We start from the raw sequence: 94,395 nt of genomic DNA, 5'->3' as shown, positions 1-94,395 counted from the left end.
TGGCCCGGCTCCCGGCCTGCCTGGCGTCAGCCACGGCCGATCTGTGGATGCTGCTCTCGCGCACCAACGACAGCACGACCCCAGGCATGACGCTGGCCGACAGCAAGGCGAACGTGATGAAGGCGATTACCGCTTTCCAGAACACGCCGGGCAAGTACCTGATCGTGGGTACTGGCACGCCCCGGTTCGGTACCAGAGCCCTGACAGGCACCGCGCTGGCCGAGGCGAACGCATACAAGGACTGGGTGCTGAGCTACGTCAGCCAGTTCGTGCCGGTGGTGAGCATCTGGGACGGCTTTACCGAAGCAATGACCGTGGAAGGCCTGCATCCCAACATCCTCGGTGCTGATTTCATTCAGTCCCGATGCGTGCCGGTCATCAATGCCAATTTCGAGTTCTTCGGCGTGCCGCTCCCGACGGATGCCGCTGATCTTTACTCGGCGATTCGCCCGTTCGGCTGCCTGAATGCAAACCCACTGATGGCCGGGACTGCTGGTGCTATCAACGCATCGGCCAACCCAGTGGCCGGGTCGGTGCTGGCGGACAGTTACAAGGTTACTGGTTCCGGGGTTACCGGGGTAACCACTCGCTGGTATAAGGAGCCCGCCGCATACGGCGAAGCACAGTGCGTCGAACTGAGCGGAACCATGGGGGCGGCGGGTGGCTACATCTATCTACAGCCTTCGGCCAACGTCACACTGAGCAATCTTGTGGCGGGTGACGTGATCGAGATGGTGTCGGCCCCTGAAATCGTCGGCAACAGCCGGGGCATCCTTGGTTGGGAGGCTGAGCTGATCATCACCAAGCCGGTGGCGGGCACATCCACTACGATCTATTACCGCTCGATGGACAAGTACCAGGAACCGTTTACCTTGCCGGCGAACTGGAAAGGCGCGCTTGAGACGCAGCGCTATCAGTTCGATGCTACCGAGACGGTCATCACCGCGAGGATGGGCCTATATCTGGCAGTTGGCGTGGCGCTTGACTCGAAGGTCAAGGTCAGCCAGTTCGGAGTCAGAAAGATCTGAACCGCGCTTAAACCCGAGCTTCCTTCCTAGAAGACCGGGAGAGAATGAGTGCTTCGTAACACAAAAAAGGAGCGGCCAGCAGGATGCGTCAACATCCTCGCTGGCCACCGAAGGTGGATGCTGTTATGTACCGTGCGCTTCTCGCCGAAGGAGTCACAGGATGGCAGGCCTGGCTCTTCTGGGCCGGTGTCCGAATAGGCGGCGCCAAGCAATACACCAAGACCCCGATAGATTTGATGTCTTCATCATTTTGAGCGGGGTTAGAGGTCGTCGTTGCCGGTATAGAGCTGATCAATCCACTCTCTGCTTCCTGGACGCCGATCGGGTACTCCGAAGGCGTGGGCTTGCCTAGCCCACCGAGCAGCCTCTTGAGGCAGCTCGAATATCAGGATTAGGCCATCGTGATCGACTACCTCAAAAACTGTACTTATCCCTTGTAACACGAAATGCAAGGGCACCTCGCTACCAGAAATTTCGCGAAACGTTAGTGCCACGGCGCTCATCCCAAGGTCGAACACAATCACTATTCGGGCCATTGTTTCAAACATCCGAGCATGCGTCCGCGCCCGCCCAGCGCGGGCTTTTTTACGTCTGGAGAAAAGTAATGCCTCAAATAACCCGCGGCGTGCGCAATAACAATCCCGGCAACATAGACTATAACCCGCGCAATCAGTGGCAGGGGCAGCTTCGGCCAGATCCCGCGATCGAGAAAAGGTTTGCCCGATTCGACACCGGGCGCTGCTGTGAAGAATCGGAAACCGGACCGATGGATCTTTCATTTATGAACGTTTGAGCACGCGGTCCGCCCAACGTATGAGGCAAATCTTTGCTTCATCATGTGGGTTAAGTAGATGAGCTGCTCGGATAGATTATTGAGATGGAGTTCCCTTTGGCGGCTGGATGGTCACCAGGTGTGCTGCAGAAACTGCCACTCCGAACAACATGAGTCTGATTCGGCGCTGGCGTTTGAGCATTCGCGTAGCTGTGATTATCAGCGCTATGACGCATTCCCCTGGCAAGACCTTAACCGAATTTCAACAGGCTTTTCGGTTCATAGGACAGCCGATTGATGTCGAAGAATGAAGTGAGGCCTGAACAGGCGCTTCCAATCTCGTTTGCAAAAAAGCCATGCTGACAATATCGTGATCGCCTTGATAGATTAGGTGCTACGTATGCCAGTTTTCCGCCCTGCCGATATGGAGTTATTCGCCAAAACTCACCCGGCCCAATTCAATGAGCTTCAAGCGCATTCGTTCAATTTCATCGACTTCGTGAACTCAGAGGAGTCATTTACAAACATGAGAGTTGTGACTGATGCGCTTGAGCTCCCGGCGATCGCGGGGATTGTCAAAGCCTGTGCGGAAGCGATTTTGACTACTTCACCTAACCAAAAACGGCTAACACTCAAAAGGTCGATTGGAACGCTTGTTTGCGCTGTGATGGAAGCGAACGGCTACGCGAAGACCGGGATTCAACGAGCTGTCCCGCCCGTTCCAGAGCGCATTTTCCATGCAGCCGAAGTGTACCGACGTGCCGATTGGACCTAAGTTTGATTCGCCGGCCTAAACCCTGTTTTAAGCCGGTTTTTCATCATGGAGAGCCACGGCTTTACCCTTCGCAACTCCTACCTGCTCAAGGGGCGGGCTTTATGAGCAGATGAATGGTAGATATCTTGAGTTGAGTCAACGTCCTGCGCGGGGCGAGTCAAGGGAGGGGCTAATTTTCACCTTCAAATCGTCGTCTGAACGTGATGGTGTCGCCTTGCCATTCTGATCCGTAGCATGTAGAGTGTACTCGACTGTCTCCAATAGTCGATGTTGACACTAGAAAGCCCTGTACCTTGACGAAGGTACGGGGCTTTTTTTTTGCGATTTTTAAGGGATGGACTGGATCCATTGTTCTGCAGATAAAAAAACCCGCCTTTAAAGGCGGGTTCTTATGAGCAGTGTGCGATGAGCCGAGGCTCATCGCGACTATCAAACACGAGGCAATTAAGCGACGTGGGAGATAACACCGTTCGCGAAAGTGACTTGGTCAACAGACGTAACACCAGTCAGGGTAATGACCGAAACGCCGTCGGTTGCGCTTGCGGCCAAGGTGTTATCAGCAACGGTGGTGCTACCAACAGCCGAAGTTTCGATGACAGCTTTTACGCTGTTATCGGCGGCTTTGAAGAAGAACACTTCTTTGGAGTTGTTGTCAGCGCCTGTGATGCCATTAGCGCTCAAAGTAGCAGCCTTATTCAGGGTGTAACCTTCACCGATGTACAGCGAGTCTTGACCTGCGGTCAGAGTCAGAGCACCGTCGGACGATGTAACTTTGTTGTTAGCGAAGTAGAAGACTTCAGCCTTGTTCGCATCTGCAGTGACAGACAAAGTGGTGCCGTTATCGACCAGTACATCAGAGGCGTCAAGCTTCGCAGCGGCAGTAGCTTTTGCATCAGTAGCAGCGGTGTGCGCAACATCAACAGCTTTGTAAGCCGAATCAAGAGCGTCCAAAGCTTTCGAAGATGCCAGTTTAGACTGAGCAGTAACGTCGGCGTTGTAAGCGTCAATCCAAGCGTTACCAGCGGTAGTGTTGAGGTTGTCATCTGCAACTTGCAGCGCAGCGACAGCCTTCAAGTTAGCCAGATCCTTGTCGGAAGTTGCAGTAACGCTGGCGAAGTTGGTAACCGATGCGAACGCAGTTTTGACGTTTGCAATCACATCAGCACTAGCTGTGGTGCTGGTCAGAGCGGAATAGATGCTCTGAGCAGTATCAGCAACTGTTGTGCCTGCAGTAATACCTGCATCCGACAGGGCTTTGGTCCAGGCGGCATTGTTGGCAGGGTTATTACCGTATGCAGCCAAAGTGTCTACAGCTTGCTGCTTGTCGCCAGCTGAAACAGCAACGTTGGCTTTAACGGCTGCGGCTGCAGTGGTGTATGCGGTTACGTGATCGACAGACTGGTTGTCAGCGCCGGTCAATGCAGTGCGAGCGGACGTCAGCGCTGTGGCAGTGGTATTTGCAGCAGTAGTCAAATCCGCAGTAGTACCCAGGTTGCCACGAGCAGAAGTCAGATCGCCGCTCAGCTCAGTGTTAACAGCAGAGTAGCTCGACGAAGCGGTCGAAGTGGCAGTCTGGTCAACAATGTTTGCATCGCTAGTCGACAAGGTTACCAACTGCTTTTCGATAGCCAGCAGGTCCGCAGCTTTGGTAGTTTCGAACGCAGTCACGGCTGCATCAGCGGCCGCAGCAGCTTTCAAATTAGCAACGGCAGCAGGAATAGCGATACCGCTCAACGAACCGTCAGTCAGCTTGTTCAGAGCATTACCAACGGAAGTGCCGTCAGAACCAACGCCAGCGATGATCGACTTAGCGTCGGCAGCCAGGTAGTTGGTACCAGCTGTCGAAGTGTAAACCTCCGAGACCAGAACCTTGTTAGTGATGACTTTAGCATCGTCAGACCCAGCACCGTTGATAAACGCGCTCAGCAGATCGTCGGAGTTAACAGAGGCGCCACCACCGGTGGTCCAGTAGGTCAGGCCGGCAGCATCCGGAGCACGGCCGAACAGGTTGTTGTAGATCTTGATGACGGTGTCGGAGCGCGACAGGCCAGCGTAAGCATCAGTGTACTCAGTTTGCTGAGTAGTGAAGTTGGTACGCAGGTCATCCAGAGTCAGGGTAGCGTTGTCAGCGTTCAGCTCGTTCAACCAGTAGTCCAGACCGGCTTTATCGGCAGCGCGGCCCAGGTAAGCGACATAGAGCTGTTGTACTTGTGCAGAAGTAGTAGCCATTACGTTTTCATCTCCAATATGAGTCGATATTCCAGCTCAGGCATCCACCCGGATAGAAGGTCAACCGACCTTCGGCCTGATTGCCACCCCAAAATCGGTGATGGCGCTTTATGAGACAGCGAAAATCGCCGACCTCTCAACCAGCGATGCTCGATAGGTCATTTTTTAACCTTGTCAAATACATAGCTGACAGTTGCTCGCGGATCATACATGGCAAAATGGCTCCAAAACAATAGGGACATCATCCAGATACGAACCTCATGCCTCTATCGTCCTGCTACCGCAAAACTGAAGCGTGAGCAGAACAGAGATTCGTCACTTCATTACAAGTTCCGAGGTCGGCGACCAGTGGCGGGTCAAAATGCCAGCACCGAGTAGGTTGTGATGTAATTCACCTTACTGACGAACGGCTGGAGAGGACAAGACTGTTGCGGAATATGCATATGAAGGTAATCGGTCTACAGGTCCTGCCGGGCGCGCTCCCCGGATGAGCGGCTCGCCTATTCGCATGCGAGTGGTTTGTCACTAGCTAACTTGGTTGCGCCAGGCAGGCAATAGGAGTCCATTATTTTGATCTATTCTTGATACTTTGGCTCGATCAGATGCGGACCCTGGTTCCGCACATTGCCCACATCCTTGTTTACTTGATACCAGGTGAATTCCTCGGTCGGCCTGCAGCACTCCCTGGCGATCTCAGCCGCACGCTGCGGTGTCGTCTCAGGATCAACCCATTCCCGCGCATGCTCTGGGCTCAGCACCACCGGGCGTCGATCGTGAATGTCGACCATGCCCTGATCCGAGTCGGCGGTGATGATCACAAACCCGTCACGCTCGTCAGTCTCCAGCCCGGGATGAACCTCGGCCAGCCCGGCGAGCAGTAGCGGTTTGTTGTCCTTGGCGACGATAAAGTACGGCTGTTTGCGCTTTGGGTCGCTCTCGTCCTTAACCCACTCGTACCATCCATCAACTGCGACGATAACGCGGCCATTTGGCCAGAGTTGCTTGAAGAACTTACCCGTGGTTACCGTCTCCACCCGGGCGTTTATCGGGTCCGGTCGTTTCCCTTTCGCCCAAAAGGGCGCCCAACCCCAGCGGATTCTGTCGATGTGCAGGCCCACGTCATCACTGCGAAATATTCCCACTGACGTCGTCGGTGCGATGTTGTAGCGTCCAAGTGGAATTGCATCGAATCCAGGCAGCACCTGTTGTGGCGAGTCCATGACTTCGACGTAGTCTGCCATCGATCTGTACTGCGCAACCCGTCCACACATGGGTACACCTCTGGTTTTCAACCGAGTCGTTGAGCTTGAAGCTTAGCCATTTCTTTGCGACGTATCTCCGCGAGTTGCTCGCGGCAGCGTTCCAGACCAGCTACCCGGTTGCCCAGTGCGGAAAGCTCCAGAAGACAGCCAGACAACCTGGCCTCAGTCTGCTTGAGATCGGCCCTCAGCTTGTCCCGCTCGATCGTGACCTCGTTGTGCATGTCGATCATCTTGGCCAGATTTTTCCGGTATCGGCTCAGCTCCTTCTGAAGCATGTGGCACTCCTCGATAAGCAAGCGCGATTGTTGCTCGAGCATTTCTTCACGGGTGAATTCATCGGGCCATTCGGCCTCTTGGGTGGGTTTCATTTGCTGATGCTCGGATACTGTTTGGATATACAGTAATCGAGGTGTGAGGGGAAACGCCAACCGGGCTGACGAATTGCATTGGGAGTGGTGAAGTGGTCGGCAGAACGCCGTAGAGGGATGGTGGGAAAGCTGTCTAATACTTGGTGGGGCTACCTTGATTTTAATGGTGCCAAGACTGCCTTTCTGAAGGTTTCTTTTTAGACAGCAAAACCGCGCAGGCCGTTTCTGACATGGCCTGCGGGGCTTTTTTTACACTACTGCTGCATCATGGGAGTGTGCGAAGACAGATCGGAAATTGCTTTATTCATCAGGTATTTAGGCAAATTCGTTGGGAGATTTGGGCAAATGGGGAGCGTTGCGTGGAATGCCACCTACGTGGGTCGACGCCGGATCCGATTGCTTTTGCGATGGGCGCAAGGTTACCACGCACGTTCGCTGGCCGCAGGTTCGGCTTATTCGTCACCGCTCGTTTCAGCCCCTACATAAGGCCCGCATAGATGTTTAGGCTACGAGGGCAACTGTCCGATTCGGGGCGGTATTTATGAAAGAAGGAGCTTTATATGCGACGCAAACGCGGAAGGGATGCGACCAACGGGCGCTTCATCACGCTCGAAGAGGCACAGCAGCGTCCTCGGGAAACTATCGTTGAAACGGTCAGGAAACCGTGTCCGAAAGAAGAAAAGCCACCTGCCAAGCAAAAGGAGCCTGCCTAGATGACCTTGCAGACGCGGTCGTCACGCAGGCCGCGTCTGTCTTGCGCAAGTGGTGTGCTCGTGTAGCGTATGCCTACTGCTCGAATGTTACGGAGAATTTCTGTGGACGACATCACTCAACTGGCAGCCGTGCTGGGGCAGCACCTGCTCGAAGCCCGGGCACAGGTCAGCACCGCCGAATCCTGCACTGGCGGTGGTATCGCTGAAGCCATTACCCGCATTCCCGGTAGTTCAGCCTGGTTCGAAGCGGGTTATGTCACATATTCAAACCGTCAGAAGACTCAGCAGCTGCATGTTTCGCCACAACTGTTCGGTCTTGTCGGTGCCGTCAGTCGGGAAGTGGTCGAAGCCATGGCTCGCGGCGCTCAGACCAACAGCGCGGCGCGGTTCTCGGTTGCGGTCAGTGGCGTTGCCGGGCCTGACGGCGGCTCGGCGGAGAAGCCGGTAGGTACCGTGTGGATTTGCTGGGGGGCGGCCGAACAGCTGATCGCCGAGCGTTTTCACTTCGCCGGCGATCGTGACGCGGTTCGCCGACAAACGGTAAAGGCCGCGCTGGAGGGACTCATCCGGCTCACTGCTGGAGAAAAACCAAATCGGGGGTAGGCGCGCACGCAACCCTGTGGAATAATACTGTCTACTTATACAGTTATATCGGCCGTCAGGCCCAACCTATTACGTGAGGACTTCAATGGACGACAACAAGAAGAAAGCCTTGGCTGCGGCCTTGGGTCAGATCGAGCGTCAGTTCGGCAAAGGTGCCGTGATGCGCATGGGTGACCATGACCGCCAGGCTATTCCTGCTATCTCCACCGGCTCTCTGGGTCTTGATATCGCACTCGGTATCGGCGGCCTGCCAAAAGGCCGGATCGTTGAAATCTATGGCCCGGAATCTTCGGGTAAAACCACCCTCACGCTGTCCGTCATCGCAGAAGCCCAGAAAATGGGCGCCACCTGCGCATTCGTCGACGCCGAGCACGCGCTCGATCCAGAGTACGCCGGCAAGCTGGGCGTCAATGTCGATGACCTGCTGGTGTCCCAGCCAGATACTGGCGAACAGGCCCTCGAAATCACCGACATGCTGGTACGCTCGAACGCCATCGATGTCATCGTCGTCGACTCCGTGGCCGCTCTGGTACCAAAAGCTGAAATCGAAGGCGAAATGGGCGACATGCACGTCGGCCTGCAAGCCCGACTGATGTCCCAGGCGCTGCGTAAGATCACCGGTAACATCAAGACTGCCAACTGCCTCGTTATCTTCATCAACCAGATCCGTATGAAGATTGGTGTGATGTTCGGCAGCCCGGAAACCACCACCGGTGGTAACGCACTGAAGTTCTACGCATCGGTTCGTCTGGACATCCGCCGTACAGGCGCGGTCAAGGAAGGCGACGAAGTCGTCGGCAGCGAAACCCGCGTCAAAGTCGTTAAGAACAAAGTGGCCCCGCCGTTCCGTCAGGCTGAGTTCCAGATTCTTTACGGCAAGGGCATCTACCGTAACGGCGAGATCATCGACCTCGGCGTGCTGCACGGTCTGCTGGAGAAATCCGGCGCCTGGTACAGCTATCAGGGCAGCAAGATCGGTCAGGGCAAAGCCAACTCCGCGAAGTTCCTGGCGGACAACCCGGAAATCGGCACCACCCTCGAAAGGCAGATTCGCGAGAAACTGCTGACCGCAGCGCCTGATGTGAAGGCCCAATCGTCCCGCGTAGCGGCGGACGATGTGACTGAAGTTGAAGCCGACGCGGACATCTGATCCACGCCATGCCAGCTGTGCTTGATACGCCCGTCGCTGTAAGGCGTACCGCAATGGACCTGCTCGCACGACGCGAGCATGGTCGTGTCGAGCTGACGCGCAAGCTGCGTCAGCGCGGCGCTCCCCCTGAATTGATTGACGCAGCGCTCGACCGTCTGACGGAAGAGGGTCTGCTGTCTGAATCCCGATACCTCGAAAGCTTCGTTTCCTACCGTGCCCGTTCTGGCCACGGCCCTTTGCGTATCCGCGAAGAGCTGGGGCAGCGCGGTTTGCCGCGTCCAGACATTGAACAGGCGCTGCGCGAGTGCGGCGTGGACTGGTGGGAAAAGCTTGAAGCGCTGTGGCAGCGCAAGTTCAGCGGCCAGTTGCCCAAGGATGCCCGCGAGCGCGGGCAGCAGATGCGCTTTCTGAGTTATCGCGGATACCCGCCCGAGCTGATTGGTCGTTTGCTGAGTGGCAAGGGTAACGACGACTGACGCTTGATCTGCCTGGAGGCGCGCAAGCACGCCCTCAAGCATTCGCCGTCACATCGATTTCACGGGCTCGGTTCCTTGGGCCTGCCGAGATTGCTCCTATGTCGCCCAGTTCTTCTCCAGGTTTATGCAGTCCACCAGTTCGCGCAAGCGGCCATGGTTGCGGCCGTTGAACGCGAATGCCAGACGCGTGAGATGGCTGAACTGCGCATCGTCGTATTCGTCCTGATGGCCGTATTGCTGGAAGTCGCCGCTTAACCGCAGATCGGCGAACCTGTCCTGCAGGGCGGTCAGCGCATGGTCGCTCAAGGCGTGATGCATGCGGATGACGAAGGTGTTCTTCAACCAGCGGCTGGAGTGGAAGTTGCTGTAGAAGCGGTTGATCTCGGCGACAGCTTCATCGGCGCTGTACACCAGCTTCATCAGGTTCATGTCCGTGGGCAGAATGTATTTGTTCGCCTCCAGCTCATTTTTGATGAAACCGATAGCGCCTTCCCAGAATGTTCCGCCTGGTGCATCCAGCAGCACGATGGGAACCAGCGGGCTTTTGCCGGTCTGAATCAGCGTCAGCACTTCCAGCGCTTCATCGAGGGTGCCAAACCCGCCCGGGCAGAGCACCAGCGCATCGGCCTCTTTGACGAAAAACAGCTTACGCGTGAAGAAAAAGTGGAACGGCAGCAGATTGCCAGTGCCATCCACGGTTGCATTGGCGTGCTGTTCGAACGGCAGGGTGATATTGAAGCCCAGGCTGTGATCCAGGCCGGCGCCTTCGTGGGCTGCGGCCATAATCCCGCCACCGGCGCCGGTGATGACCATCAGGTCAGAGGCTGCCAGTTGCTTGCCCAGTTCACGGGCCAGCGCATAAACAGGATGTTCCAGAGGTGTACGTGCGGAGCCAAACACTGTGACCTTGCGGCGGCCTTTGAATCGTTCGAGCACCCGGAACGCATTCTCCAACTCGCGCAACGCTTGCAGGGTGATTTTGGCATTCCAGCGATTCAGATCCTCCTGGGCCATGCGCAGGACGGTCAGAATCATGTCGCGGTAGAGCGCAAGATTGGGGCTGTCCGGGGCGACCGAACCAAGGAGTTCTTCGACCTTGGGGGTGAGGTCGATTCCGCTGCTCTGAAAGTGCTGAGACAACGCGTCACTGGGTACGTACGGCATTCACGCTTTCTCCTTCTGCAGAATCATTGACCGCCGCCAGGGGGCGGGATCGCGACGCGTCATACGCCGGCATGCGCAGCGCATCCGAAGGAAGGAGGCATCAAACCTGCGCGGCGCCCGATTCTGGACTAATCCGTGGTTGAAAAGAGAAAACATTGATGGCAACCGGCGCCACAGGCAACCCCTTTCAAGCGTGCAAAATGTGATAAGGCGTAACGGGCACGGCGAAACGAAACGCAGGCCCCAAGATCAGCGATCAAGCAGCGCGCGAACAGTACTGGGTGGCGGAATTTGAATAGCGCATGTAGCCAGGGAGGGGAGAGCAAGACTGCGCGTTGAAAGGATCTCGAAACGCGCAGCCCATAAAGCTCGTGACTTCACTTCTTGTGGGCAGGGGGTTTGGCAGCGCAGTCCGCCGCTTTGATTTCCTGAGTCGTGATGAGCTTGTTGGTTTTGTATTCAGTGAAGCGGTAACGCAGGATCGCACCCTTGGCCATCAGTTGACGATAACCGGCGTTGCGGCACACGCTACCGCCCAGCTGACCGCGGACGTCGTCCGGGTTTTCGCGCATCTGAGCCGCCTGGCCAGACTGCACGCTCAGGTGGTTGATCAGCATCTTGCCTTCAACGGTGTAGCCTTCGTCGAGGATGTCTTCATTGATGGCGCGTGGGGTGCCGACACTGCTTTCCTTCGCGACTTTATCAAGCATCTGGCTCAGTTCGTAATCCTGTTTGGACGCCGCGTTGGCGCACAGCGGAGCGACGAGCAAAAGCGTGAGAGTGGGGGCGATGAGGCGCAGCATTGAATTCTCCTGGTGCGTGGACGGGTGATGCAGAGGCTGGCCGTTGGACCGGCGACAACCCGAGGCGTTCACTGCAGGAGTGAGTGCTCTCTAGGCCGGGCAGTATAGGGGAGGAGCCTCGGGGGACACCAGAGAACACGGCGCGTCGGGCTGGTCTGCTAGAATGCCGCGACTTTTCGACCTGCCGGATGCCCCTCGTGTCACTGCCTTCTTACCCGTCAATGACCCCGACTGTTTTTCACAAGAATGCTGTCGCATGTCTGAGAGATGAGCGGGAGGAGGAAAGTACAAAGCCTTACTTGGCTCGCGGATCACGTGCGCCAAGGTGCCATTACTGTCGAGTGATCGAAAGTCATTGCCTGTGCAGGTGGCGTCCAAAGGTCGAGGCACAATCAGGGGTGTGCCTGATCATGACGAAAAAAGAGGTCTTCAAACCCAGCAATACGGGTTGGCTGATTGCAGACGTTATTCAGGATAACCATGCGTTTGTATGGTCCCGCACCGAGGTCGATGAAAAGCTGATTGCATTGCTCAACGACCCGCAGTGGCAACCCTATCTGGTTTTTCCGGGAGAATATGTAGCGGCCGAGCGCGTCACCAACACCGTGACGGTTAACCAAAACAAGAGGCCGCTGTTTGTGCTGATTGACGCTACGTGGACTGAAGCGAGGAAAATCTTCCGTAAAAGCGCTTATTTTGACTCCATCCCCATTTTAAGCCTGATCCCCGAAAAGCTTTCACGGTACAAATTAAGACGTTCCACGCGCAGCGAACATCTTTGTACCGCTGAAGTGGCCGCACTGTGTTTCGATCTGGCCGGCGATACTGAAGCAGCTTCGGCTTTGAGCTGCTACTTCGATGTCTTCAGTCAGCACTATTTAGGTGCTAAAAATCAGTTGCCCCTCGACTTGCTAAGCGATGCTCATCAAGAGCTCAAGGGTTACATTGAATAGTCATCAGTCAGTAAGCCGGCGCCAGCGAGTCGTATCAAAACGACTCGCAACAGAAGCATGACCTCAGTCGAGGGGGGTCTTCGGCCATAACTGCGCCAGCAGCATCCCGGCCAGCATCAATGCGCAACCGATATAGCCGCGCAGTTGCAAGGCCTCCCCGAGCATCCAGGCGCCAGCGATGGCGGCGAAGACGGCCTCCAGCGAAAGAATGATGGCGGCGTGGGAGGCGATGGCGTGTTTCTGCGCGACCACCTGCAGCGTGTAACCGACGCCGACTGCGACGATGCCGCCGTAGAGCAGGGCAGGGCCCGCATCGATGATTGCGTCGAGGGCAATCGGTTCGAAGAGCACCGCCAGCAGCAGACTCACCACCGAACAGGTGGCGAATTGCAGAAAGGCCAAACGGATCGGGTCGTGGCGGCTGGCGAACAAGCTGACCAACACCACGTGCCCACCCCACACGAACGCGCCGATCAGTTGCAGCCAATCCCCCGAGGCGACATGAAAGTTATCGCCAATACTCAGCAGGCACATGCCAACCACTGCCAGCAGGCAACCCACCCAGGTGCTCAGTCCGGTTTTATGGCCGAGCAGCAAGCCCAGCAGTGGAACGACAATCACGTACAGGCCGGTGATAAAGCCGGAGTTGGTCACACTGGTAAACAACAGGCCGACCTGTTGCAGGTTGATGCCCAATGCCAGCGCGAGGCCCATGATGATGCCAGCGCGTAACATGCCGCGGTTGAGCAAGGGCTCCGGCACGCGGGCCGTGTTGGCGTTGCGCAGAATAAGGGGGATCAGGCAGAGGGAACCCAACGCGAACCGCAGGCCCGAGAACAAATACGGACCGATGTGATCCATCCCGGCGGTCTGAGCGACAAAGCCAGTGCCCCAGATCAATGCGGTCAGGAGCATGAGCAGGTCCGCTCGCAGGGCGTGGTTTGGCATGATGGCAGTCGCCAGGTCGGGGGCGCAGACTTTGCCGCAAAGCGTCAGGCTTGACCACCCCGAGTTCGCTGGGCATCCTTGGCGCCGCTCACGTACGGTCCCTGTGTCAAGATGTCGCGGGTTGCCTCATTGGGTGTTGAATACGTCGGCGCTCAGCCACTTACAGGATCATTAAATGCCATACGAACTCCTGATTGCCGACGACCATCCCCTGTTTCGCAGCGCATTGCATCAGGCGCTGAGCCTGGGACTCGGGCCGGATGCAAGGCTGGTCGAGGCCGAGAGCATCGCTGATCTGGAAGCGCGACTGACCGAGAAATCCGATTGGGATCTGGTCCTGCTGGACCTGAACATGCCCGGCGCCTACGGCTTTTCGGGGCTGGTGCTGTTGCGCGGTCAGTACCCGCAGGTGCCGGTGGTAATGGTGTCTGCTCTGGAAGAGGCTGCGGTCGTGGTCAAGTCCCGCGAATTCGGCGCCAGCGGTTTCATCCCGAAATCCAGTTCCCTCGAAACCATTCAGAAGGCCGTGCGAACGGTGCTGGATGGCGATGTCTGGTGGCCTCCCCAGGTCAACGAAAGCATCAGCGTGTCGCCGGAGGCCAAGGCCGCCAGCGAAGGCCTTGCCAGCCTGACGCCACAGCAGTTTCGCGTGTTGACGATGGTCTGCGAGGGGCTGCTGAACAAGCAGATCGCCTACGAGCTGAGCGTGTCGGAAGCAACGATCAAGGCCCACGTTACGGCGATCTTTCGCAAGCTCAATGTGCGCACCCGAACCCAGGCGGCGTTGCTGCTGCAACAATTGGAATCCATTGCGCAGAGCTGATTCCCATGAATCCGGCTCAACCCTGGGCTTTACGCGGCCGACCTTCACACTTTTTTGACCGTCGCCGCACTAGCCTCCACCGCTTTCATTCATCAGTAGTTTTCCTATGACGTCCCCATTCAAAGGCCAGACCGGCCTGAAACGTATTCTCAACGCGTCTGGCTATTCCCTCGACGGCCTGAGCGCTGCATTCAAAGGCGAAGCGGCGTTCCGTCAACTGGTGCTGCTCAATATCGTGTTGATCCCGCTGTCGTTCGTGTTTCACGTCAGCCGTGGCGAGCGCGCGATCCTGATCGCGGTGTGCCTGTTGGCGCTGATTGTCGAACTGCTGAACTCGGCGATCGAGGCCGCGATTGACCGGATTTCCCTCGACCGCCACCCGTTGTCGAAGAATGCCAAAGACATGGGCAGCGCCGCCCAGTTTGTGGCGCTGAGCATGATTGCCGTGGTGTGGGGCCTGATTCTGCTGGGCTGACAATCACCTTTTATAGCCGGACGGCGCGTCAGGCAATGTTCGGCAGCACGATCTCGTCGCTGCGATTCACGCCGGCGGTGAATGAGCGGCAGAGGTCGAGGAATTCACGTATAGCCGACGTCTGATATTTCTGTTTGTGCCAGATGAAGTAGAACTGCCGCATCAAATCCAGCTCCGGCGTTTCAACGGCCACAAGGCTGCCCCGGCGGAAAGCGTCACGCAGGGCAAGACGCGAAATGCAGCCAATCCCCAGCCCGGATTCAACGGCGCGCTTGATCGCCTCGGTGTGCTCCAGCTCCAGCCTCACGTTAAGGCTGTTCAAGTGATGACGCATGGCCTGATCGAACGTCAGGCGCGTCCCTGAACCCTGCTCGCGCAAGATCCACGCCTCGTGCGTCAGTTCCTCCAGTGACGCCCGGCCCTTTTTGGCCAGCGGATGCTGAGGGGCGCAAAACACCATCAGCTCATCCTCGACCCAGGTTTGCACTTCGATGTCGGGGTGGCTGCAGTCGCCTTCGATCAAGCCCAGATCGATCTCATAGTGGGCGACCTGCTGAACGATGTTCGCCGTGTTTTGCACGTGCAGCTTCACCTGGCTCTCGGGGTGGCGCTGCATGAAGCTGCCGATCAGCAGCGTGGCGAGGTAGTTGCCAATGGTGAGGGTCGCGCCGACCGCCAGCGAACCGAAGCCGGACTTGCCGTTGAGCAGGTCTTCGATCTCCTTGGCCTGATCCAGCAGCGCGACGGCCTGAGGCAACAACTGCCGGCCGGTCGCGTTAAGGCTCAGTCGTTTACCGGCGCGGTCGAACAGCTGGCAGCTGGACTGGCGTTCCAGTTCGGTAATGGAAGTACTCGCCGCCGATTGCGACAAGGACAACAGGACCGCAGCGCGGGAAACGCTTTCCTGCTGGGCGACGGCGACGAAAACCTGGAGCTGACGGAGAGTAAATCGCATATCTATATAACCGATAACCTATATCTTGATAATTCAGTTAACAGATATTGTGTCTGCCACTAGAATGTCGCGCAATGGCGCATTGACTGGCGCATTGACTGGCGCACGTTATTTATCAGGAGCTCCCACGTACCATGAGCAACATGAATCACGAGCGTGTCCTTAGCGTTCATCACTGGAACGACACCCTCTTCAGTTTCAAGTGCACCCGTGATCCTGGCCTGCGCTTCGAGAACGGTCAGTTCGTCATGATCGGTCTGCAGCAGCCAAACGGGCGCCCGCTCATGCGTGCCTATTCCATTGCTAGCCCGAACTGGGAAGAGCATCTGGAGTTTTTTAGCATCAAGGTGCCGGACGGCCCGCTGACTTCCCAATTGCAGCACCTGAAGGAAGGCGATGAGATCATCATCAGCAAGAAGCCTACGGGCACGCTGGTGCTGGACGACCTCAAGCCGGGCAAACACCTTTATCTGCTCAGCACCGGCACTGGTCTGGCGCCGTTCATGAGCGTGATTCAGGACCCGGAAACCTACGAGCGTTTCGAGAAGGTCATCCTGTGCCACGGCGTGCGTTACGTGAACGAAGTCGCTTACCGCGAGTTCATCACCGAGCACTTGCCGCAGAACGAATTCTTCGGCGAGATGCTGCGCGACAAGTTGATCTACTACCCGACCGTGACCCGCGAGCCGTTCGAGAACGAAGGCCGCCTGACCGATCTGATGCGCAGCGGCAAGCTGTTCAGTGATATCGGCCTGCCGCCCATCAATCCGCAGGACGACCGCGCCATGCTGTGTGGCAGCCCGAGCATGCTCGACGAAACGAGCGAAGTGCTCAATAGCTTCGGCTTGACCGTCTCGCCTCGGATGCGTGAGCCGGGTGACTACCTGATCGAGCGCGCATTCGTCGAGAAGTAATGCTCAATCTGCTGCACGGCAGACCCCGGATCGAAACCCATCGCGGCTGAACCGCTCGCACAACCACTGTGCGAGTGGATTTACCCGCGAATAAGTCAGTACAGGCCTCAGCGACTTGGGGTCTGAAAAAAACCGCTTGGAGGTCACGGACCAGGCGGTTTTTTTGTTTCCGGCGACTGCCAACTCGCGCTTCTGCGGTATTCAGACGCACACCGCACGATGCTCAGCGTGAAGGCAGTACCGCAATCACCGCGCCGCTTGCAGCGTCGATATCCACCCTGAACATAGCCTGGTCGCGCTGGCGGCTGAACATGCAGGTAAAAACGCTCGGCGACTCATGCGCGAAATGCTCGAACCAACTGTAGATGCCGGGCTCGATCTTGCCATTGATCAGCAGTTGGTCGTCGATCTTCATCTGCCGGTGACGGTCGCCAGAGATCACGTAAAGTGTGGCATCCACACCCGACTCGTCGTTGTTCCACAAAATAGCCAAGTGCTGCCGATCCGGTACCACGATCGCCAGAAACCCGAGGCGATGGGCGATGTTCAGCGGCTGCTCCTGCCAGCGCCAGCGAGCCTCTACGACCTTGCATGGCGGCCATCCCAGGGCAACTATGCGCTCTACGGTCATGCTTTCGTCGATGACCTTCCCGTCCTCTCGAACTTCCTCAAAATCACATATCACCGCTTGTCACTCCAAAGGCAACACACGAGGGGTGCCCACTAATTTCACGTTTTTTCCATCGACGAACTGTACCTGCCGTACCCCGCCGTTGTACTCCCCCAGCGGGCCTGTGATGCCTTTGTACACCTTCTGCGGAGCAGTCGTTTCGACAGTTATCACACGCGACACGTCCGACTTGAATTCTTCGAGGATGACGAGTTTATCCCGCGCATAGGCCTGGCTGGGAATAGGGTCAGGTGAAGCAAAGCCTCCGAACGCTGGCTTGCCTCGAACGATGGCCTCGGCTTGGCCTTCTGCGACGACCATTTGGTATTGCGTGCCCGCCGGCACCACTTCGGTATTGACCAGCGTGCCCTCAAGCCACGCCGGCAGGTTGCCTTCAGCAACCCAGGCCTCATTGACCTGCGAGGCAGTGCGTACTTCCAGCAGCAGGGTCTGGCTGGCCAAGCGCGCAGCATTGCGTTCGGCGCTCAAGCTTGCCATCTTCGGGCCTGCGCCGAGCAGCGCCAATCCGGCCATGCCTTGCAGCAGGTCGCGGTAACCCGGGCCAAGCCGATCGCCGAGCTGGCCCAGCAGCTCCATGCCGCCATAGACCGCACCGCCGATCGCTCCGGCGGTCATCAGAGCAGCCAGCCCGGCCACGGCTGCCAGGACCAAGGCGCCCGCGGCAGCGACCACGCCCAGAACCTCCAGCCCGTTGTGCATCCAGCCCTCGATGTCCAGCACGAATTCCATGCGCAGCGTCGGGCCACCGATAAACGTGTTGTGGCTCCCGGACTTGATATGCGCTCCGCAGCTCATTTTGCTCTTCAGCCGCGCCGCCGGCTTACCGTTGAAGTAAACGGTGGCGCTGCCTTCGGCGATCGTGACCGGGAACGGCCAGTACGGGTGGCCCATGGGAAACCCGCTGCAGGAACTGGACACATCCTCACTGGCACGCATGGCGTTACGCAGGTTGATGAATACGTTGGGACTGCCTCTTATGAGCGAGCCTGTGGTTGGCTCGGGCAGATTGAAGACCGCCGAGAGCCCCTTGACCAACTGGAACATCGACAGGCCGCCCGCGGCGATGGACCCCGCCAGAATCACAGCCGCCAAACCACCGGTCGCTGCCGTCACGGCGATGATTGCCGCACCGACAAGGGCTCCGGCGACCGCGCCGGCGAGCATGGCCGCGACGCCGAATCCGTGGGCGACTTCATCGCCCAGCCGCGCTGCGGCCTGTGCATCCATGCTAAGCGATACCTCTGGGCATTCTATGGGGCTGTTGGTGGGTGTGGGCTGCGGATTATCCAAGACCTGCAAGGGGCGAAGCAAGGTTCGCGTACGTACTGGCCATCTCACCTCCAATGCAGCGGCTTTCTTGCAACGTTTGTTGCCTAACGCGCGCAGCCTGCATCAGGCGCAGATCGTGCGGCGTATCCGGGTGGTCAGTTGGCAGCGCAAACGACTTCCAGCACCCGTATCTCGCCTGGCAGGGGATAATGCCAACGCACGTCCAGGTCCCAGAACTGCGCGCCGTAGCGACGTTCTGGCACAGGCACCTGATAGGCGGGGCGCGGATCCTGAGCCAGGCACTGCTCGATCAGCTCCACCAGCGGCTCATTCAGACGCAGACTATGTGCACGAGCCTGCTGCAGCGCCCCGTCGTCCCAGGACACGGTGATCAGCTCGGGTGCCGCCGCCGCCATGCTGTTGCTGGCCGCGTCGATGATGTCGGCGTAAGGCACATAGGGTTTGATGTCCAGCACTGGCGTGCCGTCCAGCAGGTCAATCCCCGACAGCCACAGCCGACCGGCCTCGACCTTCTCCAGCTTGACCACCGATTGACCAATGCCGTTCGGGCGGTGGGTCGCACGGGTGGCGAATACCCCCATAGACTGATTGCCGCCCAGGCGGGGAGGGCGCACTTTAAGGCGTGGCCGCTCCTCCAGTGCCTGGTGAAACAGGAACAGCAGCCAGACGTGACTGACCTGCTCCAGGCCCTGAACCGCATCACCTTGGTCGAAAGGCGCCACCAGTTCCAGCGCACCGCGGGCGGCAGGAGCCAACTGCGGCTGGCGCGGGATGGCGAACTTCTCCTTGAAACACGAACGAACGAAGCCGATGGGAGTAACGTTGTAGCTCTGGTTCATGCAACTTGGCTCATTCAGCGATCGACTGCGCTTAACCGCGAGTGCGCAGGGTCAGGCCGCGCAGGAAGTTGCGCAGCAGTTGGTCGCCACACAGACGATAGTTGTTATGGCCGGCCTTGCGGAACAGCGCGCTCAGCTCCGGCTTGGACACCGGAAACTCCGCGGCCTTGAGGATCGCATGCATATCCTCTTCCTTGAGTTCGAATGCGACGCGCAGCTTTTTCAACACAATGTTGTTGGTCATTGGCAACTCGAGTGGCAACGGCGGACGGCTTTCATCCTTGCCGCGCTTGAAAAACACCAGACCGTCGAGAAAGTGCGCCATGATCTCGTCGCTGCACGGCTCGAAGCCTTCCTCCTCATCCTTTTTCATGAAGGCGGTAACCTGGGTCTTGGTGACGTCGTAGCCCCCCAGCTTGATGATATCCACCACTTTGGCGTCGCTGATATCGAGCATGTAGCGGATGCTACGCAGTACGTCGTTGTTCATCATGATGCGTGTTTCCTGATCAATCGATGTGAGCGCGCGCGAAGTCCCGCGTGGCGCTGAAAAAGAGGGTTAAAACTTTTCCTTGTCGGTCATGTAGCGCCAGTGACCTTCCGGCACCTTGCCGATGGAGACTCCGCCTATGCGGATGCGTCGCACGGAGACGACCTTCAGGCCCACGGCCTCGCACATCAACGCGATGACGCCGGGCTGCGGGTTCTTCATGGCGAAGCGCAGGCGGGTTTCGTTCTGCCAGCTGGCTTTGACCTTCGGCAATTCCTTGCCCTTGTACATCAGGCCGTGGTTCAGGCGATTGAGACCGTGAGCGACCATTTCGCCGTCGATCTCCACCACGTATTCCTGCTCTATTTTGCTGCGGTCGTCGGTAAGCTTGCGCAGGATCTTCCAGTCCTGGCTAAACACCATCAGACCGCTGGCGCTGGCTTGCAGGGTGGAGATCGCCTCCAGACGCAAGAAGTGTCCCTTGAGCGGACGCCTACCGACGCTATGTTCAGGCGACAGCGTGCCGGGCGTGATCAATGGCAGCGCCTGTTGCGGGCTCATGCCCGCAGCGGCATTGAACAGTATGGTCACCGCTTCCGGGGTATCGGCTTTAGCCTCGGGGCTGAGCACGACGGTCTGGTGCTCAACCTTGAATTGCGGCTCGTCGACGACCACGCCGTCTACCGTGACCCAGCCGCCTTCGATGAACAGTTCGGCTTCACGGCGTGAGCAGCCGACCAGCTCGATAAGGCGTTTGGAAAGGCGAATGGGGTCAGTCATGAGAAAAGCCGTAACAGAAGGGAAAGGCGCCTATTGTACCCATGCAAGCACCGTTAATCGCGGCAACATTGAAAATGCTTCCAGAGTCAGCGTCCACTTGAGGGATTTTTTCGAGAGCAACGTAGGTATGCTTTTTATCCCCCCACTGTCTGGAGCTTTTCATGACCAAATGGCTACCCGCTTTGTTGATGAGTATCAGCCTGCCGCTGATGGCAGCGCAGGCACCTTCCTATGGGCCGCAACTGGAAGGTTTTCAGTACCCGTTCCCGGCGCGGAACTTCAGCTTCGAGTCGCAGGGTGCCCAGGTGCAGATGGGTTACATGGACATCAAGCCGAGCGGCACGCCTAACGGCCGAAGCGTGCTGATGCTGCATGGCAAGAACTTCTGCGGCGCGACTTGGGAGGGCAGCATCAAAGCGCTCACGGCGGCGGGTTATCGCGTGGTCGCACCCGATCAGATCGGGTTCTGTCGCTCCAGCAAACCGGCGGACTACACGTATTCTTTCGAGCAGCTGGCCCAGAACACGCGGGCACTGCTGACCAGCCTGGATATCGATCATGTGACGGTCGTCGGCCACTCCATGGGCGGCATGCTGGCGACCCGCTTCGCGCTGATGTATCCGGATCAGGTGGATCAGTTGCTGCTGGTCAATCCGATCGGTCTAGAAGACTGGAAGGCCAAAGGCGTGCCGGATCGCAGTTTCGACGAATGGTACGCGCGGGAACTGAAGACCAACGCGCAGAGCATTCGCCAATACCAGCAATCAACCTACTACGCTAACCAGTGGCGGCCGGAATTCGATCACTGGGTCGATATGCAGGCGGGAATGTTCAATGGCAGGGGCAGGGAAGAGGTCGCACGGGCATCGGCACAGACCTACGGGATGATTTTCAATCAGCCGGTGTTCTACGACTTCGATAAGTTGAAGATGCCGACCGTGTTGCTTATCGGGCAAAAAGACAACACAGCCATTGCCAAGGATGCTGCGCCTGAGGCACTGCGCAAAACGCTGGGTAACTATCCGGAATTGGGCAGGGCGGTCGCTAAACGAATTCCTGGGGCCACGCTGATCGAATTCGCCGGGCTAGGGCACGCGCCGCAAATTCAGGATCCGCAGCAGTTCAATAAAGTGCTGTTGGAAAGTCTGCAGCGCTGATGCATTGCCTTGTAGCGGTCCGGCTGTCCGACGGCGGTATCTTTCAAATCGCTGCCCCCCAGCAAGCCGTGCCGCTAGAGCGGCGCGCGAGGGTCCCCTCACTGGGGTTTCAATCTCATGCGCAACATCGGGTACGGCCTGCCAAGGCCGTCCACCGCCGAACGCCCGGTAACCTCGAACCCCTGTTTCTCATAGAACCCCAGCGCCTGCGGGTTCTGCTCGTTCACATCCAGTTCGGTGATCTGGAAATGCTCGATTGCATACTCCAGCAGCTTCTTGCCCAGCCCCAGGCCGCGATGTTTAGGTGCGATGAACAGCATTTCCAACTTGCCTGGCGTGGTCCCGCCGAAGCCTGTGATGTCCAGCTGCGAGTCGCGGGTGCAAAACAGCGTTACTGCATCCAGGTACTGGCTTTGCAAAAGATTGCGTAGCAGGGCGATGTAATTTTCCGGCAGAAAATCATGGGTCGCCCGGACCGAGGCCTCCCAGAGCCGGGTCAGTTCGGCGTAATCATGCTTCTTTGGCAGGTAAATGACCGAGTGGTGGGCCATGTTGCCGCTTCTCCTGTTTGTCGTTGTTCTAAAGTGGAGACGATAGCCAGAAAAAACAAACCCCGCCGTTTTACGGGTGGGGTTGTTGAGGGGCAAAGTGCACTGAGGTCTTAAATCGTCTCGGCCCACAGGTCGTATTCATCGGCATCGACCACGCGGCACATGATCTTGTCGCCTGGCTTGAGGTCCAGATCGCTCTCGACGAACACGTTGCCGTCGATTTCCGGGGCATCGAAGAACGAACGGCCGACAAAACCCTGCTCGTCGACTTCGTCGATCAGCACTTCGATTTCCTTGCCGATCTTCATCTGCAGGCGGGCCGCGCTGATGGCCTGCTGGTGCGCCATGAAGCGGTCCCAGCGCTCCTGCTTGACGTCTTCCGGCACGATGGCCGCGTCCAGCAGGTTGGCAGGCGCGCCTTCGACCGGCGAGTATTGGAAGCAACCAACACGATCGAGCTGTGCTTCAGTCAGCCAGTCCAGCAGGTACTGGAAGTCTTCTTCGGTTTCACCCGGGAAGCCAACGATGAAGGTTGAACGGATGATCAGGTCCGGGCACTGTTCGCGCCACTTCTTGATGCGCGCCAGGGTCTTGTCTTCGAAGGCCGGGCGTTTCATCAGCTTGAGGATCTTCGGGCTGGCGTGCTGGAACGGGATATCCAGGTACGGGAGGATCTTGCCTTCAGCCATCAACGGGATGATCTCGTCGACATGCGGATACGGATAGACGTAATGCATGCGAACCCAGACACCCAGCGAACTCAGGGCCTGGCAGAGCTCGGTCATGCGCGTTTTGACCGGTTGGCCGTTCCAGAACCCGGTGCGGTACTTGACGTCTACGCCGTAGGCGCTGGTGTCCTGGGAGATCACCAGCAGCTCCTTGACCCCGGCCTTGGCCAGGCGCTGAGCTTCATCCAGCACATCGCCCACCGGACGGCTGACCAGCTTGCCGCGCATCGATGGGATGATGCAGAAGCTGCAGCTGTGGTTGCAGCCTTCGGAAATCTTCAGGTAGGCGTAGTGGCGCGGGGTCAGCTTGATGCCTTGCGGCGGCACCAGATCGATCAGCGGGTTGTGATCGAGCTTCGGCGGCGCCGCATCGTGCACGGCGTTGACCACTTGCTCATATTGGTGGGGGCCGGTAACGGCCAGTACGCTGGGGTGCACACTGCGGATCACGCTCTCGTCCACGCCCATGCAGCCGGTCACGATCACTTTGCCATTTTCGGCAATGGCTTCACCGATGGTGTCCAGCGACTCGGCCTTGGCGCTGTCGATGAAACCGCAGGTGTTGACTACCACCACGTCGGCGTCCTCGTAGGTTGGCACGACCTGGTAGCCTTCCATGCGCAGCTGAGTGAGGATGCGCTCCGAATCAACGAGCGCCTTCGGGCAACCCAAGGAAACGAACCCGACCTTGGGGGCGGCAGGCGTGGTAACGGTGGACATTGACTAACCTCGGCGTAGGTATGCCCGGGCGATTGGCCGAGGCATTGACTGGGCGCTTGGTGCGCCTCTGATCAAAAAGTGCGCAATTCTAGCGACGAGAACCGTGATTGACCAGCGTTATACCGAGAATTACGACGAGTGCTGCGCTATGCTTCGCGGCGTTGAACCCGGTGGCCCTTGTCGGCCGGGTGCATCGGAATTTGCCGGCACGCTGCGGGTCAATCTGACAGCGGCATGTCGCGTACTTGAGTCATGGTTTCGGGAGTGGTAAATGGGTCACGCAACTAGTCAGGCCGAGGCCGGACATTCGTCGGTCAAACCGTTGAGTCTACTGGTAGGCGCGGTGGGAGTGGCGTACGGCGATATCGGTACCAGTCCGCTGTACACGATCAAGGAAGTGTTCGCTGGCGGCTACGGTGTGCAGGCCGGTCACGATTCGGTGCTGGGAATTCTGTCGCTGATTTTCTGGGCGCTGATCTGGGTCGTCTCCTTCAAATACATGGCGTTGGTGCTGCGCGCCGATAATGACGGTGAGGGCGGCATCATGGCCTTGACCGCACTGGCCCGTCGCGCTTCTTCGAAATACCCGAAACTGCAGGCGACGATGATCGTTTTCGGCCTGTTCGGTGCTGCGCTGTTCTATGGCGACAGCATGATTACTCCAGCCATTTCGGTGCTGTCGGCGGTCGAGGGTATGGAGCTGGCGTTCGATGGCCTGGAACACTGGGTGGTGCCGATTGCGTTGATCGTGCTGGTCGGTCTGTTTTTGATCCAGCGGCACGGGACTGCCCGGATCGGCGTGATGTTTGGCCCGATCATGGTGCTGTGGTTCGTGACCCTTGGTGTGCTCGGTATTCACGGCATCGTTCAGCAACCTGAAGTGCTGCACGCGATCAATCCGGTCTGGGCGGTGCGTTTCTTCATCGACCACCCAGGGATTGGCGTCGCCGTACTGGGCGCGGTGGTATTGGCGTTGACCGGTGCCGAGGCCTTGTACGCGGACATGGGGCATTTCGGACGCAAGCCGATTTCCCGAGCCTGGTTTGCGCTGGTGCTGCCGGCTTTGGTGCTCAACTATTTCGGGCAGGGCGCGGTGGTGATCGAGAATCCCGAGGCTGTGCGCAATCCGTTCTACCTGTTGGCGCCAGGTTGGGCGCTGTTGCCGCTGATCGGCCTCTCTACGCTGGCGACCATTATTGCTTCCCAAGCAGTGATTTCCGGCGCGTTCTCCATGACACTGCAGGCGATACAGCTCGGTTACATCCCGCGAATGTACATCCAGCACACCTCCAGTGATGCTCAAGGTCAGATCTACATCGGGGCGGTGAACTGGGCGCTGATGGTCGGGGTAATCCTGCTGGTGCTGGGCTTCGAGTCCTCCGGCGCCCTGGCCTCGGCGTATGGCGTGGCGGTGACGGGCACGATGTTGTGCACCACGATCCTTGTGGCGTCGGTGATGCTGCTGGCGTGGAAGTGGCCGCCGTTGCTGGCGGTGCCGGTCCTCTTGGGTTGCCTGTTCGTCGATGGCATGTTTTTCGCGGCCAACGTGCCGAAAGTGGTGCAGGGCGGCGCGTTCCCGTTCCTGGCTGGCATTGCGCTGTTCATCCTGATGACCACCTGGAAACGCGGCAAGCAGCTCTTGGTGGATCGCATCAACGAGGGTGGGCTGCCGCTGCCCATCTTCATTAGCAGTATCCGCGTCCAACCGCCTCATCGGGTGCAGGGCACTGCGGTATTCCTCACCGCTCGCCCGGACGCCGTGCCTCATGCGCTGTTGCACAACCTGCTGCATAACCAGGTCTTGCACGAGCAGGTGGTATTACTGACGGTCGTCTACGAAGACACGCCGCGGGTCCCCACGGCCCAGCGTTTCGAGGTCGAGGCGTATGGTGAAGGGTTCTTCCGGGTGATCCTGCACTTTGGTTTCATCGACGAGCCGGACGTGCCCGCTGCGCTGAAATTGTGCCATCTGGCCGAGCTGGACTTCAGTCCGATGCGTACAACGTACTTCCTCAGCCGCGAGACCGTGGTCTCTTCCAAGCTGGTCGGCATGGCCCGCTGGCGCGAAGGGCTGTTCGCCTTCATGTTGAAGAACGCCAACGGAAACCTGAGGTTCTTTAAGCTACCGTTCAATCGGGTGATCGAGTTGGGCACGCAGGTGGAAATGTAGCCGAGCATGCTTAAGGCGCTTTTTCTGCTGGAGGGCGCCTTCTTGAAAGCATCTGTCACTCAATGGCTTGGCCGCCAGGCTGCGAAGACTCGTAATGAGTGCGAAGGCTCGCGGCGATCAATTCTCGAAGCCAGGCGTGTGCCGGATCGCGGTGCAGTCTTTCGGGCCAAAGCATCAGCATCTCGAAACCCGGGATTGGCAGTGGGGGCTCTTGTACATGAAGTCGTGGCTGATGACGCACCAACCTCTCCGGTACGACCGCAATCAGATCGCTATGGGCTAATGCGCTAATCAACGAATTGAAGTTGGACACTGAAAGTACCACGCGCCGGCTCAGTCCTCTGGCTGCAAGAGCAAGATCGGTGCTCCCTGAAAATCCACCTCCGTCAGGGGACATGACCGCGTGTTCCAGATCACAAAAGCGCTCCAGCGACATGGAAGACGCTCGCAGCGGGTGATCGAATCTCGTGGCCAGCACGTAGCGTTCATGGATCAAAGAGCGCTGACGCAGCCTCGGTGAGGCTTCATCGCGAATATGTAACGCAAGATCGAGACGATCGTTTTCCAGTTCAGCAGCCAGATTGCCGGGGAGCTTGCTGATCATCGCCAGGCGCGTGCCCGGAGCCTGGTGCCTTAGCGATGCGAGCGACGGCCAGATCAGTGCAGTTGCCGCATAGTCACTCGCAGCGACCCGCCACGTGTGATCTGCCTGCAATGGATCGAAAGGCGTTGCCGGGGTAAGCGCATCCTCCAACGCAGCCAGCGCCTGTCGTAACGGCCCGCGCAGCGCTTGAGCTCTGGCCGTCGCAGACATGCCTCTCGGACCGGGTAGCAGAAGGGGGTCGTTCAGCACCTGGCGCAGCCTGCCGAGCTGAAGGCTGACCGTAGGCTGGGTCAGGTTAAGGACTCGAGCAGCCCGGGTGACGTTTTGCTCCGACAGCAGTATGTCGAGTGTGACCAGCAGGTTGAGGTCGAGACGCCGCAAGATATTGTGCATCGCAATACCTGATGTTTCCGGAATTCATTTCCAGCATAGTCGATCAGGTCGGTACGTTGCGCCTGCGCCCTTCAAGCCGGAACAAACCCAATGAACGTCCTATTGATTTATGCACATCCCGAACCGCGATCGCTAAACGGCTCTCTTAGGGATTTCGCTGTCAGCCACCTGCAGGCAGCGGGTCATCAGGTGCTTGTTTCAGACCTCTATGCGATGGATTGGAAAGCTGTCCTGGATACCACTGATGCTCCTGGATATCGCGCCGAGGAACGGTTCAATCCCGCCGCAGAGTCCCAGCGGACATTCGCTGCAGGAACACAACCGTCTGACATCGAGGCTGAGCAAGCAAAGTTGCTCTGGGCGGATGCCGTTGTCTTCCAGTTTCCCCTTTGGTGGTTCTCGATGCCGGCAATGCTCAAAGGCTGGATTGAGCGTGTCTATGCTTACGGCTTTGCCTATGGAGTCGGTGAACACAGCGAGCGTCACTGGGGCGACCGATACGGTGAAGGCACATTGGCCGGTAAACGCGCCATGCTTGTCGTCACGATGGGCGGCTGGGAATCGCATTACAGCGGCAGGGGAGTAAATGGCCGGTTAGAGGATCTGCTGTTTCCTATACAGCACGGCGTGCTGTTCTATCCCGGATTTACAGTGCTTGCTCCGTTCCCGATCTACAAAACCCATAAGGTAGACGCAGAGAGATTCGGGCAGATCTGCTCAGCCTATGCCGCTCGGTTGGACGGTTTGTTCACGGCAGAACCCTTGCCATTCCGTACGCAGAATGGCGGCGACTACGAAATCCCGGCGTTGACCCTGCGCCCGGATTTCGCACCGGACCGCCATGATCTTGGCATTCATCTGAGTGTGGAAACCGCCCCGCCTAAATGAACAGTGAAAGCCGCAGCTTAAGCACTGCGCCCTGGACCGCTTATGTCGGTCAACCACCGTGGCCTCATGTAAGGGCGGCAGCCATTAACGACAGTTTCGGCTCGGCCCCTGTCCCCAAGCGTCGGTGATTCAAGGACGCCTGGCCATCCGTGCGGAATGTTGGAAGCTGAAAATGAAAAATCCCCGCAGTCGTGAGCCTGCGGGGATTTTTTGGCGGTGATCAGTCGGCGTTGGCTGACTCGGGCGCTTCCTTGCCTTTCCACTTGTCTATGACGGCAATCAGGCGCTTGGCCAGGGCGGGGTAGTCCTCGTCAAAGTGATGCCCACCCGGTAGTTCCTGCTTCTGGCCGGGGGCGGTCGCTTCGGTACAGCCGCTTTCGTCTTTTTCTTCCACGCCATACACGCAGAACACTTTGTCACCCGGCAGCTTGGCCATTTCCGGGCCGGTGGCTGCTTCTTTGCCAGATGCGCCGAGCCAGCCCTCGACAGCAATTTCGAAACTGCCACTGCGCGCGAAAGCCAGCAGGATGATGCCATCGACCCGTGCTTTGTCTTCTTCCGGCAGGCGGTTGTAGATCGCTGGCAGCACATCGGCGCCGAACGAGTAGCCCGCGAGGACGAAATGCTTGGCGCCCCACTTCTGCCGGTAATGAGCCATCAGCTCACTCAAATCGGTTGCGGTCTGCTCTGGCGACTTATGCTCCCAGTAATAGCGCAGGGTGTCGATACCGACGACCGGATAACCGCCTGCTTTTGCCATGTCACCCGCCACGTCCTTGTCCAGGTCGCGCCATCCGCCGTCACCGGAGAGAAACAGGGTGACGGTGTCCGACGGCTGGCTCGACGGCACCTCCACCACGGGAATGTTCAGGCCGCCGTTGGCGTCATCGGCAATCAGTTGATGACGCACTTCGGTGTTCAGTATTTGCGGATATTTAATGTCGTAGTCACTGATGCTGGTTTCAGCGTTTGGTGTGTCACGCACGAACACCGCGGTTTCGTCGTCCGGGCCGTCATTCCACGCCACAGTCCATTTGCCATGGGCCGCGGCCTTAGGAACCGGTGCTTTGCAGCCCGGTTGGTTGAGGACGAAGTTCACCGAAATGGCCTGGGCCTTATCGTTGTTCTGTCCTGCCAGCCAGTCCCAGGCCACCGAGCCGCCAGCGCTTATGCCGGCGACCAGATCGGGGGCGCCATCGAGCTTTTGCAGCGCCGCATTGAACGTCTTGGTTTGCAACAGGCAATCGTCTTTGGGCAGGACGACCTGAATGACTTGGGCCGATGCGTCGTAGCTCAGTGCAAGGACCTGCTTTTCGGTCATCGCGTCTTCACTGGTCACGGCCAAAGCCACGCGCGTCTTGACCTTGGTCGATGGGGTTGCGCGGATAAGCGCCGAACCATCGTCCAGCGTCATGCGTTCCAATGTCGGTTGTGCGGCGGGGCGGTTCCACAGCCAGAAACCCAGTGCCACCACCAGGATTACCAGGGCTGCAAGTAAAAAGCGCCAGTAGCGTTGAATCATCAGCGTTTCACCAATCCAGTCAGGCCGCCCGCGATAAGGGCGGCAGTGTCTGCCAGTGCCACCAGCGGATCGAGTCCTGCGGGCACGGCCATATAACGAGGTTCCCAGTCAGGCTGGAATTTGTCTTTGAAACGGCGCAGGCCCTGGAAGTTGTAGAGCTGCTCACCGCGACTGAAGACCATCGAACCCAGACGTTGGGTTAACGGCGCGCCGCGTCTTGGCTGCAGTCCAGATAACGGCACCATGCCCAGGCTGAAGCGAGCGTAGCCTTCCTTTTTGTAATGCAGAATCAGCCCAACCATCATGAACTCCATGGTCAGCTTCGGCGCGTCCGGATGCGAGCGCATCAGGTCCAGGCTCGCCAGATCGTTCCGCGAGGTTTCCAGAAGGTTGGAGAAGGCCACCGGTTTACCCTGAAAGTGCACGATGGCGATGCGGAAATGCTTCAAGTAATCCAGGCTGAAGCGGCCCAGCGAGAAGCCTTTTTCGCGCACATTCTTGCCCGTCAGCCACGCGTCGGAGATCACTTTAAGCTCGTCCATCGGTGCTTGGCCGACTTCGTATATCTCCAGTGACAGGCCGTCACGACCACCTCTGTTCCAGGTGTAGCGCAGATCCTTCATTTCCTTGCCTTTGGCGTCGATGTCGAACTTGTGCAGATCGACACGCGCCTCTTCGCCCAGCTTGATGGCGGTCAGGCCGATGTCCATATAGAACGGCAGGTTTTCTGCACGCACCTGATAGAACACGGGCCGGGCGTGGTGCACGTCGCACAGGTCGCGGAATTGCCAAATCAGCTCGGCGCGCTGCTGGGTCGGGCCGATCGGGTCATACAAGGCCACCAGGCTGCGGCCGCGATGGGCGTACATCAGAAAGGCGTTGCCGTCCGGGTGCAGCAGCACGGCTTTGTCGCCGGTCAGCACGAGGCCGCCGTCAGGCTGATTGGACGCCTTGATGATCTCAGCGGCCTTGGCCAACTGCTCCTCATCGGGAAGGTCGATCTGCGGACGAGCGGTGCGCAGCAGCCAGGTCAGCGATACGATAACCAGCAGCACTGCGCTACCGAGTGCCGAGCGCAGACCGCGCGGGGCATCGGCGTCGAGCGTGAACTGCCACCAGAGCTGATGACTGTACGGCACGTCCTGATAGGCAAACAGCAAGAGCCAGAACGACGCCCCCAGCACACAGATGCTCGCCACCAGGTATAGCGGCGAGAAGGGCAGCTCCAGCAAGCGGCTGGGGCGATAGAACGAGCGGCGGAAGATCGCCAGAAGGCAGGCGGTCAGAAGCAGAAGGCTGGCTTCTGCCCAGTCGAACCCCTTGAGGATCGAGAGCACGGAGCCTACGAACAGCAAGATGGTGGTCAGCATCCAGGCTGCGGAAAGCCGCCGACGCAACCCTTGGGCGAGCAACAGGCACAGCACGCCGATCAGACTGGCGCCGAAGTGCGATGCATCGATGAGTCGGTGCGGAATCAGGAAGCCGAGACTTTCCAGGCGCGTGTCGATTTCCGGGGTGGCGCCGGAAAACAGCAACACCACGCCGGACAGGAACACCAGCAACGCCAGGATCGGTGCGCCAAGCCCCGACGCAACACGCATAGCCTGTCGCGCGAATAGAGCGCGTCTGGCTTCACTGAACAACAGCACCAGGCATGCGATCAGCAGCGGCAATACCACATAAATCAACCGATACAGCAACAGCGCTGCAGCCAGCGGCGCTGCCCCCAGTTCGTCAGCGAACGCTGCTAGCAGGATCGCTTCGAAGACCCCGACGCCACCCGGTACATGGCTTAGCACGCCGGCGGCCAGCGCCAGCAGATACACCAGCAGGAAAGCGCCGAACGGGGGAGCGGACGGGAGCAGCAGGTAAAGCACGGCTGCCGCAGCGGCGACGTCCAGCGCCGTGATCACCAGCTGCATCAACGTAAGGCGCAAGCCTGGCAGCCGCAGTGTGCGACGCCCGGCACGTACCAGCAGATTATGCGCGATGGTCTGCTCAGGCAGTCGGCGACGATAAACGGCCACACCGATGATCAGGCTCATCGCCAGGACCGCGATGGCGATGATTGCCAGGACCGGGACCGAGAGGTGCAGCGCCAGCGATGCCGCGGGCAGGTCGCTCAAGGTCGCCAAGGCCGCCAGGGGCGGCAGTGCACATCCCAATGAGAGGCTGGCGAACAGCGTCATATGGGCGACTTCCCCGGCGCCCAGGCCAAGTCGCGAATACAGGCGATAACGCACCGACCCGCCGGAAAGCATAGACAGGCCGACGGCGTTGCCAATGGCGAACGCGCAGAAACCGCCCATCACCAGCGACTTGGGAGGTAGCTCGACGTTGGCATATTTACTGGCTGACCATTCGTAGCCCAGCAGGATGATGAAACCGATGACCGTCGCCAGAACCGCGCCAGCCAAAGAAGGCATGGGCACACTCAGGAGGGAATCCTGAAGTGCATAAATATCGAGCTCGGTAAGCATGTGCCGACAGGCGATCAACGCCAGCGCAAACAGAATGATGGTAACGGCCAGCCCGATGGGTTGACGGTGCTTGCTCACCAGTTCGCGTACGCGCAGTCGGGCAGGAGGTGCCGGAGGACTTTCCGGAACTGCTTCGTTTGTGTCGGATGGGTTGGCGCGCATCAATCACTCCTTGGATCGTGCGCGACAGGATGGGGGTATACAGCCAAGTTACCAATCCCTACGCAAAAAATAATTCAAGATGTTAGCGCTTGAACGTCTAACGGGCGAATACGGCAGATACGTCTCGTGACCGATGGGTGCATGTGCGCTTGCTCACCTGCATATCGGCAACGGACGCGGAATCTGTCGCGCTGAGATACATAAGGTAACAAACCACTTGTGAACAAATCGGTTCGACAACGAAATGTGACAAGCAATTATCCTTGCTGTTCGGCGCTTTTCATTGAGGCAAAAAAAAGGCCACTCTTTCGAGTAGCCTTTTTAAATGTTGGTTGCGGGAGCCGGATTTGAACCGACGACCTTCGGGTTATGAGCCCGACGAGCTACCAGACTGCTCCATCCCGCGTCTGTGAGGCGGCATTCTACAGCCGAACGACATCCTGTCAACCTTTAAACCCAGGTATCGACAAAATAACCGCACTTTTGCGGTTGTCGTCTCTAAGTGACGGTCTCGCAAGGTTTTTGTCGGGGGGCGGTATGCAGCGGGGCGTACTCGTTGATGAAAGATATTTCACCTATAAGGACGTACGTTTTTTGAGCGCGCACAAAAAAGCCACTCTATTGAGTGGCTTCTCCGATATTTGGTTGCGGGAGCCGGATTTGAACCGACGACCTTCGGGTTATGAGCCCGACGAGCTACCAGACTGCTCCATCCCGCGTCTGTGAGGCGGCATTCTACAGAGGATCGCTGACGTGTCAAGCATATGAAGGAAAAAAGTGCTTTTTCTTCAATCGGTTAGCGAACTGCATTTTGCTGTCCGTGCGGCAATAGCCTGCGCTGCGGGCTTTTCAGCGTGATCGGCGATTACGCACGTGGTCGAATCCCGGCAGGCTATTCGCGTAGCGAGTGCCATACCTGTGCCCGAATGAGATACTGCACGACCGTTTGCTTACGACCGCATGTCATGCCGCAGCGCAAAATCATCCATATCGACTGTGACTGTTTCTACGCCGCGATTGAGATGCGCGACGATCCGAGTCTGGCTGGCAAGCCGCTGGCAGTCGGTGGCTCGGCAGAAAGGCGGGGCGTCATCGCGACCTGTAATTATGAGGCGCGGGCTTATGGCGTGCGTTCGGCCATGTCGTCCCGGCATGCATTGACGCTCTGCCCGGACCTGACCATCGTCAAGCCGCGCATGGATGCCTATAAAGAAGCCTCGAAAGAAATCCACATTATCTTCCGCGACTACACCGACTTGATCGAGCCGTTGTCGCTGGATGAGGCTTATCTGGATGTTTCCGAGTGCAGCCATTTTGCAGGCAGTGCTACGCGCATCGCTCAGGACATCCGCAGGCGTGTGTCGAATCAGCTGCACATCACCGTCTCCGCCGGCGTCGCGCCCAACAAGTTTCTGGCCAAGATTGCCAGCGACTGGCGCAAACCCAATGGCTTGTTCGTCATTACGCCGGACCAGGTAGAGGACTTTGTCGCCGAGCTTCCTGTTTCCAAGCTGCATGGAGTGGGCAAGGTGACAGCCGATAAGTTAGGCCGACTGGGAATTGTCAGCTGTTCGGATTTGCGCAGCTGGAGCAAGTTGTCATTGGTGCGAGAGTTCGGCTCGTTCGGTGAGCGGCTGTGGAACCTGGCCCATGGCATCGATGAGCGTGTGGTGCAGAACGACAGCCGCCGTCAGTCCGTCAGCGTTGAAAACACGTTTGACACGGACCTGCCTGATTTGCCCAGTTGCCTGGAAAAACTTCCGGCTTTGCTGGAAAACCTCAACGGACGACTGTCTCGAATCGACACGTTTTACCGCCCGGGCAAGCCATTCGTGAAGGTGAAGTTTCACGATTTCACTCAGACGACGCTTGAACAGGCTGGAGCGGGCAGGGATCTGGAAAGCTATGAGCAACTGCTCGCTCAAGCCTTCGCGCGCGGCGCCAAGCCGGTGCGATTGTTGGGTATTGGCGTGCGGCTGCACGATCTGCGCGGCGCCCACGAACAGCTGCAGCTATTCACCTGACGCCCCGTTCATTGGCTGCCAGCGTTACTCCTGACCTTCAGGAACGGCGACCAAACGCCCGGCGTCCTTGGCCAGCGAGCGCAAAAACTCGTGCTGCAGTTGCGGGTCGTTGCGGGTCATTTCAATCAATGACTGCTCAAGATCGCTGGCTTGTTCTTCCAGACCCAGCTCAGAAAGACGCTTGACCCGGTGCACCCACTGGCTCACTTCGTCGTCTTCCAGATCGTCGTAAATCAGGTCGTGGGCCTCAATCAGCTTGCCTCGCAATGATTTGCTCAGCGGCAGGCTGGCGCTAGCCTGAACAGAGGACTGGTCGTCCTGCACCGTAAGCCCCAATTGCGTCACATGGCTCAGGTCCTGCTCGGCAAACGGACTGTCGAGCAGATTGAGGCGCAGAACGCCATTGCGGTCGGTATTCAGCTCGTTAGTGTTTTTTCCAGACCTGATCTGCACCGGGCTCTCGCTCCAAGGCAGGCTCGTATGCTCAACCCGGTGGTCACGCTGGACTTCGTCTATGCCCGCCAGGTTCTGTTGGGCGCGTCCGTGGGAGGGCGCGTTCATGAACGGGTTGACCCCGGCAATGCCATACGTGAGCCAGTCCTTGGTCACGCTGTCCGGCAGGCTGCCAAAGGTCAGCACATTCACCACATTAGCGCCGACACCCGCGACGATTGCCACTGCACCCAATGGGATTTCATAGATTTCACGCCAGGGTTGGTACGGCGTGTAGCGATCGTAATGGCGAGTGACGTCGTATTCGGTGATATCGAAGGTTTTCAGCTCATGGATACGAATCCGGCGTTGTGGTAGCTCCAGGGTCTTGGGTTCGCCGACGTCGATTTGAAAGCTGTGATCGAGCAGTTTGCGCTCGATCCGCTCTTCGTGCTCGCTGCGTTGGGACAGATGATTGGCGCAACCGCTGACAAGCAGGGTGCCGCACAATGCAGCACCCGCCAGACTTGAAGAACTTCGCTTGAACATGAGATCTCTTGGTGCAGATGGGCGAGACAACACCGGCCAGTAAAGGCGCGCCTCTATAAAGGCAGGCGCGCCCTCGACTTAGCGGTTGATCCGGCCCTTGATGAAGGACAGCACCTCGGCCACCGGCAGCGCCTGCGCTTCGGACTCGGTACGGCTCTTGTATTCAAGGTTGCCTTCGGCCAGGCCGCGGTCGCTGACCACGATGCGATGGGGAATACCGATCAGTTCCATGTCCGCAAACTTGATGCCCGGACTGGTTTTCTTGTCCCGATCATCCAGCAATACGTCGAAACCGGCAGCGGTCAGTTCTGCGTACAGTTTGTCGGTCGCTTCACGAACAGCGTCGGTCTCATAACGCAGCGGTACCAGGGCGATCTGGAAGGGGGCAAGTGCGTCGCTCCAAATGATGCCGTTCTCATCGTTATTCTGCTCGATGGCGGCGGCCACTACGCGGGAAACACCGATGCCGTAGCAACCCATGGCCAGCGTGACCGGTTTACCGTTTTCGCCCAGCACCTGGCACTTCATCGCGTCGCTGTACTTGGTGCCCAGCTGGAAGATGTGCCCGACTTCGATGCCGCGCTTGATGATCACGGTGCCTTGGCCGTCCGGGCTCGGGTCGCCTTCGACGACATTGCGTAGGTCTGCGACTTCCGGAACAGGCAAGTCACGCTCCCAGTTCACGCCGAAGTAGTGCTTGTCGTCGATATTGGCGCCGATGCCGAAATCGCTCATCAGCTCAACCGAACGGTCAATGATGCAAGGGATTGGCAGATTCATTGGGCCAAGGGAACCCGCGCCCGCGCCAATGGCGGCACGCAGTTCGGCTTCGCTGGCCATGACCAGCGGGCTGGCCACCAACGGGTGGCTAGAGGCCTTGATCTCGTTGAGTTCATGATCGCCACGAATGATCAGCGCGATCAGCTTGCCTTCTTCGGCAGCATGCACCACCAGGGTCTTGACGGTTTTTTCGATGCGAAGGCCAAACTGCTCGACCAGCGCGGCGATGGTCTTGGCGCCCGGCGTATCGACCAGGCGCAATTCTTCTGTGGCGGCTGCACGGGATTTCTCGCGCGCGATAGCTTCGGCTTTCTCGATGTTGGCAGCGTAGTCAGAGGAATCGCTAAACACGATATCGTCTTCACCAGACTCGGCCAGTACGTGGAATTCGTGCGAACCTGCGCCGCCGATCGAGCCGTTATCGGCCACTACAGGGCGAAAGTTCAGGCCCAGGCGAGTGAACACGTTGCAGTATGCCTGATGCATGCGGTCGTAGGTTTGCTGCAGGGAGTCCTGAGTCGCATGGAACGAGTAGGCATCCTTCATGATGAATTCACGACCACGCATAAGGCCGAAGCGTGGACGGATTTCATCACGAAACTTGGTTTGAATCTGGTACATGTTGATCGGCAGCTGTTTATAGCTGCTCAGTTCGTTGCGAGCCAGATCCGTGATGACTTCTTCGTGGGTCGGTCCTGCACAGAAGTCGCGATCATGACGATCCTTCAGGCGCAGCAGCTCGGGGCCGTACTGCTCCCAGCGACCGGACTCCTGCCACAGTTCCGCCGGCTGGATGCCCGGCATCAGTACTTCCAGCGCGCCAGCGGCATTCATTTCTTCGCGGACGACGGCTTCGACCTTGCGCAGAACGCGCAGCCCCATGGGAAGCCATGTATAGAGGCCCGAGGCAAGCTTGCGGATCATGCCGGCACGGAGCATCAGCTGATGGCTGATCACGACCGCATCGTTCGGCGTTTCTTTCTGTGTGGCGAGCAAATATTGACTGGTACGCATGGTCGGCCGCTGTCGGTTGCTGTGACTGGGAAATGACCTGGCATTGTACGGTGGTGATACGGTCGAGTACAGGGTGGGGTAGGTATCGCGCGCGACTGGAATTGGCGCTGTTGCGGGCATTAAAAAGCCCGGCGCGGGGCCGGGCGTTGTTTTTCGCAATGGCTTGCAGCTCGGTTCGGTAATGAATCGCGACGCTATCAGAGAACCGAGATCGGGTAGTCGACGATCAGACGGAACTCGTTGACGTCGCCTTCGCCCTCATCTGCGTTGGCGCGGTGCCAGGCCTGACGGATGCGGAAGGACAGATCCTTCGCTGGACCATTCTGAACCACGTACTTGGCTTCAAGGTTGGTCTCATGGTGGCTACCGTCAGCGCCGTACAGACCTGTGTAGGTGCTGTTGGATGGCGTGTGGGTACCATCAATGTCGGTACCGCTGATGTAACGGGTCATGAAGCTCAGGCCAGGTACGCCATACGGAGCCATGTTCAGGTCATAACGCGCCTGCCACGATTTTTCGCCCGGACCGTTGAAGTCAGAGTACTGGATGGAGTTGGCCAGGAAGATTGAGTCGCCACCGCGATTGTTGTCGCCGATACCGATGTAGTCGAACGGCGTATCACCGTTAACTTTCTGAAACGCCAGGGTCAGCGTGTGAGCGGCCAGGAACGAGTAAGCCGCCGACGCAGACCATGCAGTGTTGTTGATATCGCCCGCTTTCGCCGCGCCGGTATCTTTGGTGTTGTAGATGTTGAAATCGAAGGCCAGCGACTGGTCATCGGTCAGCGGCAGTGCGTAGTTCACGTTGCCGTAGTACTGGTTCCACACGTCTTCGAGCTTGTTGTAATAGAAACCAACGCCCAGGTTGTCGGTGATGGAGTACTTGCCGCCGCCGTAGGTAGCCGACTTGGACGTTACGCCTGCGTAAGTCGCCCAGATGTCGCCGTCACGGTTGGTTTCATCCTGGCTGGTACCCGAGTAGAAGCGACCAGCCTCGACATCAAGGCCTTTGATCTCGCTGCTTTGCAGAGTGATACCGCTTGCGGTTTGAGGCAACAGACGCGAACCGCCGACTGCGAAAACCGGGTTCTGCGGTTGCATGTCGCCAATTTTCAGCTCGGTTTTGGAAACGCGGAACTTAACGGCGCCGCCTGCTTTACCGAAGCTGTCATGGTTATTGCCTTCGCTATCGGTCGACAGGTTGCCGGAACCTGAATATTTGTCGGAGCCGTCCAGCTTGAAGCCCGCATAACCAAACGCATCCACGCCAACACCAATCAGGCCTTGGGTGTAGCCGGAGCTGAAGTTGCCCCAGAAACCTTGTGTCCAGTCTTTGTCGTCTACAGCACCGTTTTTCTTGTCACGGTTGTAATAGTAGTTGCGAGCTTTGACGTCCAGCTTGCTACCTTCAACAAAACCGGTTGCTTCGGACTGATCGCTTACGAATGCGGCAGCCGATGCCAACTGAGAACTGGCCGCAGTAACTGCCAGGGCGATTGCGCTCCACTTCATCACTCTCATCGTGACTTTGCTCCTTTGGTTTTTAAGAAGAGTACTGCCGTCCACCTGTTTTTTTATCTGGGCGGCTCTTTCTTTTTGGTGTCGGCGAAACTTATATCACGCTGACATTATTGGCGATAGTTACCCACCTATCCTTTCAATTTCTTTACGGCCATGTCGTAAAACAGCACTATCCCTGTCGTTACCAAACCGCTCTATATCCCAATACGTACAACTACCGCAGTACTTTCCGATCATCGGGATCCACCTTCGCAGCCGCCTGATCCCGCCGTTGTCTCTTGACCATTGCACCGGGTTATCGATCCCTGCACGTTGATCCTGTGGGTGATAAAGCAACAACCGTGCTCAAAGTTCCGGTGCGTGTGAAAAAAATGTTCCGTTCGACGTATCTGCATGCGAAAAGCGATGTAACCAATTGTTTCGTAAGGCTAAAAAATATACAGAAATTTACCTTGCCCTTGCTGAAGCGACTGAGGTTACTGTCCAAAGATGTCACTAACGTTACCTGTTACTGCCACGAAGTGGGTAGATGGCGGATAGGTCGGCAGGGGTGTGTCAGTCAGGTGAGTCGTTTTGGTGCGCAACGCCACGACCCTGCCTGTATTTGGTACGTGGAAGGTGGCCGCGCGCCAGATATCGCTCACCGAGTGGATAATGACTCCTGATCAAACGGTGAAATGGGGCCTGGGGACGGGCATGGCGTAGCGCGTTCGCGGGAATGTTGGATTGCGGGTGACGCTTCACTGCGGTGCGTTTGGGGCAGAACCGATCTGCTCCAGTGCAACCGTCGACCACTGTGAGGACCCGACAACTGACCCGGATTCAACAGTGATCCCACAAAATGGTGCCACAAGACATGTCTGCGTGATTCCCCCCGTATTCCCGAGTATCCTGCTCAGTATTGGAGCGTGTTTTCGCAATAAGCAAAAACATTGATACCTTCCCCGTGATCAGGAGTTAATGCGTGTTCGTTCTGGATCAACGTTTAGTGCAAGACACCTTGCCTGTGGGCGATTTCCCACTTTGCCGACTGCTGTTGTCCAATGATGCCCAATATCCATGGTTTATTCTGGTGCCCCGTAAAGCGGGTGTAAGCGAGGTATTCCAGTTGTCCGACGCAGAGCAAGTGCAGTTTTGGCAAGAAACCACCTTGCTATCCAGAGCGCTCCAGCAATCGTTCAACGCTGACAAGATGAACATTGCAGCGTTGGGCAATGTGGTGAGCCAGCTGCACATGCATGTCATTGTCCGTTATCAGGGCGATAACGCCTGGCCCGCCCCGGTGTGGGGCAAATGTCCCGCAGTGCCGTATTCCGCCGACCAGGCAGCCGACATCACGGGTCGGTTGAAGGCGGCGTTTGCCGAGGACCCTTCCTTCGTGGCGGTGCAGTCATGAATCTCGAAGATCGGGTGATGGACCTGGAGAGTCGCCTGGCATTTCAGGACGACACCATTCAGGCGCTCAACGATGTGTTGGTCGCGCAGCAGCGCAGCCTTGAGCGGATGCAGTTGCAGATGGCGGCCTTGCTCAAGCGCCAGGAAGAAATGGGCGGGCAATTCGACGCCTTCGAAGAGCAAGCGCCTCCCCCTCATTATTAGAAGCACAAAAAAACCGCGCCTTTAAGCGCGGTTTTTTTTGTGCCGACATTTAGCGGCGCGGATGCGCTGCGATGACGTCTTCGGCCTGCAGGCCCTTGTCACGATTCATAACGGAGAATTCAACGCGCTGGCCCTCGACCAGTACGCGATGACCTTCGCCGCGTATGGCACGGAAATGCACGAAAATATCATCGCCAGAATCGCGGGAGATGAAGCCGAAGCCCTTGGAGGTGTTGAACCACTTCACCGTGCCAGTATCGCGCTGGCCCAGTTCGTGTGGCAGAGGTGCTGACGACGGTGACGACTTATAAAAGCTGACACCCAGATGGATGATCACAGCGACCACCAATGCCAGCAGGCCAACGAGAACGGCAGGCTGACCGGCGATGGTTTCAAGCGGGACGAGCAGGGTGAGGATTTGCAGCACGACGGCCAGCACAAGCAGCACACTGACCAGGTTTTGCAGTTGATGGCGCGGGCCTCTGTTCCAGTAAGGAATGACTGGCGCAATGACCAGATTGATCAAGCCGAAGAGGGCCAGATACAAGGCATCCGGTTGCGACAGGTAAGAAGACAGCGCTTCACTACGCAGGCTAGGTATGAATGACAGCAGCAGGGCAGCTGCGCCAGTTAACAGGTGGACTATTTTCAACATTTCGATGACTCACATTAAGAAGGATCGCAAGAAGAGCTGGCGACTCCCGGTACGCTTCTGAAAAAAGGGAAGGCGTGATGCACGAGCGAAGACACAGCCTGTTCGCTACGGCCTGTTGGCCTGTTAGTAGCGACACGTCTGTATTTAACAGCAAAGCGCGGAGGTACTCAAATCAAGCGCTTAGCGCCATCGCTCAGGGAAGAGGGTGGCGATCTGGCCCGCGGTCACGGCCGCGTGCGAGCGGCTAGCTTCAGGGCTTGGCAGGCGGGCAACCGGTTTTATAAACGCGATGCCCCGCGCGTGGGGCTGCACCGTTGCGCCGGTCTTGCTAGAGTGGCAGGCAGCTTTCTGAAAACGTCATCCTATCAAGAGGACTTAGCATGGCAATCGATATCGGCATCAGCGAAGAAGATCGCAAGTCAATTGTGGACGGTCTTTCGCGCCTGCTGGCAGATACGTATGTGCTGTATCTGAAAACCCACAACTTTCACTGGAACGTTACAGGTCCGATGTTTCGCACGTTGCACCTGATGTTCGAAGAGCAGTACAACGAGCTGGCGTTGGCGGTGGATCTGATCGCGGAGCGCATCCGTGCATTGGGCTTCCCGGCCCCGGGCACCTATTCGACCTACGCGCGCCTGTCCTCGATCAGGGAAGAGGAAGGCGTACCTTCGGCAGAAGACATGATCCGTTCGTTGGTCAGCGGCCAGGAGGCCGTGACCCGTACGGCTCGCGGAATCTTTCCTCTGCTGGAAAAAGTCAGCGACGAACCTACGGCTGACCTGCTGACTCAGCGCATGCAGGTCCATGAAAAGACCGCATGGATGCTGCGTGCCATGCTCGAAGGCAAGTAACTGCCTTTCGTGGGCGGCGGAAATCGCCGCCCCACACTCCGCTTTTCTCCCTGCCTATCTCTTGACCTCGCTTACTCTCTCTCTTGCGCATACTATTCACCGGGTTGTCCACGAATAGCTTGGTGCTGAATCGATTTAGTTATTAATATCGTCAGATTAATTGGTCCCTGCACTGTCTTTCTATAATCGCAATATTTACTGATGTATATACATATGTAACACCTGCTGTTTTGTATATTGACTTCGGGTTGCTGATGCTCAACTTTCTGCTTGTAATTGTGGTGATGTCCTACGTTTCATAAGTGTTACTTCCACTGGCGCACCCCCTATGAATAGGGCTTGATAGACGCATGGTTTATTTGATTTCAAATGTTTCTATTGCTGTGTTCGAAATTGCACCAAGGGGGTTTTTATGAGTCAAAATGCCGCAAGGGAGGTCAAGGATGTGAACCGATGTAGCAAAGTTCTCAACGATCCGTTCGTCGAGGACTTCAACATGGATCTTGCCCAGCCGCAGTCGCGCTCGGTAAGACTTAACGGTTTGGCAACATGCTTGCGCCTGGAGGGGGTGTACTGGAATATCCTGTCGGAGATCGCTAATTGCAATAGTTGTTCTATTAATGCGGTTTTGTCCTACGTGGATCGGGAAGTTCACCTGCGCTACGGCGGGGTGAAAAATTTCAGCGGTTTGATTCGCGTGGTGTGTGTGACGCATCTGTTGAAGGCCGAGGGTTTCCGGCTGTCTTCTGCCTGACCTGGCAGGTACTCATTCCAGCGGGCGCGCCGATGGCGTGCCCGTGCTCAGTTCGGTGAGCTGGACGGTGAAATACGCCGATCAGCCGCCTTCTTTATCTCTATCGCCCTGGGCGGCTGCACAGCCTTGATTAACCCTATATAATCCCCCGCCTTACTATGGAAGGCAGGACTGACCGTCGGGTTGAACTGCATGCCAAAGCTCCTGCACCATTGCGCACTGGCGACGGGCGAGAGCTCCACCGAATTCCGAATTACGAGAAGTGAATACACGATCATGATGCGCAGCCATTATTGCGGCCAACTGAACGAAAGCCTGGAAGGTCAGGAAATTACCCTTTGCGGATGGGTCCACCGCCGTCGTGACCACGGGGGTGTAATTTTCCTCGACATACGCGATCGTGAGGGTTTGGCTCAAGTGGTCTTCGATCCGGATCGCGCAGATACCTTCGCCATTGCCGACCGTGTTCGCAGTGAATACGTGGTCAAGCTGACCGGCAAGGTACGTGCCCGCCCGGCAGGTGCGGTCAACCCGAACATGGCATCCGGTGCCATCGAAGTGCTGGGTTACGAACTGGAAGTTCTGAACGAGTCTGAAACCCCGCCGTTCCCGTTGAATGAATACTCCGACGTCGGTGAGGAAACTCGCTTGCGGTATCGCTTCATCGACCTGCGTCGTCCTGAGATGGCCGAAAAGTTGAGGTTGCGCTCGCGCATTACTTCCAGCATTCGCGGCTTCCTCGACGGCAACGGTTTCCTCGACGTCGAAACCCCGATCCTGACGCGTGCCACCCCGGAAGGGGCCCGCGACTATCTGGTACCGAGCCGCACTCACGCAGGCAGCTTCTTTGCTTTGCCACAGTCGCCTCAACTGTTCAAGCAACTGCTGATGGTTGCGGGCTTTGACCGTTACTACCAGATTGCCAAATGTTTCCGTGACGAGGATCTGCGCGCCGATCGCCAGCCTGAGTTCACCCAGATCGACATCGAGACCAGCTTCCTCAATGAAGCCGATATCATGGGTCTGACCGAGAGCATGATCCGCAAGCTGTTCAAGGAAGTGCTCGACCTGGAGTTCGGCGAATTCCCGCACATGACCTTCGAAGAAGCCATGCGCCGCTACGGCTCCGACAAGCCTGACCTGCGTAACCCGCTGGAACTGGTCGACGTTGCCGATCAGCTCAAGGACGTCGAATTCAAGGTCTTCAGTGGTCCAGCCAACGATCCGAAGTGCCGTGTGACTGCATTGCGCGTCCCGGGCGGGGCGAGCATGCCGCGTAGCAAGATTGACGACTACACCAAGTTCGTCGGTATCTACGGCGCCAGGGGGCTGGCCTACATCAAGGTCAACGAGCGCGCCAAAGGCGTTGAAGGCCTGCAGTCGCCGATCGTCAAGAACATCCCGGAAGCCAACCTGAATGTGATCCTGGACCGCGTTGGCGCAGTTGACGGCGACATCGTGTTCTTCGGTGCCGACAAATTCAAGGTCGTCAGTGAAGCGCTGGGTGCGTTGCGTATCAAACTGGGTCATGACCTCAATCTGCTCACCTGCGAGTGGGCACCGATGTGGGTCGTCGACTTCCCGATGTTCGAAGAGAACGACGACGGTAGTTTCACCGCGCTGCACCACCCGTTTACCGCACCGAAGTGTTCGCCTGAGGAGCTGGAAGCCGACCCGGCTACCGCATTGTCACGTGCTTACGACATGGTGCTGAACGGCACTGAGCTGGGCGGCGGTTCGATCCGTATTCATCGCAAGGAAATGCAGCAAGCGGTTTTCCGGCTGTTAGGCATCTCCGAAGACGAGCAGCAAGAGAAGTTCGGTTTCCTGCTTGATGCCCTGAAGTACGGTGCACCGCCGCACGGCGGTCTTGCATTCGGTCTAGACCGTTTGGTGATGCTGATGACCGGCGCTCAATCGATTCGTGAGGTCATTGCCTTCCCGAAAACCCAGAGTGCTGCAGATGTCATGACACAGGCACCGGGCCTGGTCGATGCCAAGCAACTGCGCGAGCTGCACATCCGTCTACGTGAAACGCCGAAGGCCGAGTGATATCGGCTTATGAAAGGGGCAGGGCGGCTCGAGTGATCGATTTGCCCTGATGCTCGCGCCCTTATCGGGTCAGGATTCGATTCAAGCGTCCCGTGTCGAGCGATCGAGCGGGACGTGCGTGTTTCAAGTTTGGAGCGTGTTATGGCTGGTCATTCCAAGTGGGCGAACATCAAGCATCGCAAAGAGCGTCAGGATGCCAAGAAGGGCAAGATATTCACCAAGTGGATTCGTGAGCTGACGGTCGCTGCCCGACAAGGCGGTGGGGATCCGACATCGAACCCGCGTTTGCGACTGGCTCAGGACAAGGCGCTGAGCGCCAACATGAGTCGCGACATCATTGATCGGGCGATTGCGCGCGGCGCTGGCGCTGCCGATGCCGATGATATGGTCGAATTGGGCTATGAAGGCTATGGCCCTGGTGGCGTAGCGGTCATGGTCGAAACCATGACCGACAACCGTAACCGCACAGCGGCGGCGGTTCGTCACGCGTTCAGCAAGTGCGGAGGCAACCTGGGTACCGATGGCTCTGTGGCGTATCTGTTCGAGCGCAAAGGCCAGATATCCTTCGCGGCAGGTGTTGATGAAGATGCGCTGATGGAAGCAGCGATGGATGCAGATGCCGATGACGTCGTGACCCACGAAGATGGCTCCATTGATGTGTTTACCTCCTTTGCCAGTTTCTACGCCGTGCGCAACGCGTTGGAAGCGTCCGGGTTCGAGGCCGCAGACGCGGAAATCGTCATGCAGCCCACCACCAGTGCAGTGCTGGATCTGGAGATGGCGGAAAAGGTACTCAAGCTGGTCGACATGCTCGAAGATCTGGATGACGTACAAAACGTTTACTCCAATGCGGAAATCCCTGACGAGATAATGGAGCAGCTCGGCTGATCGTCACTCCCGTCAGGAACTGAGGCCGGAGGCACGAAGCGCTGATTTGATCATCGCTGTCGGCCTCCGGCTTCTGCCTTTATGCTGCGTTCAATTGTGCGCGTTCCTTCATCAAGCTGCAGGCGTTATGACTCTTATTCTAGGTATCGACCCCGGTTCACGAATAACCGGCTTCGGTGTGGTGCGTGACACCGGGCGCGGCTGCGAGTACGTGGCCTCGGGCTGTATTCGTACCGGTAGTGGTTTGCTGCATGAGCGGCTGCACATTATCTACCGCGGCGTGCGTGAAGTGATTCAGACCTACGGCCCGGTGACGATGGGCATAGAGAAGGTCTTCATGGCGCGCAATCCCGATTCGGCTCTCAAGCTTGGGCAAGCGCGAGGCGCGGCTATCGTCGCCGGTGCGGAAGAGAGCCTTGAAATCTCCGAATACACAGCAACTCAGGTCAAGCAGGCTGTGGCCGGGACGGGCGGGGCGAACAAGGATCAGGTGATGATGATGGTCATGCACTTGCTCAAATTGACCCAAAAGCCACAAATCGACGCCTCCGACGCACTGGCGATCGCCTTGTGTCATGCTCATACCCGTTCCAGCCTGATTCCTCATGGCCTGAATACCGCACGCAGCCGTGGCGGGCGCCTGCGTCTCTGATAGCATCATTTGCTCATAAAACTTTAGTTGCAGCTCACCTGAGTCCTGCAAACATGTCGACCGGGGTTTGCCCCTGTTCCTCGCAGTGACAAGCTATTGGAAAGGATCTGATACGTGATTGGACGTTTGCGCGGTGCGCTGGTCGAGAAGCAGCCGCCGCACCTGGTGCTGGATGTCAATGGTGTGGGCTACGAGATCGAAGTCCCCATGACAACCCTCTATCGCTTGCCTCACTTGGGCGAGACGGTAACGCTGCACACTCACTTGGTGGTGCGCGAGGATGCGCATCTGCTGTTCGGCTTCTACGAGAAGCGTGACCGCGAGATGTTTCGCGAATTGATTCGTCTCAACGGCGTCGGTCCCAAACTGGCGCTGGCGCTGATGTCGACGCTGGAAGTCGATGAGCTTGTGCGCTGTGTTCAGGCTCAGGACACCTCGGCACTGACCCGTGTACCTGGCGTCGGCAAGAAGACCGCCGAGCGCCTATTGGTCGAACTCAAGGATCGGTTCAAGGCCTGGGACGCGTTGCCGGGAACGTTCGCGCTGGTCTCCGAGGGGCCGGGCGCAACGGTGCCGGTGGCAACCGCTGAGTCCGATGCAGTCAGTGCCCTGATTTCCCTGGGCTACAAACCTCAGGAAGCCAGCAAGGCCGTGACCGCTATCAAAGACAAGAATCTGAGCAGTGAAGACCTGATTCGCCGCGCACTCAAGGGGATGATGTAAGTGATCGAAGCCGACCGCCTGATCGCCGCTACCGGCCGCGATCGTGACGAGCAACTGGATCGAGCCATCCGGCCGCTGAGCCTGGCCGACTACATAGGCCAGCCTACCGTGCGCGAGCAGATGGAGCTGTTCATCCAGGCCGCCCGCGGCCGAAACGAGGCGCTGGACCACACGCTGATCTTCGGCCCGCCGGGGCTGGGTAAAACGACGCTGGCCAATATCATCGCGCAAGAGATGTCGGTCTCGATCAAAAGTACCTCAGGGCCGGTCCTCGAGCGGCCGGGCGATCTGGCAGCGATCCTGACCAATCTCGAACCTCACGATGTGCTATTCATCGACGAAATCCACCGTCTGTCGCCCATTGTCGAGGAAGTGCTGTACCCGGCAATGGAAGACTTTCAGCTCGACATCATGATTGGCGAGGGCCCTGCCGCGCGCTCAATCAAGCTGGACCTGCCGCCCTTTACCCTTGTCGGGGCCACCACTCGCGCAGGGATGCTGACCAATCCGTTGCGTGATCGCTTCGGTATCGTCCAGCGTCTGGAGTTCTACAGCACCGCGGATCTGGCGACGATTGTCTCGCGTTCGGCCGGGATTCTCGGTTTGCATATCGAGGACGCAGGCGCTTTCGAGATCGCACGACGCGCGCGGGGTACGCCTCGGATTGCCAACCGCCTGCTGCGCCGGGTGCGGGATTTTGCAGAGGTTCGCGCTAAGGGCCAGATTACAAAGCCTATCGCAGACCTGGCGTTGAACCTGCTGGATGTCGATGAGCGCGGCTTCGATCACCAGGACCGGCGATTGCTACTGACCATGATCGAGAAGTTCGATGGCGGGCCTGTTGGTGTCGACAACCTTGCAGCGGCCATTAGCGAAGAGCGACACACCATCGAGGATGTGCTGGAACCCTACTTGATCCAGCAAGGCTATATGATGCGCACACCTCGCGGTCGCATGGTCACGCGCCACGCCTATCTGCACTTCGGCTTGAACATTCCGTCGCGCATGGGTGACCGGTCGATTCCTGATGAGCTGATCGATGATGCAGACGAATAAAGGCCTAATCGACCGATCTATTCCAGCGTTTGGTGGTCTGACGGGCAGTACGGTAATCCGCGTTGTGCCTGCCGGTGAAAAACGATGAAAAACAGTTGCCTGGCCGGATTGGCAACCTGAGGAGTAAGCACTAGAGTATGCGCGCGCAAAACGGGGGGCAGTCGTTCGCACATCGCTGTCGCGTTTATTACGAGGACACCGATGCCGGCGGCATCGTTTACTACGTCAACTATCTGAAATTCATGGAGCGGGCTCGCACCGAGCGGCTGCGGGAGTTGGGATTTGCTCAATCCGCAATGGCCGGGAACGAGAACCTATTGTTTGTCGTGCATTCGAGCCAGGCGCGTTATCACACGCCTGCGCGACTGGATGATGAGCTGCTGGTCAGCGCCGAAGTAATCGAATTGAACCGGGCCAGCCTGCGCTTTGAGCAAAAGGTCAGGCGGGCTACGGATAATAAGCTGCTCTGTGAAGGGCAGTTTTTGGTGGCGTGTGTGCGCGCCGATAGTTTGAAACCCCGGGCCATTCCCGAAACTCTGCGCACGGCCTTTGCCGGCCAGAGCGGCGCGGGTACACATTCAGAGCAGGAGATACAGCGTGGAAGCTAACGTCGTCGACCATACCTCCATGTGGAGTTTGGTCAGCAATGCCAGCGTAGTCGTTCAGTTGGTGATGCTGATCCTGGTGGCCGCATCGGTCACTTCGTGGATCATGATTTTTCAGCGCAGCGCCATGCTGCGTGCCGGGCGTCGTGCGCTGGACAGCTTCGAGGAGCGCTTCTGGTCGGGCATCGACCTGTCCAAGCTGTATCGTCAGGCTGGCAGCAACCCTGACCCTGATTCGGGCGTGGAGCAGATCTTCCGTGCTGGCTTCAAGGAGTTCTCCCGCTTGCGTCAGCAGCCGGGTGTCGATCCTGACGCCGTGATGGAAGGCGTCGCGCGTGCCATGCGTGTTGCAATTTCCCGCGAAGAAGAAAAGCTCGAGCAGAGCCTGCCATTTCTGGCAACCGTAGGCTCTACCAGCCCGTATGTCGGTCTGTTCGGCACCGTATGGGGGATCATGAACTCCTTCCGGGGCCTGGCTACTGCACAGCAAGCTACCTTGGCCACCGTTGCACCGGGTATCGCCGAAGCACTGATCGCTACCGCCATCGGCCTGTTCGCAGCAATCCCTGCGGTAATCGCCTACAACCGTTTCGCCGCTCGTGGCGAAAACCTGATTGGCCGTTACTACACATTTGCCGACGAGTTCCAGGCCATTCTGCACCGTAAAGTGCACACCAGCGAAGACTAAGCAGGTATTTCCAAATGGCTTTAATCGCTCGCGGTCGACGCGCCAAACGCAAGCCGGTCGCTGAAATGAACGTGGTGCCCTACATCGACGTGATGTTGGTACTGCTGGTCATCTTTATGGTGACGGCTCCAATGATTAACCAGGGCGTGAAAGTCGATCTGCCCAAGGTCTCCAGCGAGGCCTTGCCGCAGGACAACAACAACCAGGTCCTGACCATTTCGATCAAGGCTGACAAGACCTACTACTGGAATCTTGGCAGCGAAGTCGATACCGACAAACAGATGGACAAAGCCATGACCTTGCCGCAACTGACCAGCGCGGTGACCAAGATCATCGCTGCCGGTCGTGATGCTGGCAAGCAGACTCAGGTGTTCATCCGTGGCGACAAGACCGTGGACTATGGTGCCGTAATGGGCACCATGGGCGGGTTGCAGAAGGCCGGAGTCGGGAACGTTGGTCTGATTACCGAGGCACCCTGATGCAGCCGATTCGAGAGCCGTCAGCCTCGGAAAGCTACTTCTGGCCCTCGGTCTGGGCCGTGGCATTGCACGTCCTGATTTTTGGTTTGTTGTTCGTCAGTTTCGCGATGACGCCGGAGCTGCCTGAAGCCAAGCCGATCGTACAGGCCACGCTTTATCAGTTGAAGTCGAAAAGTCAGGCGACCACCCAGACCAACCAGAAGCTTGCTGGCGAGGCAAAGAAATCCGCTGCACGACAGACAGAAGTCGAGCAGATGGAGCAGAAAAAAGTCGAGCAAGAGGCGATAAAGGCGGCGGAACAAAAGAAAGCCGATGCCGCTCAAAAGGCCGAAGAGCAAAAAGCTGAAGAAGCGAAGAAAGCGGAAGACGCCAAAAAGGCCGATGACGCGAAGAAAGCAGCCGACGATGCGAAAAAGGCCGAAGCTAAAAAGGCCGATGACGCCAAGAAAGCTGCCGAAGAGAAACAATTGGCTGATATAGCCAAGAAGAAAGCTGAAGACGACGCGAAGAAAAAGGCCGAGGAAGACGCCAAGCGCGCAGCGGCTGAGGAAGCCAAGAAACAGGCTGCCGAGGACGCGAAGAAGCAAGCCGCTGACGATGCCAAGAAAAAGGCTGCTGAAGACGCGAAGAAAAAAGCGGCTGAAGATGCCAAGAAAAAAGCTGCAGACGACGCCAAGAAGAAGGCCCAGGACGCTGCCCGTAAATCGGCGGAAGAGAAGAAGGCGCAAGCACTGGCCGACCTGCTTTCCGACAAACCTGAGCGTCAACAGGCGTTAGCCGATGAGAAAGGTGACGAGGTTGCTGGTAGCTTCGATGACTTGATTCGTTCGCGAGCTGCCGAAGGCTGGGCAAGACCACCCTCTGCTCGCAAAGGCATGACTGTCGTGTTGCAGATCGCCATGTTGCCGGATGGGACCATCACTTCGGTGAGTGTCAGCAAGTCCAGCGGTGACGGTCCTTTCGACAGTTCGGCAGTAGCGGCGGTCAAGAACATTGGTCGTTTGACAGAGATGCAGGGGCTGAAACCTTCGGATTTCGCACCTTACCGTTCATTCAAGATGACATTCACACCTGAGGATTTAGCCTTGTGATTAACCTTCTTCGAGGATTGCTTGTCGTTCTTTGTTGTGCAGCGGGATTCGCCGCTGCCGACGAAAAGAACATTCTGGTCACCAGTGGCAGTGACCGTGCTACGCCTATCGCAGTCGTGCCTTTCGGGCTTCAGGGTGGCAGCGTATTGCCGGAAGATATGGCCAAGATCATCGGCAATGACTTGCTGAATTCAGGCTATTACACGCCTATCCCTAAAGAGAACATGATCAGCCAGCCCACCCAGGCGAGCGAAGTGATCTTTCGCGACTGGAAGGCGCTGGGTGCCCAGTACGTCATGGTCGGCAGCATCAGCCCGGCAGGCGGCCGCCTGCAGGTGCAGTATGCGTTGTTCAACGTGGCCACCGAGCAACAAGTCCTGACGGGCAACGTGTCGGGCACCACCGACCAGTTGCGCGACATGGCGCATTACATCGCCGACCAATCGTTTGAGAAACTCACCGGTATCAAAGGTGCGTTCTCGACACGCATGCTGTACGTCACTGCCGAACGTTTCTCTGCCGACAATACCCGCTACACGTTGCAGCGTTCGGATTACGACGGTGCTCGTGCCGTGACCTTGCTGCAATCCCGCGAACCGATCCTGTCGCCACGCTTTGCGCCGGATGGCAAGCGAATTGCCTATGTGTCGTTCGAACAGAAGCGTCCGCGCATTTTCGTTCAGCACATTGATACCGGCCGCCGTGAGCAAATCACCAATTTCGAGGGCCTGAATGGCGCGCCTGCCTGGTCGCCGGATGGCAGCAAGTTGGCGATGGTCCTGTCCAAGGATGGCAACCCCGAGATTTATGTAATGGATTTGGCTTCGCGTCAGCTTTCGCGCGTCACCAATGATTCGTCCATCGATACCGAACCTTTCTTCGGCAAGGACGGCTCGACCATCTACTTCACTTCTGATCGTGGCGGCAAACCACAGATCTATAAAACGAGCATCAATGGTGGCGGCGCTCAGCGAGTCACTTTCATCGGCAACTACAACGCCAACCCTAAATTGTCGGCTGATGAAAAGACGCTGGTAATGATCCATCGTCAGGATGGTTTCACAAACTTCAAGGTAGCCGCTCAGGATTTGCAGCGCGGTAGCGTAAAAGTCCTCACAGACAGCAACCTTGATGAGTCGCCTACTGTTGCGCCCAACGGCACCATGGTAATCTACGCCACCCGCCAGCAGGGCCGGGGAGTCTTGATGCTCGTGTCCATTAATGGACGCGTAAGGCTCCCGCTTCCTACCGCTCAAGGCGAAGTCAGAGAACCTTCCTGGTCCCCTTACCTGAACTGACGCGGCGCTATACGTTGTACTTAACACACTGGGGTTCATTAGGAGTTTTACGATGGAAATGCTGAAGTTTGGTAAGTTTGCTGCTCTGGCTCTGGCCATGGCTGTAGCTGTAGGTTGCTCGTCCAAAGGCGGCGATAATGCCGGTCAAGGCGGCGCTGCTGTAGATCCTAACGCTGGTTACGGCGCCAACACCGGCGCAGTAGACGGCAGCCTGAGCGAAGAAGCTGCTCTGCGCGCCATCACCACGTTCTACTTTGAATACGACAGTTCTGACTTGAAACCAGAGGCCATGCGCGCTCTGGACGTTCACGCCAAGGACCTGAAAGCTAACGGCGCTCGCGTTGTTCTGGAAGGTAACACCGACGAACGCGGTACTCGCGAATACAACCTGGCACTGGGCGAGCGTCGCGCGAAAGCCGTTCAACGCTACCTGGTTCTGCAAGGCGTATCGCCAGCTCAGCTGGAAATCGTCTCCTACGGTGAAGAGCGTCCAGTTGCTACCGGTAACGACGAGCAGTCCTGGGCTCAAAACCGTCGCGTCGAACTGCGTAAGTAATTTGACATGCGAACGTGCCGCCGTGCTTTAACCGTTTTGGCTCTCACCCTTCCTCTTGCAGCGATGGGTGCGGTTCCTGTGGTCGATGACAACTCTGGCTCTGCTGGCAGCAGTTATCCGCCATCGGGTTATGGTACGGCGGGCGCCTACGCCGGAGGGGGGGCAAGTGCCCAACCTTCGGCGCAAGGTCAGCTGTTCATGCAACTGCAACAAATGCAGGAAGAAATTTCGCGCTTGCGCGGAATCGTCGAAGTCCAGCAGAACGATATCCAGCAAATGAAGCAAGAAGCGCTGGATCGCTACAAGGATCTCGACTCCCGTATCGGAGCTGGCGGCGCACCTGCTGCACCAGCTGCCACTAATTCAGCTTCCGACGGCGGCGCTAGCGCCGGCGGAGCACCCGCAGCATCTGCTGCCGCGTCGCAGAGCAGTACTGAACCGGGCGATCCGGCGAAAGAAAAGCTCTATTACGATGCCGCATTCGACCTGATCAAGGCCAAGGATTTCGACAAGGCCAGCCAGGCGTTTTCCGCTTTTTTGCGCAAGTACCCCAACAGCCAGTATGCGGGTAACGCGCAGTATTGGTTGGGCGAAGTGAATCTGGCCAAAGGTGACCTCCAAGGCGCCGGCCAGGCCTTCGCTAAGGTGAGTCAGCTCTACCCGAAGCACGCCAAGGTGCCTGATTCCCTTTACAAGCTGGCAGATGTCGAGCGTCGCCTAGGTCATACCGACAAGGTCAAAGGCATTCTGCAGCAAGTCGTTGCCCAATACCCTGGGACTTCGGCCGCACAATTGGCGCAGCGTGATCTCCAACGTCTTTGATCGCCAGACCGTTTGACTCTCGATTCAAGAAAGCCGCGCGTTGCGCGGCTTTTTTCGTTAGAATTCCGCACCCGAAATTCCGGTATTGATTACGCTTGTGTGGCTTCTGCGAGCGCAGATTGCACACAAGTGCCTGACGGAGGCGGATGGCCTGTTTAGCCGTTACGCCCGTGGCCCCTATGCAAGACACATTACGCATCACTGAAGTTTTTTACTCGTTACAGGGTGAAACGCGCACGGCAGGCTTGCCTACCGTTTTTGTGCGCCTCACCGGCTGCCCGCTGCGATGCGGCTATTGCGACAGCGAATACGCTTTCAGCGGCGGCACCATTCAAACCCTCGACTCGCTTATGGAGCAGGTTGCCAGCTACCGTCCGCGGTATGTATGCGTGACCGGCGGCGAACCTCTGGCCCAGCCAAATGCGATTCCGTTGCTTGAGCGCCTGTGTGACGCAGGCTATGAAGTCTCGGTGGAAACCAGCGGAGCCCTGGACATTTCAAAGGTGGACCCGCGCGTCAGCCGTGTCGTTGACCTGAAGACTCCTGGCTCGAAAGAGGTCGCGCGCAATCGCTATGAAAATATTGATCTGTTGACGCCTAATGACCAGATCAAGTTTGTGATCTGCTCCCGGGAAGACTATGACTGGGCCGTATCGAAGATTATTCAGTATGGCCTTGACCGTCGCGCAGGGGAGGTACTGTTCTCCCCTGTACACCGTGACCTGAATGTCCGGGATCTGGCGGACTGGATCGTCGCCGATAACCTGCCGGTGCGCCTGCAACTGCAGCTGCATAAAATCCTCTGGAACGATGAGCCGGGGCGCTGATATGAGTGAACAAGCGATGACTGAGAAACGTGCGGTAATTCTGCTGTCTGGCGGTCTGGATTCGGCAACCGTGGTGGCCATGGCCAAGGCCGAGGGTTTCAGCTGTTACACCATGAGCTTCGATTACGGCCAGCGTCACCGCGCCGAATTGCAAGCGGCCGAGCGCGTGGCAAAGGATCTGGGCGTGGTCGAGCACAAGGTGATCGGACTCAATCTGAACGGCATCGGCGGCTCAGCACTCACCGACAGCAGCATCGCTGTGCCGGAAGCGCCCGGCAAAGGCATCCCGGTGACCTATGTGCCGGCGCGTAATACTGTCTTCCTGTCCCTGGCGTTGGGCTGGGCAGAAGTGCTTGGTGCTCGAGATATCTTCATCGGGGTGAACGCGGTCGATTACTCCGGTTACCCGGACTGCCGTCCCGAGTTCGTCGAGTCCTTCGAACGCATGGCCAACCTTGCGACCAAGGCCGGTGTGGAAGGCAAAGGTTTTGCCATCCAGGCGCCGCTGCAAATGCTGAGCAAGGCCGAAATCGTCAAGGCGGGCACGCGCTTGGGCGTCGATTATGGGCTGACCGTTTCCTGCTACCAAGCCGACGATCAGGGTCGCGCATGCGCCAAATGCGACAGCTGCCGCCTGCGCGCAGAAGGCTTCGCAGCCGCCGGTGTAGCTGATCCAACGCGTTATTTTTAAATTATTTTAAATTGGGTGTTGAATTACTGAGAAAAATCAGTAATATACGCGCCACCACGAAGCGGGTCGTTAGCTCAGTTGGTAGAGCAGTTGGCTTTTAACCAATTGGTCGTAGGTTCGAATCCCACACGACCCACCATCTTCAAAACCCTGAAGGCCCACGAAAGTGTGGATTTCAGGGTTTTTTTTCGTCTGAAGGAAGGCGGGGCGCGTGTCCGAGGCGTGTTTCAATCTATCGCCGAGATGTAGACATGCAGCCGTCTGAGTCGAACCATAGTTTCGAGAGGACGTGACGTCAATCTTGTTCAGGATATGGCAGGGACGAGTGGCAAGCTGGATGTAAATGAGTCCAAGGGCTTTTCAGCAAAAAAAAATTGGTAATGGGTTGCTGAAGGAAATCGGCGTTCAAGCCCGAAATCTGAAGGGCCTTACCTTGGTTTGCGAAGCCTGCCGTTCACTCGGTATTGGTGAGTCGGCATTGCGCCGCTGGGTTGACCAGGTTCAGAAAGAACATAAAGGCGTCACCCCGCATAGCAAGGCATTGACGCCGGGACAGCAAAAAATCCAGGAGTTGGAAGCCCGGATCGCTCGGCTTGAGCGAGAGAAATCCATACCAAAAAAGTCTACCGCGCTCTTGATTTCGGAAGATCACGAGCGTTCGCGCTGATTGTAGTGGTCAACTGATCCCGGACACGACGTTAAGTCTTTTCTCGGACTGAGCATGGGGGCAGTGCGCCATTGAACCGGTGCGGCCTAATCCAGTGGCAGTGATGCATAAGATAATGACGGATACCGCACTAAGCCTCCTGGGTCGTCATGAACCCACGTTCGGTATCCACTCAGTTTCCAACCTTCGGAACACACGCGCGCGATTCAAAATATTCGGAATGTCTGATCGCGCCACTGTCGCTTTTTATAAGCATGCGAGCCCGGTTGCTTGCTGGCCAATCCCATTTCCCACGTCAGCCCACGTACCTTGAAACGGCCGATCTGCCTGCCATCTTCCTGCATCATCGACACGACAGTGCGGCTGTCGGCAGCGCTTCGACGTTGCGAGAACAACTCGTTGACGTGGCTGCGTAATCGAAGCCGCTCATTGGCGTTGATCCCAGGGGTAAACGTGCTCCTATCTTACCTTCCGGCTCCGATCGTTTAATGAGGATGACCCGGATGGACGGCGCTCTCACACCTGGGGTAGGTTTCGTGTCCATTTATATTTTAGGCTCCACGACCATGACTGATCGTCAGATCATCGTTCCAGATGGCATGAGATTGCTCTGCGAGCATGCTGGTTATGCACCAGCTGTAAAGGTAGGGAAAACGCTCTATTGCGCGGGGCAGGTGGGTCGGACGCCGGAATTGTCAGTTATCGAAGACCCTGAGCAGCAGTTTTTGGCGGCGTGGGAGAATCTGCGGCTGGTCTTGGGGGCCGGCGGTTGTGAGTTTGAGGATGTCGTCGAAATGACGACTTATCACGTCGATATGCATCGACACATGCCGACCTTTAGACGAGTGAAGGATGAAGTCTTCCCCAGGAGCACGTGTGCATGGACATGCATAGGTGTCGGTGAATTGGCTCGACCCGGCCTCCTCTTGGAGATCAAATGCATCGCCGTGCAGCGATGACTTTTCTGATACGCGCGTGAATAGGGAAGTCTTGAATGGGTATGCCCTGAAGATTCGCCAGGGCTTCGGATCGAGACAGGGAGTAGCGCACATCTGTCTGATCGGGTGTGTAGTCGCGCGATGCGACGTCGCGGATAGGAGATCCAGCTATCAGTGAGCCGGATGAGGCGAAGATCGGGTCAAGGCGTTTTGGCTGGACGCTTGCCTCATGGCCTCGTCTCCCGCGCATGATGGCGCAAGACGTCAATGCCGAGCGCGCACAGAGCGCGTCACTGCAGCTAGAGTAGCCAATTCGAGATTCTCCCTTGCCATCATTCCTGCAGTGCGCCCATCCATCTTCTCTGTTTTGGCCAGGTAGGGTTCGCGGAGGACGGCCAAAGTCTATCGCCGCAAGTCCAGGGTTTGAGCGTGTGGTCGGGCCGGTGCCCGGCTTCACGGATGCTTCGCTATCTCCTGAGGCATCGCATATTGCTCGTAATCCACCTGGACAACGCCGTGTTCCGAGTAGCTGACGTACACCACGATATTGTCGCTGCTGGCCACAATTGCATAGGGCCATTTGCCGTTGGTAGCACGGATGTGACGATACAGCGGGTGAAAATACGGGTTGGTCTGCCCCGTGGGATCGTACGGCAGCTCTGCTGTAAAAATCGCGTAGTGATCGCCATTACAGAGTTGGACGCCTTCAAGTTTGATATCCGCCTTTTCGAACACGGCGCGAACCGGATGCTGCCAGGTCGAGAGATCAACATCGTGGCAGCCGCTTGTCCTGCTGGCATAGAGCGCAGTGTCTGGTAAAACAGGCAAAGCCGACGCCAGAGAAGGCAGGAGCAGTAAACATATCAAAAGCAAACGCACCACGCGGTCACCGTCATATCAATAGCAGAGTGGGATTTGTTCAAGTCTACATGGCTGCCACTGTATGAAGAAACAAAGGCATATAGAGGCTCAGCACAGGGAGTGATATTTCCCTGGATGGCTACCAAAACCGGAAATAAAGCGCACGCCCAGGTTTTCCGGGCAGTCGTGGACCTGCCGGTCATGTGTCCATTCCCGGCACCGCCCAAGCCTATCGATCATTATGGGTGTGCCAAAACTGCAGCAGGGGAGTTCAAGGACAATCTGCTGAAAGCTGAAAACCATCCTCGTTGCCGTCTGTGATCCGATTGCTGCATGATGAGGCGATATATCGGAGAACGTTTTCATGCTCAAGCTAGATCCCCTTCCCAAAGTCATTACCTTCGACTGCTATGGCACCCTCGTCCAGTGGCACCGTGCTGTGCGGCAGGCTGCCGCCACAGTCCTCAGCAGCCACATGGCCGAAGCGTCGCAAGAACGAATCGCAGGGTTGGCGGACCGCGTGCGAGAGATAGCCACGCAGCACCAGCAGCAATCACCTTTTCGCGAGTATGAGGCGGTACTCAATGCGAGTTTGAATGAGGCGTTATCTGAGGCCGGTTATAAAGCCACGTCGGCAGACCTGGAAACGCTATTGGCCACCTTGGGAAAGATTGAGCCGCATCCGGAAGTCCCTGCCGCGCTTAGCCAGCTGCGCGAACGCTACCGCATCGGCATTGTCAGCAACACCAGTGACAATCTTATCGCCGGAACCGTAAATGCGATCGGCACGCCTATCGATTTCGTGATCACCGCCCAGCAGGCGCAAGCTTACAAGCCCGATCACCGTCTGTTCCTGCATGCGCACTCCGTCATGGGCGTCACAAAAGACGAAACGATTCACGTAGCCATGGGCCAGTTTAGTGACTTGAAGGTTTGCCATGAACTGGGCATTCGGTCTGTCTGGATCGATCGGGAGGGAGAACCACTCCATCCTTCCTGGAAACCTGACGCCGTGCTAAAGGACCTTTCTGAGCTGTCGCAATTGCTGACTCCATCCTGAAGGTGATGGTTCGGCAGCAGGTTTTGAACTGACTCTATACTGCGCAAGGCCATTGCCTGGGTAGCTTGGGCTCAGTGCTTACGCGGGGTAATTAATGCGATCAGGGGCGACTCGCTGACCTTGGCAACGTTATGGAAAGCTGCTTTTTGCTTGATCGTGAAGCAGGAAAGCCGATCTATAGAAGTATCGGCGTGAACACGTAAATCCGCCGCGATGTAGCGGCTGCTGACTCCAGTCAGCGCCGCCGAATGGCAATCTCTACGTCACACCCTTACCTGGCTCAAGCCTCCTCGTCTTGCTTGTCATCGCCATGTTTGAGCGCTGGCTTCAGACCTGGCTGCGGCGCGTGCTCGGCATCGGGCGCGATTTCTTCGCCGTGGTTCTTTTTCTCTTGCTGGACTTTTTTGTCGTGGGCGACGTTGCGTGGGTCGGTCATGGGAATTCCTTGATTAGGCAAATGATTCACACACCCGTCGACGCGATACGCTGGTTGTTAGCGCCTGGGCAAGATTTGGAGTCAGGTCTGGCTAAAGCGTTCAGCGAATTCCGATCGGCAACAGCCAGATAGGCAAGCGCCAGGAATTTACCGTGACATTGCATCGGGTATCAGTGATCTCTGATCAAATACAACACACCCCAGGTAGAAGCCAAACGATCGCTCACAAAGATCATTTGGCTACCCAAGGCAGGTAGGCGCAGCGAGCGGTATTGGTGAGGTTCGCACCCGCCTGCCAAAGTTTGGTGCAGGCGCGGGCCTATCGATTGAACGGCGCGCTCAGTCCAGTTCGAGGACTTTGGCCAGTTCGACGTAGTCCAGACTCCATAGGGTGCCGCCGCCGAGTTTCTGGTTATGTTGTGAGCGGAAGCCTGTCAATTGTTGGGCTCGTTTGCTCAGGGTGCGGGCCATCTCCAGCGGCACGGCGAACGGGTAGGCCTCTTCAGGTACCAGCCAGCCTGGGCAGAATGCCAAGGCCAGGGCGCGACGTGGGCGATTGGACACGTTGGCGCCGCCGCCATGCACGACTTTGCCTGAGTAGAGGAATGCATCGCCTTTTTCCATGACCACTGGGATGGTCGGCGTGTTCTCGATGCGTTCGCGATCGTTGAAATCGGGCCAGTGCTGGCTGCCCGGAATGATACGGGTAGCACCCATCTCTTCGGTGTATTCAGACAGCGCCACCAGACAGTTGCACATGACTTCAGGCCCCGCCGGGCCCAGATTGCGGAATACCGGGTAGTTCTCCAGATCGCGGTGCAGGTACTGCAGTTTTTCGCTCGGCTGGATTTCGATGATCTGCGCGGCGTTCATCCAGTAGGCGTCGCTGGTTTCCAGCATCAAGGTATCGATGTAGGACAGCAGGATATCGTGGTCGAGCATCTCTTCGCGGAAGGTCTTGCTGCGGCGGATCAGTTGCGTCACGCGCTTGGTCTTCTTACCGGCGAACTCCTGCATCCAGTCAGGCCCGGTGTTGCCTTCAGCCCAACCAGCGACGATCGGGTCCATCTCGGCGTTGAAGCGGTCCACTTGGGCGCTGAACAGGCCCTTGATGATGACGCCACCGTCTTCATCGATGATTTGCTTGACGATCGCCGGTGCGGTGCCCGCAGGCACTTCGCGCAGTTTGGTCATGGCTTCGCTTGGGATATGGCTTTGCGTGGCAAGCATGGGATTCTCCAGTCCTACGGGACTCTCAGCGCCTTGCGCAACGGCGTAAGGCATGACATGAACCGATAGTAGGACTGGGGTGGAGGGCCAAACAGGTGGATGACGGCCAATTTTCTACGTTTTGAAGGCCAACGTTTTTTGGCTGTCAGCCACAGAAGTTTGGCCACCGCTAACCTGTGCGCGAGCGCCATCGAACTGCAACATCTGCTGGAAAAGGGCCGTGTCGACACCGGTTCCTCGTGCCAGGAGATGCTCATGCGTAGCGATATCAGCTTTAAAACAACCGATGGCCTGACGCTGAAAGGCTGGCTTTATTTACCGACGGGCGCTGGCGGCCAACACCCCGCTATCGTCATGGCTCACGGTTTTACTGCGGTCAAGGAGCAGTACCTGGACCGCTACGCTGAGGTCTTTGCACAGAGCGGCTTCGCGGTGCTGGTTTATGACAACCGTAACTTCGGCGCCAGCGAAGGCCTGCCGCGTCAGGAGGCCGACCCGCAATTGCAGGTCCGCGATTACCGCGACGCGATCACCTACGTCAGCAGCCTGGATAACATTGATGCCTCGCGCATCGGCGTCTGGGGTTCGAGCTACAGCGGCGGTCATGTGTTGCAGGTCGCCGCCTTCGATCGCCGGGTCAAATGCGTGTCCTCCCAAGTGCCTGCCATCAGCGGCTCCGCCGACGTGAGGATGGCGGTGCGTCCTGACTTGTTGCCGGGCTTGATCGAAGCCTTCGAGGCCGATCGTGCCGCCCGTTACGCCGGTGAAGAACCGCTGCTAATGGAAGTGGTCGCCGAAGATCCCAAGGCCGACTGCGCGTTGCCTGGCCAGGACAGCTACGACTTTTTTACCCAGAGCGGCGACACCGTTGCCCCGGCCTGGCGCAACGCGGTCACGCTCAAGAGTATCGAATTGCTCAACGAGTACGAACCGGGCTACGCCATCGATCGCATCAGCCCGACGCCGCTGCAGATCATCGTTGCTCTCAAGGACACCGTCACCGTACCGGATGCGGCGCTCAAGGCCTACGAGACCGCCTTGCAACCCAAGCATCTGGTGCTGCTGAACTGCGGTCACTTCGACCCGTACCTGAGTGAATTCCAGGCTTCCAGCAGCGCCGCCGTAGAGTGGTTCAAGCGCCATCTGTGATCGATCTTCTTCTCTAACAACCCGTTTCCAAATCCGGTCTGCCCGCTCCAAGGAATCTCACTATGTCAGCTGCAAAATGGCCCGAAAATCACAGCCAGTCCAAAGCCCTTTATGACCGCGCGACCAACGTCATGCCCGGCGGCATCACCCGTATCCTGCCGTGGCAGGAACCCTTCCCGGTGTATGCGGGTAGTGGTTCGGGGGCTTATGTCACCGATGTCGACGGTACTCGCCGTCTTGACCTGCTCAACAACTTTGCCTCGCTGATCCACGGGCATGCCCACCCGGCCATCGTTGCGGCCATTCAGGAGCAAGTCACCAAGGGCACCGCGTTTACCTTGCCGACCGAGCCCGAAGTGGCGCTGGCGGAAACCATCTGCGAACGCGCCGAGAGCTTCGAATGGGTGCGCTTCTCCAACTCTGGCTCCGAAGCGGTCATGTGCGCGATCAAAGCGGCGCGGGCGATCACCGGTCGCTCGAAAATCGTCAAGTGCGAAGGCGTCTACCACGGCTCATACGACTATGCCGAAGTCAGCCTGGACTCATCACCGGAGAACTGGGGCCAGGACCCCAAGTCCATCGGTTACTCCAAGGGCGTGCCGGAGGGCGTCAAGAACGATGTGGTGGTGATTCCGTTCAATGACGTCGAAGCGGCCGAGCGCATCATCCTTGCCAACCGCGACGCCATTGCCGCGATCCTGATCGATCCGGCACCGAGCTACTTCGGTTTCGTTCCGGTCTCGGAGGCGTTCATTAGCATGATCCGTCGCGTAGCGACCGAGATCGGCGCAGTGTTCATCCTCGACGAGGTCATCACCTTCCGTGTCCATCGCGGCGGCGCGCAGACACGCTTCAACATCAAGCCTGACCTGACGGTGCTGGCGAAGATCATCGGCGGTGGTTTCCCGGTGGGTGCCGTGGCCGGGCTGCGCAAGTTCATGCAGGTCTTCGATCATCGTGAAGGCAAGCCTTTGCTGCCCTGGAGCGGTACGTTCACCGCCAACCCGATCACCATGACCGCCGGCAAGATTTGCCTGGACCTGTACACCCAGGCCGAGTCCGATCGCCTGGACGTACTGGGTGATCGCCTGCGTGCGGGTGTCACCGAGGCGTTCGCCAAGGCCGGCTTCCCGGGCCAGGTCACGGGATTCTCGTCGATGTTCATGGTCTTTGGTCACCCGCGTGAGATTCGCGATTACCGCAGTGGCTATTCCAGCAAGGAAGAGTCCAAGTGGGTAACACGGCTGCAACGCAACCTGGTGCTTGAGGGCTATCACATCGCTAAAACCGGTAAGGCGTTCCTGTCCACGGTGATGACCGAAGCTGACGTTGATGGCTTCATCGCGGCTACCGAACGTGCTGCACGTCAGGCTGTGAAAGAAGCTGCCGAAGGCTGATCGCTTTCAGCCATAAAAAACGGCGCTGCCCTCGCGGGTTGCGCCGTTTTTTATTGCCTCGCAGAGAGCTCGGTCCCACTTGTACACGTACCTGGGGATGCGAGCTCTGGGCTTAGGTGTTTACTGCGCCGTGTAGGCGCCGTCGACGGTCAGCAGCGAGCCGGTCATCCATTGAGCGTCTTCGGAAGCAAGGAAGGTCACAGCTTTTGCCACGTCCTGAACGTTGCCGATGCGCGGCCAGGGCGTGAGGTCTTCCAGCAAGGTCTTGATCGCTGGATCGTCCAGCTCCTGGCGCACCATGGCGGTGGCGAGAAAGCCTGGGCACACGGCATTGACGTTAATTTTTTGTGCAGCAAAGTCCACCGCCAATTGCCGGGTCAGGTTGTTAACCGCGCCCTTGGAAGCGCAATAGGATGCTTCCTGGGCCAAGCCGACCAGTCCGCCGATTGAAGAGATATTGACGATCTTGCCGCGCGTTCCGGTTTCGCTGACGTCCTGCTTCATCATCTGTGTGATCGCGAACTTGCAACCCAGCCAGGTGCCCTTGGTGTTGACGTTCATGGTCAGGTCGTAATCGGCTTCGGTTTCTTCGACGATGGTCTTGAGCTCCACCGCCACGCCGGCGTTATTGATCATGATGTCCAGCCGCCCGAAACGCTCGACCGCGGCGTCTACCAGGGCTTGCATGTCGGCGTAACGCGAGACGTCGGCCTTGACGAAAATCGCTTCGCCACCTTTGTCGCGGATCAATTGGTCAGTGTCGATGTGCAGGTCGTTCTCGAAGCCTTCCGGGCGGGCACTGCTCTTTAGATCCGAGCACACCAGGCGGGCGCCCTCGGCGGCCAGCGCAAGCGCAATAGCGCGGCCATTGCCCGAACTCGAACCGGTGACAATGGCTATTTTATTGTTGAATCGCATGAGTCGCCTCCATCGGCAAGCAGGGGGGGCACAAAGGGGGAGTGCCCTCGATCAAGTGTCTCGCTAGGGAGTCTAGGAAGCCTTGGCAGGCGTTAACAGGTGCAAAACGGACAGCGGACGTAACGGTTCATGGATCGCGCGAAGGTCATTGCGCGAGGTGAATTTGGCCGCAGGTAACCTGTTGAATCGGGGCGGCGCGACGTTAGCCTCGCGGCAATTACAATCCGTTTTCGAGGCGCTGAAACCATGTCGACATCCCCAGACAATTCTCTCAGGCGCGATACGCTGGATACCAAGGACCTGGTCCTGCTGGTGCTTGCCGCCGTTGCCCCAATGGGCATCGTGGTGTCACTGACTACGCTTTCGATCGCCCTTGGGACTGGCGCGGGTACGCCTGGCACCTACATCGTGGCGGCGCTGATTTTTTCGGTGTTCGCGGTTGGCTATCTGAAGATGAGCCAGCGCATCACCAACGCTGGCGCGTTCTACGCCTACATAAGTGCCGGTTTCGGCGAGCGCGCTGGTCGTATCGCCGCCTGGCTGGCGGTGATGACCTACAACGCGATCACAATCGGAACGTTCGGCAGCCTGTCATTCTTCAGCAGCCTGGTACTCAAGGACCTGACCGGTATCGACCTGGCGTGGCAGTGGTTCGGGGTGTTGTGGCTGGCTGCAACGCTGCTGCTGGGCTATCTCGATGTGGGGGCCAGCGCCAAGGTGCTGGCCGTTGCGCTGTTGCTAGAAGTGATCAGCCTGTTCGCTTTCGACCTGGCAGTGCTCTGGGATAAGGGCTTCCACGGCTTCTCGCTGGAAGTATTCGATCCATCGCTGGTGCTGGGTAGTGGCGCCGGCCTGAGCCTGATCCTCGGGCTGGGATCGTTCATAGGTTTTGAAGCGACGGTTATCTATGGCGAAGAAGCTCGCGATGCTCGGCGTACCGTGTCACGCGCCACCTACACCGCGATCGCGTTGATTGCAGTTTTTTACCTGACCACCACTTGGGCGATGGTCTCGGCGGTGGGCGTCGAGCAGGCCAAAGTCAGCGCCGCAGCGGATCCGGCGTCGTTCCTGTTCATTATCAATACCCAGTACGTCGGCATTCTGGCGACCCAGATCATGCAGGTGCTTGTGATCACCAGTTTGTTCGCGGGCTTTCTGGCCTTGCACATGAGTGCGGCGCGCTACCACTTCGCGCTGGCGCGTAGCGGCCTGCTGCCGGCCTGGATGGGCAAGACCCACCCTAAATATCTTTCGCCGTTCAACGGCACCGTCGTGCAACTGGCGCTGGTGGGCGCAGTGACCTTGGCATTTGTCGCCGCAAACCAGCATCCCTATCTACAGATGGGGGTGGCGTTGTTTGGCATGGGGGTGTTGGGTATCGTGTTGCTGCAGTGCCTGACCAGTTTTGCGGTGCTGCGCTATTTCAGGCGAGAGCGTCGCGGTGAGTCGCTGTGGAGTACGGCAATCGCACTTGTTCGGTGGGGTGAGCATGCTGGTGGCATTCTTGCTGATGATCGATAACTACGCGGTGATGACTGGCAGCGATCAATGGTGGGTCAACCATCTGCCACTTGTGTTCCTGCTGACGCCGGTGCTGGGGTTTGTCGGTTCGGTGGAGCTGGGTAAGGCGAAGGTGGTGCAGCCTTGATCCGCTGCGGCGAGGGACATAGCCCCTGCCACAGGGTTGTTTTTGTCAGCGCTGGTGAGCGACGTGAGCCGCAATGAAGTCCGCCGCTTGGGTCAATAACCGGCGGCCGGTTTCGATCTTGCCGGCACTGGTCAGCAGGCCGTGGGCATGGCGGGGCAGGTGATGGTGAACCACTGCCGTGCCTGCTCTGGCGGCTGCGGCGGCATAGGCGATTCCCTCGTCAGCCAAAGGGTCAAGGCCTACGGTGGCAATGAAAAGATCCGGCTGCACACGTTCCGCAGCATGTAACAACGGCGATAGCCGGGCATCCGTCGGGTCCTGACCTGTTGGCAGGTATTGCTCCCTGAACCAGTACATTGACTTTGCGGTCAGCGGGAATCCTTGGCTAATCCGCTGGTACGAGCCATGACTGGCGGTCAGGTCCGTGACCGGATAGAACAGCACCTGAGCCCTGAAGCCAATGCCCTGGAGCTGATACTCGGGGTGATTGGCCAGTACCGTTGCCATGTTGCCTCCGGCGCTGTCGCCAGCCACCACTGCGTTGGTCGGATCGAGCCGTAGCTCGCCGGCGTTGTCGCGGACGAATCGCAACGCCGCCAGGCAGTCGTTCAGCGGCACCGGAAACTGCTGCTCCGGTGCCAGACGATAGTCCACCGCCACAACGCTGGCTCCGGACTGATTCGCCAGGCTGCGGCAGAGGCTGTCATGACTGTCCAGATTACCGATCACCCAGCCCCCACCGTGGATGAAGAACACCAACGGGGTCACGGCGTAGGCGGCGCTGCTGGCCGGTCGATAAACGCGCAGGGCAGCGCTGCCTTTATCGACCGGATATTCCAGCGTCTTTACCTCGGCGACCGCTTCCGGAATGACCCCGTTGGCGGCGCACGCTTTCAGGTAATTGGCCCGAGCGTTGGCCAGCGGCACGTCCTGAAAGGACACCTCGCCGTTGGCCCGGAACGCCCGGACCAGGTCCGCCGCATCGGCGGCGACCTGTTCCAGCGCAATGGCCTGACTCATGAGGCGGTTTCGCTTTGAACGCCCGACAGATGAAAATCGCTGGCGCGCCAGTCGGTGGCCAGGGCGCGGTATTCGTCCACCGTGCCGGACCAATTGTTGATCACTTTGCCTGCGGCATTTTTGTACCAGCTGGAGCAATCGGATGAGAACGCCGAGGACTGCATATTAGTCTGCAGGGCGTCGTTGTAAGCACTGAAGGCATCCTCCTTGACGTCCAGGGACTGGGCCTCAAGTGTCTTCACGGCCTGGATGATATAGCGCTGCTGGATCTCCAGCATGGTGATGATCGAGTTGTGGTTCAGGTTGGTGTTCGGGCCGTAGATCATGAACAGGTTAGGAAAGCCCGGGACGGTCATGCCCAGGTAGGCTTGGGCACCGTCCTGCCAGCGTTGATGCAGCGTCTGACCATCGCGACCGATCACTTGCAGGTCGCCCTGGAAGGCCTGGCTTTCGAAGCCGGTACCGAAGATTACGACATCAAACTCATGCAACGTGCCGTTGCTGTCGACGATCCCTCGTGTCATGAAGTGGTCCACAGCAGCGGTTTCCAGGCTGACGTTGCTGCGCATCAGCGCCGGGTAGTAGTCGTCGGAACGCAGAATGCGTTTGCAGGCGAACTCATAGTCAGGCGTGAGTTTGGCGCGCAATGCTGCATCCGGGACCTGAGCTGCGAGGTGTCCGCTGGCCATCTTGATCCCTTCCTGCTGGGCATCGGTGCCGTGGCGGGTACGGGCAAATCCGTTTTCGCGAAACGCATGCAATTGTCGACGGCTTTCGTGAAACAGGTCGGGTTCGGCGCTGTAGGCATCGAGTTGATCTTCGGAAAAGACGATCTGGTTGCGCGGCATGATCCAGTTGGCACTGCGCTGGAACACGGTCAGGTGAGCGGCTTCTTTGGCGACTTCCGGCACATACTGCACCGCGCTGGCAGCGGCGCCGATGCTGGCGACTCTCTTGCCCGCCAGTTGTGCATCTTGCGGCCATTGCGCGGAGTGGAAATACTGTCCGGCGAAGCTCTCCAGACCCCTGAAGGCCGGGATGGCTGGTTTGTTGAGCTGGCCCCACGCCGGAACGAAAAAGCGTGCCTGCAGGTGTGAGCCGTCGGCCAGTTCGAAGCTCCAGCGCTGGGCGCTTTCATCCCAGCGCGCCTTGGTCAGCTCGCTGTTGAGCTGGACATGCGGCAGCACGTCGTAATGCGCGGCAAGGGCATCCATGTAGCGCAACAGCTCTTGGCGATCGGCGTACATCCTGCTCACACGCAGGTGCGGAAAGAAGCTGTAGCAGTACAGGTGGGATTCGGTGTCGCAGGCCGCGCCCGGGTAGGCGTTGTCGCGCCAGACGCCGCCGATACGACTGCCGCGCTCCAGCACAATGAAGTTTTCAATGCCTTGCATTTTCAACTGGGCGGCCATGCCCAGGCCGCCAAATCCGGCGCCCAGAATAACGATGTCGTAGGTCGATTTTGCTGCGTTCAACATGAGCTTTTTCCTTGTTCTTGTAAGCGGAAGACGGCCGGGCGTTCGTTTTGAGGTGAGGGGTCGTACCCTACCTGTGAACAGCGAAAGGACTGCGCATCAGGGGCCGGTCCGGTGTGTCAGCCACATCGTGGGTAACTGACACACCGCAGCGGCGGATTCCTGTAGGTGTTTGTTCTGTTAAACCGAATAGCGCGATAAAGTCTCGCCGCCGTCGATACGCACCAGGTCGCCATGGATATAGCTTGAGCGCTCCGAGGCCAGGAACACCGCAAGGTCGGAGACGTCGTCGATCTCACCCCAACGCTTGAGCGGGATCGTGTCAGCAAAGTCGTCGACGTACCCCGGCTGTTCCATCAGCGCGCGGGTGAGGGCGGTCTTGGCATATGTCGGGCAGATGCCGTTGACGCGGATGCCTTGGTGACCGTATTCGATGGCCAGGCAGCGGGTCAGGTTGGCCTGGGCGGCCTTCGAGATGTTGTACACCGATTGCCATGGATGCCCACCCAACCCTGCGGTGGACACCAGGTTGATGATATTGCCGCCACCGCCTTGAGCCAGGAACGCTTTGACCGCCGCCTGGGCACCGAAGAAGGAACCCTTGACGTTGACGTTCAGGCAGATGTCCAGATCCGCTTCGCTGAAGTCATGAATCAGCTTGCCGTCACGGTAGACGCCAGCGTTATTGATCATCACATCGATGCGCCCGAAGGTGTCGGTCGCTGCTTGCACGAGGGTCGTCAAGTCGTCGCGACGCGTTACGTCACACTGTTGAAAGATGGCCTGCCCGCCGCGTTCGTTAATCAGTTGCGAGGTGGTCAGCTCGGGCTGCTCGTCGAAGCCTTTAGGGTTGCTGGCCTCGCTGATATCACCGATCACCAGATGCGCGCCTTCGGCGGCCAGTTTCAAGGCGATGCCGCGGCCCAGGCCAGTGCTGGCGCCCGTGATTACAACGACTTTGCCTGCCAGTTTCATGTCCATCAATAGGGTCCTTCAGGAAGTAAGGCTTGATAGGGGGATGCTTGAAGAGGAGTCGCCACAGCGCGCTTACAGTGAAAACGCGCGGTAGCAATCTCTGCATGCAAATGTCAGCTGGCAGCAGCCATGCCTCGTTCTGCCCAGACGGCCGGGGGATACAGCGGCTGTCCGCTGGCGCTTTTGCCACGGCTCAGGCGAGAGGCGTATTTGCCGCCGTTATTGAGCACGCGATACTCGCGCGGTGAACGCCCGGTCCAGCGCTTGAAGGCGTGCCGGAAGTTAGCCGCATCGCTGTAGTTGAGCTGCTCTGAGATGGCTTCAGTGGTCATCGGGGTGTTGAGCAGGTAACGGATCGCCAGCTTCTTGCGTACCTCAACCAGCAACGCGTTGTATGAGGTGCCCAAAGCGTCCAGGCGCCGGCGCAGGGTGCGCGGTGACAGGTGCAGGCGATCGGCGATATCCGATAGCGAGGCGATGCACTGGCCCGAGCCCAGCAACAGGTTCTGCACCTGATAGCTGAGGTCGTATTTTTGAATCAAATCACGCAGCTGCGCCTGGCATGTGGCCCTGCAACTGGCGTGGGTGATGCTGTTGGCCTGGGCCAGTTTGCTGTCAAGCCAATGGCTGTCGATGCGGATGGCCGTGCGGTCGCAGTTGAAGCGCACTTCCATGCCCAGGCTGCTGCATACGCGCGCTTGTTCTTGCGGCGTAGCGTCGATGGCCAAGTCGATGCCCTGGCACTTGAAGCCCAAGCCGAGAATGTCCTGAAGAAGAGTGATCAGCTTGGAGATTTCCAGGTAATACCAGAATCCCTCCTGATCGCTGCTCAGGCCGTATTGATCGCTGAGCTCCAGGTGTGTGCTGTCCTCATCGTCGTGGATGTGCAGACCGAGCTTGAAGTTCATCAACAGCCCGAACTGTGCGGCGACGTCCAGGGCTTCGCGCAAGGTGGCGCTGCTGAGCAGGGCGAAGCCGACGATGCCGTAGGAGGTCAGGTGCAAACGCTTGCCAACCTCCAGGCCTAACAACGAATTGCCGCTGCTGCGATTGAAAGCGGCATGAATGAGCGCGTGCTGATTGAGGGAGAGTCTGCTCCGGGGGTTGTGCAGGTCGCAGGGAGCAAGACCTCCAGCGGCCAGGCATTCAGTGAGCTGGTGCTCATCGAAGCCGGTGACGTTCACGGCGGCGAGCACTTCCGCCATGGAAAAAATCTTGTCGTCGCACGTTATAGGTGTTGTGTCGATCGGTCCCATCATGCAGCCCTCACAGCGATAATCACGCAAATGGATCGCACGGCGAGGCGCGATCGAAAGGAGATATCCGCGTCGAATCGGTGGTTGATCACAAGCGTGGCTTGATCAATAAACATTCCGGATTCGACGCATTGGCTTGGGCAGGCCGGGGGACTCCGCGCAAGAGCAGGGCATCAAGTTGCGAAGCCATGCGAATGCAGCCGGATCGATTGAAAACCGCAAAAAGGGGTGGTGCTTCACGCTGCTGAGCAACGCTTTTACACGGGTCTTTGACCTCATTTTTTTATCTCCTGACCTTTCGGGTCCGACCTGCGGATCCCTGTTTTTGTTGGTCTATCAGGTAGAAATTACGTTTGCACGCAGACCTTGAAGAGCACTTGTCAGTCAACTAGGTCGTGTGACCGATTAAATATGGTCACTTGACCTAGGTCAAGTGACAAATGTGCGTATTCGACAAATACTCGTCTTCTTGATGAGCTTTTTCGCCGTGCGGGATTCGAGGCTGGACGCGGGTGAGGCAGGTTAACTAAAGGGCCAGGGCCGGAGTCTGCAGGGGAAGCGTGGCGGGGTATTGCTCCAGGGTGGCGCCGCAGTCACTGCCCAGGTAAGTGAGGGTTGCACCGAGGCTGCGGCAAAGCGACATGAGGCGCTCGTAGACACGGCGCGGGCCGGCGCACACTAGTTCGCAGTCGCTTTGGCCAATGCTGTCGGCCTGACCGTTAAGGCTGATCTCCAGATAATCGATATGCTCGCTGCGTGCCCACTCACCCATGGAGCGCGCCGAGCAGGCCGACCGTGTCTGGGTGGTGTTGAAGCTGATCAACGCCTTGCCGTGCAGTCCGAATGTGGTTTCGGGGCTGCACAGACGCGCGTTAATCAGCAATTGGTCGGGAAAGCAGGTGATCACGATGTCGCTGCTGTCGACCGCCTGCTCCAGGTTGCGCAGCAAGGTGAAGCCTTCGCAGGGCGCCACCAGATTGTTGCGCAGAGGGTCCAGCCCGGCGACTGCAAAGCCTTGCTGCGCCAGCGTGCGGGCAATGTTATTGCCGACGTGGTCAAGGCCGATGATGGCGACGCGTTGTGGGGCAGGTGTGCGGGCTGCAGGGGTCATGATGAAATGCTCTCCGGCTGATTATTATTCAAGGTTGCATGGCTTTATAAACGGCGGCGATGTCCTGATTGCCCATGCCGGCAGTCTGGGCCAGGCGGCAGTAGCTCAGGTAGGCGTCGGTGCTGGCGTGGGGGACCCCGGCGCTTAGCAAGGCATCCAGGACGACTTCCTGGCCAGCGACGTGGACATCCACCGAGGCTTGTTCACCTCCGTATTCGCCAGCGCTAATGCGCGCGGCAGCGGTGTCGATACCGTCCACTAGCATGTCGGTCATGATTGACGACAGCGTTTTGAAGGCGTCCACCGACACACCAGCGGAGGAGGCCAGCACGGCACCTTCGAGCCAGGCGGCGAACGCGCCGAAATAAAAGGCGTAAAGCGCCAGATAGGCAGGGGTACAGGCTTTCGGGTCGCAGCCCAGGTAGCGCGGGTTGCCGCCAAGGAGCGTCAACGTCTGCTGGTGCTGCTGCCAGGCGTGCAGATGACCGGAATAAAGAATCGCAGTGTGGGCAGCGCCGATGTCCTTGGGGTAACACAGGATGCCGCCATCCAGGTATTGGGCATTGTGTTCTTCGCTCCAGCACGCGAGCCGTTCGACATCGGTGACGGTACCTGTGCTCATGTTAACCAGCGTCCTGCCACCCAGGTCGAAGGTGGACTCCAGGCTCTGCAGAAGGGCTTCGGACGCCGCCTTGTCGATCATGCAGATGATGATTAGGTCGCTGGCCAGCAGCGCCGACGGTACATCCCTGGCCAGGGTGGCGCCGGCTTGCACCAAGGACGCAGCGCGTTCGGGGCTGCGATTCCACACGGTGACCGCACAACCGGATTGCACCAGCGTCTGGGCGAGCACGCCGCCCATGGCACCCAGGCCCAGGACGCTGACGGAAGGATTAGCTTGGGACATGGACATTCCTCTGCGGGTGGGGCGGCGACCTTCAGGGCCACCACCTTGGGCTGCTTGAATCAGACGTTGGCGGGCGTATCGAAGTCCACCGCTGAACCCAACCAGCCGTCCCAACGCTTGGTCCAGTACAGGTTGTGCAATTGGCTGGTCAGTTCGCCCGGGCCCGCCGTGCCGCCCAGCACGCGGTCATCCACGCTGTTGATCGGCATGACGCCACCGGCGGTGGAGGTCAGGAAGGCCTCGTCGGCATTAAGCAGCTGCTCGACGTGGACGCGCTCGACGTGCAGCGGCAGGCCCAGCTCTTTGGCCAGCTCCAGGGTGGTCTTGCGGGTGATGCCTTCCAGACAACCCGAATCAGGGGTGTACAGCGCACCGTCCTTGATCAGGAAAATGTTCGAGCCGGGCGCTTCGGTCAGATAGCCGTCGGCGTCGCACAGCACCGACCATTCCTTCTTCGCGGCGCGGGCTTCGAACAGCGACAGCTTAAGGTCCATCCAATGGAAGTTCTTGGCCGTAGGGTCAACCGCTTTCGGTGGGATTCGGATGTAATCCTTGCTGACCAGCACGTCGATACCGCGGGCCCTTTGTTCGTCGTCGCAGATGAACACGTAAGGCACCACGAACGCATAGAAGCGGTTTTCATAAGCGGCAGGGTTGGTCCTGTCGTCGCCGTCGGGCATGAAGCCACGGGTTACTGCCCACCATACATACGCCTCTTTCGCGCCGGCCTGCTTGATCAGGTTCTCGAGGATTTCGATGGTTTCGGCTTTGCTGTAGGGGTTGGTCAACTGGAACTTGCGGCAGGCACCTTCGAAGCGTTCGAGGTGATCTTCAAGGCGGAACAGATAACCCTTGCTCACGCTGACGACGTCGTAACAGGCATCGGCCTGGGTGAAGCCCAGATCGGATATCGGGATGGCGGCGTTGTCGATGTCCACATAAGTGCCGTGGATGAAAGCCGAACCGTGACCGTATTTCGGGTTATGTGCCAACCGGACGTGCGCCGGGTCGTTCAACATGATGTGGTCCGCTTTGATGATAGCCATCGCTCGCTCTCTCTCAATAGATGAAATGAATGCCTGTGGCATGTGCCATCGCTTTTGCCTGTGCGCTCATCTTAGGGGGGGCAAACCGAGCGCCAACAGGTGAGAAGGGGCCAAGTTAGCAAGGACATGCGGCCAGCTCGCCAGCCATCCGTTCGAAACGGCGGGTGTCCCGCCAGGGTCATGTTGTTGGCCCAAATTCACCTTTTGTCCGGGCTGGGGGCTGCCTAAAGTCTGGGCAAGCCGGCGCACTGACGGCGACGCATACCACCCGATGCACACCACTTGAAGGGATACCCGGCATGACACATTCGAACGTGACATTCATCGGACTTGGGCAAATGGGCGCGGCGCTGGTGCCACCTTTCATCGGTGCCGGTCTGCAGGTCACCGTATGGAACCGCTCGATTGCCAAGGCAGAGCCCTTGGTTGCCCAGGGTGCGGCAGCGCAGGCCAGTTTCGTCGAGGCGCTCAAGGCCTCATCGTTGATCATCGTCTGCCTGTCCGATTACGCCAGCAGTGATGCCCTGTTTCTGCGGGACGGCATCGCGCCATTGCTCAAGGGCAAGACCCTGGTGCAGTTCACCACCGGCGACGCCAAACAGGCCCTGGCGGGTGCCCTTTGGGCGGCGGAGATAGGCCTGAATTATCTGGATGGCGCCATCATGGATTATCCGACCAAGGTCGGTAAGCCCGAATGCATGCTGCTTGTCTCGGGGGCCAGGGCGGTGTGGGACAGCTGCAGCGAAGAGATGCTGTTGCTGGGTGGTCGCATGACCTACGTCGGGGAAAAGCCCGGCGCGGCCAACGTGCTCGACGGCACCCTGCTGACCATGTACTACGGCAACACGTTCTCGCTGATGCAGAGCGCAGCGATGCTTCAGGCCGAGCATCTGGACATCAAGGATTTCGCCACCGCCCTGCAAGCGTTCAAACCGGTTATCGAGAGCACCTGGCAGCGCACTATCGATGCCATCGAACGGCGGGATTATTCGGGCAACGAAGCCTCGATCCATGTGCATTTACTGGGCGTGCAGTCGCTGCAGGCGCGGGCAAAGAATGCCGGTATCGAACACAGTCTGCTGGGGCTGTTTACCCGTTACGTGGATCAGGCCGCGAGCACGGGCCATGAAGCGGATGAGCTGCCGGCAGCTTATGAGGTTTTTCGTCCTCGATAAACGTGAGGATGACCGCTGCGCACCTGTTGAGGATTCGTGGCCCGGTCATAATCGGGCCGTGGATGGGCTGCGTTGCAACCGCACGCGCCAACGTCCGAAAACAATAACGATTCCCTAGAAACCCTGCCTCGTTCAGTTTCAGGAGTACCGAATGCGTGATGCAACCCGCTTTCATCTGTTGGGCGACCATTGCTTTTTGATTGACGATTCCCTTGGTGATCTTGACCTGGACCTGGTGAAAAGCCTGGTCGCGCTTGGCTCTGCCGAAAATGCAAGCGACGAGACCAGCCAGCCCAGTCGTTCGATCCTTGTGTCAGCGGCCAGTTGGCTCTTCGCCGGTGTGCTGCTCTGGGCTCTGCTGGGCCTCTACGTCAGCTGACGCAATGCATGACCTCGCGGCTGATGCATCTCAACAATGTCGGCTACGGCGTAATGGCGGTGACGGTCTTTGAGATGCTCAAGCGCTGACATCGGTACTTTTCCTCCCGATTAACCCTGAAATTGACCTCGGCGCACCTGTTTGCCGGGCATTGCTCACTCATAATTGTTGCAGGCTTTTTCAACGGTTAGAGGGGGTGATATGAGTCATTCGGATACCAGCGAGCGCGCGGTCAGCGCCCGTGAGGCCCTGGCTGGGCGGCTGCCGATTCAGGGGCAAGATCGCCTCTACAAAGGATTCGGCACGCTTGTGGCAGCCTGCGTCGCTATCGGCGCGGCCAGTTTCAATTACTTGTTCGGCGCCTCCATTGCCTATATCGGCAATACCAGCATCGGCATCCTGGGTTATCTGATCGGCTTGGTCGTCGGCTTGGCGCCGGTGTATCTGGCCTCGGGGCTGATCAGCTACCGCCACGGCGTTGACCCGGTGGATGCGGCGAAAAGTTCGATGGGCACCCGCGGTTCGTCGCTATTGCTGGCCTTGATCCTGATCACCACCCTGGGCTGGTCCTTTGTACTGATTGCCATGACCGGGCAGGCCGCTGGCCGGCTGCAGCAGATCCTCTTCAATCCCGGGGGCGAGATCGATAACGGCTTCGTCGCTGCGGTTTCAGTGGCGATGCTGGGGTTGGTGTGGATCCTGCTGAAGAAAGGCCCGGCGATGATCGCCTTGCTGACGCGCTACACCTCGCCCGCGATCCTGATCATTGCTGGCGTGCTGCTGTACCTGATCACCCGTGATGTGGACCTGACCGCCCTGTTGCACACCAATGTCGATCCCAAGCTGGCCTATACCTCCGACCCATTGCTGCAGTTAGCCTATGGCGTCGAATTTGGAGCGTCCAACGCCATGACCAGCGTGCCGTTCTTCGGCGGCATCGCCCGGCTGATCCACAAACGCCGGCATGTCATTACCCCCTCTTTGCTCGGCGCCGGGGTCATTGGCGCAGGGTTCACCTCGGCAGTCGGTGCCCTGGCGGCCATCGCTACCGGTTCCACCGAACCTGCCGAGTGGGTGGTCAAGACCGCGGGCAATGGCTTGGGTACGGTCATTGTCTCCTTGTTATTACTGGCTAATCTGGGCACGTTGATCAGCTTCTTTTACTTTGCCGGGGTGTCAGTGCAGCAAGTGCGCTTCTTTGCCAGAATGCGCTGGGAGCTGATCATCGCCGTCCTGCTGCTGCCAGGTCTGGTGGTGGCGTTCAACACTCAATGGCTGATAGGCCATGTGATGAACTGGCTGGCCTACAACAGCGCCATGTTCGTCGGCATTGCTGCGGTGATGCTCACCGATTACCTGCTGTTGCGCCGTCAGGTGTTGTTGCCGGCACACCTGTTTGTCAAGGACAACCAGAGCGCCTACTGGTTCTGGGGCGGGATCAATTGGGTAGCCATGCTGATCATCGTTCTCGGCGTGGGGGTCTATCTGATGCTGTTCGATCCGCTGTCGCTGCAGGTCGGTCCGACGTTCCGGTACGTCGGTGCATCGATCCCCACGTTGTTGATCTGCATCGTTGCGTACTACGTTTTGATGCGCCTGGTGATCGCCACCAGTTATCGCGGCGGTTACCGCAATGTCGTGCAACTGGCTGAGAAGAAGGTAAAGGTAGGGCTTTAGGCGACTACGGATAGCAACACCCCAAGGCGTTCTGATGAGCGCCTTTGTTTTGTATGGCGGGAGTTGATTACGAAGGTTAGTACCGGGGCTGCAGGCTGGGCTTACGGGGCAAGGCTACGGGCATTAGCCCCCAAAGGCCCCGATTGCTGAGGCCGTTTGCAGGGCTCAGGCGTGAGCGCGGGCCATCGCGCCGCCGCTGGCGCCAGGCAGAGCGAAGGCCGGTGGCATGCTCCAGGCGATCTCGCGGTTTTGCGAGCGGAAAGCGCGGGGCGCGGTACCGGTCCAGCGCTTGAATGCGTGACGAAAGTTGGCGGCGTCGCTGTAGCTGAGTTTCTCGGAAATCGCCTCGGTGGTCAGCGGCGTGTCCAGCAGGTAGCGGATGGCGAGCTTCTTGCGTACGTCCTCAAGAATCAGGTTATAGGAGCTGCCCACCGCTTCGAGCTTGCGCCGTAAGGTACGCGGCGACAGGTGTAGCCGTGAGGCGACTTCAGGCAATGGCGGAATGCGATCCGGCGAGGCCAACAGCATCTTCTGGATCTGGTAGCAAAGATCATAGCGCTGGCTGAGCTCGCGCAACTGCGCGCTGCACAGGGCCTTGCACGATTGGTGAGTGATGGCGTGCGACTGGGGCAAGGGCTGGTCGACGTAGTGGCGACTGAAGCTGATGCAGTTGTCCAGGCAGTTGACCTGTACCGGCACACCCAGCGCCCGGGAGATGGCCTGGGCATCGCCTGCTTCGGCATTGAAGTTAAGGCGCAGTGCCTGGGCCTTGAAGCCATGACCGAGCATGTCGCCGAGCAGGGTCAGGATCTTCGCGCTCTCCAGCAATGTGGAGAAGTATTTGTCGATGCCCAGCAAGGTGAATGTCTCTCGCAGGTACAGGTGGGCGACCTCGCCGTCCACTTCCAGGTGCAATTGATGCTTGAGGTTGGCCAACAGTCCGAAGTGATTGGCGATGTCCAGTGCGTCAGGCAGCGAGGGGCAACTGAGCAGGCTGAAGCCGAGCATGCCGTAGGCTGTCAGGTGCATCTGTTGTCCCACACGCAGGGCCAGAAGAGGGTCCTGGCGGTCGTAGCAGCAGCTGCTCAGTGTTCCCAGCCACTGGCTCAGCGACAGGCGCGTGGCGGGGTCGTCGATTGTGTCGACTTGCAGGCCATGAAGTGCAAGAAGCTGCGCCACGAACGAAGGCTCGTTGCCGTGGATGGCTAACAGCGCTTGAAGTTCGACAGTGGAGAAAACGCGGTCTTCAGGAGTAATGGGTGACGCTTGCACTGACACCATTGTACGGCCCTCATCGGCTAGCCAAGTCGTTCCAAAGCAGAGCGCAGTAGAGGCTCCGGTTGAAACGTTGCAGGTAACGCGGTCTTGGCAGGCCGGGGATCGTAACGATGCTGCAGATGCAGCGAGCAAAGCGATGCGCTAGGTCGACAGATGGCGCCTTGCCTGATCTTGTATCGATCAGGTCGTGCGACCTATAAAACATGGTCGATTGACCTAAGTCAATTTTTCATCCCCTGCGTGTCGTTCATGTCGCGAATAGGCATGTGCATCTTTTTGCGCGGGGTCCGGCATTTCACGCAATGATCTACGCCGCTGAAAGTGCATTTCCCGACCGGATTTTCGATCCCCTTAAATGACCCACAGAAACCTGTTTGACGCTGCCGCCGGCCCCTACTTTTAGTGCCCACGAGGTTCTGATTGCAGGGCTCGGTCCGGTGCCGCGTGTCGGCCCCGATGTGTTCAAACGTTGCGTCTGACGCTATCTCTCAGGGTCATACAGAAGGGCTATCCCGTGAGCACGACAAATAATCTCTCCAATGTCCAGCCAGACGGTGTGTCCATAGTTGCCACCGAGCATATCAGTCAAGTATTTACCCCCGGTGCCGGCGCGCCGCTGGATGGCCATCGTGCCGTCGAGCTGATCAGCTCGGGCCTTGAAGGGGACATGGGACTTTTCCGGCTGATGGGCGCCGTATTGGCGTTCGCGGCGCCGCTGGTGACCGTGGCTGGGTACATCTCCATCATTGTCATGTTCGGCGGCATTGGCGCCCCGGCAGTCTATTTGTCAGGGCTGGTGCTGGTGGGGGTCTTCGCCGCCGGGTTCACCGCCATGAGCCGCTTGTTGCCCAATCCAGGTGCCTATTACGCTTACATCACTGCCGGTCTGGGCCGGGTCGCTGGTTTGGGCTCTGCATTTTTGGCGATATTCACCTACTTGATGATGTCCGCCTGCACCTACACCTTCTTCGGCGTCTCGGCCTCGACCCTGGTGGCGAGTACATTGGGCGGGCCGGTGATCGAGTGGTACTGGTACGCCATCGTCATCTGGGCAATCGTCGGATACTGCGGCTATCTGAAACTCGAAGTGTCGTCGCACCTGCTGGTCGTCGCGATGGTCATCGAACTGGTGGTGATCTCGGTGTTCGACATCGCGGTGCTGATCAATGGCGGGCCGGAAGGGCGCTCGGTGGAGCCGTTCACATGGCACGCGTTGACCGGCGGCCAGTTCGGCCTGGCCATGTTGTTCGCCGTGCTGTGCTTCAACGGTTTTGAAGCCACTGCGGTATTCCGTGAAGAAACCAGGAATCCGGAACGAACCATTCCACGGGCGACCGGCCTGGTGGTTGCGCTGATCGGATTGTTCTTCGCAGCGTCTGCCTGGGTAATGGTGACGGCATATGGCGTTAGCCACGCGGTTGAAGTCGCCACCAACAACACCGTCGGCATGTTCCCGGACGCGATGGGTAAATATGTCGGGCAATTCGGCGTCAACCTGGCGGCGGTTTTGGTGGTCACGTCGATCTTCGCCGGCCTGCTGTGCATGCAAAACATCATGTCGCGCTACCTGTATTCCTTGGGCATCGACGGCGCACTGCCCAAGGTGCTGGCCAAAGTACATCCACGCAACAAATCCCCGTACATCGGCTCTCTGGTAGCGACCATCGTCGTCGCCTTGCTCGAAGTCCCGTTCATTTTCAACGGTGCCGATCCCGCGACGCTGTATGCGCATCAATCAGGAGTCGGTGCCTATGGTTATCTGAGCCTGATGCTGATCACCAGCGTAGCGATTGCGATGTACTTCCTGCGCAAACCGACGCCGGCAAAGGTCTCGCGGCTGCGCACGTTCGTCGCGCCAGTGGCTGCAGCGCTGGGCCTGGGCTATGTGTTCTGCCTCGCTGTGATCAACTTCGAGACCCTGGTGGGTATCAGCGGCGACGCCGCTGTGTTCATGCAGGTGGGCATATGGGCGATACCGATCGTCGGCATGCTGCTGGCGATATACCTGAGGACCGCCAAGCCCGAATCCTATCGCCGTATCGGGCGCCAGGACCTGTAGATGCGGGCAGTTGGCCGACCGGGTCATTCGTCCTGGAATTAGGTCGATTGACCCTGGTTTGCCCGGTTCAGTACACTCCGAGCAATCATGATGGGGCGCTCCCACTGTAGGTATGGCCGCAGGGTTGCGCCCTCTGCGCTGCGGCAGGCATTCTGTGTCACAGGCTTGTGCTTTGGAGTACATCAATGTTGAGTGAATTTTCGCGAGCGCAATCGCTGTTCGAGCGTACTGCCAGCCCTCGTGAAAAAAAACGGGTGCAACGCATAGAGGATATTATCGACACCGCGGCGACGATCTTCGTGCGCGATGGCTATGCGCAGTTTTCTGCCCGTCGGGTCGCCAGTGAGTTGGGCATCAGCCTGAGCAATCTCCAGCACTACTGCGGCACAACCGAAAATCTGCTGCTGTCGGTGATCCGCGCCAAGATCGAAGTGTTCGTGACCCAGTTCGTCGGCATCGCTGGCGACACGTCGCGGCCTGCCGAAGAGCGGCTGATGGACGTGATCAAGCAGGATATGGAAGCGGCGCGCGATCCCTGGATTGCGTCATTTTCGTTCCAGAGCTGGGCCCTGGCCGAACACGATCAAGCCATCGGCGAGCACTTGAAGGTCATCTACGAGACGTTCTGTCGGATGCTGACCAAACTTATCCAGGAGGTCAATCCGCAGCTTGCCGAGGCTCGTGCCAAAGTGTTTGCGGTACTGATCGCATCGCAGATCGAAGGCGTTCTGTTCTACCACAAGCACACCGATGCGCTGACCGATAACTGGCAAGACACCCTCGATACCATGTTAGCCATGTGGCTGATGATGATTCGCGCTGGCTGATCCCGGTCGGCCGTCACTCCCCGTTTTTAGGTCACTGCTCACCTGTTGGACCTTCGGCCGGCGCTTTATGCTCGGGTCCGAATCGGACTCGCGCGTGGGCATCATGGCTACTTCTGATCAGTACATCGACCGCTTGGCAACCTTGCACTTTATTGCGTTGATCAATGCCTTCGTCGCCGAATCGGGGCATGCGACCGAGAGTCTGCTGCGCGGCACCCAATTGGCCGCCGATGACTTGCGTACGGGCGACAGACTGATCTCGGTGGATCAGGAGTGCGTGATTCTGCGCAATGCCCAGCATTTGACCCAAGCCCGGCACCTGGGGCTGGAACTGGGACATCGATGCCGGCTGGCCGCCTATGGGGTGTTCGGGTTTACCCTGTTGTCCAGCCGCGACCTGCGTTCAGCCCTTGAGCTGTTTTTGGAGTACCCCTTGCCGCTGGGTACCGGCTACGAATTGCGTCTGGAGCAGGACAAGGGCGTCGCCTGGCTGAACATTGATGCGACCTTCGATATCGAAGACGAGCTACGCTGGCTGGCCATCGAATTCGCGCTGACCGCCGTGCAAAGCGTCATGGCCGATCTGCTCTACCAGCCGTTGCCGTTGGCGGCGATCAATATCGGCTTCGCGTGTGACCCGGAGCGTGCGTCTTACTTGCCGTACTTCAACTGCCCCGTGAGTTTCGATGTGTCGCGGCCCACCAGCCTGTCATTCGATGCCGCCTGGCTGGACCAGCCTTTGCCATGCGCCAACCCGACCGCGCACAACGAGATGAAAGCCCATTGCCTGGTGCTTAAATCCCACCTTGAAAGCCCGCGGGATTTTCTCGCCAGCGTCAAATCGGCCATCTGCGCCGGTTTCAATACCACGCCGTCGTTAAGCAATGTCGCGACGTCCATGGCCTGCTCCAGCAAGACGTTACAACGCCACTTGCGCGCTGCCGGTACCAGCTTCAACCAGTTGTTGTGCGAGGCGCGCTACCAGCGGGCTCAGGAGTTGCTGCTGCGCCAGGTGCCCGTCGCGCGGATCGCCGATACCCTGGGCTTCAGTGAACCGGCGGCGTTTCGCCGCGCATTCCAGCGCTGGAGCGGATGCACGCCGTCGCAATATCGCTCGCAGATCAAAAACTGAGCTGACGCAGGATGTGTCTTCAACGATCCCCCTTTTTGACCTGTTTGCGCCTTCAGCGCGTTCTCTCCAGCCCCGACAATCGGACGCAAGCGGCCAGCATCGGTTGCAGTCCAGATCATGCAGAAGGGGGAGAGCAATTAATGAAATTGTCAGCAGGTGTCATCGTCGCCGGGGTCGGTGCATTTTACGCCAGTTCGGGTTTTGCACTGGATAGTTTCAAGATCGGTGACGTGCTGATCGAGCCCAGCGTGACGGTGGGCGCGGCCTATCTCTACGACAAGAATCAGGCTTTCGGTGGTCGCACCAGCGGCATCGGCCTGGCGGTCGACCGTAGCTCCAGCCGCTTTGAAGGCTTCGTGCTCCCTGGGTTGAAAATCACTGGACCGCAAACCGCCTATGGCACCTTCTTCGGTGGGGTCTCGGCGGTCGGCGCCATGACCCGCGGCGATACCGATGCCTTGGGTATCAGCCGCGACAACCCGGAATCCGTCAGCCTGGAAACTGCATTCGTCGGTTGGAAGAGCGGTGATCTGTTCCCCTCACTGGGCAAGGACGCGATTACCCTGAGCGCCGGCAAACAGACATTCATGATCGACACCGGCTTTTTGATCGGCGACGGCCATGCTGATCAGGGGCGGGACGCGGCCGTCTGGATCGGACCGCGGACCTCCTTCAGCAACACCCTTATCGCCCAGTTGAACACCGGCAAGGTGCACGCCGACCTGTTCGACCTGACCGCCAGGGCCGACACTGATTACCTTAACTACCACGAGCGCCTGCGTTTGCGCGGTGCCAACCTGGAATGGCGTGACACCTGGGGCACGCTTGGCGCCACGTATTACCATACGCTGGACGCCGACAACCCCTCCCGTGATGGCCTTGATGTCTACGACGTGCGAGCTAAAGGCACACCTTTTGCCGCTGTGCCGCAATTCAGCCTGGCGGGGGAATACTCCTGGCAAAAGGGCGGTGATACCAACAAGTCCGCGCGGGGCTGGTATGCCCAGGCCAACTATGCCTTTACCGACGTGCCTTGGACGCCAACGCTGACCTATCGCCGCACCCAGTACTCGCAAACCTACGATCCGATGACCTACGGTTATGGCGGGGAGTATGGCACCTGGTATCAGGGCGAGATCGTCGGTGAGTACATGCTGTTCAACAGTAACGTCGATATTGACATGCTCAGGCTGGCCGTGAACCCACGCCAGGACCTGAACGTTGGCGTGATGGGATACAGGTTTGAGTTTGACAAGAAGCCGGACGGGGTAACCAGCCGCGATTTCGCCAAGGAACTGGACCTCTATGCAAACTGGACCGTTACCCCGGCGGTGACCTTGAGCGCAGTGTATGGCGTGGCCAAGCCGGGCGACGGCGCCAAGCAGGTCTACGGCGACGACAAGGTATCGAGCCTGTTTGAAACCCTGGTGACCTGGACGTTCTGATCCAGTAGCCCGGCGGCCATCGTTGACGTGCAACTGTGCGGTGGCCGTTATTCACCTGTTTATGTCTGGCACCAACCTGTAACCCTCTCAATCAGCGCTCTATATTCCCCACCCATTCCATCCCGGTATGCGCTGCTCAGCGCTGATCCTGCGACCGATCAGCAAGGAATCCATCATGTCCAAAGCTTCTCTTGTAACTCTGCCAGGCGATGCGTCCGTCGAGCAGGTGGTTGAAATCATCGAACGTGATGGCGGCGTGATCATTGCCGATTTTCTGACCGGTTCGGCGTTCAAGGAGCTCAAGCAGCAGGTCGACACTGCTTTGGATACCTCGACCTTTGGCCATGAAAACTTTTTCGTCGGCACCTCAACCCGCCGCGCCAGCCGGCTGTTCGCACGCGCCCCGCGGATGGTCGACGTGGTTCTGCACCCGCTGTACCTCGGTGCCGCCAGGAAGATTCTGCAAAAGCCGGTGTCGGTGTGGTTTGGCCACGAGCGCACCACCATCACCCCGCAGATTCAAATCGGCATGACCCAAGCCATCGAGATCCATCCGGGCCAGGGCAAGCAGCCGTTGCACCGTGACGACACCAGCTTCCTGTGGCGCCATCCCAACTACGCCCGCGAGGCGCGTCTGCAGATCATGCTGGCGATGACCGAGTTCACACAAGAGACCGGCGCTACCAAGGTCATCCCTGGCAGCCATAAGTGGGACGACGAGCGCCGCCCTGAACCGGAGGAAACCGTGGACGCGGTCATGGCAGTGGGCTCGGCCCTGCTGTTCATCGGATCCACCTACCATGGGGGCGGGACCAACAGCAGCGACAAGCCGCGTCTGGGCCTGACCATGGGAATCGACCTGGGCTGCATTCGCCAGGAAGAGAACCAGTACCTGTCGGTACCTTTCGATATTCTCAAAGGCTTGCCGGAAGAAGTTCAGCGCCTGCTAGGCTGGGATGCGGGCGAGAACTTCATGGGTTGGGTCGAGCAGGGCGGCAAGATGGTCAGTCCTCTCACCCACTTGCAATCGGACGACGTGCTGCGTTCCCTTGGTCTGGTCGGTGGCATGCGCTAAAAGCGCAAGGTGAGTCTTGCGACGGTCTGCCGTTTCAGAATGCCTGAGGCTGCAATCCGCCCCCGGCTCATTGATTTCGAGACTGACGCCTTCAGGAATAACGTACGCTTGCCTGGCCTGCCGTTCGAACGGCTGCAACCTGTTGCCCAAGGTATCGTCGGCTTACGCCAAGCCATACATCGGGCAGATCAGGCATTGTTTTTTATGCTCTGGCAGATAACAGTGCACCAAGGTGGCCGACAGGTATTAGAAGTAGTAGCCGATGTTCACGTTGGTGCGGTAGTACCACTGGTTACTGCCGATGGATGAGGTACTGGTGAAGCCGGTGCCGTTCTCTGCGCCGCCATAGGGGTTGGCGTTCCTGGCCCAGGTCAGGTCCACCCAGGCCATGATCGGCATGGCGAAAAACTGTGCACCGACCGTGTACATCTGTGAGTCGTCCCATCCCCGCTTGTCTTTCATCATCCGGCTGTAGTCGTTGTAGAACTTGACCTTCTTCAGCTGGCCCAGGCCCGGGGTCGGGACGTCATAACTGATGTTGAGTGCGGCCATGGTTGCTTTTGAGGCAATCAGATACGCCGGGGTCAGGCCGTTGCCAGCCATCAGGACAGAATCCTTGCTGACGCCGTTCGGGTTCCTCGGATCGTATTCGTAACGTATGGCCTCGGCGGTAGCGCCCCAGGCCCCTTCATTCAGCACGGTATGCAGGCCGGCCGCCCAGTAGCTGCCATTGTCGTCCGTGGTCTGGTTATAGAGCTGGGAGGCGGCTAACGATGCGCCCACTTCGGCCTTGAAGTCGCCATGGGTGAAGGTTCGAGCCACACGGCCATTGACCTGGTTTCGCTTTTCGTTGTCCTGCCGGGACTGGGTGAACGCCACCGCATTGCCCTTGGCGTCGGCGTAGCGGGAAATTTCACCGGAGTAGCGAATGCTGTTCGGCGACATGCGCGGGAAAAAGCCCACTTGCACGTCCCATTCCGGGTCTTTGTAGCTGTACTTGGCTCCCAGACCGTTGCTTACGCCGTAGCCCATGAAGAAGGGGAGGTGGTAGCTCCAGCCGAATTGCGGATAAGGTTCCAGGCCGAATGGTTTGAACGGCAGACCGACTTGCAGGTTGGACTGCGAGGTAAGGTTATAGCCGACATAGCCGCGGTCGATGGAGCGCTTGTTCAGGTCGTAAAACCAGTAGTTGACGTCGAAGAATGCTTTCTTATAAGTGCCTTTGACATCGAAGCGCACGGTATCGAACAGCCAGCGCGTATTGTTTTCAGTGGTGTCCCAATGCTCGTCACGCCAGTTGGTACGGATAGCACCTCCCAAATCAAAACTGGCATCGCCAGTGTCGCTGCGCCACGAAATGTGCGGGAATGGTTTCTGCGGTGCCGGTTTCGGCGTGAGCGGCGCAGCCGGAGACGGCGTATCAGTGACATCGGGGCCCTGTTCAGCGGCACACATTCCCGTGCTCAGCAACAACCCCATTCCCAAGATGTATTTTTTCATTGTTACTTCACCTGGACTTTTATTTGGTAACTGTTTTAACGGGCAGCAGAAGGACGCTTGTCTGGATGGACAAGTGTTCCTGAAGTGCACACGTTTATGGTGTGGTGTTTAAAGGCGGCCCACGTCTTCCGCGTGAGCCTGCTAGAGAGGGAGCAGAAACTATGCCAAGCTGTCGATAGCTTTAAAAAATATTTAAATACCTTGGATATCAATTAATTACATATGAAACAACATGTGTCGTGCCACCAGTGAAACCGCGGTGTCCCTCAGTTACACATTCACTCGAACAGCGTGCAAAGGTGGTGCGGATAGAAAATTATTAAGGCGATTTTACGTCGCTGTGAAAGTGAATAAAACTTAAACGTGCAGCGTATTACTTGTCCTACGTGCAAAAAAAAGACCGACAGAAGTGTCGGTCAAAGTGGTACGAAGTACAGTTATATATCAAGTACCAAACGCCGACTCTTGCAGCCGGATACGCACACCATCATTGACTGATTAGCCACGCGCTCTGCTTTACTTAGAACGCCGTCGCGGTGGTCCACGTCGCCTTCAATGACCCGCGTCTCGCAAGAGCCACACACGCCTTCACGGCAGCTATAGTCGATATCGCAACCCGCCTGGAGTAATACATCCAGCAAGTTCAATCCAGGCTCGATCGACAACGTCTTGCCGGATTTTTTCAGCTCCACACTGTAGCTGTTGAGAGCATCCTCGGCAGGCGGTACTTCGGTGGCCGCAAAGCGTTCAATATGTGCGTGGGGATAACCGAGGCTTGCGCAGGTACTTTCAAAGGCATCCAGCATCAGCGTAGGGCCGCAGCAATAGAAATGCGTATCGGCCGGTTGCCCCGCCAGATAGTGGTGCAGGTCTGGAGGAGCAACCTTTTCATCGTTGAAGTGCAGGGTCATCTTGGCGTCCATGCCACTGAGTTCCTCCACCAGGGCCGCTTCGCGACGCGAACGGGCGCAGTAGATCAGCTCCACGGACTTGCCCAGTGCCAGTAGCTGGCGAAACATGCAGTAGATCGGCGTGATGCCAATCCCGCCTGCGACCAGCACGCTGTGGGAGGCTTGGATATCCAAGGCAAAATTATTGCGCGGTGGCGAAATCTGAAGGGTCATGCCGACACGCAATTGGCCGTGCACCCAGTGCGAGCCCCCGCGGCTGTTGCGGTCACGCAGAATACCAACGGTATAACGACCTTCATCGGTCGGTGAGTTCAGCAATGAGTAGCTGCGCACCAGGCCGTTAGGCAGGTGCAAATCAATATGCGAGCCGGCTTCGAACGGCGCGAATACGGTGTCACCGTAAGGGCGCAGTTCAACACTCATGATGCCTTCGGCTTCATAGCGCAGGGTATGGACCAGCGCGGTAATGGTAGACGTGTTGGACATGATTCAGCCCTTCTCCGAAGACGTTGTAACAGGCGCCCCCGCTGCGCTCAGGTCGATGTCCAGCCGCGCACTGGCCTCGATTTCCACTACCAGTTCGGGGAACACCAGGGCGCTGACCTGCACCAGGCTTGAGGTCGGGTAAGCGGAAAAACCCTCGAAGAAATCGCGGCGCGCGCGGCCGACTTCATCCTTGTCAGCGATATCGGTGACATACACCGTCAACCTGTACAGATTACCGATATGCCCACCGGCCGCTTCGACCAGATCCCGCGCCTTGTTCAGCACGATGAGTGTCTGCTGGTAGGCGCCCAGAGGCATGCCGGTTTCAGCCGCCTGGCGCGTTGCGGGATGGCCGGTCATGCCGGACATCAGCACTTCGTTACCGATCAGCAGGGCATTGGACCAGGTGGCGGTGGCGAGCTCGCCAAGGCCTGCGGCCCTGACGCGCTGCACTGCAGTGCTGGAGGTGCATACCTTGCTCATAAAACAGCCTTTGTTTCGATCAGCGCCATCTGCTCCTTGGCCTTGCTTTTCAGGTAGCGGCGGATGCGGACGACGCCTAGGTCGTGCTGATAAAGGTTTTCACGCTGGTTGGCGTCGAATTCCATGAACTCCAGCAGCACACGATCCTGCTCCAGCACTGCCCAGTGCCGTGCCTCCAGGCGATTCTTGTAAAGGAAACGCCACGTATCGCGCTGCCAGCCGGTGAGTGGGCGTGCGCGCCAGTGGAAAACGCCGCACATTTGCGGTTTGTCCGGGGTGTAGCTGCCGATGATGGTGAAGTTGCCGCCCGGGCCGCCGGTCTTCGGATAAGGGATTTCCAGACGCAGCCAGTGGCAACCGTTATCGAGGAATTCTGTCCAGTCGAAGTTGACGCCTCGCTGGCCTTCTTTCTCGAAGATGAATCCCTGTTCGGTATCACGGGTCACGAACCTGGCGGTCGCTTCGCCTTCGCTCATGGAGTGCGACATCTTGTGCAGGTAGGTGCCGTGCATCGGGTCCATGACGTTGTCGATGACGTAGCGGTAGTCGCCTTTCCATTCGGTGTAGCAAAGGAAGCTGCTCCACTCGGGCGACGTCAACTGCTCCGGGAGGACCAGCTCAGGAGGCTTGGGCAGGTGCGGATCCATGGCGTTGAAGACAAAGATCGCGCCCGCCGCTTCGCGCACGTGAAACATGCGGGCAGGGCGGCTGCCTTCCAACTTGCAACCCGGGCTGCCGGGCACCTTGGTGACGGTCCCGTCATGGCGAACTTCGACGCCGTGGTACGGGCACTGCAGGCGGTCACCCAGCACCGGACCTTGGGACAACGGTGCACCTCGGTGCGGACAGTGGTCTTCCAAGGCGTGAACGCTGCCGTCGTTGTCGCGCCATAGCGCGATCTTGTAGCCCAAGCGACGAATCGATATGGGTTTGTCACCCAATAGCGCTGAAGGCAGCAGCGGGAACCAGAGGTCCTTCAGGCCTTTGACGAGAATATTTTCAACGGGATCAACGGTCAGTTGCATGTTCATTTCTTATCCTCCCAGTTTCACGCGCCGAGCTTGGCCATCAGGGTGCTGTACGTTTCCAGAGTCCATTCGCCGCTGTTGAGGGGGCAAGGTGGTCCGGCCATGTTCAGGTGTTCGAGCAGGCTGGGCAGGTCGTGCTTGCCGGCACCGAATGCACGTTCGATGGAATCGCCCAACAGGTCTTCGAAGGGTGTGCCCGGGCGCGAGCGGGTCTGGTGGGTTTCGTTGTAGGGTTCACTCATTTCATTGGCCTCCGTTACGAACCCGTTCGCGGATCATTTCGCGCACCGGGACAAAGTCATAGGTGGGGTAGCATTCGGTGCGAAAGACACCCCAGGCAGAGCGTTCCAGTTCAACATTGAGCCTGGGCAGCAACGCGGGCGGCAGACGCAGCGTGACAATCTGTCCAAGGCCCATGGCCACGGTCCAGGACACCACTTGCACCCCGCCTACGGGAAAGCGTTCCCACCAGTCGACCTGCTTCATGTGGCTCTGGATGTCGTCGAGATTCTTTGACTGATCGTGCTTGAGCAGCACGGTCAACAGCATCGTGTCGGTCATGGTTTGGGCTTGTCCGTAAGGAATTTGCCTTGGGGGGCTTCGACGTTGTGCTGACGTCGGGTATTGCCGTCGATGCCTCCGGCAATCGCCCACTCGGCGAACACGGTCGGGCCAGGTTCGAATTCCCGTGGCTGCCACTCGGCAGTCAGTTGGTCTTCATCGGCGTAATACTCAACCAGTGCGCCAGCCGGATTCTTGAAATACCAGAAGAACGCCGAGGACACCGGATGACGTCCCGGGCCGATTTCCGTAGCCCACCCACTGCGCGATACGTGCATGCCGCCGCCGAATACTTCATGAACGTCACGGACAGTGAACGCCACGTGGTTCAGGCCAGCGCGTGGGGCGGGCAGTTGCAGCATGAACAGATCGTGGTGGCCGCCATCGCCGGCGGTGCGCAAAAAGGCTCCACGATCCGGGTAGCGATCCGACGCTTGAAAGCCCAAGCGTGAGTGGTAGAAAGCTTCACAGGCGTTGACGTCAGTGACGAAAAACACGACGTGACCGACTTCGATCGGCGTGGCGCGTTCGTACACCGGGGCAGGCTTATTGATACGTCCCTTGACCTGCCAGGTATTGTGGGCGCTGCACTCGATGTCCAGAGGGCGCTTGCGCGTCACTTGCAGACGGATCGCCAGGCCGTTGGGGTCGGTACAGCCGATACGGCCGTTACCTTCGACGAAGCCTGGATCGTTGGCGATGCGTTGACTGTAAAGCTTCAGATCAGCTTCGCTTTCCACGCCCCAGACCACTTCACGCAGGGTCGATCCGCTCTCGATCGCTACGGGCAAGCCTGGCTTGTCGTGGGCGGCAAGTACCACGCGGCAACCATTCAACGTTTCGAAAATCACTTCATCGCGCGCTTCGCTGACCTTGTTCAGGCCCCAGTCGGCGAAGAAGCGCACGCAGGTATCGAGGTCTTCGACGCCGTAGGTGACTTCATCAATACCCAATACGCTCATGGCGCTACCTCGCGGTGCTCGCTGGCCCAGGCCAACGGCTGTTCGTTCATGCCCCAGTAGAGGCTTTTCTGTTCCATGTACTGAAAGATCCCCAGGCGGCCTTTCTCCCGGCCCAGGCCGCTGTCGCGCCAGCCGCCAAAGGGCGTGGAGATCGAGAACTGCTTGTAGGTGTTGATCCAGACGGTGCCGGCCTGAATCTTGCGGCCCAGGGTCCAGGCGCGCTTGTAATCGCGGCTCCAGATACCCGCGGCGAGCGCGTAGAGGCTGTCGTTGGCCTGGTTCACCAAATCGGCTTCATCATCGAAAGGCATGGCCACCAATACCGGCCCGAAGATTTCCTCCTGGCACACCTGCCGGTCATTGCTCAGGCCTTCGAAGATGGTCGGTGGGAAAAAGAAGCCCTTATCGTAATCGCCACCGCGCAAACGCTCGCCGCCCAGGCGCAGACGTCCACCTTCCGACAGGCCGAGCGCGACATAGCGCTCTACCGACTCACGGTGTGCGGCGCTGATAAGCGGGCCCATTTGCGTGGTTTCATCTTCCGGATTGCCGACATTGATGGTGACGGCTGCCGCGCACAGACGCTGCATGAACGGTTCATACAGCGAGCGCGCGACGAACAGCCGCGAACCCGCGATGCAGGCTTCGCCCGAAGAGCTGAAGATGCCGTACAGCACGCCGGCCACTGCGTGATCCAGATCGGCGTCATCGAGCACGATGGTCGGCGACTTGCCGCCGAGTTCCAGCGACACCGGCATCATTTTGTCGGCGGCGATATGAGCGATGTGTTTGCCGGTACGAGTGCCGCCGGTGAACGACACGCGCTTGACCAGTGGATGCCGGGTCAAGGCATCGCCGAGTACCGAGCCCTTACCTGGCAGTACGCTGATCATGCCTTTGGGCAGGCCCGCTTCTTCACAGATTCGCGCCAGTTGCAGGGCCAGTAACGGAGTGATCTCCGCGGGCTTGATCACCACTGCATTACCGGCTGCGAGAGCAGGGGCGACTTTTTGCGCTTCACTGGCAATCGGTGAGTTCCACGGGGTAATGGCGGCGACCACCCCCATGGGCTCGTAGACGCTCATGGTGACGAAATCACCACGCGATGGGGTGATGGTTTCTTCCAGCGTTTCGCAAGCAGCGGCGAAGAATTGGAAGGTGCCTGCCGCGCTGGTCACCAGGTTGCGGGTTTCGCCTATCGGCTTGCCATTGTCCTGGCGTTGCAATTGAGCCAGCTCTTCGCGCTGCTCGCGAATCAATTGAGCGATGCGGTACAGCACGCTGGCACGCTCGTGCGGCTTGCGTTGCGCCCAGCCGCTGTGCAGGAAGGCTTGGTGAGCACCTAGCACGGCTTCTTCCACGTCATCCAGGCTGGCGGCGTTGAGCCAGGCCACTGCTTCACCTGTAGCGGGGTAATAGCTGGCGTAGCGCTCGCCACGGCCCAGACGCCACTGGCCGGCGACGCAGATGGGTAAGGTTTGTTCGGGGGGCATCGGACTTCTCCTGAAACAGTAGCCCTAGATGGAAATCGCATGGGCGTGATTGCCGAGGGCGCGCACCACGCTGTAAACGGTCAAGGCGGAGGTCTTTGGATTGGCCAGCAGCGGTTTGCCGCGCAAGGTCAGCTCGAAACCGCCGAATGCGCCGCGTGCTTCGAACTGATGGACGTTTTCCTCACTCAGCGGATCGGCAATCAGCGTCACATGCGTGCGGTCAAGGCCCAGCCCCGCCAGAGACAGGGTCGCGGCGACGTTGGCGTTCTTCGGGTAAAGGCGCGCGGCTTCGCGGGCGCTGCCCTGAAAAATCACAGTGGCTTGGCTAATGGTGTCCAGGTCGCAGACCCGCTCTGCTGGCGTGTTTTTCCACGCCCTGGCTGGCTTGCGACCGGTATAGGCCACTGAATCCAGCCCTCCGACCTTCGCAGCGGACAACGCATCGATGCCACCAATGGCACCAGGCAACAGCTCGATGCGGGTGTTGCCACGTAAGGCGGCAGCCTCCAGACGTTCCACCAGGCCGATCTGCGAAAGCGCGCCTACCGAAACGATCAGGCAGGCGATTCCGCGCTCCAGGGCAGGCAGTACGTGCTGTTCGATGGCCCGGTGGCCTGCGCACTCCACCAGCAAGTCCGGATGCGCATCGGCTGGCAGTTCGGTCAGCACCTGCGGCGGCTGTTTAAAGCTGGCCAGACGCTGACGCACCAGGTCTTCGGAACCTGCGGAAGCGATGACACTGTCGACGCACAGCTGTGGATCTTTCTCCAGCAGTTCCAGAACGCCAACGCCGATGGCGCCGCAGCCGATCATGGTGATATGAAGCATGACGCGATCCTCAGGCTGTTGCTTTCTGGGCTTTGGTTTCGCTGTTTGGCGGACCGGCGAAGTGGGTGGCAAAGCTGCCAACCGTCAGCATGTCCACTTCCAGCAGGAACGGGCCTGGCTGGCTGAAGGCGTTCTCCAGGATGCGGCCGAAATCCTTGAGGTCGCTGACCATGCCGTGGCGGATGCCCATCGATTCGGCCAGTTGGGTGTAATCAGGCGTGTGCAGTTCGACGTATGCGTGGCGGGCGCCGTAGATGGCATCCTGGATATTACGAATCACGCCGTAGCGCTGGTCGTTCATCAGCACAATCACCACGTTGGCCTTTTCCTGCACCAGCGTTGCAAGCTCCCCGAGGTTGAGGATGAAACCGCCATCGCCGGCCAGGACAAACACTTTGCGACGTGCGTCGTATTCGGCGGCAGCGATACCGGCACCGATGCCCATTGCCAGGCCCTGGCCAATACCGCCGCCCAAGGCGTGTACGCCCGCTTGCGGGTGGTACAGGTTGAGCAGACGGTTGCCCCAGATACTGTTCGACAACGTTACATCTCGCACCCAACTGAAGTTGCGTCCGGTCAGGTTCTGCAGCTGTTGGACCATCACCGAGTAAGGGCCCAGATCAGCGACCAGGGCAGCGCGGGCTTTGGCCCGAACCTCTTTGAGTTCGGCCAGAAACTGCCGATTGGCTTGCAGGCGGCCTGCAAGGCGATCAGCCAGCCCGTCCAGCGCCAACGCCGAGTCGCCGCAGACGAACAAGTCGCTGGAGTAACTGCGGCCCTCAATGGCTGGGTTGGCGTCGATGCGCATGGTCCTGGCGGGCAGCTTCAGTGTGTACTTGAAGGTTTCGTTGCTGCGCAAGCGCGAACCTGCAATCAGTAGCGCGTCACAGCTTTGCATGAAGGTTTCAACCAGACGGCTCTGCGAAAAAGCCCCCAGGCAGCGCTCGTCGTCTTCGTTGACCACACCACGGCCCTGGGTCGAGGTGACCACGCCAACGCCCATTTCCAGCAAGCGTTTGACCGCTTTGCCTGCGTGACGCGCGCCGCCACCGAGCCATAACAGCGGACGCTTGGCGTGCAGCATGCGCTCTGCCAGCTGATCCAGCGCTTCGGCAGAAGGGATAGCGACTGGCACCTGCAGGGGGGCAAGGTCAGCGGGCAGAGTGATGAAAGTCGACTGAATGTCGATCGGGATCTCGACGCTGACCGGGCCTGTGGGCGCTGTCAGGGCCGTCTGCACGGCCAGCTTAATGGTGCTCAATGCGGTTTCCACGCTGCGCACGCGAAAGGCTGCCTTCGACACGGCCTTGAGCATGGCCAGTTGATCCCGCGCCTCATGGATGTAGGCAACATCCTGGTCCAAATAAAGCGTCTCGATCTGCCCGGTGATGTGCAGCAGCGGCGTGCCTGCGGTCAATGCTTCGACCATCGCGCCCGCCGCATTTCCGGCGGCGGTGCCGGTAGAGGTCAGGCACACCCCGAGTCGGCCGCTGGTGCGGGCATAGGCATCAGCCATGTTGGTGGCGCCAGCTTCACCACGGGCCATCACAAAGCGGATGTTGCCACGCACCGCGATGGCATCGAGGATGGGCATGTTGTGAATCGAGATCACGCCGAATGCCGCTTTTACGTCGCACTGTTCGAGAAAGGCGGTAATCGCAGCGCCCACAGTTACTTGATTGTCATTACGCATGGCGGGACAGGCCTCCGGAAACGTCGATATGGCTGCCTGTGGTGTAGGCCGACAGGGGGGATGCCAGAAAAAGGATGGCCTGTGCTGCCTCAATGGGCAGGCCCAGGCGGGCTAAAGGAATCTGTTTTTTGGTCGCCAGTTCGCCCGTCCATTGCGCCCAATCCTGACCGCGCTCTTGGCGGGCATCGAAGCGGCGTCGCCACTGGCCTGACTCCACCAGGCCGATAAGGATGCCGTTGACGCGGATCTGGTCCGGGGCAAATTCGAAAGCCATCGAGCGCACCAGGTTTTTCAACCCGGCACGGGCAGCCGAGGTGGCGACCATGTGCGGTTCTGGCTGGCTGGCCAGCAGCGAATTGACGCAGACGATGGCCGCATTGCTGCACGTCTTCAGTTGCGGCAGGAAAGCCCGCACCGGGTAAATCACCGAAAAGAATTTGAGGTTGAGCTCTTCGCCCCAGGCCTCATCTGTAGTGTCTGCAAAGGTCGATACACGACCTTGGCCAGCGTTGTTGATCAGCACCTGCGCCGGCCCGAACGTCTCCTGGCTGACGGCGGCAAACGCCTTGACCGATTGCGCGTCCAATACGTCGCATGGCTGAGCCAGCAGGCGGCCTTCAGGAAACCGCTCGCGCAGGCCGGCTGCAGCACTGCGCAACCGCTGTTCGTTGCGTCCGCAGAACGCCACGTTGGCACCCGCCTGCAGCAAAAGCTCGACGCAGGCCAGGCCAATGCCTGATGAGCCACCGGTCACGATGGCCGTACTGCCCTGAAGGGAATAAAAACTCATTTCAATCTCTCATCAGGGCCGTGACACGGCCGCT

90 protein-coding genes, 3 tRNA genes and 4 pseudogenes (1 of these 97 cut by a window edge) are annotated in these 94,395 nt (G+C 58.4%); 48 read left to right on the top strand and 49 right to left on the bottom strand.

Annotated elements, in window-relative coordinates:
- The 3 genes and pseudogenes from B3I26_RS01245 to B3I26_RS01235 form a co-directional block, all read left to right on the top strand.
- Window positions 1–1,028 (top strand): SGNH/GDSL hydrolase family protein (locus tag B3I26_RS01245; protein ID WP_296254347.1); only part of this gene is annotated, 1,028 nt, incomplete at its 5' end.
- A gap of 604 nt (window positions 1,029–1,632) precedes the next feature.
- Window positions 1,633–1,761, top strand: a pseudogene (locus B3I26_RS01240) (structural protein); the annotation flags it as partial.
- A gap of 439 nt (window positions 1,762–2,200) precedes the next feature.
- Window positions 2,201–2,575 (top strand): hypothetical protein, encoded by a 375-nt coding sequence (locus B3I26_RS01235; protein WP_296254346.1) that lies wholly within the window; start codon window positions 2,201–2,203, stop codon window positions 2,573–2,575.
- A gap of 444 nt (window positions 2,576–3,019) precedes the next feature.
- On the opposite strand, the gene B3I26_RS01230 is transcribed toward B3I26_RS01235, so the two are convergent.
- From B3I26_RS01230 to B3I26_RS01220, 3 genes are all read right to left on the bottom strand, one after another.
- Window positions 3,020–4,804, bottom strand: coding sequence for a DUF4214 domain-containing protein (locus tag B3I26_RS01230; protein WP_296254345.1), 1,785 nt, complete (start codon window positions 4,802–4,804; stop codon window positions 3,020–3,022).
- A gap of 575 nt (window positions 4,805–5,379) precedes the next feature.
- Window positions 5,380–6,075 carry an SOS response-associated peptidase family protein gene (locus B3I26_RS01225; protein ID WP_296254344.1) on the bottom strand — a complete coding sequence of 232 codons (696 nt, stop codon included), beginning with the start codon at window positions 6,073–6,075 and terminating at the stop codon, window positions 5,380–5,382.
- 17 nt (window positions 6,076–6,092) lie between these two features.
- Window positions 6,093–6,434 (bottom strand): hypothetical protein, encoded by a 342-nt coding sequence (locus tag B3I26_RS01220; protein ID WP_296254343.1) that lies wholly within the window; start codon window positions 6,432–6,434, stop codon window positions 6,093–6,095.
- Window positions 6,435–7,231: 797 nt separating this feature from the next.
- Here B3I26_RS01220 and B3I26_RS01215 point away from each other — a divergent pair.
- The 3 genes from B3I26_RS01215 to recX all read left to right on the top strand — a co-directional run bounded on the left by B3I26_RS01215 (window position 7,232) and on the right by recX (window position 9,376).
- The gene (locus tag B3I26_RS01215) at window positions 7,232–7,750 is read left to right on the top strand and encodes a CinA family protein (protein WP_409522017.1); all 519 of its coding nucleotides are present in this window, start codon (window positions 7,232–7,234) and stop codon (window positions 7,748–7,750) included.
- An 85-nt stretch (window positions 7,751–7,835) separates the two neighbouring features.
- Window positions 7,836–8,900, top strand: a complete 1,065-nt coding sequence (gene recA, locus B3I26_RS01210) for a recombinase RecA (RefSeq protein WP_296254341.1) — start codon at window positions 7,836–7,838, stop codon at window positions 8,898–8,900.
- 8 nt (window positions 8,901–8,908) lie between these two features.
- Window positions 8,909–9,376 (top strand): recombination regulator RecX, encoded by a 468-nt coding sequence (gene recX / locus B3I26_RS01205; protein ID WP_172610996.1) that lies wholly within the window; start codon window positions 8,909–8,911, stop codon window positions 9,374–9,376.
- A gap of 96 nt (window positions 9,377–9,472) precedes the next feature.
- Here the strand turns inward: recX and B3I26_RS01200 are convergent, their stop codons facing one another.
- Both B3I26_RS01200 and B3I26_RS01195 read right to left on the bottom strand, forming a co-directional pair.
- Window positions 9,473–10,540: an LOG family protein gene (locus B3I26_RS01200; RefSeq protein WP_296254340.1), complete on the bottom strand. Its 1,068-nt coding sequence runs from the start codon at window positions 10,538–10,540 to the stop codon at window positions 9,473–9,475.
- A gap of 377 nt (window positions 10,541–10,917) precedes the next feature.
- Window positions 10,918–11,343: a quorum-sensing-regulated virulence factor family protein gene (locus B3I26_RS01195; RefSeq protein ID WP_296254339.1), complete on the bottom strand. Its 426-nt coding sequence runs from the start codon at window positions 11,341–11,343 to the stop codon at window positions 10,918–10,920.
- A 221-nt stretch (window positions 11,344–11,564) separates the two neighbouring features.
- Between B3I26_RS01195 and B3I26_RS01190 the strand changes: the two genes are divergently transcribed.
- Entirely contained in the window at window positions 11,565–12,296 is a 732-nt protein-coding gene (locus B3I26_RS01190; protein ID WP_296254356.1) for a tRNA-uridine aminocarboxypropyltransferase, read from the top strand.
- A gap of 63 nt (window positions 12,297–12,359) precedes the next feature.
- Here the strand turns inward: B3I26_RS01190 and B3I26_RS01185 are convergent, their stop codons facing one another.
- Window positions 12,360–13,244, bottom strand: a complete 885-nt coding sequence (locus B3I26_RS01185) for a DMT family transporter (RefSeq protein ID WP_296254338.1) — start codon at window positions 13,242–13,244, stop codon at window positions 12,360–12,362.
- A gap of 175 nt (window positions 13,245–13,419) precedes the next feature.
- Here B3I26_RS01185 and erdR point away from each other — a divergent pair, with 175 nt between their 5' ends.
- Complete coding sequence (gene erdR, locus B3I26_RS01180; protein ID WP_296254337.1) at window positions 13,420–14,067, top strand: response regulator transcription factor ErdR; 648 nt, start codon at window positions 13,420–13,422, stop codon at window positions 14,065–14,067.
- A gap of 106 nt (window positions 14,068–14,173) precedes the next feature.
- Complete coding sequence (locus tag B3I26_RS01175) at window positions 14,174–14,542, top strand: diacylglycerol kinase (protein WP_296254336.1); 369 nt, start codon at window positions 14,174–14,176, stop codon at window positions 14,540–14,542.
- 28 nt (window positions 14,543–14,570) lie between these two features.
- Here the strand turns inward: B3I26_RS01175 and B3I26_RS01170 are convergent, their stop codons facing one another.
- Window positions 14,571–15,497, bottom strand: a complete 927-nt coding sequence (locus B3I26_RS01170) for a LysR family transcriptional regulator (protein WP_296254335.1) — start codon at window positions 15,495–15,497, stop codon at window positions 14,571–14,573.
- Between the two features lie 134 nt (window positions 15,498–15,631).
- On the opposite strand from B3I26_RS01170, the gene fpr reads away from it, so the two are divergent.
- Window positions 15,632–16,411: a ferredoxin-NADP reductase gene (gene fpr / locus B3I26_RS01165; protein ID WP_065989778.1), complete on the top strand. Its 780-nt coding sequence runs from the start codon at window positions 15,632–15,634 to the stop codon at window positions 16,409–16,411.
- Window positions 16,412–16,634: 223 nt separating this feature from the next.
- On the opposite strand, the gene B3I26_RS01160 is transcribed toward fpr, so the two are convergent.
- The 5 genes from B3I26_RS01160 to B3I26_RS01140 form a co-directional block, all read right to left on the bottom strand.
- The gene (locus B3I26_RS01160; RefSeq protein ID WP_296254334.1) at window positions 16,635–17,042 is read right to left on the bottom strand and encodes a hypothetical protein; all 408 of its coding nucleotides are present in this window, start codon (window positions 17,040–17,042) and stop codon (window positions 16,635–16,637) included.
- A gap of 60 nt (window positions 17,043–17,102) precedes the next feature.
- Window positions 17,103–18,329 (bottom strand): PAAR domain-containing protein, encoded by a 1,227-nt coding sequence (locus B3I26_RS01155; RefSeq protein WP_296254333.1) that lies wholly within the window; start codon window positions 18,327–18,329, stop codon window positions 17,103–17,105.
- Window positions 18,330–18,526: 197 nt separating this feature from the next.
- Window positions 18,527–19,231 carry a tRNA (N6-threonylcarbamoyladenosine(37)-N6)-methyltransferase TrmO gene (gene tsaA / locus B3I26_RS01150; RefSeq protein WP_296254332.1) on the bottom strand — a complete coding sequence of 235 codons (705 nt, stop codon included), beginning with the start codon at window positions 19,229–19,231 and terminating at the stop codon, window positions 18,527–18,529.
- 31 nt (window positions 19,232–19,262) lie between these two features.
- Window positions 19,263–19,724 carry a DUF1456 family protein gene (locus B3I26_RS01145; RefSeq protein WP_296254331.1) on the bottom strand — a complete coding sequence of 154 codons (462 nt, stop codon included), beginning with the start codon at window positions 19,722–19,724 and terminating at the stop codon, window positions 19,263–19,265.
- A 66-nt stretch (window positions 19,725–19,790) separates the two neighbouring features.
- Window positions 19,791–20,501, bottom strand: coding sequence for an rRNA pseudouridine synthase (locus B3I26_RS01140; RefSeq protein WP_296254330.1), 711 nt, complete (start codon window positions 20,499–20,501; stop codon window positions 19,791–19,793).
- A 161-nt stretch (window positions 20,502–20,662) separates the two neighbouring features.
- Here B3I26_RS01140 and B3I26_RS01135 point away from each other — a divergent pair, with 161 nt between their 5' ends.
- Window positions 20,663–21,658 (top strand): alpha/beta fold hydrolase, encoded by a 996-nt coding sequence (locus B3I26_RS01135; RefSeq protein ID WP_296254329.1) that lies wholly within the window; start codon window positions 20,663–20,665, stop codon window positions 21,656–21,658.
- 98 nt (window positions 21,659–21,756) lie between these two features.
- On the opposite strand, the gene B3I26_RS01130 is transcribed toward B3I26_RS01135, so the two are convergent.
- Window positions 21,757–22,209 (bottom strand): GNAT family N-acetyltransferase, encoded by a 453-nt coding sequence (locus B3I26_RS01130; protein WP_296254328.1) that lies wholly within the window; start codon window positions 22,207–22,209, stop codon window positions 21,757–21,759.
- Window positions 22,210–22,319: 110 nt separating this feature from the next.
- Window positions 22,320–23,657 carry a 30S ribosomal protein S12 methylthiotransferase RimO gene (rimO, locus tag B3I26_RS01125; RefSeq protein ID WP_296254327.1) on the bottom strand — a complete coding sequence of 446 codons (1,338 nt, stop codon included), beginning with the start codon at window positions 23,655–23,657 and terminating at the stop codon, window positions 22,320–22,322.
- 271 nt (window positions 23,658–23,928) lie between these two features.
- On the opposite strand from rimO, the gene B3I26_RS01120 reads away from it, so the two are divergent.
- Window positions 23,929–25,827, top strand: a complete 1,899-nt coding sequence (locus B3I26_RS01120) for a potassium transporter Kup (protein WP_296254326.1) — start codon at window positions 23,929–23,931, stop codon at window positions 25,825–25,827.
- 55 nt (window positions 25,828–25,882) lie between these two features.
- Here B3I26_RS01120 and B3I26_RS01115 read toward each other — a convergent pair whose 3' ends face one another.
- Complete coding sequence (locus tag B3I26_RS01115) at window positions 25,883–26,824, bottom strand: LysR family transcriptional regulator (RefSeq protein ID WP_296254325.1); 942 nt, start codon at window positions 26,822–26,824, stop codon at window positions 25,883–25,885.
- Between the two features lie 90 nt (window positions 26,825–26,914).
- On the opposite strand from B3I26_RS01115, the gene B3I26_RS01110 reads away from it, so the two are divergent.
- The gene (locus B3I26_RS01110) at window positions 26,915–27,712 is read left to right on the top strand and encodes an NAD(P)H-dependent oxidoreductase (protein WP_296254324.1); all 798 of its coding nucleotides are present in this window, start codon (window positions 26,915–26,917) and stop codon (window positions 27,710–27,712) included.
- Between the two features lie 220 nt (window positions 27,713–27,932).
- Here B3I26_RS01110 and B3I26_RS01105 read toward each other — a convergent pair whose 3' ends face one another.
- The 4 genes from B3I26_RS01105 to B3I26_RS01090 all read right to left on the bottom strand — a co-directional run bounded on the left by B3I26_RS01105 (window position 27,933) and on the right by B3I26_RS01090 (window position 32,595).
- Entirely contained in the window at window positions 27,933–29,234 is a 1,302-nt protein-coding gene (locus tag B3I26_RS01105; protein WP_296254323.1) for an AcvB/VirJ family lysyl-phosphatidylglycerol hydrolase, read from the bottom strand.
- Complete coding sequence (gene mprF, locus B3I26_RS01100) at window positions 29,234–31,876, bottom strand: bifunctional lysylphosphatidylglycerol flippase/synthetase MprF (protein WP_296254322.1); 2,643 nt, start codon at window positions 31,874–31,876, stop codon at window positions 29,234–29,236. Before mprF ends, B3I26_RS01105 begins: the two co-directional genes overlap by 1 nt.
- A gap of 329 nt (window positions 31,877–32,205) precedes the next feature.
- Window positions 32,206–32,282, bottom strand: a tRNA-Met gene (locus B3I26_RS01095).
- Between the two features lie 236 nt (window positions 32,283–32,518).
- Window positions 32,519–32,595, bottom strand: a tRNA-Met gene (locus B3I26_RS01090).
- Window positions 32,596–32,841: 246 nt separating this feature from the next.
- On the opposite strand from B3I26_RS01090, the gene dinB reads away from it, so the two are divergent.
- On the top strand, window positions 32,842–33,900 hold the full coding sequence (dinB, locus tag B3I26_RS01085) for a DNA polymerase IV (protein ID WP_296254321.1): 1,059 nt from the start codon (window positions 32,842–32,844) through the stop codon (window positions 33,898–33,900).
- A gap of 24 nt (window positions 33,901–33,924) precedes the next feature.
- Here the strand turns inward: dinB and B3I26_RS01080 are convergent, their stop codons facing one another.
- The 3 genes from B3I26_RS01080 to B3I26_RS01070 all read right to left on the bottom strand — a co-directional run bounded on the left by B3I26_RS01080 (window position 33,925) and on the right by B3I26_RS01070 (window position 38,195).
- Complete coding sequence (locus B3I26_RS01080; protein ID WP_296254320.1) at window positions 33,925–34,881, bottom strand: hypothetical protein; 957 nt, start codon at window positions 34,879–34,881, stop codon at window positions 33,925–33,927.
- 78 nt (window positions 34,882–34,959) lie between these two features.
- Window positions 34,960–36,675 carry a proline--tRNA ligase gene (locus B3I26_RS01075; protein WP_296254319.1) on the bottom strand — a complete coding sequence of 572 codons (1,716 nt, stop codon included), beginning with the start codon at window positions 36,673–36,675 and terminating at the stop codon, window positions 34,960–34,962.
- Window positions 36,676–36,872: 197 nt separating this feature from the next.
- Window positions 36,873–38,195, bottom strand: coding sequence for an OprD family porin (locus B3I26_RS01070; RefSeq protein WP_296254318.1), 1,323 nt, complete (start codon window positions 38,193–38,195; stop codon window positions 36,873–36,875).
- A gap of 964 nt (window positions 38,196–39,159) precedes the next feature.
- Here B3I26_RS01070 and B3I26_RS01065 point away from each other — a divergent pair.
- Complete coding sequence (locus B3I26_RS01065) at window positions 39,160–39,591, top strand: HIT family protein (protein ID WP_296254317.1); 432 nt, start codon at window positions 39,160–39,162, stop codon at window positions 39,589–39,591.
- A complete protein-coding gene (locus tag B3I26_RS01060; RefSeq protein WP_296254316.1) occupies window positions 39,588–39,794 on the top strand; it encodes a SlyX family protein in 207 nt (68 codons plus the stop codon). The genes B3I26_RS01065 and B3I26_RS01060 overlap by 4 nt, the downstream gene beginning before the upstream one ends.
- 49 nt (window positions 39,795–39,843) lie before the next feature.
- On the opposite strand, the gene B3I26_RS28740 is transcribed toward B3I26_RS01060, so the two are convergent.
- Window positions 39,844–40,065, bottom strand: a complete 222-nt coding sequence (locus B3I26_RS28740) for a cold shock domain-containing protein (RefSeq protein WP_409522016.1) — start codon at window positions 40,063–40,065, stop codon at window positions 39,844–39,846.
- Window positions 40,066–40,173: 108 nt separating this feature from the next.
- Window positions 40,174–40,449: pseudogene (locus B3I26_RS28735) on the bottom strand (cold shock domain-containing protein membrane protein); the annotation flags it as partial.
- 380 nt (window positions 40,450–40,829) lie between these two features.
- Here B3I26_RS28735 and B3I26_RS01050 point away from each other — a divergent pair.
- The 18 genes and pseudogenes from B3I26_RS01050 to B3I26_RS00965 form a co-directional block, all read left to right on the top strand.
- The gene (locus B3I26_RS01050; RefSeq protein ID WP_296254314.1) at window positions 40,830–41,303 is read left to right on the top strand and encodes a Dps family protein; all 474 of its coding nucleotides are present in this window, start codon (window positions 40,830–40,832) and stop codon (window positions 41,301–41,303) included.
- 412 nt (window positions 41,304–41,715) lie between these two features.
- Window positions 41,716–42,057, top strand: coding sequence for a ribbon-helix-helix domain-containing protein (locus tag B3I26_RS01045; protein ID WP_296254313.1), 342 nt, complete (start codon window positions 41,716–41,718; stop codon window positions 42,055–42,057).
- Between the two features lie 276 nt (window positions 42,058–42,333).
- Window positions 42,334–44,109 carry an aspartate--tRNA ligase gene (gene aspS, locus B3I26_RS01040; RefSeq protein ID WP_296254355.1) on the top strand — a complete coding sequence of 592 codons (1,776 nt, stop codon included), beginning with the start codon at window positions 42,334–42,336 and terminating at the stop codon, window positions 44,107–44,109.
- A gap of 141 nt (window positions 44,110–44,250) precedes the next feature.
- Window positions 44,251–44,997, top strand: coding sequence for a YebC/PmpR family DNA-binding transcriptional regulator (locus B3I26_RS01035; protein WP_296254312.1), 747 nt, complete (start codon window positions 44,251–44,253; stop codon window positions 44,995–44,997).
- 127 nt (window positions 44,998–45,124) lie between these two features.
- The gene (gene ruvC / locus B3I26_RS01030) at window positions 45,125–45,649 is read left to right on the top strand and encodes a crossover junction endodeoxyribonuclease RuvC (RefSeq protein ID WP_296254311.1); all 525 of its coding nucleotides are present in this window, start codon (window positions 45,125–45,127) and stop codon (window positions 45,647–45,649) included.
- Between the two features lie 114 nt (window positions 45,650–45,763).
- Window positions 45,764–46,372, top strand: coding sequence for a Holliday junction branch migration protein RuvA (ruvA, locus tag B3I26_RS01025; RefSeq protein ID WP_296254310.1), 609 nt, complete (start codon window positions 45,764–45,766; stop codon window positions 46,370–46,372).
- A complete protein-coding gene (gene ruvB / locus B3I26_RS01020) occupies window positions 46,373–47,428 on the top strand; it encodes a Holliday junction branch migration DNA helicase RuvB (protein WP_296254309.1) in 1,056 nt (351 codons plus the stop codon).
- A 137-nt stretch (window positions 47,429–47,565) separates the two neighbouring features.
- Window positions 47,566–48,036, top strand: coding sequence for a tol-pal system-associated acyl-CoA thioesterase (gene ybgC / locus B3I26_RS01015; RefSeq protein ID WP_296254308.1), 471 nt, complete (start codon window positions 47,566–47,568; stop codon window positions 48,034–48,036).
- Window positions 48,026–48,721: a protein TolQ gene (gene tolQ, locus B3I26_RS01010; protein ID WP_296254307.1), complete on the top strand. Its 696-nt coding sequence runs from the start codon at window positions 48,026–48,028 to the stop codon at window positions 48,719–48,721. The genes ybgC and tolQ overlap by 11 nt, the downstream gene beginning before the upstream one ends.
- Before the next feature lie 23 nt (window positions 48,722–48,744).
- Entirely contained in the window at window positions 48,745–49,200 is a 456-nt protein-coding gene (gene tolR / locus B3I26_RS01005) for a protein TolR (protein WP_177413396.1), read from the top strand.
- Window positions 49,200–50,291: a cell envelope integrity protein TolA gene (gene tolA / locus B3I26_RS01000; RefSeq protein ID WP_296254306.1), complete on the top strand. Its 1,092-nt coding sequence runs from the start codon at window positions 49,200–49,202 to the stop codon at window positions 50,289–50,291. Before tolR ends, tolA begins: the two co-directional genes overlap by 1 nt.
- Window positions 50,288–51,589 (top strand): Tol-Pal system beta propeller repeat protein TolB, encoded by a 1,302-nt coding sequence (tolB, locus tag B3I26_RS00995; RefSeq protein ID WP_409522009.1) that lies wholly within the window; start codon window positions 50,288–50,290, stop codon window positions 51,587–51,589. Before tolA ends, tolB begins: the two co-directional genes overlap by 4 nt.
- A gap of 52 nt (window positions 51,590–51,641) precedes the next feature.
- Window positions 51,642–52,145, top strand: a complete 504-nt coding sequence (gene pal / locus B3I26_RS00990) for a peptidoglycan-associated lipoprotein Pal (RefSeq protein WP_296254305.1) — start codon at window positions 51,642–51,644, stop codon at window positions 52,143–52,145.
- A 6-nt stretch (window positions 52,146–52,151) separates the two neighbouring features.
- Window positions 52,152–52,967, top strand: coding sequence for a tol-pal system protein YbgF (ybgF, locus tag B3I26_RS00985; RefSeq protein ID WP_296254304.1), 816 nt, complete (start codon window positions 52,152–52,154; stop codon window positions 52,965–52,967).
- Between the two features lie 179 nt (window positions 52,968–53,146).
- Complete coding sequence (gene queE / locus B3I26_RS00980) at window positions 53,147–53,794, top strand: 7-carboxy-7-deazaguanine synthase QueE (protein WP_296254303.1); 648 nt, start codon at window positions 53,147–53,149, stop codon at window positions 53,792–53,794.
- 16 nt (window positions 53,795–53,810) lie between these two features.
- A complete protein-coding gene (gene queC / locus B3I26_RS00975) occupies window positions 53,811–54,485 on the top strand; it encodes a 7-cyano-7-deazaguanine synthase QueC (RefSeq protein ID WP_296254302.1) in 675 nt (224 codons plus the stop codon).
- Window positions 54,486–54,548: 63 nt separating this feature from the next.
- A tRNA-Lys gene (locus B3I26_RS00970) sits at window positions 54,549–54,624 on the top strand.
- Window positions 54,625–54,921: 297 nt separating this feature from the next.
- Window positions 54,922–55,154: pseudogene (locus tag B3I26_RS00965) on the top strand (transposase); the annotation flags it as partial.
- Window positions 55,155–55,161: 7 nt separating this feature from the next.
- On the opposite strand, the pseudogene B3I26_RS00960 reads toward B3I26_RS00965, so the two are convergent.
- Window positions 55,162–55,580, bottom strand: a pseudogene (locus B3I26_RS00960) (hypothetical protein); the annotation flags it as partial.
- Between the two features lie 138 nt (window positions 55,581–55,718).
- Here B3I26_RS00960 and B3I26_RS00955 point away from each other — a divergent pair.
- Complete coding sequence (locus B3I26_RS00955; RefSeq protein ID WP_296254353.1) at window positions 55,719–56,111, top strand: RidA family protein; 393 nt, start codon at window positions 55,719–55,721, stop codon at window positions 56,109–56,111.
- A gap of 432 nt (window positions 56,112–56,543) precedes the next feature.
- Here B3I26_RS00955 and B3I26_RS00950 read toward each other — a convergent pair whose 3' ends face one another.
- On the bottom strand, window positions 56,544–56,969 hold the full coding sequence (locus B3I26_RS00950; protein ID WP_296254301.1) for a hypothetical protein: 426 nt from the start codon (window positions 56,967–56,969) through the stop codon (window positions 56,544–56,546).
- A 346-nt stretch (window positions 56,970–57,315) separates the two neighbouring features.
- On the opposite strand from B3I26_RS00950, the gene B3I26_RS00945 reads away from it, so the two are divergent.
- Entirely contained in the window at window positions 57,316–58,011 is a 696-nt protein-coding gene (locus B3I26_RS00945; protein ID WP_296254300.1) for a haloacid dehalogenase type II, read from the top strand.
- A 280-nt stretch (window positions 58,012–58,291) separates the two neighbouring features.
- On the opposite strand, the gene B3I26_RS00940 is transcribed toward B3I26_RS00945, so the two are convergent.
- On the bottom strand, window positions 58,292–58,447 hold the full coding sequence (locus tag B3I26_RS00940; RefSeq protein WP_296254299.1) for a hypothetical protein: 156 nt from the start codon (window positions 58,445–58,447) through the stop codon (window positions 58,292–58,294).
- Between the two features lie 339 nt (window positions 58,448–58,786).
- Window positions 58,787–59,677: a phytanoyl-CoA dioxygenase family protein gene (locus B3I26_RS00935; RefSeq protein WP_296254298.1), complete on the bottom strand. Its 891-nt coding sequence runs from the start codon at window positions 59,675–59,677 to the stop codon at window positions 58,787–58,789.
- Window positions 59,678–59,932: 255 nt separating this feature from the next.
- Between B3I26_RS00935 and B3I26_RS00930 the strand changes: the two genes are divergently transcribed.
- Complete coding sequence (locus B3I26_RS00930; protein WP_296254297.1) at window positions 59,933–60,826, top strand: alpha/beta hydrolase; 894 nt, start codon at window positions 59,933–59,935, stop codon at window positions 60,824–60,826.
- A gap of 62 nt (window positions 60,827–60,888) precedes the next feature.
- Window positions 60,889–62,223 carry an aspartate aminotransferase family protein gene (locus B3I26_RS00925; RefSeq protein ID WP_296254296.1) on the top strand — a complete coding sequence of 445 codons (1,335 nt, stop codon included), beginning with the start codon at window positions 60,889–60,891 and terminating at the stop codon, window positions 62,221–62,223.
- Window positions 62,224–62,343: 120 nt separating this feature from the next.
- Here the strand turns inward: B3I26_RS00925 and B3I26_RS00920 are convergent, their stop codons facing one another.
- Window positions 62,344–63,141: an SDR family NAD(P)-dependent oxidoreductase gene (locus B3I26_RS00920; protein ID WP_296254295.1), complete on the bottom strand. Its 798-nt coding sequence runs from the start codon at window positions 63,139–63,141 to the stop codon at window positions 62,344–62,346.
- Between the two features lie 246 nt (window positions 63,142–63,387).
- Here B3I26_RS00920 and B3I26_RS00915 point away from each other — a divergent pair, with 246 nt between their 5' ends.
- Both B3I26_RS00915 and B3I26_RS00910 read left to right on the top strand, forming a co-directional pair.
- The gene (locus B3I26_RS00915; protein ID WP_296254294.1) at window positions 63,388–64,662 is read left to right on the top strand and encodes an APC family permease; all 1,275 of its coding nucleotides are present in this window, start codon (window positions 63,388–63,390) and stop codon (window positions 64,660–64,662) included.
- On the top strand, window positions 64,631–64,789 hold the full coding sequence (locus B3I26_RS00910; RefSeq protein ID WP_296254293.1) for a hypothetical protein: 159 nt from the start codon (window positions 64,631–64,633) through the stop codon (window positions 64,787–64,789). The genes B3I26_RS00915 and B3I26_RS00910 overlap by 32 nt, the downstream gene beginning before the upstream one ends.
- A gap of 45 nt (window positions 64,790–64,834) precedes the next feature.
- Here B3I26_RS00910 and B3I26_RS00905 read toward each other — a convergent pair whose 3' ends face one another.
- From B3I26_RS00905 to B3I26_RS00875, 7 genes are all read right to left on the bottom strand, one after another.
- A complete protein-coding gene (locus tag B3I26_RS00905) occupies window positions 64,835–65,809 on the bottom strand; it encodes an alpha/beta hydrolase (RefSeq protein ID WP_296254292.1) in 975 nt (324 codons plus the stop codon).
- A complete protein-coding gene (locus B3I26_RS00900; protein WP_296254291.1) occupies window positions 65,806–67,287 on the bottom strand; it encodes a flavin-containing monooxygenase in 1,482 nt (493 codons plus the stop codon). Before B3I26_RS00900 ends, B3I26_RS00905 begins: the two co-directional genes overlap by 4 nt.
- A gap of 177 nt (window positions 67,288–67,464) precedes the next feature.
- On the bottom strand, window positions 67,465–68,265 hold the full coding sequence (locus B3I26_RS00895) for an SDR family NAD(P)-dependent oxidoreductase (RefSeq protein WP_296254290.1): 801 nt from the start codon (window positions 68,263–68,265) through the stop codon (window positions 67,465–67,467).
- Between the two features lie 107 nt (window positions 68,266–68,372).
- Window positions 68,373–69,464, bottom strand: coding sequence for an AraC family transcriptional regulator (locus B3I26_RS00890; RefSeq protein WP_296254289.1), 1,092 nt, complete (start codon window positions 69,462–69,464; stop codon window positions 68,373–68,375).
- A gap of 577 nt (window positions 69,465–70,041) precedes the next feature.
- Window positions 70,042–70,626, bottom strand: coding sequence for an NAD(P)-binding domain-containing protein (locus B3I26_RS00885; protein ID WP_296254288.1), 585 nt, complete (start codon window positions 70,624–70,626; stop codon window positions 70,042–70,044).
- A gap of 28 nt (window positions 70,627–70,654) precedes the next feature.
- Window positions 70,655–71,533 carry an NAD(P)-dependent oxidoreductase gene (locus B3I26_RS00880; protein ID WP_296254287.1) on the bottom strand — a complete coding sequence of 293 codons (879 nt, stop codon included), beginning with the start codon at window positions 71,531–71,533 and terminating at the stop codon, window positions 70,655–70,657.
- A gap of 59 nt (window positions 71,534–71,592) precedes the next feature.
- Window positions 71,593–72,579, bottom strand: a complete 987-nt coding sequence (locus B3I26_RS00875; protein WP_296254286.1) for an aminotransferase class IV — start codon at window positions 72,577–72,579, stop codon at window positions 71,593–71,595.
- A gap of 299 nt (window positions 72,580–72,878) precedes the next feature.
- Between B3I26_RS00875 and B3I26_RS00870 the strand changes: the two genes are divergently transcribed.
- From B3I26_RS00870 to B3I26_RS00860, 3 genes are all read left to right on the top strand, one after another.
- Complete coding sequence (locus B3I26_RS00870) at window positions 72,879–73,754, top strand: NAD(P)-dependent oxidoreductase (protein ID WP_296254285.1); 876 nt, start codon at window positions 72,879–72,881, stop codon at window positions 73,752–73,754.
- Window positions 73,755–73,905: 151 nt separating this feature from the next.
- Window positions 73,906–74,133: a hypothetical protein gene (locus B3I26_RS00865; RefSeq protein ID WP_296254284.1), complete on the top strand. Its 228-nt coding sequence runs from the start codon at window positions 73,906–73,908 to the stop codon at window positions 74,131–74,133.
- A gap of 201 nt (window positions 74,134–74,334) precedes the next feature.
- Complete coding sequence (locus tag B3I26_RS00860) at window positions 74,335–75,810, top strand: cytosine permease (RefSeq protein ID WP_296254283.1); 1,476 nt, start codon at window positions 74,335–74,337, stop codon at window positions 75,808–75,810.
- A 165-nt stretch (window positions 75,811–75,975) separates the two neighbouring features.
- Here B3I26_RS00860 and B3I26_RS00855 read toward each other — a convergent pair whose 3' ends face one another.
- Window positions 75,976–77,091, bottom strand: coding sequence for an AraC family transcriptional regulator (locus B3I26_RS00855; protein ID WP_296254282.1), 1,116 nt, complete (start codon window positions 77,089–77,091; stop codon window positions 75,976–75,978).
- 511 nt (window positions 77,092–77,602) lie between these two features.
- Between B3I26_RS00855 and B3I26_RS00850 the strand changes: the two genes are divergently transcribed.
- From B3I26_RS00850 to B3I26_RS00830, 5 genes are all read left to right on the top strand, one after another.
- On the top strand, window positions 77,603–79,147 hold the full coding sequence (locus tag B3I26_RS00850) for an APC family permease (RefSeq protein WP_296254281.1): 1,545 nt from the start codon (window positions 77,603–77,605) through the stop codon (window positions 79,145–79,147).
- Between the two features lie 185 nt (window positions 79,148–79,332).
- Window positions 79,333–79,974, top strand: coding sequence for a TetR/AcrR family transcriptional regulator (locus B3I26_RS00845; RefSeq protein ID WP_296254280.1), 642 nt, complete (start codon window positions 79,333–79,335; stop codon window positions 79,972–79,974).
- 103 nt (window positions 79,975–80,077) lie between these two features.
- Window positions 80,078–81,106, top strand: a complete 1,029-nt coding sequence (locus tag B3I26_RS00840) for an AraC family transcriptional regulator (RefSeq protein ID WP_296254279.1) — start codon at window positions 80,078–80,080, stop codon at window positions 81,104–81,106.
- A gap of 140 nt (window positions 81,107–81,246) precedes the next feature.
- The gene (locus B3I26_RS00835; RefSeq protein ID WP_296254278.1) at window positions 81,247–82,551 is read left to right on the top strand and encodes an alginate export family protein; all 1,305 of its coding nucleotides are present in this window, start codon (window positions 81,247–81,249) and stop codon (window positions 82,549–82,551) included.
- 175 nt (window positions 82,552–82,726) lie between these two features.
- Window positions 82,727–83,626 (top strand): phytanoyl-CoA dioxygenase family protein, encoded by a 900-nt coding sequence (locus tag B3I26_RS00830; RefSeq protein WP_296254277.1) that lies wholly within the window; start codon window positions 82,727–82,729, stop codon window positions 83,624–83,626.
- A gap of 246 nt (window positions 83,627–83,872) precedes the next feature.
- Here B3I26_RS00830 and B3I26_RS00825 read toward each other — a convergent pair whose 3' ends face one another.
- From B3I26_RS00825 to B3I26_RS00770, 12 genes are all read right to left on the bottom strand, one after another.
- Window positions 83,873–85,126 carry a hypothetical protein gene (locus B3I26_RS00825; RefSeq protein WP_296254276.1) on the bottom strand — a complete coding sequence of 418 codons (1,254 nt, stop codon included), beginning with the start codon at window positions 85,124–85,126 and terminating at the stop codon, window positions 83,873–83,875.
- 437 nt (window positions 85,127–85,563) lie between these two features.
- Window positions 85,564–86,523: a PDR/VanB family oxidoreductase gene (locus tag B3I26_RS00820; RefSeq protein WP_296254275.1), complete on the bottom strand. Its 960-nt coding sequence runs from the start codon at window positions 86,521–86,523 to the stop codon at window positions 85,564–85,566.
- Window positions 86,524–86,526: 3 nt separating this feature from the next.
- Entirely contained in the window at window positions 86,527–87,006 is a 480-nt protein-coding gene (locus B3I26_RS00815) for a RidA family protein (protein WP_296254274.1), read from the bottom strand.
- Entirely contained in the window at window positions 87,003–88,037 is a 1,035-nt protein-coding gene (locus tag B3I26_RS00810; protein WP_296254273.1) for an aromatic ring-hydroxylating oxygenase subunit alpha, read from the bottom strand. The genes B3I26_RS00815 and B3I26_RS00810 overlap by 4 nt, the downstream gene beginning before the upstream one ends.
- A gap of 17 nt (window positions 88,038–88,054) precedes the next feature.
- On the bottom strand, window positions 88,055–88,276 hold the full coding sequence (locus tag B3I26_RS00805; protein WP_296254272.1) for a recombinase-like helix-turn-helix domain-containing protein: 222 nt from the start codon (window positions 88,274–88,276) through the stop codon (window positions 88,055–88,057).
- A gap of 1 nt (window position 88,277) precedes the next feature.
- Entirely contained in the window at window positions 88,278–88,595 is a 318-nt protein-coding gene (locus B3I26_RS00800) for a hypothetical protein (protein ID WP_296254271.1), read from the bottom strand.
- Window positions 88,592–89,557, bottom strand: coding sequence for a VOC family protein (locus B3I26_RS00795; RefSeq protein ID WP_296254270.1), 966 nt, complete (start codon window positions 89,555–89,557; stop codon window positions 88,592–88,594). The genes B3I26_RS00800 and B3I26_RS00795 overlap by 4 nt, the downstream gene beginning before the upstream one ends.
- On the bottom strand, window positions 89,554–91,050 hold the full coding sequence (locus tag B3I26_RS00790) for an aldehyde dehydrogenase (RefSeq protein ID WP_296254269.1): 1,497 nt from the start codon (window positions 91,048–91,050) through the stop codon (window positions 89,554–89,556). Before B3I26_RS00790 ends, B3I26_RS00795 begins: the two co-directional genes overlap by 4 nt.
- Window positions 91,051–91,074: 24 nt before the next feature.
- Window positions 91,075–91,878, bottom strand: a complete 804-nt coding sequence (locus tag B3I26_RS00785) for an aspartate dehydrogenase (RefSeq protein ID WP_296254268.1) — start codon at window positions 91,876–91,878, stop codon at window positions 91,075–91,077.
- Between the two features lie 10 nt (window positions 91,879–91,888).
- Window positions 91,889–93,571 carry a thiamine pyrophosphate-binding protein gene (locus B3I26_RS00780; RefSeq protein WP_296254267.1) on the bottom strand — a complete coding sequence of 561 codons (1,683 nt, stop codon included), beginning with the start codon at window positions 93,569–93,571 and terminating at the stop codon, window positions 91,889–91,891.
- Window positions 93,564–94,361, bottom strand: coding sequence for an SDR family oxidoreductase (locus tag B3I26_RS00775; RefSeq protein WP_296254266.1), 798 nt, complete (start codon window positions 94,359–94,361; stop codon window positions 93,564–93,566). The genes B3I26_RS00780 and B3I26_RS00775 overlap by 8 nt, the downstream gene beginning before the upstream one ends.
- A gap of 1 nt (window position 94,362) precedes the next feature.
- On the bottom strand, window positions 94,363–94,395 hold the end of the coding sequence (locus B3I26_RS00770; RefSeq protein WP_296254265.1) for an IclR family transcriptional regulator. 789 nt of this gene lie beyond the right edge of the window; the window shows 33 of its 822 coding nt (coding positions 790–822); the start codon falls outside the window, past its right edge — the gene reads right to left on this strand; it ends in the stop codon at window positions 94,363–94,365.

The sequence above is a fragment of the Pseudomonas sp. UBA5706 genome (assembly GCF_002419965.1).
In the GTDB taxonomy this organism is placed as follows: domain Bacteria; phylum Pseudomonadota; class Gammaproteobacteria; order Pseudomonadales; family Pseudomonadaceae; genus Aquipseudomonas.
The sequence above is the reverse complement of the archived record's forward strand: the minus strand, read 5'-3'. Positions and strand labels throughout refer to the sequence as shown.

What these genes read in the sequence shown, in the direction of transcription:
- B3I26_RS01070 (WP_296254318.1), bottom strand. Translation starts at nt 38,195, where the DNA reads ATGAGAGTGATGAAGTGGAGCGCAATCGCCCTGGCAGTTACTGCGGCC.
- B3I26_RS00930 (WP_296254297.1), top strand. Translation starts at nt 59,933, where the DNA reads ATGCGTAGCGATATCAGCTTTAAAACAACCGATGGCCTGACGCTGAAA.
- B3I26_RS01220 (WP_296254343.1), bottom strand. Translation starts at nt 6,434, where the DNA reads ATGAAACCCACCCAAGAGGCCGAATGGCCCGATGAATTCACCCGTGAA.
- B3I26_RS01215 (WP_409522017.1), top strand. Translation starts at nt 7,232, where the DNA reads ATGTTACGGAGAATTTCTGTGGACGACATCACTCAACTGGCAGCCGTG.
- B3I26_RS00955 (WP_296254353.1), top strand. Translation starts at nt 55,719, where the DNA reads ATGACTGATCGTCAGATCATCGTTCCAGATGGCATGAGATTGCTCTGC.
- queE (WP_296254303.1), top strand. Translation starts at nt 53,147, where the DNA reads ATGCAAGACACATTACGCATCACTGAAGTTTTTTACTCGTTACAGGGT.
- ruvC (WP_296254311.1), top strand. Translation starts at nt 45,125, where the DNA reads ATGACTCTTATTCTAGGTATCGACCCCGGTTCACGAATAACCGGCTTC.
- B3I26_RS01075 (WP_296254319.1), bottom strand. Translation starts at nt 36,675, where the DNA reads ATGCGTACCAGTCAATATTTGCTCGCCACACAGAAAGAAACGCCGAAC.
- B3I26_RS00805 (WP_296254272.1), bottom strand. Translation starts at nt 88,276, where the DNA reads ATGAGTGAACCCTACAACGAAACCCACCAGACCCGCTCGCGCCCGGGC.
- B3I26_RS00795 (WP_296254270.1), bottom strand. Translation starts at nt 89,557, where the DNA reads ATGAGCGTATTGGGTATTGATGAAGTCACCTACGGCGTCGAAGACCTC.
- B3I26_RS00835 (WP_296254278.1), top strand. Translation starts at nt 81,247, where the DNA reads ATGAAATTGTCAGCAGGTGTCATCGTCGCCGGGGTCGGTGCATTTTAC.
- B3I26_RS00860 (WP_296254283.1), top strand. Translation starts at nt 74,335, where the DNA reads ATGAGTCATTCGGATACCAGCGAGCGCGCGGTCAGCGCCCGTGAGGCC.
- B3I26_RS01060 (WP_296254316.1), top strand. Translation starts at nt 39,588, where the DNA reads ATGAATCTCGAAGATCGGGTGATGGACCTGGAGAGTCGCCTGGCATTT.
- erdR (WP_296254337.1), top strand. Translation starts at nt 13,420, where the DNA reads ATGCCATACGAACTCCTGATTGCCGACGACCATCCCCTGTTTCGCAGC.
- B3I26_RS01120 (WP_296254326.1), top strand. Translation starts at nt 23,929, where the DNA reads ATGGGTCACGCAACTAGTCAGGCCGAGGCCGGACATTCGTCGGTCAAA.
- B3I26_RS00875 (WP_296254286.1), bottom strand. Translation starts at nt 72,579, where the DNA reads ATGGCTATCATCAAAGCGGACCACATCATGTTGAACGACCCGGCGCAC.
- B3I26_RS00825 (WP_296254276.1), bottom strand. Translation starts at nt 85,126, where the DNA reads ATGAAAAAATACATCTTGGGAATGGGGTTGTTGCTGAGCACGGGAATG.
- B3I26_RS01130 (WP_296254328.1), bottom strand. Translation starts at nt 22,209, where the DNA reads ATGGCCCACCACTCGGTCATTTACCTGCCAAAGAAGCATGATTACGCC.
- fpr (WP_065989778.1), top strand. Translation starts at nt 15,632, where the DNA reads ATGAGCAACATGAATCACGAGCGTGTCCTTAGCGTTCATCACTGGAAC.
- B3I26_RS01185 (WP_296254338.1), bottom strand. Translation starts at nt 13,244, where the DNA reads ATGCCAAACCACGCCCTGCGAGCGGACCTGCTCATGCTCCTGACCGCA.
- B3I26_RS01035 (WP_296254312.1), top strand. Translation starts at nt 44,251, where the DNA reads ATGGCTGGTCATTCCAAGTGGGCGAACATCAAGCATCGCAAAGAGCGT.
- B3I26_RS00935 (WP_296254298.1), bottom strand. Translation starts at nt 59,677, where the DNA reads ATGCTTGCCACGCAAAGCCATATCCCAAGCGAAGCCATGACCAAACTG.
- B3I26_RS00890 (WP_296254289.1), bottom strand. Translation starts at nt 69,464, where the DNA reads ATGGCGGAAGTGCTCGCCGCCGTGAACGTCACCGGCTTCGATGAGCAC.
- B3I26_RS00780 (WP_296254267.1), bottom strand. Translation starts at nt 93,571, where the DNA reads ATGCGTAATGACAATCAAGTAACTGTGGGCGCTGCGATTACCGCCTTT.
- B3I26_RS00800 (WP_296254271.1), bottom strand. Translation starts at nt 88,595, where the DNA reads ATGACCGACACGATGCTGTTGACCGTGCTGCTCAAGCACGATCAGTCA.
- B3I26_RS01080 (WP_296254320.1), bottom strand. Translation starts at nt 34,881, where the DNA reads ATGTTCAAGCGAAGTTCTTCAAGTCTGGCGGGTGCTGCATTGTGCGGC.
- B3I26_RS00810 (WP_296254273.1), bottom strand. Translation starts at nt 88,037, where the DNA reads ATGAACATGCAACTGACCGTTGATCCCGTTGAAAATATTCTCGTCAAA.
- B3I26_RS01045 (WP_296254313.1), top strand. Translation starts at nt 41,716, where the DNA reads ATGAGTCAAAATGCCGCAAGGGAGGTCAAGGATGTGAACCGATGTAGC.
- B3I26_RS00790 (WP_296254269.1), bottom strand. Translation starts at nt 91,050, where the DNA reads ATGCCCCCCGAACAAACCTTACCCATCTGCGTCGCCGGCCAGTGGCGT.
- B3I26_RS00775 (WP_296254266.1), bottom strand. Translation starts at nt 94,361, where the DNA reads ATGAGTTTTTATTCCCTTCAGGGCAGTACGGCCATCGTGACCGGTGGC.
- tolA (WP_296254306.1), top strand. Translation starts at nt 49,200, where the DNA reads ATGCAGCCGATTCGAGAGCCGTCAGCCTCGGAAAGCTACTTCTGGCCC.
- B3I26_RS00815 (WP_296254274.1), bottom strand. Translation starts at nt 87,006, where the DNA reads ATGAGCAAGGTATGCACCTCCAGCACTGCAGTGCAGCGCGTCAGGGCC.
- B3I26_RS00880 (WP_296254287.1), bottom strand. Translation starts at nt 71,533, where the DNA reads ATGTCCCAAGCTAATCCTTCCGTCAGCGTCCTGGGCCTGGGTGCCATG.
- B3I26_RS00910 (WP_296254293.1), top strand. Translation starts at nt 64,631, where the DNA reads ATGCTGGTGGCATTCTTGCTGATGATCGATAACTACGCGGTGATGACT.
- B3I26_RS00915 (WP_296254294.1), top strand. Translation starts at nt 63,388, where the DNA reads ATGTCGACATCCCCAGACAATTCTCTCAGGCGCGATACGCTGGATACC.
- B3I26_RS01155 (WP_296254333.1), bottom strand. Translation starts at nt 18,329, where the DNA reads ATGGATGCACAGGCCGCAGCGCGGCTGGGCGATGAAGTCGCCCACGGA.
- ybgF (WP_296254304.1), top strand. Translation starts at nt 52,152, where the DNA reads ATGCGAACGTGCCGCCGTGCTTTAACCGTTTTGGCTCTCACCCTTCCT.
- tsaA (WP_296254332.1), bottom strand. Translation starts at nt 19,231, where the DNA reads ATGAACCAGAGCTACAACGTTACTCCCATCGGCTTCGTTCGTTCGTGT.
- B3I26_RS00900 (WP_296254291.1), bottom strand. Translation starts at nt 67,287, where the DNA reads ATGTTGAACGCAGCAAAATCGACCTACGACATCGTTATTCTGGGCGCC.
- B3I26_RS00925 (WP_296254296.1), top strand. Translation starts at nt 60,889, where the DNA reads ATGTCAGCTGCAAAATGGCCCGAAAATCACAGCCAGTCCAAAGCCCTT.
- B3I26_RS01115 (WP_296254325.1), bottom strand. Translation starts at nt 26,824, where the DNA reads ATGCACAATATCTTGCGGCGTCTCGACCTCAACCTGCTGGTCACACTC.
- B3I26_RS00855 (WP_296254282.1), bottom strand. Translation starts at nt 77,091, where the DNA reads ATGGTGTCAGTGCAAGCGTCACCCATTACTCCTGAAGACCGCGTTTTC.
- mprF (WP_296254322.1), bottom strand. Translation starts at nt 31,876, where the DNA reads ATGCGCGCCAACCCATCCGACACAAACGAAGCAGTTCCGGAAAGTCCT.
- B3I26_RS01225 (WP_296254344.1), bottom strand. Translation starts at nt 6,075, where the DNA reads ATGTGTGGACGGGTTGCGCAGTACAGATCGATGGCAGACTACGTCGAA.
- B3I26_RS00895 (WP_296254290.1), bottom strand. Translation starts at nt 68,265, where the DNA reads ATGGACATGAAACTGGCAGGCAAAGTCGTTGTAATCACGGGCGCCAGC.
- B3I26_RS00940 (WP_296254299.1), bottom strand. Translation starts at nt 58,447, where the DNA reads ATGACCGACCCACGCAACGTCGCCCACGACAAAAAAGTCCAGCAAGAG.
- B3I26_RS00865 (WP_296254284.1), top strand. Translation starts at nt 73,906, where the DNA reads ATGCGTGATGCAACCCGCTTTCATCTGTTGGGCGACCATTGCTTTTTG.
- aspS (WP_296254355.1), top strand. Translation starts at nt 42,334, where the DNA reads ATGATGCGCAGCCATTATTGCGGCCAACTGAACGAAAGCCTGGAAGGT.
- B3I26_RS01135 (WP_296254329.1), top strand. Translation starts at nt 20,663, where the DNA reads ATGACCAAATGGCTACCCGCTTTGTTGATGAGTATCAGCCTGCCGCTG.
- B3I26_RS01140 (WP_296254330.1), bottom strand. Translation starts at nt 20,501, where the DNA reads ATGACTGACCCCATTCGCCTTTCCAAACGCCTTATCGAGCTGGTCGGC.
- B3I26_RS00905 (WP_296254292.1), bottom strand. Translation starts at nt 65,809, where the DNA reads ATGAGTCAGGCCATTGCGCTGGAACAGGTCGCCGCCGATGCGGCGGAC.
- B3I26_RS01195 (WP_296254339.1), bottom strand. Translation starts at nt 11,343, where the DNA reads ATGCTGCGCCTCATCGCCCCCACTCTCACGCTTTTGCTCGTCGCTCCG.
- B3I26_RS01170 (WP_296254335.1), bottom strand. Translation starts at nt 15,497, where the DNA reads ATGCGATTTACTCTCCGTCAGCTCCAGGTTTTCGTCGCCGTCGCCCAG.
- dinB (WP_296254321.1), top strand. Translation starts at nt 32,842, where the DNA reads ATGCCGCAGCGCAAAATCATCCATATCGACTGTGACTGTTTCTACGCC.
- pal (WP_296254305.1), top strand. Translation starts at nt 51,642, where the DNA reads ATGGAAATGCTGAAGTTTGGTAAGTTTGCTGCTCTGGCTCTGGCCATG.
- ybgC (WP_296254308.1), top strand. Translation starts at nt 47,566, where the DNA reads ATGCGCGCGCAAAACGGGGGGCAGTCGTTCGCACATCGCTGTCGCGTT.
- B3I26_RS01050 (WP_296254314.1), top strand. Translation starts at nt 40,830, where the DNA reads ATGGCAATCGATATCGGCATCAGCGAAGAAGATCGCAAGTCAATTGTG.
- B3I26_RS00820 (WP_296254275.1), bottom strand. Translation starts at nt 86,523, where the DNA reads ATGTCCAACACGTCTACCATTACCGCGCTGGTCCATACCCTGCGCTAT.
- B3I26_RS01190 (WP_296254356.1), top strand. Translation starts at nt 11,565, where the DNA reads ATGACCCCGACTGTTTTTCACAAGAATGCTGTCGCATGTCTGAGAGAT.
- B3I26_RS01160 (WP_296254334.1), bottom strand. Translation starts at nt 17,042, where the DNA reads ATGACCGTAGAGCGCATAGTTGCCCTGGGATGGCCGCCATGCAAGGTC.
- B3I26_RS01235 (WP_296254346.1), top strand. Translation starts at nt 2,201, where the DNA reads ATGCCAGTTTTCCGCCCTGCCGATATGGAGTTATTCGCCAAAACTCAC.
- rimO (WP_296254327.1), bottom strand. Translation starts at nt 23,657, where the DNA reads ATGTCCACCGTTACCACGCCTGCCGCCCCCAAGGTCGGGTTCGTTTCC.
- B3I26_RS00830 (WP_296254277.1), top strand. Translation starts at nt 82,727, where the DNA reads ATGTCCAAAGCTTCTCTTGTAACTCTGCCAGGCGATGCGTCCGTCGAG.
- B3I26_RS00840 (WP_296254279.1), top strand. Translation starts at nt 80,078, where the DNA reads ATGGCTACTTCTGATCAGTACATCGACCGCTTGGCAACCTTGCACTTT.
- recA (WP_296254341.1), top strand. Translation starts at nt 7,836, where the DNA reads ATGGACGACAACAAGAAGAAAGCCTTGGCTGCGGCCTTGGGTCAGATC.
- B3I26_RS01230 (WP_296254345.1), bottom strand. Translation starts at nt 4,804, where the DNA reads ATGGCTACTACTTCTGCACAAGTACAACAGCTCTATGTCGCTTACCTG.
- queC (WP_296254302.1), top strand. Translation starts at nt 53,811, where the DNA reads ATGACTGAGAAACGTGCGGTAATTCTGCTGTCTGGCGGTCTGGATTCG.
- B3I26_RS00870 (WP_296254285.1), top strand. Translation starts at nt 72,879, where the DNA reads ATGACACATTCGAACGTGACATTCATCGGACTTGGGCAAATGGGCGCG.
- B3I26_RS00920 (WP_296254295.1), bottom strand. Translation starts at nt 63,141, where the DNA reads ATGCGATTCAACAATAAAATAGCCATTGTCACCGGTTCGAGTTCGGGC.
- B3I26_RS00785 (WP_296254268.1), bottom strand. Translation starts at nt 91,878, where the DNA reads ATGCTTCATATCACCATGATCGGCTGCGGCGCCATCGGCGTTGGCGTT.
- B3I26_RS01145 (WP_296254331.1), bottom strand. Translation starts at nt 19,724, where the DNA reads ATGATGAACAACGACGTACTGCGTAGCATCCGCTACATGCTCGATATC.
- B3I26_RS01105 (WP_296254323.1), bottom strand. Translation starts at nt 29,234, where the DNA reads ATGATTCAACGCTACTGGCGCTTTTTACTTGCAGCCCTGGTAATCCTG.
- B3I26_RS01175 (WP_296254336.1), top strand. Translation starts at nt 14,174, where the DNA reads ATGACGTCCCCATTCAAAGGCCAGACCGGCCTGAAACGTATTCTCAAC.
- B3I26_RS01110 (WP_296254324.1), top strand. Translation starts at nt 26,915, where the DNA reads ATGAACGTCCTATTGATTTATGCACATCCCGAACCGCGATCGCTAAAC.
- B3I26_RS00885 (WP_296254288.1), bottom strand. Translation starts at nt 70,626, where the DNA reads ATGACCCCTGCAGCCCGCACACCTGCCCCACAACGCGTCGCCATCATC.
- recX (WP_172610996.1), top strand. Translation starts at nt 8,909, where the DNA reads ATGCCAGCTGTGCTTGATACGCCCGTCGCTGTAAGGCGTACCGCAATG.
- B3I26_RS00945 (WP_296254300.1), top strand. Translation starts at nt 57,316, where the DNA reads ATGCTCAAGCTAGATCCCCTTCCCAAAGTCATTACCTTCGACTGCTAT.
- B3I26_RS01200 (WP_296254340.1), bottom strand. Translation starts at nt 10,540, where the DNA reads ATGCCGTACGTACCCAGTGACGCGTTGTCTCAGCACTTTCAGAGCAGC.
- B3I26_RS00845 (WP_296254280.1), top strand. Translation starts at nt 79,333, where the DNA reads ATGTTGAGTGAATTTTCGCGAGCGCAATCGCTGTTCGAGCGTACTGCC.